We start from the raw sequence: 115,343 nt of genomic DNA, 5'->3' as shown, positions 1-115,343 counted from the left end.
TGGCGCAGTCGGCCGAGCGGCCCAGCGGCAGCGTCACGCTGGGGCTGCCGCACAGTATTTCCGGCGCGCTGGCCCTGCCCTTGCTGACCGCCACCCGCGCCCAGTATCCGGAAATCACACTGCAACTGACCGAGGAACTGACCGGCAACCTGAGCGATCAGCTCAAGTCCGGCCGCGTCAACCTGGCCGTGCTGTTTGACGACGGCCAGCTGAGCCAGTTTGCCACCACGCCGCTGGCGGAAGAAGAGCTGCAATTTATTTGTCACGCCGATGCCAGCTACGCCAAGGGTGAGCATTCACTTACGCTGCAACAGGCCTTGCACACCACACTCATCCTGCCCGGCTTGCAGCACGGCGTGCGTCCGCGGATAGAAAGCGTGGCGCGCGAGGCCGGGCTCAGCGTGAGCAAGGTGATTGAGATCAATTCGATCGCCATACTGAAGTCGGCCCTGCTGGCCGACATGGGCGCCACCCTGCTGCCGTCCGCCCCGGTGCTGGATGAGTTGCAACGCGGCACGCTGCGTGCCCAGCGCGTCCACAGCCCGTCGATTTCCCGCACCGTGGTGCTGTGCAGTTCGCGCAACATCCCGCTGACCAATGCCGCTGCCGCCATCAGCCGGCTGGTGCGCCAGGTCAGTGACCGCCTGTGCGCGGAAGGCTGTTGGCCCGGTGCAACACCGATATAAGTTTTTCTTATACCCCTATCGGCAAACGGTATTTCCGTATACGTCAAGTAGCGCCCATACTGGTCATAGAACCGCCCACCAGCGGTAAGTGGCTTGAGCCTGGCCTGCCCACCCGGCATCCCCCAGTTCGAGCGCGATCTGATACCAAAAACGGAGACACCACCATGCCAGACGGCAGCAGCTCGCTCACGTCCGTGAGCCTCGACGACAAATACACCTCCACCAAAGGCACCATCTTCCTGTCCGGCATCCAGGCCCTGGTACGCCTGCCGATGATGCAGCAGGTGCGCGACAAGATGGTGGGCCTGAACACGGCCGGCTTCATCTCCGGCTATCGCGGTTCGCCGCTGGGCGGCCTCGATGAAAACCTGTGGAAGGCCAAGCCGCATCTGGAAGCGCACAACGTGCAGTTCGTGCCGGGCGTGAACGAGGATCTGGCGGCGACAGCGGTGTGGGGCTCGCAGCAGGTGGACCTGATCGGCGAGTCGAAATACGACGGCGTATTCGCCATGTGGTACGGCAAGGGCCCGGGCGTGGACCGCTGCGGCGACGTCTTCAAGCACATGAACCACGCCGGCACCTCAAAGCACGGCGGCGTGCTGCTGGTGGCCGGCGACGACCATGGCGCCTATTCGTCCACGCTGCCGCACCAGTCGGACCACATTTTCTCGGCCTGCATGGTGCCGGTGCTCTACCCTTGCAATGTGCAGGAATACCTCGACCTTGGCATCCATGGCTGGGCCATGTCGCGCTTCTCGGGTTGCGCGGTGGCGTTCAAGGCGCTGGCCGACACGGTGGAATCATCGGCGTCGGTCGATGCCGATCCGTTCCGCGTCGAGACCAGAATTCCAAAGAACTTCGTCATGCCGGAAGGCGGCCTGAATGCGCGTCTGTCCAGCATCCCGCTGGGCCAGCAAGCGCGCAATCAGGAAGCGCTGATGCAGGACTACAAAATCTACGCCGCGCTGGCCTACGCGCGCGAGAACAAGCTGAATCACACCACCATCGATTCGAAAGACGCCAAGCTGGGCATCATCGCCTCCGGCAAATCGTATCTGGACGTGCTGGAGGCGCTGGAAGAACTGGGCATCGATGAAGCGATGGCCGCCAAGGTTGGCCTGCGCCTGTTCAAGGTCGCCATGCCCTGGCCGCTGGAACCGGACAGCGTGCGCGAATTCGCGCAAGGCCTGGACGAGATCCTGGTAGTGGAGGAAAAACGCCAGTTCGTCGAGTACCAGCTGAAGGAACAGCTGTACAACTGGCGCGACGATGTGCGTCCGCGCGTGATCGGCAAATTTGACGACAAGGGCGAATGGGTGGCCCCGCGCGGCGAATGGCTGCTGCCGCCCAAGGCCGACTTCTCGGTCTCGCAAGTGGCGCGCGTGATCGCCAGCCGCGTGTCGCGCTACATCACCGACGCCCACATCCAGGATGAAATTAAGGCCCGCCTGACCTTCCTCGACACCAAGGACGCGGTGCTGAAGAAAGCCATCAGCACCCCGTTCCGTCCGGCCTTCTACTGCTCCGGATGCCCGCACAACACCTCGACCAAGGTGCCGGACGGTTCGTTCGCGCTGGCCGGCATCGGCTGCCACGTGATGGCCACCTCGATCTACCCCGAGTACAACAAGCTGACCACCCACATGGGCGGTGAAGGCGCGCCGTGGATTGGCCAGGCCGCCTTCTCCAAAGTACCGCACGTGTTCCAGAACCTGGGCGACGGCACCTACTTCCACTCCGGCTACCTGGCGATCCGCGCGGCGGTGGCGGCCAAGGTCAACATCACCTACAAGATCCTGTACAACGATGCGGTCGCCATGACCGGCGGCCAGCCGGTGGACGGCCAGACCTCGGTGCCGATGATCGCGCAGCAGATGGCGGCCGAAGGCGTCAAGCGCATCGCGCTGGTGACCGAAGACCTGTCGCGCTACACCGACCGTTCGGCGCTGCCATCCATCGTCTCGCTGCACGACCGCAAGGAGATGGACGCCGTGCAGCGCGAGCTGCGCGAACTGCCAGGCACCTCGGTGCTGATCTATGACCAGACCTGCGCGGCCGAGAAGCGCCGCCGCCGCAAGAAGGGTGAGTTCCCCGACCAGGCCAAGCGCATGGTCATCAACGAGGCCGTGTGCGAAGGCTGCGGCGACTGCGGCATCCAGTCCAACTGCGTGTCCATCCTGCCGAAGGAAACGGAGTTCGGCCGCAAGCGCACCATCGATCAATCGTCGTGCAATAAGGACTACTCGTGCGTGAAAGGCTTCTGCCCGAGCTTCGTCACGGTCGAAGGCGGCGCGCTGAAAAAAACCAAGACCGGCGCTACCCAAAGCGATGACGGCTGGGATGCCTTGCCCGAGCCCGCGCTGCCGGACTGCGAGCACCCGTACAACATCCTGATCAACGGCATCGGCGGCACCGGCGTGATTACCGTCGGCGCGCTGATGGGCATGGCCGCGCACATCGAAGGCAAAGGCGCCTCGGTGCTGGACATGACGGGCATGTCGCAGAAAAACGGTTCGGTCACTTCGCACGTCAAGATCGCGCGCACGCCCGAGCATCTGCGCGCACAGCGTATCGCCACCGGCGAAGCGGACGTCATCCTCGGCTGCGACATGCTGACCGCCGGCGCCGCCGATGCGGTATCGAAGATGCGTCCCGGCCGCACGCTGGCCATCGTCAATCTGCACGAGCAGCCGCCGGGCACCTTCGCGCAAAACGCCGACTGGGAATATCCAGCGGCCGACGTGCGCGCGCTGATCGAGGAATCGGTGGGCGCCGGTGCGGCAGACTTCATCGACGCCACCAAGCTGGCCACCGCATTGATGGGCGATTCGATCGCTGCCAACCTGTTCATGCTGGGTTACGCGTGGCAGCGCGGCCGCATCCCGCTGAAAGAAGAATCGCTGCTGCGCGCGATCGAACTGAATGGCGTGGCTGTCGCTTCCAACAAGAAGAGCTTCCTGTGGGGCCGCCGCGCCGCGGTTGATCTGAAGCGCGTCGAGCGCACCGCGACGCCGGCACAAGCCATCGTGCTGCAAATGCCGCAGACGCTGGACACCATTGTCGCCAAGCGCATGGAGTTCCTGACCGCGTATCAGAACGCCGCCTACGCCGATACCTACTCGGAACTGGTGGCGCAAGTGCGCGCGAAGGAAAACTCGCTCGGTCTGGGCAACAAGCTGTCCACCGCTGTCGCCAAGTCCTGCTTCAAGCTGATGGCTTACAAGGACGAGTACGAAGTGGCGCGCCTGTACACCGATGGGCGCTTTGTCGAACAGCTGCAGCAGCAATTCGAAGGCAACTTCAGCGTCAAGTTCAATCTGGCGCCGCCGCTGTTCGCCAAAAAGGACGCCAAAGGCCATTTGGTGAAGGCGGAATTCGGCTCGTGGATGTGGAGCGCTTTCAAGCTGCTGGCCAAACTGAAAGGCCTGCGCGGCAGCGCCCTGGACATTTTCGGCTACACCGAAGAACGCAAGATGGAGCGCGCGCTGATTGTGGAGTATCGCGAGATGGTGGCGTTGCTGCTGGCCGGGCTGAATGCGGACAACCACGCCACGGCGGTCGATCTGGCCGCGCTGCCGGAGAAGGTGCGCGGCTTCGGTCATGTGAAGGAAAAGGCGGTCGCCGCCTTCCGCACCGAAAAAGCCCGCCTGATGGCGCAATTTAACCAGCAACGCGCCGCCTAGGTCTATAGAACGCGCGCTCAGCATGGGCCCCGGCCTTCGCCGGGACGACGATTAAATTGACGTTAACGTAAACGTCATATAATGAACAAAAAATATTATTAGGGACACCAATGAACGATCTCTCGACCCCGAAAATCGCGGCGGTGGACGACCAGCCCCGCACCAGGAACAAGGTCCGCTTTGTCACGGCGGCCTCGCTGTTCGACGGCCACGACGCCTCGATCAACATCATGCGCCGCATCCTGCAATCGAACGGCGTGGAAGTCATCCACCTGGGCCACAACCGCTCGGTGGATGAAGTGGTCACCGCCGCGCTGGCGGAAGATGTGCAGGGCATCGCCATCTCCAGCTACCAGGGCGGCCACGTTGAATACTTCAAATACATGATCGACCTGCTGCGCCAGCGCGGCGGTGCGCACATCAAGGTCTTCGGCGGCGGCGGTGGCGTGATTGTGCCGCACGAAATCGAAGAGCTGCACGCGTACGGCGTCACCAAAATCTTCAGCCCCGAAGATGGCCAGCGTATGGGCCTGGTCGGCATGATCCTGTGGATGGTGCAGCAGTGCGATATCGATCTGTCGCAGTACTCGCCAACCTCGCTGGCGCCGCTGCGCGAAGGCGCGGATATCGCCGCGCGCCATCGCCCGCTGGCGCAGCTGATCACCGCGCTGGAAAATGACAAGACCGCACCGGCACTGCGTGCCGAACTGCTGGCCGCCGCGGAAAACCTGCCTGTACCGACGCTGGGCATCACCGGCACCGGCGGCGCCGGCAAATCCTCGCTGACCGATGAACTGATCCGCCGCATCCGCCTGGACCAGGGCGACTCCTTGAACATCGCCGTGATCTCGATCGACCCATCGCGCCGCAAATCCGGCGGCGCGCTGCTGGGCGACCGTATCCGCATGAACGCCATCAACCCGTGGGCGGGCCAGTCGCGCGTGTTCATGCGCTCCCTGGCCACGCGTGAAGCGGGCTCCGAGATTTCGCAGGCGCTGCCGGACGTTATCGCCGCCTGCAAAGTGGCCGGCTTCGATCTGGTGATTGTTGAAACCTCCGGCATCGGCCAGGGCGATGCCGCCATCGTGCCGCATGTGGACGTATCGATGTACGTGATGACGCCGGAATTCGGCGCCGCCTCGCAGCTGGAAAAAATCGACATGCTCGATTTTGCCGATTTCATCGCCATCAACAAGTTTGACCGCAAGGGCGCGCAGGATGCGCTGCGCGACGTCGCCAAGCAGTACCAGCGCAACCGCGAACTGTGGAGCAAGCGCCCGGACGAAATGCCGGTCTACGGCACGCAGGCATCGCGCTTCAATGACGACGGCGTCACCGCGCTGTATCAGGGTCTGCTGCCACGCCTGGTGCAACTGGGCCTGCGCGCACAGCCGGGCAAGCTGATATCGGCCGACGTGCGCCACTCCAGCGGCAAGAACGTCATCGTGCCGCCAGCGCGTGCGCGCTATCTGGCGGAGATTGCCGACACCGTGCGCGGCTACCACCGCTTCACGCGCAAGCAGGTCACGCTGGCGCGCGAACGCCAGCAGCTGAGCGAATCCAAACGCATGCTGGCCATCGCGCATAAAACCGCCGACTTCGACGACCTGATCGCCGAGCGCGATGCCGAGATGGATGCCGGCGCCAAAAAACTGCTGGCGCAATGGCCCGACATGCAAGCCGCTTACGCCGGCGACGACTACGTGGTGAAAATCCGCGACAAGGAAATCCGTACCCGCCTGGTGCAGCACACGCTGTCTGGCACGCGCATCCGCAAGGTGGCGCTGCCGCGTTACGAGGACCACGGCGAAATCCTGCGCTTCCTGATGCTGGAAAACGTGCCAGGCTCCTTCCCCTTCACCGCCGGCGTGTTCGCGTTCAAGCGCGAAGGCGAAGATCCAACCCGCATGTTCGCCGGCGAAGGCGACGCCTTCCGCACCAACCGCCGCTTCAAGCTGGTCTCCACCGGCATGGACGCCAAGCGCCTGTCGACCGCGTTCGACTCGGTGACCTTGTACGGCGCCGATCCGGCACTGCGTCCGGACATCTACGGAAAAGTCGGCAACTCGGGTGTATCGATCGCCACGCTGGACGACATGAAAGTGCTGTACGATGGCTTCAACCTGTGCAGCCCAAGCACGTCGGTGTCGATGACCATCAACGGCCCGGCGCCGACCATCCTGGCGATGTTCATGAACACCGCCATCGACCAGCAGATCGACAAGTTCGTCGAAGAGAACAAGCGCCAGCCGAGCGCCGACGAAGCGGCCAAGATCAAGGCATGGGTGCTGCAAAACGTACGCGGCACCGTGCAGGCGGACATCCTGAAGGAAGACCAGGGGCAGAACACCTGCATCTTCTCAACCGAGTTCTCGCTGAAGGTGATGGGTGATATCCAGGAATACTTCGTGCACCATCAGGTGCGCAACTTCTACTCGGTGTCCATCTCCGGCTACCACATCGCGGAAGCGGGCGCGAATCCGATTTCGCAATTGGCATTCACGCTGTCGAACGGCTTTACGTTTGTTGAAGCCTATCTGGCGCGCGGCATGCATATCGACGACTTCGCGCCCAACCTGTCGTTCTTCTTCTCAAACGGCATGGACCCAGAATACACGGTGCTGGGCCGCGTGGCCCGCCGCATCTGGGCGGTGGCGATGCGCGACAAATACGGCGCCAACGACCGCTCGCAAAAGCTCAAGTACCACGTGCAGACCTCGGGCCGCTCGTTGCACGCACAGGAGATCGACTTCAACGATATCCGCACCACGCTGCAGGCGCTGATCGCGATTTACGACAACTGCAACTCGCTGCACACCAACGCCTACGACGAAGCCATCACCACGCCGACCGACGAATCGGTACGCCGCGCGCTGGCGATCCAGCTGATCATCAACCGCGAATGGGGCCTGGCCAAGAACGAGAATCCGAACCAGGGCTCGTTTATTATCGACGAGCTGACCGATCTGGTGGAAGAAGCAGTGCTGCAGGAATTCGAACGCATCGCGGAACGCGGCGGCGTGCTGGGTGCAATGGAAACCGGCTACCAGCGCGGCAAGATTCAGGAAGAGTCCATGCTGTACGAGCACCAGAAGCACGACGGCACCTTGCCGATCATCGGCGTCAACACCTTCCGCAATCCGAAGGGCGTGGAAGCGCCAGCGCAGATTGAACTGGCGCGCTCCACCGACGATGAGAAGCAATCGCAGCTCAAGCGCCTGGAAGACTTCCACGCGCGCCATGCGGCCGAAGCGCCGCAAGCGCTGGCGGCACTGCAGCAAGCCGCCATCGACAACGCCAACGTGTTCGAAAAACTGATGGACGCGGTGCGTGTCTGCTCGCTTGGCCAGATCACCACCGCGTTGTTCGAAGTCGGCGGTCAGTACCGCCGCAATATGTAAGGACTGGCTACTTCAGCTTGCCGGCGCCAGCGCTGGCAGGCACGGAAGTCAGAGTGGCCGTTGCCGTTTGCAGTGTGTATGCATACGGTGGCGTCCACAGGTTTGCGCTGCTGGGCTGCGCCAGTCCGCACTGGCCGTCCACCGCATTGGTGCCGGATTTGTCGCTGACGAACACGTGGCCGGATGAGCGGAAACCAAGAAAATCCTTGCCCTTGATCGCCTTGCCGCAGAACTCCGTCAACTTCAGACCGGTGATGTTGTAGTACTGGTTCTCCAGCAGCATATTCGAGCGATAGCGCGCATCGGTGCCGCTGGAGAATTTGACGTCGGTGTCCTTGGTCGAGACATTCCCGGAAATCAGATTGTTGAACATGTGGACCTGCCCGTAGCGGTTCAATGGCAAGCGCGTGGTGGCGCCGTCCCACCAGTTGCCGCTGAAGGTCACATGCAGGCGTCCCTCATCACTCCATGCGCGCCCTGAGTCGCCGTTACCCACCAGCGTGGTCTTGTGGTGTTTGCCGAAGACGCTATTGGCGATGGTGACGTAGTCGCTGCCGCGTACCACATCAAGCGCGCCGTCGTGACGCGTGTCGTAGGTGCCGGTGGCCAGCGAATCCGGCGTATCGCCGTCGCTGATGGTCAGGTGGTCCAGATAGATATTCTGGCCGCGCGACACCGTCAGGCCGTCGGCATAAGCGTTGTCGGCATCCTCCGGGTTGACATCCCACGGCGTATCGATCATCAGATTGCGCACGATGACGTTGCGGGTCCAGGTGGGATAGTCGTCACCATTCTTGCCATCCGCAATCCACTTCTTGAAATCCGCTTCCGGATCGCCGCCCGCGGTCAGCGCCAGCTCGCCGCCGATCAGCAGCGCGGTGCCGGTGATGCGCGCCGGCCGCCCTTGCGCATCGTTGATGCCGACCAGCGTAGTGTTGGACGGGATGGCGATCGAGCCGCCATATTTCTGGTCCGAGTAGCTGGTGTACTCGCGGAACACCGTATTGTTCTGGCTCCAGCGCAGGTCGATGTGGCCAATCACACGAATGATCTTGGGCTCATTGCCCGCCTCCGCGATGGCGGCCACCAGTTGCTGGCCGTTGTACACCGTATAGATGCGATTGGCGATGGCCGAGCCGCCGCCGGTCACCAGCACCGGCCCCTTGCTTGAATGTGCATGCCAGCCGCTGGCCGGCGCCGGATCGCGTTCAAAGGTCAGCACGCCGCCGGTCGGATCGGCGGACGCGAACTGCCACGCAGGCAGCTTGGGCGCGGCGGCATAGCCGGTCGGATCGTGCAGGCCGCCGGTCAGCACCGGGGCGGAGTAATTGCGTACGCCGTACTGCGCGGTCTGCAACGGCGTGCTGGCGCCGGTCAGGGACTTGGCGTCGATGGCGGCGGAATGCGCGGATGAAGCCAGCAGCAGGCTGGCCACGAGTAGTGGATATTTCATGCTTGTCTCCAGGTTGAAATGCACTGACAGCTCGCGATGATCCATACCCACGTGCGCCTGCCTTGCAGGCAGCAATGAGAGATTTTTTATGGGTGGGACTGGATCAACATTCAGGCACCTTGCGTACCTGCCGCCGTTGCGAAGAGGGTTGAGGAAACCGAGTTCGCTCAGGTCAAAAACCGACGACAAATCGAATCATCGGCGGTGCTTAAATACTAATCCTGCAGAAAAAATAATGCAACTAGCGGAAATGCGGGCCTGCGCCTTGCTGCGCCATCTCGTCGCCGGCGTTACGCAACGGGCAAGCTTTGAGGGACAGGCATCCGCAACCGATGCAGCCATCCAGTTGATCGCGCAACTGGGTCAGCGTCTTGATCCGTTCTTCGAGTTCCTGCTTCCAGGCGGCGGACAGCCGGCGCCAGTCCGCCACGGTCGGCGTGCGGCCGGACGGCAGCGCATCCAGTGCCCGCGCGATCTCCGCCAGAGGCAGACCGACGCGCTGGGCGACCTTGATCACCGCCAGCCTGCGCAACACCGAGCGGGCATAGCGGCGCTGGTTGCCCGCTGTTCGCACCGAGTGGATCAATCCCCGGGCTTCATAAAAGTGCAGCGCGGAGACGGCAACTCCTGAACGCTGCGCCAACTCGCCGACGCCCAATTCGCTTTGGCTCATAAAACCCCTTGACCTCAAGTTAAGTTGAGATTTTATAGTGTCCCCACATTCACTGCAAAAGGACACCATGAAATTCATTAACCCTCAGGGTCTGTACGACCCGCGTCCGAATGGCTACAGCCATGTCGTTGTTGCTGAAGCGCCTGCGCGCCTCATCTACATCGCCGGGCAAGGCGGCGAAAATGCGCAGGGCGATCTGTCGCAGGATTTTGGCGAGCAGGTCGCGCAAGCGCTGCGCAATCTGCACACCGCGTTATCGGCCGCTGGCGCGTCGTGCACCGATGTTGCGAAGGTCACCGCGCTGATTGTCGATCACAGCGAACACCGGCTGGCGATATTCAGCCAGGCCCTGCGCGCCATGTGGGGCGATCATCCGGCGCCAGCGTGCACACTGATCCCCGTACCGCGCCTGGCGCTAGACGGCATGCTGTTTGAAATCGAAGCCACCGCCATCCAGCAGCTGCGGGACGAGATTTACTGAGCGTGGCAGGCTGCGGCGCGATAGAAGTAGAAGTTGCCAAAGTTGAGAAATTCAGTCTTGGCGTCGAAGCGGTAAGTAACCTCCCGCCGCTTCTCGTCAAAGCTGAGCAGCCCGCCAACATGCTTGGGCAACTGCTTGAACACCTCAGTAGGGAATGGCTCCTTGCCGCCCAGGGTGATAATCAACATATCGTTATCCGCGCGACGCCAGGTGCTTGGCTGGTAGAAGCCAAAGCCGCCACGGAAAACCAGACTCCCATCTGCTTCCAACAGCATGCACATGGTCGGGAATTCCGTCCCGGTGTTTTCCAATATCACAGGCGCCGATGGCGGCTGCTGCACACTGGCACAACCGCCCATCAAAAGCGCCAAAGCGGCGTACCCCAGATAAGGTTTCATGCGATTTCACGAGGATGTAGAAACCATCACTTTACCTTATAAACAGCGCTAGACCATCTGCAGCCATTTGGCCAACTGATAGTCTTCGAATTCATATTGCCCCCTGCCGCTTTGATAAATGATCTGCTCCGAGAGCAGACGCTCTACCGCCACTTGTATCTGGCGAGCGGTGAGCGTATCCTGAGGCCTGATGCGACTCCGCAAGCACCTGCCGGGCCACGTCGTCGATCTCTGTGCCGCCCGATTTCATCAAACGTTCAATCGCGTCATGGAACAGTCCTGGTGTCCGTCCTAGCAGCACGAACGCGTTGTGCGCCGCACTGAGCGATAACTTGCGCTGCGTAGCTTGCTGAAAGGCCCCGGCCATGAAAATGAAAAATTCGTCGTCCAGGTCAGGAAAATCCGTGGTCTGGCTGAACTGGGAAAGCGGTGTCTTGATCTGACTGAACATCATCTGCAAGCGATGCCGGGAAGACCCGGTGAAAACACTCTTCACCGATTTCTTACGCAAGTCCAGAGTCGTGCGCAGCGCTGCAACCAGCTCCTGGAACTCTGGCTTGGCCAGATGTTGAATCTCATCGAAGGCAATCAGCACATGTCCCTTGGAAGCCGCGATCACTGCATCCAATAACTCAGGCAATCGCTGCAGCCGTTCCGGCCCACCCTCATCGCGCGTACGAAACTCGGCTTCAGCGCTGAGCTTACCCAGATGCTCGACTTCAACCTCGATGCTGGTCTTCTTGAACGGTCGCAAGAACCGTTGATGCAGCCAGGCGCGCGGCTGGGAGGCCTGCGAGAGCGCGGCGAGCAGCGCTGCAAGCGGATCGGTGCGGTTCTGCCACATACTGCAATACACCGTCCTGTAACCGGAGGACTCGGCGGCGGGCAGCAGGTCTTCCAGCAAAAATTCCGTCTTCCCCCTTGCGGCGTGGCGCAAATAAGACGAGCGACGAAATCAGACCGGCATCCAAAGTCCTCAGATACGTCTGCGCCAGCGAGGTCCGCGGATAATGCCAGGCGATGGGAGTTTTCCGCTTTGCCATAAATTACCGCCGCAATTGTAATTACAACGGTTCATTGTAATTCGCTGTAATTGCGGATGGCGTGCGGCTACGTCTTGACGGGGCCGACGGTAGAGCCATCCAGCAGCGCGGGCTGCCACAGCTCGTGCAGTTCGCTGGCGGGCGTGCCGTCGACCAGCGACTGCAGCATGGCGACCATGCGCGCGCCAGCTTTGCGTGGGTCGGGTTGATCGATGGTGGTGACGTTGGCGCCGGACAGGGTGTCGGCCATATTGCCCCAGACGATGACAGAGATTTCCTTGCCGATCTCCACACCCGCATCCAGCAGTGCGCGCATCGCGCCGACGCCGGACAGGTGGTTGTCGACGATTACCGCCGTCGGCCGCGGCGAGCAGGCCAGCAGCTGTTGCATGGCCTGGTAGCCGCTGCGGCGATCCAGCGTGTTGTCGATCAGGTAGCGCGGGTCGGCCTGCAGGCCGGCCGCCGCCAGCGCGGCCACGAAGCTGTTCTTGCGCTGCAGCGCGAAGTTCAGTTCCAGCGGCGCACTGATCAAGGCCACCCGCTGATGGCCGAGCCCCAGCAAGCGCTCCATCGCCATGCGGATGCCGGCTTCGTTGTCGTAATCGAACCACGCGTACGGCGCATTCAGCTCCGTGCGTCCATGCGCCACAAAGGGAAACTTGGCTTTGCTGAGGAAGGCGATGCGCTCGTCGCGCACCAGCGTGCGCCCCACCACCAGGCCATCGACGCGCCGTCCGCGCACGATCTGCTGGTAGGAGCGCTGCTCCGCCGCCGGCGACACCGGCGCGATGATCAGGCTTTTGGAGACCTCTTCCAGCGCGGCCGACATGCCGGCCATCACTTCCAGGAACATGGAGTCGCCCAGATCCGCCGGCTGCAGCGGGTAGATGATGCCAAACACATTGGTACGGCCCAGCGCCAGCGAGCGCGCCATCGGATTCGGCTGGTAGCCGACCTCCTTGGCCGCCTTCAACACCCGCTCGCGGGTACGTACATTGACCTCTGGGTAACCGTTTAACGCGCGGCTCACCGTGGTCTTGGACATGCCAAGGTGGTTTGCAAGATGCGCGAGGTTCATAGCCGATCGTTCAATGTTGACCGCTGATTATAGCGTTGGCGTCGAATTTACCGCCACCGTCATCGACTGCTCTTTTGAAGAAATACAACATTATCAGGACAATTGTGATGGGAACCAAGGTCAGATAGAAGGCGAAATGCCCGCTGAAGTTACCAAAAACATAACCGGTAATCAGCGAACCGGTCGTACCGCCCAGTGCCGAAAAAATCACCAGCAGGCCGGTCATGGCCGAATGTTGATTCTTCGGCAAGGAGCTCAGCATTACGGAATTGATGCCGGGGTAAATCGGCGCCATGAACAGTCCGATCAGCGGGAACAGGAAGGTCGCCAGCGGCGCCGTCGCCCAGGTGATGTGCGGATCAGCCACCACATCATGCGTCAGCGGCAGCGCCAGCAGCACCATGGCGGCCATGCCGACCACGCAGGCATTCATCACCGGATACCAGTTCAGCTTGCGCATCAGCACGCCGGCCGACAGCCGCCCCACCGCCAGGCAGGCGGCAAAGATGCTGGTGACTTCCACGCTCATTGCCGCAGGCAGCTTGAGGATTTCGTTGTTGAAGGTCGGCAGCCAGGTGCCCACGCTTTGTTCGATCAGCACGTACAGGAAGGCTGTGATTACAAACACGCACACCAGCGGCTTGAAGAACAGCTTGAGCATGGCGGCGAAATCCTGTGCGATGCTGCGCCCTTCCGGCAGCGCCGCCATCGATTCATTGAACGGCGTGGACAAAATCAGCACAAAGGTCAGCACACACAGCACCGCCAACACCCAGTACACATGCAGCCAGCTTTGCGACAGCGGATCATGCGAGTCGATGAAGTAGCCGAACACCCAGTAAGCGCTCAACACGCCCAGCATGAAGAAACCCTCCAGCAGATTCATGGTGCTGGCATGCTGCTTGCGGTCGACGGCGATCAGGCCGAGCGTCGAGTACACCGACACCTTCACCAGCGCGAACGACACGCCCACGCAGAAGAACAAGGCCTTGGTGGTGGCGAACGACGGCAGCAGCGGCATCGCCACGCAAGCGGCGGTGACGATGGCAAGCCCGATCAGCATCGCCTTCTTGTAACCGACGCGCGGCAAAAAGGACGCCACCAGAAACGACACCACCGCAATCGGCAAGTCCTTGAAACCTTCCAGCACGCTGGCGGCTGATTTGCTCACGCCATAGTTGCCGATCACTTGCAGGATCACCGTGCCCACGCTGTTGAGCAGGATGGCGAAGACGAAGTAGACCAGGAATAGCGCGAAGAGTATTTTGTTGTTTTTCATGCTGCTGTCTCCATGTGCCGCGCGCGACGCGGCGTCATTCAATATGCGGCGAGGTTGAATTCTTTCAGGCTTGTTATCACCACGTCCGCTTCCGTCAGCACGAAGGGATGGCCTATCCCCAGCGCGAACATGCCCGCGGCCTTGATCGCCGCCACGCCGGCTACCGCGTCTTCAACACCGAGGCAGTCGGCCGGCGCCACGCCCAGCTCACTGGCCGCACGCAGAAAGATCTCCGGGTCCGGCTTGCCGCGCGCGATGGTGGCGGCATCCACCACGTAATCGAATTTATCGGTGATGCCCAAGCGGCCCAGCACCGTAAAGGCGTTCTTGCTGACCGAGGCCAGACCGATGCGCAGGCCGGCGGCGCGCACCGCGTCCAACGCTGCCACCGCGCCGGGCAGCAAGTCATCTGCCGACATGGTGGAGATCAGCTCCTGATAATGCCGGTTCTTGCTGTCCGCCAGCGCCAGCTTTTCTTCCGGCGTGTACTTGCGCGCGGCCGACGCCAGGATCAGATCCAGCGAGCCCATGCGGTCGATGCCCTTCAGGCTCTCATTGAACTCATGATCGAAATGTACGCCCTGCGATTCCGCCAACTGCTTCCACGCGAGGTAATGATAGTGGGCGGTGTCGGTAATCACGCCATCCAGATCGAAGATAACTGCCTTGAAGCGGCTCATGCGAAACTCCTTGCTTGTTTGGGTTGCGACAGCGTCAGCGTCACCGTTTCGCCGCCATGCGTAAATTCCAGCGCATCGCCCTGCAGCAGGCGATACTCAACGCGGCCTGCTTGTACATGCACTTCCAGCAGCGCGCCACGGAAATGGATCTTGAAGGTGTAGTGCTGCCACTGCTTCGGCAACTGCGGGGAAAAGTGCAGCGCGCCGCCGACCACGCGCATGCCGGCAAAGCCATACGCCACGCCCAGCCAGGTGCCGGCCATGGCCGCCGTGTGCACGCCGTAGTGGGTATTGCCGTGCGTGTCGTCCAGATCGAGGCGCGCGGTCTCCATGAAGTAGTGATAGGCCTTGTCCTGATAGCCCACCTCCGCCGCGATAATCCCGAAGATGCAGGACGACAGCGACGAATCGTGCGTGGTCACCGCCTCGTAATAATCAAAATCGCGGCGCTTGTCTTCCAGCGAGAACTGATCGCTCAGCAGCAGCAGCGCCAGCACCACGTCGGCCTGCTTGCACACCTGATGGCGGTAGATCACCATCGGGTGATAGTTCAGCAACAGCGGATAATTTTCTTTTGGCGTGTTGGCAAAGTCCCACACTTTCTTGGACAGGAAGCTGTCGTCCTGCGCGTGGATTTGCAGCGCTGCGTCGTACGGCAGATGCATCAGCGCCGCGGCACGGCGCCACCCGGCCGGCTCGCCAGCATCCAGCGCCATGGCGACGGCAATGCGCGCGAACTCGGACGGCGCCTGCGCCTGCAGCTGTTCCGCGATCGATGCCGCGAAGTTCAGGTGCATCTGCGCCATGGCGTTGGTGTAGTAGTTGTTGTTGACCAGCGCCGTATATTCGTCCGGACCGGTCACCTGGTTGATGCAGAAGCGGCCCTCGCGGTCATACGAACCGATGCCGGTCCAGATGCGCGCCGTCTCCATCACAATTTCCGCGCCGGCCTTGACCAGGTACTCCTGATCGCCGGTGGCGTCCATGTACATCCTGATCGAATAAGCGATATCGGCGTTGATGTGATACTGCGCCGTCCCCGCCGGGAAGTAGGCCGAGCATTCGTCGCCGGCGATGGTGCGCCATGGGTAGAGCGCGCCCTTGTCATGCGACATCTGGCGGGCACGCTCGCGCGCTTTCGGCAGGCCGGCGTAGCGGTACTCCAGCAGCTTGCGTGCGATCTCGGGTTTGGAATACAGGAAGAACGGGAAGATGTAGATTTCCGTGTCCCAGAAATAGTGACCCTCGTAGCCTTCGCCGGTGACGCCTTTGGCGGAGATGTTGGTCTTGCCGTCACGGCCCACCGACTGCAGCAGGTGGAACTGGTTGAAATGCATGCCTTGCTGAAGCGCGTCGTCGCCGGCAATCTGCACGTCGGCCTGCTGCCAGAAGTCGGCCAGATACTGCTCCTGCGCCAGACGCAGGTCATCAAAGCCTGCGGCGGCGGCATTGGTCAGCGTGTCCTTGCTGCGCCACATCAGCTCTTTGGCATCGTAGTCGCGCGAGGAGTAATAGCTGCCGTACTTGGTCAGCGTGACCGACTGGCCGGCGCTCACCGCCAGTTCCCAGCTTTGCGTCAATCGCTGGCCATCCTGCGCGCAGACGGCAGGCAGATCGGCGCTTAGCAACGATTGTGTGGCGCTGACCAGCGTGAAGCCGCTGTTGTGCGTCTTCTGCACCAGTGCCGAGAAGCTGTCGGTCTGCTCGGCATCCACCATGTGCAGCGTCGGGCCGGAGATAGCCGAACCCACGCGCGGATCGTCGCCGGCTTCCTGGTTCTTCACCGCGCCATCTAGCGCGGACACCAGGCGCATGCGGCCTTCAAAGTTCAGCGAGGTGACTTCGAACTCGATCGCAAACAAATGCTTGTTCTCGAAGCTGACCATGCGGCGGCTGCGCACGCGCACGCTGCGGCCTTGCGGCGAGGTCCACTCCACCACGCGCGTCAGCAGGCCGGTACGGAAATCCAGCACGCGCTCATAGGTTTGCACGGAACCGGTCAGCAGATCGAATCGCTCATCGCCCAGCCACAACTCCACGCCCTTGGCGTTCGGCACATTCAGCATGAACTGGTTGACCCTGGCCAGACCGTACGCCGCTTCCGGATACTGGATCGGCTCGGACTCATAGAAACCGTTCAGGTAAGTGCCGTCCAGCGAGGTGCCGGCAGGGCCGCTGTAGCCCTCCTCGCCGGTCCCGCGCAGGCCGATATAGCCATTCCCCAGCGCAAACAGCGTCTCATCGAGGAAATGGGATGCGGTGTCAAAGCTGGTCTCGCGGATGCACCAGGCTTCAAGAGGATAAGTGTGTTGTTGCACAGCGAATTCCTTAGAAAAAGCGATTCAAAGCGGTTTGAATTTCAAAAAACAACGGTTTTTAGTCAAATTTTGCTGTTTTTCGGGGAAACTAGGTCTGCCGTACCATCAGGGTGGTCGGCAGCATTTCAGAAGCGACCGGCTGGCCTTCGATCAGGCCCAACATCTTTTTAGCCAACAACACGCCGCCATCGCGCAGGTACTGGTGCACGCTGGTCAGGGGCGGCACGAAGCTGGCCGCGCCCGGCGTATCGTCGTAGCCGATGACGGAAACATTCTCCGGCACCCGCAAATTCTTCTCGGCCAGCGCGCGGATCGCGCCCATGGCCAGCAAATCGCTGGCGGCAAACACGCCGTCAAATGACGCGCCCTTCTTCTTCAGCAACGCCGAAATGCTGTCAAAGCCCGCCTCAAACGTGAACGCCTTCGGACGGATGATGTGCACCGTGGCCGCACCGCCCATCGCATCGATAAAGCCGGCGCAGCGTTCCTGCACCTCCGCGTGGTCGACATCGCCCAGGAACACCAGCTTTTGCCGGCCCTGCGCGATGAAGCGCTCGGCCGCGCTGATGCCGCCCTTGCGGTTGTCCGAGCCGACCACGATGTAATCGGCCCCCTGCTGCGGCGCGCCCCACACCACCAGCGGCATGCCAGTCTGCTGCAGGGTGCGCACCGCCTCGCCATGCGAGCCCTGGCCCAGCAGGATCAGGCCATCCGCGCCCATCACCGGCGCCGTGTTCATCAACTGCTTGGACGTTAAAACAACACTGTAGCCCGCCGTGGTCAGCTCCTGCGTAATGCCGCCCAGCAGCTCCAGCGGGTAGGGATCGGACATCGGCCGACCGCGCACGGGTGTCATTTCTACAACAACCGCCACCGAATAACTGCGGCCCATGCGCAAATTGCGCGCGCTCACATTCAAACGGTAGCCCTGCTCCTCTGCCAGCGCACGGATTTTCTCGCGCGTTTCCGGCGTCACTAGCGGACTGTCGCGCAAGGCGCGCGACACCGTGATTTTGGAGACGCCGGCCAGCTTGGCCAGATCTTCCATGGTCAGGGTGGTTGCTACAGTCTTCTTCGCGGGCATCGTTGTTTTTCTGGTCAAAAAGCGGGGGTGCGGACGCATTATGACAGAAATTTTTAATTTGTCGCGAAAAATGACATCGATAACATTTCAATTGACATCGATATCATTTCTTGTTTCAATGGCCGAACTCAACACCTAATAAGAAAGAAGAGACACGATGAAAAACCCGTTCCTGCCATCGGCCATCGCGGCCGCCGTCCTCGTTTTAGTCAACCAGGCTGCCGCCCAGGCCCAAACCGCCGACGCTCCGGCAGCGGAGCCGTCCAAGGAAGTTTCCAAGGAAATCCAACAGGTCGTGGTGACCGGTGTGGCCTCGGCGCGTGGTGTGCGCAAGGTCGACTCGGCCTTCTCGATCACCACCGCCAACGAAGAACAGCTCAAGCAAGCTGCGCCCTCCAGCACCGCCGACATCATGAAAATCGTGCCGGGCGTGTACGCTGAATCGACCGGCGGCCAGTCCGGCGCCAACATCGAGGTGCGCGGCTTCCCGTCCGGCTCCGACTCGCCGTTCGTCTCGGTGCAGATGATGGGCAACCCGATCTACCCGCCGCCGACCCTGTCGTTCTTTGAAGGCTCGTCCGCCTTCCGCCTGGACGATACGGTGGAACGGGTGGAAGTGCTGCGCGGCGGCCCATCGACCATCTGGTCCAACGCCCAGCCGGGCGCGACCATGAACTTCATCCTGAAAGAAGGTACGGACACGCCGGAAGGCACGGTGCGCTTCACCACCGGCACCGGCAGCCTGCGCCGCGTCGACATGTACTACGGCGGCAAGATCAGTGACGGCTGGTACGGCTCGGTCGGCGGCTTCTATCGCAAGACCGACGGCGTGCGCGACGCCGGCTTCCCGGCCGACGACGGCCACCAGATCACCGCCACCCTGACCCGCAACCTGGATCAGGGCAAGCTGACCCTGTACGCCCGCAACACCGACGACAAGAATGCCTTTTACACCGGCGTGCCGCTGATCTCCAGCAACGGCGGCCGCACCATCACCGCCTTCCCCGGCTTCGATCCGCTGACCGGCACCCTGATGAGCGGCGAAATGCGCAACTTCACCATCGAAGCGGCGCCCGGCAAGACCCTGACCAGGGACCTGGGCGACGGCCGCGGCCTGAAAGCCACCGTGTTCGGCGCCAACTTCGACCAGAAAGTGGGCGACTGGAGCATCTCCAACAAGTTCAACCGCTTCGACGGCGACCTCAACACCATCGCCATGTTCACCGGCAACAATCCGCTGTCGATGAGCGACTACATCAACGCCGCCATCACCTCGGCCAACGGCAATGCGGCCGTGGTCGCTGCGGCCGGCGGCCAGCTGGCGACCTCGGGCACCGCCACCTTCGTCAAGGGCGGCGCCGTGGCCGGCAACCAGCAGGTGGTGCAGGCCGGCCTGTGGGCGGTCGAGAAGCAATTGAAGTCGTTCACCGACGAACTGCGCGTCAGCAAGGAAATCTTCAAGGACAACACGCTGACCGTGGGCGGCTACTTTGCCGACTACTCCTCGCATGACGTCTGGTATCTGGGCAACAGCCACCTGATGACGGCCGTGCCGCAAGCCAGCCTGATCAACGTCACCCTGAACAACGGCGTGGTGGTGTCCAAAAACGGTACCGACGGCAATGTGTTCTACGCGCCGGTCGCCTCGTACGACGGCCGCAACACCGCCGTGTTTGTTTCGGATGAATGGAAGGTCAACGACAAGATCAAGGTCGACTTCGGCATGCGCCACGAGCAGCAGAAGATCAGCGGCACCATCTCCAACCTGACCTCGGCCGACACCGACAACAATCCGCTGACCGTCTACAACAACGGCACCTCGATGCCGAACGGCTCCAACACCTACCTGAGCCGCAAGGACAGCGCCAACTCCTTCACCATTGGCGGCAACTACAAGCTGGCGCGCGACACCTCGGTGTTCGTGCGTGCCAACCGCGGCCACACCTTCATCTCGTTTGATGATTTGCGCGGCGCCGGCAACCAGAAGGACGCCAACGACAGCAACCTGCTGCCAACGCCGAAGATCAGCCAGTACGAGATCGGCTTCAAGACCGCGTCGCAGCTGTACACGGCCTACATCAACGCCTTCCACACGCAGTTTGACGGCATCGCGTTCACGCAAATCCTCTCCAACGGTCAGGAACTGCGCTCGATCAGCGGCTCGAAAGGCAACGGCATCGAGTTTGAAGTGGCGGTGCGCCCGATCGAAAACCTGCAACTGCAGCTGACCGGTGACTATCAGAAATCGGAATACCGCGACAACCCGGCCACCGAAGGCAAAACCGTGCAGCGCCAGCCGAAGCTGCAATTCCGCTTCACGCCAACCTACCGCATTCCGTTTGGCGACGGCAACGCCGCCAAGCTGTACGCGACCTACACCTCGATTGGCGAGCGCTGGGCTGACCAGGCCAACCAACAGTACCTGCCGTCCTACCGCACCATCGACGCCGGCGTGCTGTTCTCCTTCGGTGACAAGATCGAGCTGCGTCTGGCAGGCACCAACCTCAACAACGAGCTGGGCCTGACCGAAGGCAATTCGCGCCTCACCACCGGCAACGTCGGTCCGATCAACGCCCGTCCGCTGTTCGGCCGCACCTGGGAAGCGTCGCTGCTGTACCGCTTCTGATCTCCTGTAACGTCCCTCTTGGGCAAGGCGCAGTTAGCCTTGCCTTTTTTGTTTTTCTGGCCTAATCTGCAATAGATCGTATGACACGATCCTGCCTCACCATGTCCAGAATTTTGCACTAGGGAAAGATAGTGGCCACGCTCCTCTCGATCAACGCGCTGCAGGCATCGGTTGCACAGGCTGAAAGGCAGGTGCAAAAGGATCAGGTGCGCGTGAATCAGGATGCGGACCGGCTGGACGCCAGCCGGGCGCAGCTGGCCAAGGACAAGCAAACGCTGGCCGACAACCAGCGCGAGAGCAATCAGGCCACGCAGGCGGCGGAAAAGCCTGCGCCCACGGTCAATCTGGACAGCGCGATTGAAAGTCCGCCGCGCGCCGCCCAGCAATTGCCGGCCGACCTGGCGCCGCCCAAGCCGCGTGTGAACACGCTGGGCCAGACCATCGGCCAATACATCAACGTCACCGCCTGAAAGTCATGCCGGCGCAAGCCGGAATCCATACATTGCGTGCGTTCCATGGGTTCCGGCCTGCGCCGGAACGACCATTTAAACCAGCGGCTCCCACCACTTGTTGTCCGCCTGCGGCTGGCGGATGTCCAGCGGCAGGCCGATTTCCGGCGTGGCGATCGGAATGCGGCGCTCCTCCGCCAGCTGGCTGATGCGGTCGAACGGATCATGCCAGGCGTGCAGCGACAAATCGAAGGTGCCGTTGTGAATCGGCAGCAGCACCTTGCCCTGCAAATCGATGTGGGCCTGCAGCGATTCTTCCGGCTGCATGTGCACGTCCGGCCACTGCGGATCGTAAGCGCCGGTTTCCACCATGGTCAGGTCGAACGGGCCGTAGCGGCGGCCGATTTCCTTGAAACCGTCGAAATAACCGCTATCGCCGCTGAAAAACAGCCGGACGTCGCGATCCTCGATCACAAACGAAGCCCACAACGTCTTGTTGCGGTCGCCCAGGCCGCGGCCGGAAAAGTGCTGCGCCGGCGTTGCCACCAGCTTCAGGCCGGCCACAAACGCGGTCTGCCACCAGCTCAGCTGCTGCACCTTTTTCGCCGGGATGCCCCAGGCAATCAGGCGGTCGCCCACGCCCAGCGGCGTGATGAAATGCTCGGTCTTGCCAGCCAGCTTGAGCACGGCCGCGTGGTCCAGGTGGTCGTAATGGTCGTGCGACAGGATGATGCCCTTGATCGGCGGCAGCTCATCAATGCTGATCGGCGGCGCGTGGAAGCGCTGCGGGCCGGCCCACTGCACCGGCGAGGCGCGCTCGGAAAACACCGGGTCGGTCAGCCAGAAATGGCCATTGAGCTTGAGCAGCACCGTCGAGTGACCGAGGCGGAACAGGCTGCGATCCGGAGCATCCATTAACTGCTGCTGCGTGATCGCGTGAACGGGTATCGGTTGCGCGGGCACCGTGTCTTTCGGCTTGTCGAAAGCAAAGCGCAGCATGATGCCCAGCGACTTGAACAAGCCCATCTGGTGCATCTTGACCGGATTGCGGAAACGACCGTCGCGCGTGCGCGGCGCGCTGGGCACAGACAAACCGTCCAGGCTATCAACAGCAGAAAACGTCATGATGGGCACTCCCAAGTGAAAATGTACACTACACAGTGTAGTATCTATTTTTTGAAAAGTAAACTAGCCGGTGTAAAATAGCTGTATGAACACGCCCATCAAACTGACCGACCGCAAACGCCAGGCCATCGTCGAAGCCGCCATTGCCGAATTCCGCGCCAGCGGTTTCGAAGCCACCAGCATGGACAAGATCGCGGCCACGGCGGGGGTATCCAAACGCACCGTGTACAACCATTTCCCCAGTAAAGACGAACTGTTCGAGCAAATATTGCACGAGCTGTGGAATAGCACGGCCGCCATCGGTCCGGCGCCATATGACCCGGCCCGGCCGCTGCGTGCGCAGCTGCTGGAATTGCTCAGCAAGAAGATGGAATTGCTGCAGGACGCCTATTTCCTGGATCTGGCGCGGGTGGCGATCGCCGAGGCCATCCACTCGCCGCAGCGGGCGCAGGAAATGGTGGCGCGCCTGAGCGTGAAGGAAGAGGCCGTCACCAGCTGGCTGCGCGCAGCGCAAGCCGACGGCAAGTTCACCGGGGCCGATCCGTTTATCGCATCGCAAATGCTGCAGGGTCAGCTGAAGACTTTTGCCTTTTGGCCGCAGGTGACCATGGGCCAGCCTCCGCTGGACCCGGCCATGCAACAACAGGTGGTCGAGGCCACCGTCGAGATGTTCCTGGCCTACGCGAACGCCACCGCGTAAATCGGCGGCAAGGTGGTGGAGATGGTTTGCCACTGGCCGCCGCCATCTTCCGACAGCCAGGCGCCGCCGGTGGTCGAACCCATCAGCAGGATCTGGCCGTCATCGCTGACCGCCAGCCCATGGCGATACACCAGGTCGTAACAGTGCTGATGCGGCAGCCCGCCGCGCCAGGCGGTGAAGTGCTGGCCGCCGTCGGTGGTGCGGGTGACTGCCAGCGAGGCTTGCGGCGGAATCCGCCTGCTGTCGGCCTCGGCCGGCACGAACCAGGCCGTTTCGCCATCCTGCGGATGCACCGCCGTCACGAAGCCGAAATTGGAAATCGGCGCGGCCGGCTTGATCTCGGTCCAGTTGGCGCCATTGTCGGTGCTGCGCCAGATGCCGTTGTGATGCTGGCACCACAGCTTGTCCGGCTCGCCGGCGCAACGCACGATGCGGTGCGGGTCTTGCACCTGTTCCGTGTCCACCAGTTCGGGCGGCATGTAATTGGCCTTCATGCCCTTGGCGCGCAGCGACCAGCTGGCGCCGCCGTCATTGGTCAGCCAGGCGCCGCCGCAGGAAATGCCGACCAGCACCGACTTGCTGTCGCGCGGATCGACGCAAATGCTGTGGATGCCCGGCACATCGTAACCGCCGCCCATCCATTGCGCGCGCTCGGGCACGTTCCACAAGCCTTCCACCAGTTGCCAGCTGTCGCCGCGATCGCTTGAACGGAACAGCCCGCCCGGCAGGGTGCCGGCCCACAGCACGCCCGGCTCGTCCGGTCCGCCGGCCGCCAGCGACCAGACCTGCTTGACGGTCCACTCGACCGGATCGGCGCTGTCGGCCGGTTTGGCAGGAAAGGCTGGCGCCGCCACTTCCACCCAATCGCTGCTGCCGGGATCGCGCCGGTGCAGCTTGGCGCCGAAGTGGCCGAGATTGAGCGCCGCGTACAGCGTGCCGTCGCGCCGGTCCGGCAACACCATCGACACCGGGTCGCCCAGGAAATGCTGCTGGTCCAGCAGCCACGCCTCGTGCGTGCGGTAGACTTCAAACAGCCCTTTGCGGGTCGCGATGTAGGCGCGATCGGACATATCAGCCTCCTGACAGTGCTTGCAGAATATAGACCTGGGAATGGGGCGCGAGCGCGTCATCCAGCAACCGCGGATCGCGGGCGCGCTGGCCGTCGATAAAGATCACCACGTTTTCGCGCAGGCAGCCCTGCTCGTCGAGCACGTAGCCGCGCAGGCGCGGATGGTCGGCGAAACAACCGTCGAGCGCGCTGCGCAGATCGGCCGCGGTGGTGTCCACCTGCGGCACGCGCATGAAGCGGCCCAGCTGCTGGGTAAATATCAATTTCGCCATCTTGCAGATTCTATGCCGATTGCGGCTAAAATGAAATTGCCTCAACCACCGGAGCGTTGCATGTCAATTACGCCGCAAGAACTGGAACTGCTGATGCAGGAAGTGGAGAAGGAAGATCCCATCGACTTTGCCGACCTGCCGTTTGAAGAGCAAGAGTTGCGCGGCCTGATCGCCAACCATCTGTGCGAGATGGCGGACGCGATGGAAAACTTCAGCGAGGAAGACAAGCGCCTGACCCTGCTGGCGGTCGCGGCCAAGCTGGTGCTGGAAAACCTGGTGCTGCATGTGCAGATGCTGCGCCAGCACGACGTCCCGCTCAACCACACCACGGAGGCGCTGCTAAGCCGCCTCCGCAGAAAGGACTGATCAGTCAGCCGCAGGGAAATCCAGCGCCGTCACATTCACCCGGTTGAACAGGTTGGTGAAGGTGATGGAGGTAATCGCCAGCAGGGTGTCGACGATGTGCGTATCGCTGTAACCGGCCTGTTTCACCGCCAGCACCACCTCGGCTGGCACATCGCCGCTGGTGCGCGCCACGGCGTGGACAAACGCTGCCAGCGCATCCACCTTGGCGTCGCCAGTGGCCTGGCCATGGCGCACGCCCTGGATGGCGTCTTTGCTCAGGCCGGCTTTACCGCCCATCAGGGTGTGGGCTGCCAGGCAGTAATCGCACAGCGCATCCTGGCTGACGGCCAGCTTGATCACTTCAATTTCCTTGGCGCTCAGGCTGCTTTTACGCAGGGCACCGTCCAGGTTCAGGGCGGCTTCCAGCGCCAGCGGGCTGTTGCTGCCGATGGCGGCGTAGGCATTGGGCACCTTGCCGATCGCGCCCTTGATGGCGGTGAACAGTTGGGCAGCGTGGCCGGTGGCTTCCGAGACAGGTTGGGTGAACAGACGGGACATGATGTGTTTCCTTTCAAGTGAGTTGGTATGGAACACAGTCTAGGCCGTTCGGATGAGATGATGAATGCTTTGGATGCTCTATAATTTGCTCCGTCGTCTCAACGCTGCCTTATGGACACCCTTAGCCACCTGCTCTCCCTCTACCCCGTGCGCACCGCGCTGGACGTGCGTTGCCGCTTTGACGCGCCGTGGGTGCTGGACCACCAGGGCGCCCCGCACGGCGTCGCACCCTACCACCTGATCGTGCATGGCGAGGCGCTGTACGACGGCATGCCATTGCAGACCGGCGACATCATCGTGTTCCCGCATGGCGCCGCGCACCGGCTGCACATCGGCGATCCGGCGCAAGCCACGCCGCCGCATGCCGCGCCGGGACTGCTACGCTTTGAAAGCAATCAGGGCGACGGTCCGCAAACCGACATCCTGTGTGGTGAATTCCATTTTGGCGCCGACGGCAGCGACGGCTTGCTGGCCGCCCTGCCGGCCGTGCTGGTGGTGCGCACCGCCGGCCGGTCGGAGGCGCAAAGCCTGCGCCACCTGATGCGCATGCTGCAGGAAGAAGCCGAGATGCCGCGCGCCGGCTCGGAAGCCATCATCCGCCAGCTGGCGTCGGCCCTGTTCGCGCTGCTGATGCGCACCTGGCTGGAGCAGGCGCTGTCGGTGCCGGGCTTGTTTGGCGTGCTGGCCGAGCGGCGCCTGCAGCCTGCCATCAACAGCATGCTGGCAGCGCCGGAAAAGCCGTGGACCTTGGAAGCACTGGCCGAAGCGGGTCACATGTCACGCGCCACCTTTGCGCGCCTGTTCAAGCAGGCCGCCAATGCCACGCCAGCCGAAGTGCTGACCCAACTGCGCATGGCGCGCGCCGCCCGCCTGCTGGACCAGGGCCGCGCCGCCGGCCAGGTCGGCGAAGCGGTGGGCTACCAGTCCGAGGCCGCCTTCAACCGCGCCTTCAAGCGCCAGTACGGCGTGGGGCCGGGCGCTTACCGCAAGCGTGCCGCTTAAAACAGCTGACTGGCGGCCGGGGCATCGATCACCAGATCGGTGGCGGCCATGGCCACGCAGGGCAGGATGTAGCCCTCGCGCTTTTCCTCCAGGCTCAGCCCCGGCCATTCGATCTTGTAGCGCACCGTGCCGCTGGTGGAGCGGCAGATGCAGGTGCGGCAGGTACCGTTGCGGCACGAACTGGGCAGGCGGACGCCGGCCTGCTCCGCCGCCTCCAGCACGGTGTCCCGCGGGTCCGCGTCAAACATCCATCCCTGCCCTGCCAGCGTAATCTTCATTTCCATGCCGCTTGTCGAAAGCGCCATGGTATCAGCCGTGCAGCTGCAGGCGCGGTTTATCGTTGGCCGGGAGCGCAGGCCGCCTGGGCGCGGCGCCGCCTTGCTGCAGCTTGAACACCGCGATCGCCTGCGACACGCAACGCGTCTGCTGCGCCAGGTTGCCCGCGGCAGCGGCGGCCTGCTCCACCAGCGCGGCATTCTGTTGCGTGATGTCGTCGATCCTGATCACCGCCTGGTTGACCTGGCCGATGCCATCGCTCTGCTCACGGGTGGAGTTGGAAATCTCGCCCATCACCCGGGATACGCGCGCCACCGATTCGATCACCTCGCTCATGGTCTGGCCGGCGCTGTTGGTCAGCGAGGTGCCCGCCTGCACCTTCTCGATCGAGGTATCGATCAGGGCCTTGATTTCCTTGGCGGCCGTGGCCGAACGTTGCGCCAGGCCGCGCACCTCGCTGGCCACCACGGCAAAGCCGCGTCCCTGCTCGCCGGCGCGCGCGGCTTCCACCGCCGCATTCAGCGCCAGGATATTGGTCTGGAAGGCGATGCCGTCGATCAAGCCGATGATGTCCAGGATCTTGTTGGACGAGGCGCTGATGTCGCCCATGGTGCTCACCACCTGCGACACAATGGTGCCGCCCTGCGTGGCCACCTCGCGCGCGCGCTCTGCCAGCTGGTTGGCGCTGGCCACATTGCTTGCGCTTTGCTGCACGGTCGCGGTCAGCTCCTCCATGCTGGACGCGGTCTCCTGCAGGCTGGACGCCTGCGACTCCGTGCGTCCCGACAAATCCATATTGCCATCGGCAATTTCATCGGTGGCCACCGAGATCTCATCAAAGTTGGCGCGCACATCGCCGATGATGCTGTGCAGGTTGATGTTGGTCTGCCGCAGCGCCGCCAGCAACTGGCCCATTTCATCGTCACGCCGGATCTCGATCGATGCGGTCAGGTCGCCACCCGCCATCATGCGCGCTGCCCTGGTGGCCTGGCGCAAAGGCAGCGCCACGTTCACGTACAGGTTGCGGCCAAACAGCAGCATGCCGGCCAAGGCCACCACGGCGGCGCCGGCCAGCCAGCCTTGCGCCCGGGCCACGGTGGCATCGTCCGCCAGCAGCAAGGTCAAGGCTTGTAAAGCCAACACGCCCACCAGCAGCGAGGTGGCGATCAGAATCTGCGTCGACAACGAAGCGCGCAGCATGTTCTGCATGCGCGCCACCAGCCCGGTCGCCACCGCACGGCCATTCACAATGCGCAGCTTGCGCGGATTGCCAGCCTTGATTTCACGGTACAAGGCATCGGCCGAACGCACCTGCTCGCGCGACGGCTTGGTGCGCACCGACAGATAACCCACCGGCTTGCCGTTCTCGATCACCGGCGTGACATTCGCCAGCACCCAGTAGAAATCGCCGTTCTTGCAGCGGTTCTTCACCAGCCCGGTCCAGGGCATGCCGCTGCGGATGGTGCTCCACAAATCCGCAAAGGCTTCCACCGGCATGTCGGGATGGCGCACGATGTTTTGCGGCGCGCCCATCAGCTCTTCTTCGGTAAAGCCGCTCACTTCAATGAAATAGGGATTCGCGTAGTTGATATTGCCCTGCAAATCGGTACTGGAGACGATGGTACGGCCGTCTTCCATGATGTATTCGTTTTGCGTGACAGGGGAATTGATTCGCATGGACCGCTCCTATACTTTGTTTTTAGTAGGGAGGCGAACCGGGGTTTGGGGGGCGCCGCAGGCCGGGCATGGCCTGAGCGCCCAGAATAAAAGTATTTGATATTCCAGAATATCAACAATTGTCACAATGCTGCGCAGAAACAACACTTGATTAGTCTGGCTTGAAGTTTTGTCCCAGCGACATTGGCTTATTCAACAAGATTGTCTGCGGATTGCGGCAGATCAGCACCAGCACCACGATGGTGGCGATGTAGGGCAGCATGGACAAAAACTCCGAGGGGATAGCCAGCCCCATGCCCTGGCCGTGGAACTGCAGCACAGTCACACCGCCGAACAGGTAGGCGCCAATCAAGACGCCGCGCGGCTTCCAGGTCGCGAACACTACCTGCGCCAGCGCGATCCAGCCGCGGCCGGCGGTCATGCCTTCCACCCACATCGGCGTCAGCGCCAGCGACAGGTAAGCGCCGCCCAGTCCGGCCATGGCGCCGCCAAACAGCACCGTGCCGTAGCGCAGGCTGATCACCGGGAAGCCGATCGCGTGCGCGCTATGCGGCGACTCGCCGACGGCGCGGATGATGAGCCCCAGCCGGGTGCGCGCCAACATCCAGCCAACCAGCAGCACCAGCGCGATCGAGAAATACACCATGCCGTCAAAGCCGAACAGGATGGGCATGCGCTCCACCGTCTGCCCCACGTAGCTGCGGCCCAGGAAAGCCGAGACGCCGATGCCGAACAAGGTCAGCGCCAGACCGGTGGCGACCTGGTTGGTCTGCAGCGTCAGCACCAGGAAGCCAAACACCAGCGACATCAGCATGCCCGCCGCCACCGCCGCCAGCAGGCCCAGTGTCATGCTGCCGCTGGTCAGCGTGACGCCGAATCCCACCACGGCACCAACCAGCATAATGCCTTCCAGCCCGAGATTGAGCACGCCGGAACGCTCGGTCACCAGCTCGCCCATGGACGCCACCACCAGCGGCGTGGCCGCGCCGGCGGTGCTGGCGAGGAAGGCGATCAACAATTCAGCGTTCATCATGCGTAAACCTCTTGTTTGATGCGATAGTGAATGAACAGATCAGCGGCCAACAGGTAAAACAGCAGCAGCCCCTGGAAGATGCCGGTGATGGCGGACGGCGCCTGCAGCTCGATCTGCGCCGTCTCGCCGCCGATGTACAGCAGCGACATCAGCAACGCCGACAGCACCACGCCCAACGGATGCAGGCGGCCCACATAGGCCACGATGATGGCGGCAAAGCCATAGCCGGGCGATACTGACGGCTGCAACTGCCCCAGCGGCCCCGCCACCTCGCCCACGCCGGCAATGCCGGACAGCGCGCCGCTGATCATGAACGCCAGCCATACATTGCGCGGTTCGCTGAAGCCGGCATACAGCGCGGCGGCCGGCGCCATGCCGCTGACCTGCATGCGGTAGCCGGCAAAGGTATGCTTGCAGAAGAACCACGCCGCTGCCGCCGCCAGCAGCGACAGGATGAAGGCCGCGTTCACGCGCAGGCCTTCCACCAGCAGCGGCAAGGTGGCCGAGTCGCTGAACATCTTCGATTGCGGGAAGTTGAAGCCGGCCGGATCGCGCATCGGCCCGTGCACCAGATAGCTGAGCAAGTGATACGCGATGTACACCAGCATCAGGCTGACGAGAATCTCGCTGGTGTTGAAGCGCGTGCGCAGCAGCGCCGGGATCGCCGCCCACAGCATGCCGCCCGCGGCGCCCGCCAACAGCATCAGCGGCAGCACCCACCAGGCCTGCACTTCGTCGCAATACAACGCCACCGCACCGGCCGCGATGGCGCCGATGGTCAGCTGGCCGTCGGCGCCGATGTTGTTGACGTTGGCGCGGAAGCCCAGCGCCAGGCCGACGCCGCACAAGATCAGCGGCGTGGCTTTCAGCAGCAGTTCCCCGATGCCGTACGCGGTGCTCCACGGCTTGACGAAATAAACGTAGAACGCATGCAGCGGCTCCTGCCCCACGAAGAAGAACAGCATGGAGCCGGTGAGCAGCATCGCTGCCGCCGCGATCAGCGGCGAGGCCAGCATCATGCGGCGCGAGGGTTCGGGACGTCGTTCAAGCCTGGACATATTCGGGGACTCCCTGGTAATTGAAATCGCCGCTCATCCACACGCCGATCTGGTTGATGCTGGTGGCTTGCGCCGGCACCGCATGCGACAGCCGGCCGTCGGCCAGCACGGCGATGCGGTCGCTCATCATGAACAATTCGTCCAGCTCCTCGGACAGCACCAGCACCGCCACGCCCTGGTCGCGCATGTCGATGATGGCCTGGCGTATCAGCATGGCGGCGCCGATGTCCACGCCCCATGTCGGCTGCGCGAACACCATCACGCCGGGTGCCAGCATGATCTCGCGGCCGACGATGAACTTTTGCAGATTGCCGCCGGAGAGCGAGGCTGCCGCCGAGGCGTCGCCACCGCACTTGACCTTGAAGCGCTCAATGACCTTCTGCGCGAATGCACGCACCGCGCCGCGCTGGATCAGACCCTGGCGTACCATGCCGGTGTGGGCCGCCGGCACATAGCCGGTCAGCAGCGCGTTATCGGCCAGCGACAGATCGGGCGCGGCGCCGCGTCCCAGACGCTCTTCCGGCACGAAGCCAAGGCCCAGCTGGCGGCGCTGCGCCGCATCGAGGGCGCCGACGTCCTGCCCGCACAGCCGTATGGTCCCTTCGCGCGGCTTGAGCGGACGCTCGCCGGAGATGGCTTTCAACAGCTCCTGCTGGCCATTGCCGGAAATGCCGGCGATACCGACAATCTCGCCGCTGCGCAGCGACAGGCTGATGTCCTTGAGGCGCGTGCCAAACGGATCATCGCTTGCCACGCGCAGGCCATCGAGCGACAGCAGCACTTCGCCGGGCTCGCGCGGCTGATGGACACACACCGGCAGCTCGCGGCCAATCATCAGCTCCGCCAGCGATTTGGCGCTTTCCTGCTTCGGCAGCGCGGTGCCGGATACGCGCCCGCCGCGCAGCACCGTGGCCTTGTCGCACAGCGCCTGTATCTCATCGAGCTTGTGACTGATATACAGGATGCTCACGCCCTCCGCTGCCAGCCGGCGCAGCGACTCAAACAGCTTGAGCACCGCATCCGGCGTCAGCACCGACGTTGGTTCGTCCATGATCAGCAGCTTGGGCGATTGCAGCAGACAGCGCACGATTTCCACCCGTTGGCGCTCCCCCACCGACATGCTGTGCACCCGCCGCGCCGGATCGAGCGGCAAACCATATTGCTCGGACACGGCGCGGATGCGCGGCGCCAGCGCGGCCGGCGACTGCTTGTCATCCAGCGCCAGCGCGATATTCTCGGCCACCGTCAGCGTCTCGAACAAGGCGAAGTGCTGGAACACCATGCCGATGCCCAGCTTGCGCGCATCGTGCGGCGAGTAGATGTGAACCTGGCGGCCTTCCCACATGATCTGCCCTGCATCCGGCTTGACCACGCCGTAGATGATCTTCATCAGCGTGCTCTTGCCGGCGCCGTTCTCGCCCAGCACGGCGTGGATCTCGCCCGGCAGCACGGTCAGGTTCACCTCGGCGTTGGCCACCACCGAGGGATAGATCTTGGAGATGCCGAGCATCTGCAAGCGCGGTTCAGTCATCGGCGTCTTCCTCCATCGTATACAAATCGGACACGCCTGCAGACGCAAGTAGCATGCCATCTTCATGCACCGGAAAACGCGCTGTTTTGGTTCTTCGCTCCCCAAAAGCGTGCGCAAACGCGGAAAACAAAGTCGTTTCGTACACAATTTGCACATCCAGCTTGTACACGGGTTAGCACGCTTTCTGCTTAACAGTGGTCACGCATCTATCACACTGGAGAACCACGCAATGCCCGACAAGCGCAAAGCCGAGCAAGCAGTCAAACGCGGTACCACCGCCGTCGACCTGCGCATCTATAAAGCGGTAGTCAATGCCGTCATGAGCCACCGCCTGCCGCCTGGCACCCACCTGGGCGAGGCGGATTTCTGCGACCTGTATCAGGTCAGCCGTACCACTGTGCGCAAAGCGCTGCAACGGCTGGCGCACGATCACATCATCGAGCTGCGGCCCAATCGCGGCGCGGTGATCGCCTCGCCCACGCCGCAGGAAGCGCGCGAGATCTTCGCCGCGCGGCGCGCCATCGAGCGCGAGATTGTGCCGCTGGTAATCAGGAACGCCACGCCGGAATCCATCAAGCAAATCCGCGCCGCGCTGGCGGCCGAGGATGCGGCGCGCCGCAGCGGCGACCGCGCCGGCTGGATACGACTGGGTGGCGAGTTTCATCTGCTGCTGGCGCAGCTGGCCGGCAACCACGTGCTGCAGCGTTTCATGGCGGAGCTGGTGTCGCGCTGCTCGCTCATCATCGCCCTTTACGAAATGCCCGGCAGCGCCATGTGCGAAAACGATGAGCACCAGAACCTGGCCACGCTGATCGAGAAAGGCAAGGTCAAGGAAGCCACGCACCTGATCGAGCACCACCTGCTGGAAATCGAAGCGCGCTTGCGGCTGGCCGAGCAGGATAAAAAGGTGAATCTGGCCGAAGTGTTGTCCGGCTTGTGAATAGTTGGTCCGCATCTTGCTAAGGAGGTAGACAAGATTGAATCCAATTACTAAAACAGATTGGATACAAACAAAGTGCTTTCAAACCCTGACCAGATGGAGTTCACAATGCCACGTCTCGCCCGCAGCACCGTCGCTCTCGCCCTCCTTGCCGCCTGCGGCGCCCAGGCCGCCGACTGGAGCGACACTTCGCTCAGCTATCGTTACGGCACCAAGTTCGCGGAGCCGTTCAACGACAACGACATCACCAAGAACATCGTCAACCTGAGCAGCGTGTCCGGCTACAAATACGGCAAGAACTTCTTCAGCGTCGACCTGCTGATGTCGTCCGAGCTGGATCCGTCGGCGGCCGGTTCCAACAGCGGCGCGCACGAAGCCTATGTGGTGTACCGCCACACGCTGGACTTCGGCAAGATCTTCAACCAGAGCTACGCTTTTGGTCCGGTGCGCGGGGTCGGCGCCACCTTTGGTTTCGACTACAACAGCAAGACCGACGCCGGCTACAACTCCAAGAAGCGCATGGTGGTCGCCGGCCCGACCCTGATGCTGGACGTGCCGGGCTTCCTCGACGTCAGCCTGCTGGCCTTGTGGGAATCGAACGCGCCTTACAACACCTTCACCAACCAGGCCACGCCGCGCTACGCGTACAAGACGCATGCCATGCTCACCGCGGCCTGGGGCATCCCGTTCAAGCTTGGCATCCCGCTATCGTTCGAAGGTTACGCCAACTTCATCACCGCCAAGGGCACCAATGAATTCGGCGGCGGCACCGCGCCCGAGACCAACATCGACATGCAGATCATGTACGACATCAGCGAAGCGGTCGGCACGCCAAAGAACACCTTCAAGATCGGCGTCGAGTACCAATACTGGAAAAACAAATTCGGTAATCCGGACCGCAACAACCCGGGCGCCACCGCACGCACTCCGATGGTCCGTGCTGAATACCACTTCTAACCCCGCGTCATTCCGGCGCAGGCCGGAATCCATAGAACGCAAGCACCGTATTGACACATGCGCTCCATGGATCCGTGCATTCGCAGGGATGACGATCTTGACTACTCACACAAAGGAAACCGCATGATGAATCGCCGCAGAATACTGGCCACCCTGGCCGCCACCGCAGCGCTGGCCGCCGCTCCTTCGTTTGCCGCAGATCCGCTGAAGATCGGCTTTGTTTACGTCGGCCCGGTGGGCGACGCCGGCTGGACCTATGCCCACGATCAGGCCCGTCTCGCCATGGAGAAGGAACTTGGCGGCAAAGTGAAAACCAGCTACGTCGAAAACGTGCCGGAAGGCGCGGACGCGGAACGCGTGATCCGCAAGCTGGTGGCCGAGGGGAACAAGCTGATTTTCACCACCTCGTTCGGCTACATGAACGCGACCGAGAAAGTCGCCAAAACCACGCCTGGCGTCACCTTCCTGCACGCCACCGGCTTCAAAACCGGCAAGAACTTCGGCACTTACGAATCGCGCCTGTATGAGGGCGCTTACCTGAACGGCATCCTGGCCGGCAAGATGACCAAGTCGAATACGCTGGGCTTCATCGCCTCCTTCCCGGTGCCGGAAGTAATCCGCAACATCAACGCCTTCACGCTCGGTGCGCAAAGCGTGAACCCCAAAATCAAGACCAAGGTGATCTGGGTAAACTCGTGGTACGACCCGGCCAAGGAACGCCAGGCCGCTGAAACCCTGGTGGCGCAAGGCGCGGACGTGATGGCGCAGAACACCGACTCGCCGGCCACGCTGCAGGTGGCGCAGGAAAAAGGCGTGTACGCATTCGGCTGGGATTCGGACATGTCCAAATTCGCGCCGAAGGCGCACCTGACTGCGGCCACCAACGACTGGTCGGGCTACTACATCAGCACCGCCAAGGCGGTGCTGGCCGGCACCTGGAAGACCGGGTCGTATCGCGGCGGCCTGAAAGAAGGCATGGTCAAGATGTCCAAGGTGAATGCGGTGGTGCCGGCAGAGACGGTGAAGCTGTTCGACGAGAAGAAGGCCGCGCTGACCGCCGGCACGTTCGATCCGTTCACCGGTCCGATCAAGGATCAATCCGGCGCGGTGAAATATGCTGCCGGCGTGAAGGTTCCCGAAAAGGAGCTGCTGGGCATGAACTTCTACGTGCAAGGCGTGGAAGGCACAATTCCGAAATAAGCATGGACCCGGTCCTTTACAACGACTGGCATCCGGTCGCGCGCTCCAGTCAGATCGCGGCCGGCGCCATGCTGGCCGCCGATCTGCTGGAGACGCGCGTGGTGTTGTGGCGCGATAGCGGCGGCGCGCTGCACGCGTGGGAAGACCGCTGTCCGCATCGCGGCACGCGGCTTTCCATGGGTACGCTGCAGGACGACACGCTGCGCTGTCCTTATCACGGCTGGGCCTTCGGCAAGGAGGGCCGCTGCACGCATATCCCGGCGCTGCCCAACGCGCCGCTGAAAGCGCAGGTGGCGGTGTACCACGTGCAGGAGCGGTACGGCATGGCGTGGGTGTGTCTGGGCGAGCCTGCGCACGCCGGGCCGCCGGCCTTTCCCGAATTTGCCGACGGCCTGCTGCGCAAGGTCTGGTGCGGGCCGTACGACGTGCAATCGAGCGCGCCGCGCATCGTCGAGAATTTTCTCGACATGGCGCATTTCGCCTTTGTGCATGAAGGCATCCTCGGCGACAAGCAGCAGCCGGTGGTGCCCGACTACACGGTCGAGACCTTCGATGACGCGGAGTATGGCAGCGGCGTGTGGGCGAAGCAGTGCCATGCCTGGCAGCCGCAGGCCAGCCGCTCCGCCACCGGCGGCAGCGATATTGAATACACCTACCGCGTGGTGCGGCCGCTGAGCACCATCCTGACTAAGCATCCTCCCGGTGCGATCCGCGAGGCGATCGCCTTGTTCTCACAGCCGCTGACCGAGACCAGCACGCGCGTGTGGATCATCATGGCGCTGAACGATTTCGTCTCCAGCGAGGGATCCATGCGCGAGTTCCAGGACACCATCTTCCTGCAGGATAAACCGATCCTGGAAAGCCAGCATCCGGCACGCCTGCCGCTGGCGCCCGGCGCGGAAGTGTCGGTGCTGTGCGACCGCATGTCGCTGGCGTACCGCAGTTATTTGAAACAGCAGGATTTGCACTACGGAGTCATCAGATGAATGCAACACCGCAGGACCATGAATTCCTGACCCGCGTACTGGCGCTGGCGCAGCGTTCGCGCGACGAAGGCCATCATCCGTTTGCCGCGATGGTGGTGGCGGCCGATGGCACCGTGATTGCGGAGGCGATGAATGCCTCCAGCAGCGACCGCACCGCGCATGCGGAGATGAACGCGCTGCGACTGGCCTCGCAGAAGTTCGATCCGGCGCAATTGGCGACGGCCACCCTGTATTCCAACGCCGAACCGTGCGCCATGTGCAGCGGCGGCACCTACTGGAGCGGCGTGGGGCGCGTGGTGTATGGCATGTCGGAAGCCAGCCTGCTGGAACTGACCGGCAGCGATCCGGAGAACCCGACCCTGTCGCTGCCCTGCCGCACGGTGTTTGCCGCCGGTCAGCGCCCGACCGAAGTCATTGGACCGTTGCGCGAGGATGAAGCGCGCATGGCACACCAGGATTTCTGGCGCAAATAAGGCGTATGATTCACGATACATCCCGACAGGAGGTATCGTGGCGATTTGCACAAGATTGCAATGGCGGCGGCCCGTGTGGCGCGATGCGCATGGCGCTGCCGCGACCACTGTCATGGCCGCGCTGGCGGCGGCGATCGTGGCCGGTTGCGGCGGCGGTGGGGGCGGCAGCGGCAGCAACACGGTCACCACGCCGCCGGCCACACCGCCCGTGGTTGCGGGGTCCTTTGCCGACAGCACGGTCTACTCCAGCGCCGGCAACGCGTCGCTGGCGGCGCCGAATGAAAGCGCCGCCGTCATCGCCAGCAGCATCCAGCTCAAAGGCCAGGCCTTCAACTACACCGCCACCACCGGCCACCTGACCGCTGTCGACGTCAAGACCGGCCAACCGACTGTCTCCTTCTTCTATGTGGCCTACACCGTCGCCAGCAGCGCCAGCCGGCCGCTGATCTTCTTCTACAACGGCGGCCCCGGCTCGGCCTCGACCTATCTGCACCTCGGCTCCTTCGGCCCGCGCCGGCTGGTCAGCACCCTCCCCAGCGCCGCCATCCCGCCGGTGCAGCTGGTGGACAACCAGGAAACCCTGCTGCCCAACGCCGACCTGGTGTTCGTGGACGCCGTCGGCACCGGCTACACCCAGGCCATCGCCCCCAACACCAACGCCGACTTCTGGGGCGTGGACAAGGACGCCGCCGCCTTCCGCGATTTCGTGCAGCGCTACGTCACGGTCAACAAGCGCGAAGCCTCGCCCAAATTCCTGTTTGGCGAATCCTACGGCGCGCCGCGCACCGCGGTGCTGGCCAACCTGCTGGAAACCGCCGGTGTGCAGATCGACGGCCTGATCCTGCAATCGGCCATCATGGATTACAACAGCAACTGCGGCGTGCTTGATCCCGGCGCGGTCAGCTGCGAGGGCTACCTGCCGACCTACGCCCTCACCAGCGCCTATCACCAGCGCGCGGCGGCGGTGCCGGTGGAGGCCGTGCGCACGTTCGCCGCCGGCAGCTACCGCACCGCGATCGCCGCCTACCTCGCCAGCCAGGTCGCGCCGCCGGCCGCCGTGCTGGGCCAGCTGTCCGGGCTGACCGGCCTGTCCACCCTGACCTGGCAGCAGAACTTCAATATGCAGCCCGGCTATTACCAGCAGAACGCGGTCAGCGGCCAGCTGCTGGGCCGCTACGACGCCCGCGTGATCGCGCCCAACGACAGCGCCCTGACGCGCGACGGCGATCCCTCGCTGACGGTGGTCAACGCCAGCTTCGCCAGCAGCATCGTCAGCTACCTGGCGGGCGAGCTGCGCTATACGGCCGCCTCGGCCTACGCGCCGTTCATCGACATCATCAACCGCTGGAACTTCAGCCACGACGGCAAGCAGCTGCCGGACACCATTCCGGACCTGGCTGCGGCCCTGACGCTGAACCCGGCGATGAAGATTTTGGCCATCAACGGCTACCATGACCTGGCCACGCCATTCCACCAGACCGAGCTGGATCTGGCGCGGCTGGATGCCAGTCCGGCCATTGTGCTCAAATATTACGCAAGCGGCCATATGACGTATCTGGACGACACCTCGCGCCGCGCACAACAAACAGATTTGATTAATTTCCTGAACAGCGTCACAGTGTCACACTAAGCCAGGCATCTGCAGATGCGGGGGAGACAACCATGAAGCTTATGCAACTTGCCATGCTGACAACCGCCACGATGGCCCTGTCGCATGCCGGCGCGCAGACGCCGACTACGGACCCGGCAGCACCGGCCCCGACCGCCGTGCGCGCCACCCCGGCTTATCCCGAACCGTACCTGCCGCCGGCGCTGCGCAAGCCGCTGCGCGACTATTCGTCCGGCCCGGTCCTGCTGCGCTACCAGGCCATGCAAAAGCTGAAGAAACGCTTTGACGACGCCGACCTCGACGGCAGCGGCACCCTGACCCGCGAGGAAGCGCGCCAGGCCGGCCTCGGCTTCATCGACAAGAACTTCGAGCACATCGACACCGCCCAGCGCGGCAAGGTCACGTTTGATGACCTGAAGGTGTACCTGATCCAGCGCCGCGAGGAAGCGCGCTCGCGCTAGTTACGGCTGGGGCGGCGCATCGCGGCGCGGCAGCGTCAGGCTGAACACCGAGCCTTCGCCCGGCTTGCTGTCCAGCGTCAGGCTGCCCTCATGCACCTCGGCCAGCTGGCGCGAAATGTACAATCCCAGCCCCAGTCCGGCCGGCCCTTCGCTGCCGACGCCGCGTTCATACGGCTCGAAAATGCGGTCCTGCTTATCCGGCGGGATGCCCGAGCCGCAATCGCGCACATCCACCCGCGCCCAGTCCTGCTCCACCGTCAGCGTCACCTGCACCGGCTTCTGGCAGCCGTAGCGCAGCGCATTGGTCAGCAGGTTGACCACAATCTGTTCGATGCGGAACTCATCCCACCAGCCGCTGACCGGCGTGGCGGCGTCCAGCGTGATGCTGGTGCCGGCGGTGGCGGCCTGCGGTGTCAGGTCCTGCACCACGCGCCGCAGCAGGCCGGACAGTTCGACCCAGCCCGGCCGCAAGGACAGCTTGCCGCTGCGGATGCGCGACACGTCCAGCATGTCGTCGATCAGGCGGATGATGCTCTGGATCTGGCGGTCGTCGCGCGCCACCATGCGCTGCAGCTGGTCCGGGCCGAAGGCGGCCATATTGCCGCGTTCCAGCTGCATCTTGCGCAACTGGGTTTCCAGATACAAGGTATTGAGCGGCGTGCGCATCTCGTGCGACACCATGGACATGAATTCGTCGCGCATCACCAGCGCATGCTGCAGCTTGGCCTGGGTGGCCTCCTGCTCCTTGCGCGCCGCTTCCAGCGCCTCGACCTGGCGGCGCATGGCCTCGCGCTGCTCGTACAGGGCCACGAACACCTGCACCTTGCCCTTCACCGCGCGCGGGTCCAGCGGCTTGTACAGCACGTCCACCGCGCCGGCCTCGTAACCCTTGAACGAATAGTTCAACTCCTTGCCGGCCGCCGTGACAAACACGATCGGGATCTGGCGCGTTTTCTCGGTGCCGCGCATCAGCTCGGCCAGCTCAAAGCCATCCATGCCGGGCATCTGCACGTCCAGGAAGGCCATGGCGAAATCATGCTGTAACAACAGGGCCAAGGCTTCCTCGCCGGAACCAGCCTGGAACACCTGGCGGCCCTCGCCGCGCACCAGCGCTTCCAGCGCCTGCAGGTTTTCCGGCAGATCATCGACCAGCAGCAGCTTGGTAGGGGATGCATCTTGCATTAATTTTTCTCCAGCATCAACAGCAGTGTATGTATGTCATCCAAGGTCAAAATCAGGTCCGGCTGGCGCAGCGCAATGGCCTCCTGCGGCATGGTCGGCACGTCGGCTTCGCGCGGGTCCTGCACCACGGTCAGGCCGCCGGCCGCGCCGATTGCCGCCAGGCCGGCCGCGCCGTCCTGGTTGGCGCCGGTCAGCAGGATGCCGGCCAGGGCCGGGCCATAGGCGTCGGCCGCCGACTGCATCAAATAATCAATTGCAGGCCGGGCAAAATGTAGTGGCGCCTCGCAACTCAGGGAAAAGCTGCGGTCATTCTCTACAGAGAGATGGTAGCCCGAACCGGCGAAGTATAGCGTTCCGGCTGACACTTCTTCTTTATCACGCGCCTCGCGCACCGGCAAGTGCATGCGCTGCTGGAACACCCCGGCCAGATGGCTCTGCCGCCCTTCGGGAATGTGCAGGATGGCCATCAGCGCGCGGCCATAACCGGCCGGCAAGCCTGGCAGCAGGCGCAGCAGCGCGCCGACGCCGCCGGCCGAGGCGCCGATCACCACCGCCTCGACCTTGCGGCCGGCCAGCGCAGCTTGTAGTTGAGCGGGGTCCATGCCGGTCAGCGCTTGCGGAACAGGCGCTCACGCTTGAGCACCGGCTCAAAGCACGGCGCATACGTGGAGAAATCGATGCTTTCCTTGCTGCCCAGCCCCAGGAAGCCGCGGTGGCACAGCGATTCATGGAACAGGCCGAAGGCGCGCTCCTGCAACTTCCGCTTGAAGTAAATCATCACGTTGCGGCAACTGATCAGGTGGGTTTCCGCAAACACGGCGTCAGTGGCCAGGCTGTGATCGGCAAAGGTAACGTTCTCGCACAGCGTGCTGTCAAACAGCGCGGCATTGTAGGCGGCCGTGTAGTACTCGGAAAAACTGCGGGTGCCGCCGGCCGCCTGGTAGTTCTGCGTGTATTCGCGCATGGCTTCCAGCGGGAACACGCCCTTGCGCGCCTTCTCCAGCGATTGCGGGTTGATGTCGGTGGCGTAAATCATGCTGCGTTCCAGCAAGCCTTCTTCCTTGAGCAGGATGGCCATGGAATACACTTCCTCGCCGGTGCTGCAGCCGGCGATCCAGATCTTGAGCGAAGGGTAGGTGCGCAGCACCGGCACCACATGCTCGCGCAGGCCGGCGAAGTAGCCCGGGTCGCGGAACATCGAGGTGACCGGAATGGTCAGGAATTGCAGCAGCTGGCTGAAGGCGGCCGGCTCGTGGATGATGCGCGCCTGCAGCGCCGAGATGCTGTCGCAATCCATTTCCTTGAGCGCGTGCAGTACCCGGCGCTTTTGCGAAGCGCCGGTGTAGTCGCGGAAATCGTAGCTGTACTTCATGTAGATGGCTTCCATCAGCATCTTCAGCTCGATTTCGGTATCGCTGTGCATGGTCAGCTCCGTTCCGCGTTCGGCATCCAGACGCGCAGCAGGGAGTACAGGCGCGACAGGTCGATCGGCTTGGCCAGGTAATCGCTGGCGCCGGCCGCCAGGCATTGCTCCTGGTCGTCCTTCATGGCCTTGGCGGTGATGGCAATGATGGGCAGGCGGGCAAAGCGTTGGTCGGCGCGGATGCGGCGCGTGGCCTCCAGGCCATCCATGCCTGGCATCATCACGTCCATCAGCACCAGATCGATGTCCGCGACGCTATCGAGCTTTTCCAGCGCTTCGTGGCCGTTGCGGCCGACTTCCACCAGCGCGCCTCTTTGCTCCAGCGCGCTGGTCAGGGCGAAGATGTTGCGCACGTCGTCATCCACCAGCAGGATGCGCCGTCCTTCAAACACGCGGTCGCGCGAGCGCACCGTCTTCAGCATGCGCTGGCGTTCGCTCGACAGGTCGGCTTCCACCTTGTGCAGGAACAGCGTCACCTCATCCAGCAGGCGTTCCGGCGAACGGGCGCCCTTGATGATGATGGAGCGCGAGTATTTATGCAGGTCGGCTTCCTCGGCGCGCGACAGGTTGCGGCCGGTGTACACGATCACCGGCGGGAACGCGGCCAGCGACTCGTTGGCCATGCGCTGCAGCAGCTCATTGCCCTGCATGTCGGGCAGCTTGAGGTCGATGATCATGCAATCGTAGACGGTGGTGCGCAGCAGCGCCAGCGCTTCCTCGCCGCTGCCGACCGCGACAATGTCGACGTCGTCATCGGCAATCAGCTGCACCACGCTGTCGCGCTGGCGGTCGTCATCCTCCACCAGCAGCACGCGCTTGATTTTTTGCGTGAGCTTGGTTTCGATGCGGTGGAACACTTCCATCAGCTGCTCGCGCGTGGTGGGCTTGAGCGCGTAGCCGATGGCGCCAAGGTGCAGGGCGGCCTCGCCGTTGTCGCTGCCGGACACCACGTGGACCGGGATGTGGCGGGTTTGCGCATCGTCTTTCAACAGCTGCAGCACCGACAGGCCGGAACGGTCCGGCAGGCGGATGTCCAGCAGGATGGCATTCGGCTTGTATTCGCGCGCCAGCGCCAGGCCCTCATCGGCATCGAAGGCGACCAGGCAGTGATACTGCTGCTCGTGCGCCAGCTCGTACAGGATGCGGGCAAACGGCGCGTCGTCTTCCACCACCAGCACCAGGCGGCCGCGGGCGGCGCCGGCGGCCGGCACCAGCAAGCGGTCATCGTCAAACGGCCGCGGCGTGGCCGGGGCCGGAGCGGGCGGCTGCGTGGGCACTTCAGGCAGGGGCGCGGTGCTGGTGTCCACCACGGCCGGCATGCTGGCGCTGCCGGCGCGCGGTCCCGGCTCGGGCGCAGTCCAGGCCACTGGCAGCGTCAGCGTGAAGCAGCTGCCCTTGCCCGGCTCGCTGACCAGGCTGATGCCGCCGCCCAGCAGCTGCGCCAGGTCGCGCGAGATCGACAGGCCCAGCCCGGTGCCGCCGTACTTGCGGCTGGTGGTGCCGTCGGCTTGCTGGAAGGCGTTGAAGATGGCTTGCTGGTCTTCGGCGCGGATGCCGATGCCGGTATCCTGCACCGAGAATGCCACCGCATCCTGGCCGCGCGCCTGCAGCGACAGCGTGATCTGACCGGTGCTGGTGAACTTGAGCGCGTTCGACAGCAGGTTTTTCAGGATTTGCTCCAGGCGCTGGCGGTCGGTCACCATCTGCGCGCTGACGTCGTCCGCCACCTGCAACTGGAAGGCCAGCTTCTTCTGCTGGGCCAGCGGTTCGAACACCATGGCCATGCCTTCCACCACATGGCGCGCCGACAGCTGCTCGGGCACCAGGTCCAGCTTGCCGGCCTCGACTTTTGAGATATCGAGAATGTCGTTGATCAGGTTGAGCAGGTCATTGCCGGCCGAATAGATGGTATTGGCAAAGCGCACCTGCTCCTCGTTCAGATTGCCCGGGGCGTTTTCCGCCAGCAGCTTGGCCAGGATCAGCGAGCTGTTCAGCGGGGTGCGCAGTTCGTGCGACATATTCGCCAGGAACTGCGACTTGTACTGGCTGGCGCGCTCCAGATCGCGCGCGCGTTCTTCCAGGTCTTGCTGGGCCTTCAGCAGCTCGGCGTTTTTCTGGTCGAGCGCCTGGCCTTGCTCGGCCAGCTGTTCGTTGGTCTGCTCCAGTTCGGCCTTCTGGTTTTCCAGGCTAGCCTGCGATTCCTCCAGCACGCGCGACTGCTCTTCCAGTTCCTCGTTGGCGGTGCGCAGCTCTTCCTGCTGCACCTGCAGCTCCTCATTGAGCTGCTGGGTTTCTGCCAGCACTTCCTGCAGGCGCTGGCGCGAAGCGCTGGCCTCAATGGCCGCGCCGACATTGCCTTTCACCAGCGTCAGGAGATCCAGATCGCGCTCGCTGACCGGGCGCAGCAGGCCAAGCTCGATCACGCCATTGATTTCGCCGTCGCTATCGACCGGCGCCAGCAGCACGCTGACCGGCGCGCCGGCGCCCAGGCCGGAGCTGACCTGAATGTAATTGGCCGGCACCGGCTCCAGGCGGATGATGCGGCGCTCCAGGGCCGCCTGCGCCACCAGCGTTTCGGCCGGCTTGAACTGCTGCTCGCGCTGCTCCCACTCCTCGCTGAAACCGTAGGATGCGGCGCGGCGGAAGCTGCCATCGGGCGCACGCACGTACAGCGCGCCCACCACCACGCCCAGATAGCGCGCCAGGAATTGCAGCAACACCGACGACAGCTGCGGCAACGCCAGCTGGCCCATGCCCTGCTGCGCCAGTTCGCTCTGGCCGGTGCGCAGCCAGGCTTGCTGCTGCAACTGGCTGGCATGCTCGGCGTGCTCGCTCAGCGCCTTGGTATAGACCTTGGACAGGCCGGTCAGCTCGCGCCGGCCGAACCAGGCCAGGATGCCGCCCACCCCCAGCGTCAGCAGCAGATAAATGATCGCCACCCAGGTGGTGACGGCGCGCGCGTCATCGTTGCGCTCCTGGCGCATGCGCAGCTCGGCGGCCACAAACGCGTCGAGCTGGCGGCGGATTTCATCGAACTGGTTCTTGCCGCGGCCGGTCTTGACCGAGCCGCTCACATCGCCATTGGCGGCGCGCAGCCGTATCATCTCCTGCGCATACTGGTCCCACTGCTGTTGCTGATACAGGATGGTGCGCAGGCGGTCGAGCTGGGCCGGATTATCGGCCACCATCTTCGACAGGCCGGCCAGGCTGGCGGCCACCTTGGGCTTGGACAGGATATACGGTTGCAGGAAGGACTCATCGCCGGCCAGCAGATAGCCGCGCAAGCCGGTTTCCATGTCCACCATCTCCTTGCCGATCTGGTTGGCATTGCCGATGACGCGTTCGCTGTGCTCGACCCAGTTCATGGTGTTGACCAGATAGGCCAGCAACACGGCAAACACCCCGGCACTGACCACTCCGGCCGCCAGCGGCAGGGTAACGTTACGTACAAGAATGCGACGGAAACCGCGTTCGTCCAAGGTTCCGGAATTGGGCATGATGCGGGCCAAGGTAGCTTAAGGAGCAACAAGTTTAGCTCAAAAACAAGCTTAACAAGACTACCAATTCAACCGTGCGTGAGGGAAATAACAAACCTCACGCACGTTTCAGCCTAAGCCGCCTGTTGCTCCGCCCGGTCGTACCAGATCACACCGTCCGCGCGGATGGTGGTGCGGTTGAGGATGCGGCGGGTGGCCGGCGTGATCGGCGTGGCCTTGTGGGCAACATGCAGATTGTCGGCTATCACCACGTCGCCCGGCAGCCAGTGATGGCGGTAGGTGGCGCCGTCACGCGAGTAATGGCGGTCCACCGCGTCCATCAGCGCACGCGAGTGGTCGGCGCTGTAGCCCAGCACGCCGGCGGTCAGACCGAGGTTCAGGTACAGCGCCGGCAGCTGGGTTTTCGGATGGCGCAACACCAGCGGATGCACCACGCCATTGCGGTGCGCCGTCTTCAGGTCTGCGAACTCTTGCTGGATATCCGGCTGCAGCTCGGCATAGGCGCGCTGCAGGTCGGTGAACAGGGTGTCGCCGCCCTCTTCCGACTGCACTTCCGAATACCAGAAACTGATCGGCGTCGGCTCGGCGCGGAACGAGCCGTCCGAGTGCCAGTAGCGGCCGACCTCGACATGGCCATCCTCCGGCCGGCTGGCCACCCGGAAGATTTCCGGCCAGCCCTGCAACTGCCCGCGCATGGTCGGGAACGTCTCCAGGCTGCCGAACAGGCGGCTGGCCGCCAGCTGTTCTTCGGGCGTGAAGGTCTGATCGCGCACCACCAGCATGCCGTATTCCAGCAACGCCGCGCGCAGCAAATCCGCCATGCCGTCATCGGCACGGCGCAGGTCGACGCCGGTGATTTCAGCGCCAAAACCAACAGGAAGCGGGGTGATTTTCATATGTCCTCCACAAATGAAAAACACTATAATCCCAGCCAAAACTGCTGATAATATGGTCAAATTCGCACTCACCTTTGCGCAGGACGCAACGACATGGATAGATTCGCCGAACTGAAAGCCTTTTGCCTGGTTGCCAGCAATGGCGGCTTCTCGGCCGCCGCACGCCAGCTGGGCGTGGCCACATCCTCGGTCACGCGGCTGGTCGATTCGCTGGAAGAACGGCTGGCCGCGCCGCTGCTGAACCGCTCCACCCGCAGCATCACCCTGACCGACAGCGGCCGCGCCTACTTCGAGCACGCCAGCCACATCCTGGCCGCGCTGGACGAAGCCGATGACGCCGCCGCCGGCCGCGACGCCGAGCCGGCCGGCATGCTGCGCATCGCCGCCCCGGTCACGCTGGCGATCCGTTATATCGCGCCGCTGCTGCCCGAACTGGCGCAGCGCTACCCCCGGCTGGAGCTGGACCTGCGCCTCAGCGACGCGCTGACCAATATGGTGGACGAGGCGATCGACGTCGCCATCCGCATCGGCAATCCGGAACAGCAGCCCAACCTGATCGCCCGCAAGCTGGCCGGCCACCGGCGCCACATCGTTGCCAGCCCGGGCTACCTGGCCGCCCACGGCGCGCCGCCAACGCCGCAGGCGCTGGCAGAGCACAACTGCCTGCTATTTGCTTACGGCACCAGCCGCCCGACCTGGCGCCTGCGCGGGGAGGCGCTGGCGACCGAGGTGGAGGTGCACGGCAAGCTGCAGGTCAACAATGCGGAAATGCTGCGCCAGGCCGCGCTGGGCGGGCTGGGACTGGCGCTGCTGCCGGGCTGGCTGGTGCAGCAAGACTTGGACGCCGGTACGCTGGTGGCGGTGCTGCCCGACTACCAGGCCAATCCCGGCGACATGGACGTCGGCATCTACGCCGTCTACCCGGCCAACCGCCGCGGCGCCTCCAAGATCCGCGCCTTTACCGACCTGCTGGCGGCAGCGCTGGAATAAACGGTAAAAGCAGACCCTGGTGTGCCGCCGTGCGGGTTACAGCTTGTAGTTCAGACCCAGCAGGATCTGACGGCCGTAAGTGGTGTAGCGTTCCGGCGCGTACGAACCGCCGGAGAACGGATCGCCCTGGCGGGTCTGGTACGGCGAATTGTTCAGATTATTCACCTGGAACAGGAACGACAGGCCTTTGTAGCTGCCTTCCTCGATCGCATAGCCCAGCTGCAGGTCGATCTGGCGCTCAGCCAGGATCTCGCTGAAGGCGCGCTGCGCGAACAGGCCGGTCACCTCGCCGCGATACGCCGAACGGTAGCGGCGGCTGGCGCGCGCCGAGTAGCCATCCTTCTCGTAGTAGACGGTGAAGTTGGACACCACACCCGACAGGCCCGGCAGTTTCTCCTTGGTGCCCGGACCGTTGGGATGGATCGAACTCTCGGTGCCGGACATGCTGCCGGTCACGCCCAAGCCTTCCAGCGGCGCCCACAGCAGGCCCGCATCCAGCGCCCCCGACAGCTCGACCCCTTTCACCAGGCCGCCGGTGCCGTTGGCCGGGCGGTTCAGCGTGCCGATGTCCTGGATCGGCACCACCGCCGATGGATTCGGGAAGCCGGCAAAGCTGAACGCGGTCTGCTGGTTGTAGATGTAGCTTTGCAGCTTTTTGTACCAGAGCGCGCCAGCGATATAGCTGCGCTTGCCGATGTACTTCTCCATCGACAAGTCATACGAATTGGCGCGCCATGGTTCCAGGTTCGGGTTGCCGCCGCTGCCGTTCCACATGCGGGTGGTGGCATCGACCCCGCCCGAAATGCCGGCACGCATATCCGACATTTGCGGCCGCGCCACGGTCTTGGCCGCGCCAAAGCGCAGGTTGGTGGTGCTCAGGTATTTGTCGAGGTCGAAATTCAGATTCAGGCTCGGCAGCACGTCGGTGTAGTCGGCGCCGCCGTTGATGGTGCCCAGCTTGCCCGCGTTGACGGTGGCGCCGCGCGATTTCTGATCGACGTTAACCGCTTGCAGGCCGAGGTTGCCGCGCAGTGGAATCGGGCCGAGATCGGCATCGATGCCCAGCTTGGCGTAGGCGGTGGTGATGTTCTCGGTCACGCCCCAGTCCTGCAACGCCTGGTCATCCGGGCGCGCCGGCTGCTTGTCGTAATACTTGTTGAGCACCCCCAGCACGTCGTAGCTCATCACCGCCGGTATGCCGGCAAACGACAGCGAGGTCGATGGCTGCAGCAGGTCCGACGACACCGTGGCCGGCGTGCGGCCATTTTTCAGGAACCAGTAGTTGTTGGTGTCGGCGTGGGTCTTCTCGCGGCGGGTGAAATTGACACCGCCCTCCAGGCTGCGGAAGATGCCGTCCAGTTCCTTCCTGGCCGAGAACTTGGCCGAACCCAGCTTGTCGTCCACCACCGGATGGTGCATGTCCGCATCCTTGCCCCAGCCGCCGACGTCGGCCAGCTTGATGATCTTGGGATCGGTATAGTTGAAGCTTGGAGTAAAGGTCGGCAGGCCGCTGGCGGTCGGGATATGGAACTCGAAGTTGTTGTCGGTGATGTGCGAGCCGGCCGGGCCCAGGCCGGCGTAGGTTTCCAGCACTTCCTCGCGCCGTTTGGCGGTCGAGTAGGACAGGTCGCCGATCAGGGTCCAGCCATCCTTCTTGAAGGTGTTGTTCCAGCCCAGCGCGCCCATCTTGTCCTTGCGCTGGTTGTAGTCGTTGCGGACGATCGGCTCCAGGTTGACCAGCTTGCCGCCCACCAGCAGCCGCGTGCCGCCAATGGTTTCCACGATCGGATCGCGGTAAGTCACGTCGCTCCACTGGTGCGAGTTCCACATCATGCCGCGCATGGTGGTGTTCTGCTTGAACTCGGAATAGTACAGGTCCAGCGTGGTGCGGAATTCTTTCGACGGACGGTATTCCAGCACGCCCATCAGGCCGTCACGTTTCTGCTCGCGCGAGGATGCGGTGACTTCGGCGCCCTTCAGCGCCACCACATCTTCCATGCCGGCCGGCAGCTTGTTGTCGCGGCCCCACCACCACGATTTGTATTCCTTCTGCTGGCCCGGCGAATCGAGGTGCGCATAGCCGATCGCCACGCCCAGGGTGTTGTTGAGGAACTGATCCACATACGACGCGCTCAGGCGATTGCCGTTGGCCGAAGTGTTGGAATTCAGCTTGCCGTTGGAGTTATGCTCGCCGCGCGCATTCAGCACGATGGTGCGCTGGCGGATATCCAGCGGGCGCACGGTTTGCAGATCCACCGTTCCCGACAGGCCGCCGGCGGCCAGCGAAGCATCCGGCGTCTTGTACACGGTGACGCCGTTGATCAGCTCGGATGGATACTGGTCATACTCAGCGCCGCGGTTATTGCTGGTGGAGACTTGCTCGCGGCCGTTCAGCAGCGTAGCGGAAAAGTCCGGCGCCAGGCCGCGGATCGAAATCACTTGCGCGCGGCCCTCCACGCGCTGCGCGGTCAGGCCGGCCAGGCGGGCGATGGATTCGGCAATCGACACGTCCGGCAGCTTGCCGATGTCTTCCGCCGTCACCGCTTCCACGATGGCGTCGGCATCGCGCTTGATGGCCATCGAAGTTTCAATGCTGCGGCGGATACCGGTCACCACCACTTCCTGCACCGGAGCGTCTTCCGCCTTGGGCTGGGCGGCCTGTTGCGCGTGGACCGGGCTGGCTGCCAACGCCATGACGGCGCAGGCGGCGGCAATCGGAGTCATCCTGATTACGTAGTTGTGCTTGTTCATTGTCATCTCACTCTTATAGTTTTAACGGAAAGGCTGTGGTGCGGTGCTGCTGGTCATCCAGTCCCGCAGCGGCTGGTGGACTTCATACGCCTGGCTGCCGAAGGACTTGAAAAGGGTTTCGATATCGCTGAGCGATGCGGTGGTGAAATCGGTTTTGGGCACAGGCGCGCTGGCGGCGTTGGTGACCATGCCCCAGGTGCCGTTGCCCTGGCCGCCGCTGTTGGTGACCACCTTCCAGCTCCACGCGGTGGCGGCCCAGCCGTATCTGGCGTAGGTGTCAAAGGAAGCGCGGGCGATCTGGCCGCCCAGATCCAGGCCCTGGCCAGTCCATGGCTGCGTCTCGCCAATAAAAAACGCGGTATCGACATTGCGGAGGCGGTTGTCCCAATCGCACACGCCGCTGTTGCTGCCGCCGCTGCAGCTCAGCCAATCCTTGTGCACTTGCAGGCCGATCTGGCCCCAGCCAAACAGGCCGGGATAGAAATGCATCTCAAACGCGACATTGCTCATGCCCTGTTCGGACGGCTTGCCGTAGGCACTGATGCCGCTGTTATGGCCGGGCAGGATCACCACGTGATTGGGATCGACTGCGCGGATGGCGCTGTACAGCGTCTTCACCACCTTGGCCAGGTTGGCGGCATCGGTGCCCCATGGTTCATTGAGCACGCTGTAGCCGGCCACGCTGACGCGGTCCTTGTAGCGCGCCGCCACCTGCTGCCACAGCCAGATGGTGCGTTGCTGGTATTCCGGCGTGCTCCAGTAAAGGTTCTTGCCGGCGCAGCCGCTGTGCTGTTCCCAGCCTTGCGCACCGACCGCGCCGTGCAGATCGAGGATGACATACATGCCGCGTTTCTCGGCCTGGGCGATGGCCTCGTCCAGATAGCGCCAGGCGTCGGCCCGCAGCGTGCGCGGATTTTTTTCATCTTCCACCACGCTGTAGATGAATGGCAGGCGCACCACATTCAGGCCGAACTTCTGCATCTGGTCCCAGTCGCGGGCAGTGATCCAGTTATCGCGGAACAGCTGCATCAGGCGCTGGCGCTCGGCATAGCCAAAGCGTTCGTCCAGCCTGGCTTCCAGCTTGCACTGGTCATCAATGCCATTGCTGCCCTGCCCCATCATCCAGAATTCATTGATCAGCCAATTGCCGAGGTTGACGCCTTTCAACGTGATCGGGCTGCCGTCGGCCTTCAACCATTTCGTGCCTTGGGTGTGCAGCATGGTCAGCGGCAGTGCCGGCACCGGCGTTACCGGGGTCGGCTTGATGACTTCCGCCACCGGCGGCGTGACCACCGGTGGTGGCGCGGCGGGCGCACTGCCTGCGCCGCCGCCGCATCCGGCCAGGATCAATAAGCCCAGACTACAAATCGCACGCAAAACCATCCCCAACCTCCCTCATGTGGAAGCGCTTCCAAGTTGATGTAGAAAAAAGCTGCCCAAAGCAGCGCGGGTTTACTGCCGGCTCATTGCCAGGTAAAAGTGGCGACGCTGGTGGCCGGCAAGGTGTAATCAAAACTGCGCTGGCCGACGCGCACCGCAAAGCTGCGCGCTTGCCTGGCCGAGTTCACCACCAGCAGCGCCAGCGAGCCATCGTCGGCGTTGCGGAAGGCGACCGTATCCAGCTGATCGTAGCCGCTGGTGGAAGCGATGCGGCGTGCGCCCTGGCGCACGAAGCGGCTGGCATGGCCCAGCGCGTAATACTCCTCATTGCGCGTGACCTTGCCGTCGCGGCTGTCGATGGTGACCACGCCGCGGCAATCCTTGCAGCCGCCGAGATGCGGGCCGTCATTTTCATCCAGCGCCAGATTCCACAGCAACACGCCCTTGGCCCAGCCGCGCGTGGTGCCGATCACCAGCACCTTGGCGAAGTGCTGCAGATTGTCCGACCACACCGGCGCCCATTTGCCGCCCGAGCATTCAGTGAAATAGGTTTCCTTGTCCGGCCAGCGGTCATGCAGCGCGGCCTGCACGCGCACGTCGCCGCCATAGCAGTGCCAGGCCACACCGTTGACGTATTTATTGGCCACCGGATCTTTCAGCACATCGGCCGGCGACCACGGTTCGTCCCAGTTGTGGTCCCAGTCGAGGATCTTGGTTTGCGGATGCTCCCTGGCCAGCAGCGGACCGAGATGGCCGCCGATGAAGGCGGCGCGCTTGGCCGGATCGACGCGCATGCCAGGGTAGTCCTTGGGCTCGAAGTGCGGTTCGTTCTGCAAGGTCAGCGCAAAGATCGGCACACCTTCCTGTGCGTACGCGCTGACGTAGCGCGACAGGTAACTGGCGAAGGGGCCGAAGGCTTCCGGCTTCAGCGTGCCCTGAATCAGGCTGTCGGTGGACTTCATCCAGCCTGGCGCGCTCCATGGCGAGGCCATCACGCGCAGCTTCGGATTGATGGCCAGCGCAGCCTTGGTCACCGGCAGCACCTCCGCGCGGTTGGCATCGATGGAAAAGTGCCTGAGCCCGGGATCAGTCTGGCCCGGCGGCATATCGTCAAAACTGTAATGCTGGCGCGAGAAATCGGAAGCGCCGATGGTCAGGCGCGTAAAGCTGAAGCCGAGGCCAGGCGCCTTGCCGAACAAGTCATTGAGCAGATCGGTGCGCTGCTGCGGGGTCATCTTGTTCTGGATCAGCCAGGCCGAGGCATCGGTGATGGCGGCGCCGAAGCCCACCATTTCCTGGAAACGCTGCCCGGGATCGACTTCAATAATGGTGGCGGCCGTGGCGCCGTGGTGGAACCTGGCATCGGCGGCGCGCGCCAGCAGTTTGGTCTGATCGCCGGTGGTGATCCACGCCTGCACCGTCTGCGCGTGCGCGGCGCTGGCCAGCGTCAGCAGCGCGGCTGCCAGCAGTGCAGAGAGGGATTTGAAAGACGACGGGCGCAACGCTCCATCGCCCGGCAATGCAGGGCTGGCTGTCAACATGCTGTCTCCTGGCGCAGACGGATCCTGGTCCGCCTGATCACATTTATTCACTTATAAATTAAATGGAAGCGTTTCCATTTGTTGAAAGAACTATAGCACCGGCAAATATTTGATGTCAACGAATGCACTGCAGCCGCGGATGAAGTGTGGGATTTTCCACAATTCGGGGTCAGCTCTGACATTCGGACACGCGCGACGCACCTTTGATTATTCTCAAGGCGCGCAGTCCGATTCTGTATGCTGAACACGCCGCCCCCGGTTACCACGCCTGGCTATGGATGATTTAATCTAGCTCAAAGGTGCGGTCTGCGTGTCCGAATGACAGAGCTGACCCCGAATCGTAGTTGTAGTGAGTGCTATGATGAGCCTCTCATCGATAGCACTCATCCATACTCACTTTATGCGAGGTTTAATTACCCGACTGGGCCTGGCGGTGGCCGTGCTGTGCTGTGCAGCGCCGGCCTGGGCGCTCGATCCTGCCGTCAGCCTGCACGACTACCGCCACGACACCTGGCGCCGCAAGGATGGGGCGCCCGCCAGTATCAGTACCATGGCGCAGACTACCGACGGCTGGCTGTGGGTGGGCACGGAAAACGGTTTATACCGGTTTGATGGCCTGAACTTCGAACGCTACCAGTCGCCCACCGGCCAGCGCCTGCTCAGTATCCGCATCTCTACCCTGACCGCCACGCCCAGCGGCGATCTGCTGGTGGGCCATCTCGACGGCGGCATCAATCTGATCCGCAAGGGCGAGATTGTGCCGCTGCCGGCCTGGAAAACTTCGCGCGTGGAAACGGTGTACGACATCGTCGCCGACAACGACGGCACCGTCTGGATCGGCACCCGCGCCGGCCTGGTCCGCTACAGCAAGGGCCAGTGGCACAACATCGGCAGCAGCTGGGGCTTGCCGCAAAAGACCGTCGAGGAGGGCACGCTCGATCAATACGGCCAGCTGTGGGTGCTGGCCGATGGCGAATGGTATAAGCTGGATCGCAAAGCCCAGCGCTTTTATCCGACTGGCCGCCGCGATGAGAGCGGCGCCTTCTTCTCGCCCGATGGCGCCATGTGGCGGCGCAGCGGCAAGCAGGTGGTGCGCGTGGCCAGCGGCCAGCCGGGGCCGGTCCTGCCGCGTCTCGAAGCGCAACGCTATATGTTCCGCCAGAACCACGATATGTTCGATGCCGATGGCAATCTGTGGCTGCTGCACTCGCCCAACGGTATCGCCCGCATCCGCAAGCAGGACATTCCCAACAGCAGCAGCTTCGATCCCTCGCAGTTGCCGGCCGAACGCCTGTCGCAGCCTTGGCAGCTCAGCAGTCCGCAAGTGATCGGCATGCTGGAGGACCGCGAAGACAATCTATGGGCCATGACCATCAGCGGTCTGGAACGCTTCCGGAATCAGCGCATCCGCACCATTTCCCTGCCGGAAGGGGCTGAACATGGCAATCTGGCAGCCGATGCCCAGGGCCGCATCTGGGCCGGGGCGCAAAACCTGGAACAGCTGTGGGATATTGCGCGGCAACCGCCGCCGCCAGTGGTCAGCGAGGCGCGCCGCCTGGCCGTCACCGGCCGCGCCGGCGCCCTGCTGAGCGCCGGCCCGCAAGGCATCGAGCGCCACCTCGGCGGCCGCATCGAACGTATACCGCTGCCGCCGCAATGTCCACAAGCAAGCGCACCATGGGTCAACCGCCTGGCGGAAGACCGCGATGCCCTGTGGGCCGGCATGCGCAGTTGCGGCCTGTTCCGCTATCGCAACGGCGTCTGGGTGGACGGCGCCAGCCTTGGTGTGACGCCCAAGGAGCGCGTGATGGCGTCCGACCGCGACGGCGCCATGTGGTTCGGCTACCGCGACGGCGAGATTCAGCGCTACCTCGACGGTAAAGTCAGCAGCTATGCATTTGCCGCCGGTGGCAGCCTGGGGCCGATACGCTTTATCGACACCCAGCAGGAAACCCTGATTTCCGGTGCCGAAGGCACGGCGGTATTGCGCAACGGCCAATTCGAGCGCCTGCGCGCCGCCCTCCCCGAGACGCTGGTGAACCTGGCCGGGCTGGTCATCCAGCCCAACGGCGACCGCTGGCTGCACACCGGCCTCGGTCTGGCGCTGGTGCGTGCCGCCGACTGGCGCGCCAGCATCAGCGATCCGCGCCAGCCGCTGCGCATGGACCTCTTCGACAGCGCCGACGGCTATCCGGGCGCGCCGATGCTGTACGCCTCCATCCCCAATGGCGCGCTCGACAGTAGCGGCAGGGTCTGGTTCGTCGGCACCGATGGCATCGGCGTGCTCGATCCCCAGCGCATGTACCGCAACCGTGTGCCGCCTTCGGTGGAGATCGGCATGCTCAGCGTAGACAACCACAGCTACGCGCCACAAGCCGGCCTGCTCCTGCCGGAGCACCCCATGCGGCTGGATATCGGCTTTGCCGCGCTCAGCCTGACCAAGCCCGAGCAGATGCAGGTCTGGTACAAGCTCGACGGCGTCGACCGCAGCTGGCAGCTGGCCGGCACGCGCCGCAAGGCCAGCTATTCCCATCTGGGCCCCGGCAGCTACCGCTTCAGCGTCAGGGCCGCCAATGCGGACGGCGTGTGGAGTACGGAGGATGCCACGCTGACCTTTGCCGTCCAGCCCGCCTTCACCCAGACCGTCTGGTTCTACCTGCTGTGCGCCGGGGCGGCCGCCGGGCTGGCGTACGGCCTTTATCTGATGCGCCTGCGCCAGCTGGTGCGCCGCCTGAACGCCGTGCTGGGCGCGCGGCTGCTGGAGCGCGAACGCATCGCCCGCGCGCTGCATGACAGCCTGCTGCAAAGCGTGCAGGCGCTGGTGCTGCGCTTCGGCGCGCTCGGCAAATCGCTGCCACCCGACAGCCCGGCGCGGCAGCAGCTGGACGCTTTGCTGTATGAAGCCGACGGCGTCATCGTCGAAGGCCGCAATGCGGTGATGGGCTTGCGCCTGGCCAGCGTGCATGGCGGCGATATCGCGCTGGCTTTCAAGCGGCTGGTCGAGCGGATGCAGGCGGAGCACCAGCAGCTCATTGCATTTAACACGCGCGGCACGCAGCGCCGGCTTGATCCGCTGGCATGGGAAGAGGTCTATCACCTCGGCGCCGAAGCCGTGCTCAACGCCTGCCGCCATAGCGGCGCCAGCCGCATTGTGATGGAACTTGATTTCGGTCTGCAAAGCTTTGCGCTGACCGTGCGCGACAATGGCAAGGGCTTGAGTGAAGATATCCTGCGCGATGGCCAGCGTGACGGCCACTGGGGATTGGTGGGCATGCACGAACGCGCCGCCGCCCTGCACGGCACGCTGCTGCTGACCCCAGCGCAGCCGCATGGATTGGAACTGCAGCTGACCGTTCCGGCCGCGCGCGCCTATGACAGCAGGCACAAGCCATCGTGGCGCCGTCGCGTGGCAGCCTGGCTCAGCCGCGCTTAGAACCGCAAGCCTGGCGGCAAGCGTCCCCCCGCCCCCATGCCGATGATGCCGCGCTGTATGCCCAGCAGCACGGCGTGGGTACGGTCCCTGGCCTGCATCTTGCCCAGGATGTTTTTCATGTGGGTCTTGACTGTGCCTTCCGACAGACTCAGCTGAGCGCCGATCTTCTGGTTGGTATTGCCCACCGCGGCCAGCCGCAGCACATCGATCTCGCGCGGCGTCAGCGTGCTCATGTACATCTGCTCGGCCAGCGCACACGCCACCGACGGCAGGATGCGGCGCCGGCCGCTATGCACGGTGGTGATGGTTTCTTCCAGTTCGTGGCGCACCGCGCTTTTCAGCATGTAGCCCACCGCGCCGGCACGGATGGCCTGCGCCGCATGCACATCGCCTTCATACGTGGTCAGGACGACCACGCGCGCACCCGGCGTTTCCTGGCGAATCGCGGTGATGGCCTCGCTGCCGTGCATGTCCGGCAGCTGCAGATCCATCAGCGTGACGTCGGGCTGCAAACGGCGGTGCAGTGCCACCGCTTCCGCCCCCGTGCCGGCCTGGCCTGCCAGCCGTATGCCCGGCATGGTTTCCAGCGCGCTGGCCACGCCTTCCAGGAAGATGGGGTGGTCATCGACCATCATCACGGTAATGGGTTCGGGCGTCATGCTGCTCTTTCGGTGGGGGTGAAAACCTCTACTTTGCCATAAAAGCCAGTTACCCTCACCTACCCGATCGGACGATGCCGTCCTCTCAATATCTGATGATTCGGCACGATTGCGCTTCTCCTACACTGGTCCCCGTTGTCTTCCCTTTAACTGAGAAACGAGGAGCAAACCATGAACCACCGCAACGCCACCCTGGCCGCCACCCTGGCCCTGTCGCTGACTGCCCTGGCCGGCAGCAGCCACGCCGCCGAACCAAGCAAGCCCGCCGAGCAAAAAAAACCGACCGAGAAATGCTTTGGCGTGGCCAAGGCCGGCCAGAATGATTGCGCCGCCGGCGCCGGCACCACCTGCGCCGGCACTGCCAAGACGGACTATCAGGGCAATGCCTGGGTACTGGTCGACAAGGGCACGTGCACCAAGATCAAGACGCCGAAAGGCTACGGCTCGCTGACCTCCCGCTAAGCGCCGCCATGAAGCTGGCCACGCTGCAACGCGATTTCAGCACCTGGCTGGTGGCGCCGACCGCACCGCTGGCCGCACGGCTGGGACCGGAGGTGCGGCTGGCGGTGTACCAGAACAATTACCGCAGCCAGTTGATCGGCTGCCTCGAACATTGCTATCCGCTGCTGCGCGGCTGGATGGGCGAGCATGCCTTTCTCGGCGTGGCGGTACGCCACATCGACGCGCATCCGCCGCATGGCTGGACGCTGGACGCGTATGCCGACGGTTTCCATGCCACGCTGGCGGCAGCCTACCCGGACCATCCGGATCTGCACGAACTGGCATGGATCGAGCACGCCCTGAACACCGCCTTCGTGGCGGCCGATGCGGCGCCGGTCACGCAACAGGGACTGGCGGCGCTGGACTGGGAATGCGCGCTGCTGCAGCTGACACCATCGCTGCAACTGCGCGAGGCCGCCACCAACGCCGAAGCCATCTGGAGCGCGCTGTGGGAACAGCGGCCGGTCCCGGAAGGCGCGATGCTGGACCAGCCAGGCGGCTACCTCGTCTGGCGCCGCGCGCACACCGTGCTGCTGCGCCAGGCCGATGCCCTGGAATACGCGGCCCTGCTGCAGCTCCAGCGCGACCGCAGCTTTGCCGCGCTATGCGACTGGCTGGTGGCGCAATGCGGCGAGCAGGATGGCATCGCCAGGGCCGGCGCGCTGCTGGCGCAATGGCTGGCCGCCGAACTCATCACTGGCATCGATGTGGTTTAAACCGACACAAGGAAGCTCTATGACTACGCTACACCTGGACGACGCTGCTCCCCCCGGCCTCAGCGCCTGGCTGCACCGCCTGCTGCCGGACAACTTGCTGCTGCTGATTGCCCGCTTGGGCATCGGCGCGGTGTTCTTCCTGTCCGGCCGCACCAAGGTGCAGGGCCTGATGACCATCAAGGCCTCCACCTATGAACTGTTCCGCAGCGAATACGCCTTGCCGCTGCTGCCGCCCGATATCGCGGCGCAGCTGGCCACCGCCGCCGAAAACATCCTGCCGCTGCTGCTGGCGCTGGGACTGGCAACGCGCCCGGCCGCCGCCGGCATGTTCTGCATGACGGCCGTGATTGAAATTTTCGTCTACCCGGACGCCTGGCCGACGCACCTGAGCTGGGCCGGCCTGCTGCTGCCCCTGATCGCACGCGGCGGCGGCGCCTGGTCGCTGGACCACCTGCTGTGGCGCCGTTTTTCTTCCCATCGCTGAACGAAGGAGTTCCAAATGAAAGCACTCCGCACGCTGGCCGCCAGCGCACTGGCACTGGCGCTGGCAGCGCCGGCCCTGCATGCCGAAGCGGTCAAAAACATCGTCATCGTCAGCGGTTCCTTCGTGGACGGCTCCGGCTGGCGCGTGATCCACGACATCCTCACGCAGCAAGGTTACAAGGTCACGGTGGCGGCCCAGCCGCACACCAGCCTCGACGACGACATCGCCGCCGCCCGCGAAATCCTGGACCAGCAGGTCGGCCCGGTGGTGCTGGTCGGCCACAGCTCGGGCGGCGCGGTGATTTCCGCCGCCGGCGAGCGCGCCAAGGTGAAGGCGCTGGTCTACGTCTCGGCCCTGCTGCCGGATGTCGGCGAGAGCCTGGCGCAAGTCATCGGCTCCCGGCCCGCGCCCAGCGACAGCGTGAAGCCGACCCAGGACGGCCACCTGTTCGTCGATCCGGCGCGTTTCCACACCGACGTTGGCGCCGACCTGCCGGAAAACCGCACCAACTTCATGGCCATCTCGCAAGTACCGGCCACGGTGGCCGCCTTCAACACCCAGATCTGGGCTGCCGCCTGGCGTCACAAGCCTAGCTACGCCATCTTGTCGACCGAGGACCGTGCGCTGAGCCCGGACCTGCAACGCTGGATGTACCAGCGCGCCGGCGCCAAGGTCACCGAAGTGAAGGCCAGTCACCTGGCTTACATCTCGCAGCCCGACCAGGTGGCCAAGGTCATCGATGACGCCGCCAACGGCCGCTAATTTTTTTGCAGCACCACCACCAAAGGAGATACCCATGAGCCACAACCCCGCTTCCCGTTCGGCCCGCGCCGCCGCCTCCATGCTGATCGCCCTGAGCACGCTGGGAGCCACCCTGCACGCCGATGCTGCCGACAAGCCAGCCGCGCCGGAGCCGAAAGGCCGCTGCTACGGCATCAACACCTGCAAGGGCACCAGCCTGTGCGCCACCGCCAAGAACGACTGCAAGGGCCTCAACAGCTGCAAGGGTGAAGGCGTGCTGGTCAAGACCAGGAGCGAATGCCTGGCCGCCGGTGGCACCCTGACCGAACCGAAGCAGAAGTAACCATCACACCCGCCCGGCACGCGCCAGCGCGCGCCGGGCGGCCTTTTCTTCTTAAGCAGACACGCCATGCACACCTTTTCCGGCTTCGGCCTCGGCTTGCGCAAGGAGCACTACGCCGATTTTCTCGACGGCCAGGTCGCGGTTGATTTCGTCGAAGTCATCTCCGAGAATTTCATGGTGGCCGGCGGCCAGCCGCGCCACATCCTGCGCCGCATCCGCGAGCGCCATCCGGTGGCCCTGCACGGGGTATCGATGTCGATCGGCTCGGCCGACGGCTTGCGCAGCGATTACCTGCACCTGCTGCGCACCCTGGCGGACGAGATTGAGCCGCTGTTCGTCTCCGACCATCTGAGCTGGTCGCGCATCGCCGGCTTCAATTCGCACGACTTGCTGCCGCTGCCGTACACCAACGAAGCGCTGAACATCGTCTGCGACAATATCGACCGTGCCCAGGAAGTGCTGGGGCGCGCCATGCTGTTTGAAAATCCGTCCAGCTACCTGCAGTTCCAGCCGGCCGACATGAGCGAATGGGAATTCCTGTCCGCCATGTGCGCGCGCACCGGCTGCCGCCTGCTGCTGGATGTGAACAATATCTACGTCAGTTCGGTCAATCATGGCTACGCACTGCAGGACTACCTCAACGGCCTGCCGTTCCAGCATGTGCGCCAGATCCACCTGGCGGGCCATACGCCGGGCGAGGTGCTGATCGACACGCATGACCGCAGCGTCTGTCCATCCGTCTGGGCGCTGTACGCCGACGTCATGGCGCACACCGGCCCGGTCGCCACCATGATCGAACGCGACGCCGACATCCCGCCCCTGCCCGAATTGCTGCGCGAGCTGGACATCGCCCGTCAACATCGCGGCCCTGCCCGTAGAGGCGCTGCATTGACTTGACTGCGAGCTTCAAGTAGAGTAAGCCTACAACGCACCTGTTATTTTATACAGCACTCAGCTGACTGCATAATGGCGGGCAAGCACATGACCACACCTATAGCACTCAATATCTCCACCGCCACCATCGCCAATATTGCGAGGTCAGTCGCAGAAAAGGTCGGTTACGAACCTGGCGGCGATTTGCGAGAAGTCGTTCGTAAACTCGGTGGCACTATTGTTCACGAAAATCTGTGGGGTGGCGCGAGCACGGACTCCGGTTCTATTGAAATTAAAGATGGGAAATTCGAAATCCGATTAGCGATCGCCACAGGCCCCTTACGGGATCGCTTTACCATTGCGCACGAGCTTGGCCACTACGTTCTGCACTACCTCTACCGCCGCCAAGTTTTAAATGAACAAATCAATGAATTAGTGGCGCAGCGCTATGGCACATCCGACGCGGAGCGCGAGGCGAACCAATTCGCAGCTGCGTTTTTGATGCCGCAAGAGGACTACGAGTCAGTTTTTAAGAGTTGCGGTGGCGATCACAGTGCTCTTTCACGGCACTTTGGTGTTTCTCGCATTGCATCGGAGTTTCGTGCTCAGGCCTTAGGACTGGCCAAACATGGCTGAGATGGTTCTGGAGCCACTTCATAAATCCGAGTCGCCGCATCTCAGACTTTTTCTCAGTGCAGATATTGTCGGCTCCACAGCATTCAAACAAAACGCTTCCGCATTGCAAGCACAGGAACAGTCGGCCACACATAGTCATGTCAACCGCAGTCCATTTCCCTCCTGGTTTACCATTGTTCTCCAGTTCTATCAGCAGGCTGAACAAAGCTTCGCGATGCAATGGCAGGAAATTAGCACGCAGAATACCAGCGGTGATGGCGACGATTTTTTCGGTGACCCGCCTGAGTTATGGAAGACCATCGGTGACGAAGTACTGTTCAGCAAACGCATAGATCATCCATGGCAGGCTGTCGTCTGCATGCACGCTTGGGTGGCGACCATTGAAGGTCTGCGTGGATTTTTGACCGACAATAAACTCAACGTCAAGTCGACCGCATGGCTAGCGGACTTCCCGCTGCGAAACAACGAGATCGTTTTAAGAAAGGTGACAACGTCTACCTTGCAGGATGCTGATGACACATACATCCTGAACAATCAAAACGCACTTCGTGATTACTATGAAACAAATAGCAGTGGCTATATCCGGGACTTCATCGGGCCTTCTATCGACACAGGATTCCGCATCACACAGTTTGCATCGGTTAGAAAATTGGCGATTTCCATTGAACTTGCTTACTTGCTCAGCTGTGAACAGGTCAGGGCGACGAAGGAGCCCAAACTTTATGCCCGAGGTAATTACGTACTGCCCAGTTTCACCCTGAAGTATGATGGCCAACAACACTTGAAAGGTGTGCTTAACGGACAAGCTTATCCAATTTTCTGGATCGATCTCGATCCTAATAATCCATTATCGTTGGCTGAAGACAAGGTCACAAATAATCCCAAGCCCTCTGCTCCGGACATCTTTCATTTGGCCGATACCTTCATCGAATCACAGCCCCGACCTGCCGGCCAACTTGGGGCTAGGCCTTCACACATGACCAAATCCAAATTCCTTGAGCTAACGCGGCAGCGTGGTGAGCGTCAAGCTGTAGCTCTTGCCAGAAATCAGGACGTTCGATAATTTTAAATCCAGAACGTTATGGATAAACCACGGCTGCTGGCGGTTGACGGGGTCGCCGAAATCGCTGTCGCTGATGCTGACGTTGGAAATCGGCAGGATGGCCGGTTTGCCGCCGCCGTTGTAGCTGGACGCCAGCGGTCCCAGCAGCACAAACGCCTGGTAGCAGGAATGCTGCGCACTGCCCGCCTGCACATTGCCGGCGCTGATGCCGCTGATGTGCACGTCCGATACCTGCGGCGGACGGATGCGCATCACGTCGTCCTGCGGCGCATAGTCGCAATCAAACACGATCACCGCGCCGCCGCCGGAGGATGCGGTGTCCGGCGCCACCTCGGCGTCCGGCAGGCGCTTGCTGAACATGGGCTGGGTCTTCACGCCGTTCGGCAAGCTCAGCTTGCGGGCGTAAAAGTGGCGCAGATAGCCGCCACGGTTCATATTGGTTTTCAGCCGGATCGCCGTCCACAAAGGGTTGCTGGCCCAGTGGATGTTGCGGAACTCGATGTTCTGCACGTAGACGTTCTCGATGCCGGCCGCCATTTCGCTGCCCAAGGTGACGCCGCCGTGGCCGCTGTTCATCACGCAATCCTGAATCACGATGTTGCGGCTGGCGCCAAATTGCGTGTCGAGATTTTTACCGGACTTGATGGCGATGCAGTCGTCGCCGGTGTTGAAGGTACAGCCTTCGATCAGTACATGGTCGCAGCCATCGGGATCAAAACCGTCGCTGTTGGGGCCGAGGCTGTTCATCTGCACATTGCGGAAGCGCACGTTGCGGCAGTTGACCGGATGATGCAGCCAGAACGGCGCGCCCTGGACCTGGTAGCCTTCCAGCAGCACGTTGCTGCAGCCGATCAGTTGCACCATGCACGGCCGCAGGAAGTGGCCGATGCCGAACACGCGCTGCGCCACCGGCACGCCAGCTTCCGATAGCGCCGGCAGGAAGTAATGATCGGAACGCCAGGTCTCGCGTCCGCCTTCGATCTGGCGCCGCAGCGCCGGCGCCAGCGACGGCGCCAGCTGGTCCAGCGTGGCCGGATTGCGCGGATTGATCACGCCCTGATGATCGCTGGCCGGCGCGGCGTCCGGCTTGCGGCCGGTCCAGCCCCACCAGCAGTCCTTGCTGTCCTGGAACGGCACGCCGCCCATGCCGTCCAGCACGCTGCCGGCGTCGCCGGTCAGGGCGATGTTGTCCTGGCCGTAGGCGTACACCATCGGTGAGTAATTCAGGCAGTCATTGCTTTGCCAGCGCGAGATCACCAGCTTGCCATTCGGTCCGCAATCGATATCGCCATCGCGCGCGTAGTCGAGCGGGTTGTTGTTGAAGTAGAGGTGCGCGCCAGCCGACAAATGCACATGCACATTCGAGCGCAGCACCATCGGCCCGCAGCTGAGCCAGTTCCCGGCCGGGATCACCACCCTGCCGCCGCCGGCCGCGTGGCAAGCCGCAATGGCGGCCTTGATGGCGGCATGGCAGTCCGGCGAACCGCTCAGTGGCGCCGTCAGCATACCCTTCTTCTGGTACGCCACAAAGCCTGCGACCGGGCCAGTCTGGCAAGGCTGCGCGCCATACGCGGTAATCACAAAGTCCTGCTGCCGGAACGTCAGCGGACGCGCGCAGCGGGCGATGATGGCTGCCGCTTGCGCCCACGGATCGCGCGCGGCCGCCACGGCCGTGGTCACGCCCAGCGGCAGACCGGCGCCGGCAATCACGCCCGCCCCCATGCGCATGAGCTCACGACGATGCGGATTAAGCACTGGTTCACGCAAGATAGCTCCTCATGGCAATGGTTTGAATCCTTCGGCCCGCACCACCCAGCGGCCGTCCTGCGGGAAGCCGGGTGTGGCGCGCGGCGGTGCGCCGTCCCAGCCGCCCGCCATCATGGCGACCGCCGCCAGCAGCGCACTGTTGCCAGGCAGGTAGACCGGCAGATCGGTATTCGGATTATGCCCTGCCGCCGTGTAGCCGTTGTTGGGACCGTCGGTCTTGAGCAGCACAGCCACCGCCTGCTGCGGCGCGTCGAGGCGGGCGGCGGTCATGGCGATCATCGGATAATCCCAGCCCCAGATCTTGGTCTTGAAGTCCCAGTCGGCCAGCACCGCATCCAGCGTGCGCCGCATGACGGCGCGGTCCACGCCGGCGCCCGGCAGCTGGCCGAGCGACATCAGGAACGACGGATGATCGTGCCGGCTGGCTGGGTTGTCCCAGGTGTCCGGCGTCGATTCCAGCGCCACATACTTGCCATCCTTTTGCGGCAGGGCCGACAGTTGCTGACGTTTCCGCTCCCAGTCCGCATCCGGCGGCAGGCCAAGACGCACGCGCCATTGCTGCGCCAGTGCCAGAGCGGTGGCCCAGTAGCTCAGCTCGTAGCCGGGATTCATGCTGGTGCTTTGATCGTAAATTTCCTGCGCAATCCACAGCGGCGGCCCCAGCACATAGCGCTGACCGTCCCAGTGCAGCATGGATGCCATGGCATCGGCGGTGGCAAACACCAGCTCGCGGTAGCGTTCCAGCGTTTGCCGGTTCGGCGCGCTGCGGTACAGCAGCTCGGCCAGATGGATCACATGCGGCTGGTTCCAGACGATGAGCGGATTGCCGCCAGGGCTTTCGCGTCCCTGCGGACTGGTCATCTTGGGCCAGCGCGCGCCTTTCAGGCCGCGCTCAGCGGCGATCTGGCGCGCCACCGGCAAGGTCTTCTGATACCAGCGCAGCGCGTTTTCCAGATATTGCGGGCGGCCCCACAGCGCGAAGTGCGCCGTGTGCCACCAGATCATTTCGGTGTGGTTCTTGCCGTACCAGGTGGTGGTGGTGAGGCCGCTTTCCTGCGGCGGGAAATCACCGCCGAACTGGATCGCGGTCAGGTATTGCGACAGCACCACGCGGCGTTCCAGCTCGGCCGCGCGCGGGTCGGTGCTGCCGGTAAAATCGATGGCCGCGCCGCTTTGCCAGAACGCCTGCCAGTGCGCGGCGCTCTGCGCGATGACCTTGCTTGCCTCCGGCACCGCGCCAACGCTGGCAGCCGCGTAAGACACGGTGAAGTCCAGCACCTGGCCACGCCTGGGCGCCAGCTGGAAGGTATGCGGCGCCGCTTGCGCCACGCTCATCGCCTGCGCCGAATGCACGGCCGCCGCGTAGCGGGCCGCATCGCGCTGGTGCTCCAGCGCCAGCAAGTGCGCGTTTTGTGCCGTGATGCGCGTGCTGTGCGACGCCGGCTGGCTCCAGTCCAGCGGCGGATTGTATTTGACGCTCATGTCATAGCCGCGCGGCAGCGCCAGTTGCACTTTCAGCCTGCCGCTGGCCAGCAGCGGCGACTGGATCCGCACCGCCAGCGTATCCTGTTGCGGACTCACCGCCGTGATCACGCTGACCGGCTGACCATCAATGGCGTAGCGGCTGGTCAGCACGCCCTTCCACATATCCAGCTGCTGATCGATATTGCGGATCTCGTCCAGCGCCAGCGCCGTACCGTCGCCGCGCCGCAGACTGAGCTGGCCCAGCGGCCATACATGCGGATTGGTACGCAACCAGGTCGCCGCCGGCCCGTCCATGATGGTGGGATAGGCCACCGTCTGCCCATGGGCGGTGTAAGCCCGGTTGGCGTCGGCCAGCTTGTAGCCGTTCGGATTCGGATCTTCATGCCAGGACCAGCGCGCCTGCGTCTCCAGAGCGATGCCCTTGCGGCCGTAGTGCTCGGGGAAGGTTTGCAGCCCCGTCACATCGGCGGTAAAGCAGAATTGGCCGTTGCCCACGCTGAGCGGCGCCCACGGATCGGCCGCGTTTACATGCGGATTATGCCGCGCCACCAGCGCCTGCCGGTCAATCGGCGCGGCCAGCGCCGCATGGCCGGCAAGCAGGTACAGCAGCGCCAGAATGCGCTTCATATCAGTCTCCATATCGCTCATCAAACGCTCATAGGCGGTGATCATACCCACCAAATGCAACAGTTTTTGGTCCCAAATGATCAACTTGATGACTATAGCTGAATTAGTCAAATGGATGACCGAATGTGCATTGACGCTGTTCCCCGCAGTTTCCTACTATCGGTTGGACCGCCTGTCGGTATCAATCCAAAAGAGGAGACATCACAATGAGAACGAAAAAAACCGCGATTACCAACGCCGTTCTTCTGCTGGCCGCCGGCATCACTTCGGCTGCCCACGCTCAGGAGGACGCTGCTGCACAGAACAACGCTGAAGAAAACAAGGTCGTCATCACCGGTACCCGTCTGGTCAACCGCGGCTTCCTGGCGCCGACGCCAGTCAACGTGGTCGACGCCACCGAACTGAAAGTGTCCGGCACGCAGAACCTGGAAAATCTGCTCAACGACACGCCGCAATTCACCGCCAATCAGCTGAACAGCCCGACCGCCAACACCGTGCAGGCCGGCCAGCCATCCGGCACCTCGACCCTGAACCTGCGCAATCTGGGGCCGACGCGCAATCTGGTGCTGGTCAACGGCCGCCGCTACGCCATCACCGGCCCGGACTTCACCACCGACATCAACACCATCCCGACCGCGCTGGTCAAACGGATTGAAACCGTGACCGGCGGTTCGTCGGCCGTGTATGGCTCGGACGCGATTTCGGGCGTGGTCAACTTCATTCTGCGCGATAACTTCGAAGGCGCGGAAATCAATGTGCAGGGCAACTGGGACCAGCCGACCCGCACCCCGACCAAGAGCGTCGACCTGACCGTCGGCGGCAACTTCGGCAACAAGAAGGGCAATGCCGTCCTGTCGGTCAACTTCCAGGACCGCGAGGGCATGACGCGCGGCGACCTCGGCGGCTACTCCCTGCCATCGCTGGGCGATGGCTGCGTGACGGCTGCCTCGTGGTCGGCCACCGGTCCGGGCACGCCGCTGGCGGTGCCGTCGGGTCAGACCTGCCTGTCGGCCGGCGGCCGCCCGGGCCTGGTGTACAGCGGCTCCTCCACCGTGCCTACCGGCCGCATCGGCAACCTGCCGCTGTATGGCTCGTCCAGCTCCAATGCCGCGCTGGATGCGGCAATGGCGGCGGCCGGCCTGCGCAACATGACCTCGCTGGGCGCCATCTTCGATGCCACCGGCAAGGTGGTGCGTCCTTACACCACCAATGATGCTTACGACCTCGGTCCGCAATCGTATGTGGTCACGCCGCAGAAGCGCTGGGTGGCCAACGCCTTCGCGCACTACAACTTCAACGAGTACGCGACCGGCTACACCGAAGTCCACTTCAGCAACAATACCGCCAACGTGCAGATCGCGCCAGCCGGTGCCGGCGCCAACTTCCTGGTCAACACCAACAATCCTTACCTCAGCGCGCAAATGCAGGAAGTGCTGCGCCAGCTCGACCTGAAGGAAACCGGCACCTCGCGCATCACCAACGGTTCGCAGACGCTGACCACCACCCCGGGCGACGGCCTGGCCATCCTCAACCTGAACCGCCGCCTGACCGACGTCGGCAACCGCTTTGCCGCCACCGACCACTCGACCTTCCGCATCGCGCTGGGGCTGAAGGGCAAGCTGAACGACGTGTCGGAGCACTACCTCACCGACCTCAAGTACGACATGTACTACACCAACAGCCGCACCACGGAATCGCAATTCCAGAGCGGCTCGATTTCGCTGAGCCGCTACCAGAACGCCATCCTGTCGCAAGGCGGCGCGGCGCCGGTGCTGAATCCGTTTGGCCAGAACATCACGGCGGCGGCAGCCAGCGCGGTGTCGATCGCCTCCAACTCCAGCATCACCGCCGAGCAGCAGAGCCTGGCGGCCAACCTGACCGGGCGCCTGCTGGAACTGCCGTCCGGTCCGGTCGACTTCTCCACCGGCGTCGAGCGCCGCCATGCCTTCAGCCGCTACTCGCCGGACGCCTACCTGTCCTCGGGCGACGTGTCGGGCTGGAACGCGGCGCGCGCCACTGCCGGTGAATCGACGGTGAAGGAAATCTTCGGCGAGGCGCGCGTGCCGCTGCTGTCGGACAAGCCGTTCGCCAAAAACCTGAGCCTGAGCGGCGCGTTCCGCCGTTCCGACTATGACGTGGAATCGGTTGGCACCGTGTGGACCAACTCGGTCGGCACCGAATGGACACCGGTCGACAGCCTGACCTTCCGCGCGCAGAAGCAGAAATCGATCCGCGCGCCAAACGTGGGTGAACTGTTCGGCGGCCAGGGCACCAATGGCCCGACCGCGACCGACCCCTGCTCCAGCCGCCAGCCTGCCGCACAACAGACCGCCGCCGTGCGCGCGCTGTGCGTGGCGACCGGCGTGCCGGCCAATCTGGTGTTCGATCCATCGGTGCAGCCGACCAACTTCATCACGCAAATCGTCGGCGGCAATCCGAACCTGAAGGCGGAAACCTCGCACACCACCACCGTCGGCGCCGTGTACGCGCCGCGTTCGATCCAGGGGCTGCAGCTGAGTCTGGACTACTACAAGATCACGCTGGACGACGCCATCTCGACGCTGGGCGGCGGCGGCATCCAGTCGGTGCTGAACCTGTGCTACAACACGATCCAGAACGCCAACAGCGTGTATTGCAAGGCCATCAACCGCGATCCGCTGACCGGCCAGATTGCCGCGCCGAGCTATGTGATGACCACGGCGGCCAACATCGGCGGCATCAAGACCCAGGGTTACGATCTGGCCGGCCATTACGGCTTCCGCACCAGCTGGGGCCTGATGGGCGCCGATACGCGCTGGAACATCGACACCAACTGGACCTATGTGAAAGAACTGACCTTCACACCGATCCAGGATCTGCCGAACATCACCAACCAGTGCGTGGGCAGCTTCGGCCAGACCTGCGGCCAGCCGGTGCCGAAGTGGAAAGGCACGGCGCGCCTGACCATGAACTCGGGCAAGCTGATGCTGTCGGCACGCGCGCGCTACATTGGCGCGGTGACGGTGGATACCTATGTGCTGCCATCGACCTCGGGCGGCACGCCGCCGGCGCTGGACGCGCTGACCAATCCCAGGATCAAGGGCTACACCTATCTGGATCTGACCGCGGGCTATGACTTCACCAAGTCGGTCAGCCTGACGGCCGGCATCCGCAACGTGCTGGACAAAGATCCGCCAGTGCTGGGCTCGTCGCAACTGCCGGCGAACAACACCATCGCCGCGACCTACGATCCGCTGGGCCGCAACCTGTTCTTCAGCCTGAACGTCAAGCTGTGAACGGCCGCCACCTGCAACGCCGGCGCGTGACGCTGGCACTGGGCGGCGGCCTGCTCGGCGCCTGGCTGAGCCGCGCCGCGGCGGCGGTCGGTGGCGGGGCCGCAAGCGATGCGGCCGGCCCCGCCGGCGCGGCTGACACGGCTTCGGCCTGCGGGTCGGGGCCCGGCTGGGCCGATACGCTGCGGCGCGATCTGGATGCCATGGCCTTGCAACTGACGCAAACGCTGAAACCGTGGCCGGTTCCTGCGCGCGTGTACACGCCGGAGCAACACGGTCTGGCGGCCGGCGAGCTGGCCACCGCCGCCATCCAGCGCGCGGTGGAAGCCTGCGCCAAGGCCGGCGGCGGCACGGTGCGGCTGGCAAAAGGCGACTACGTCAGCGGCACCATCGTGCTGCGCTCGGGCGTGATGCTGGAAGTGGCCGCCGGCGCGCGCCTGCTGGCCAGCACCAATCTGCAACACTACCCCGAGCATCGCGCACAGCGGCCGACGGTCCAGGACAGCAACATGGGCATGAACCAGTCGCTGATCTTCGCCGAGGGCTGCGAGCGCATCGGCATCAGCGGCAAAGGCGTGATCGACGGACGCGGCACCAAGGACAACTTCCCCGGCGAGGAAACCGTTGGCGCCACACCCGGCCGCCCCTTCATCATCCGCATCATCGACTGCAAGCAAGTGGTCATCTGCGACATCCACCTGAAGGACTCGCCATGCTGGATGCAGAACTACCTCAACTGCGACGACCTGCTGATTGACGGCATCCACGTCGAAAACCAGGCCAACCACAACAACGACGGCCTCGACATCGACAGCTGCCGCCGCGTCATCGTGCGCAACAGCTTCATCAACGCGCAAGACGACGCCATGTGCTTCAAGGGCGCCGGGCAACGGCTGGCGGAAAACATCCTGATCGAGCACTGCCAGTTCTACAGCACCTGCAACGCGCTCAAGTTCGGCACCGATTCACAGGGTGACTTCCGCAATGTATTGGTACGCAACGTGGTGCTGGGCGGCCCGGCCAGGGACATGCGCGCCATCAACCGCCGCAAGGCCGATGGCGGCATCTCGTGGGAAATCGTCGATGGCGGCATGCTGGAGCGCGTGCTGGTGCACGATGCGCGCATCGTGCGTGCCGAGAGTCCGCTGTTCCTGCGGCTGGGCGATCGTGGCCGCGTACGGCCGGAGCAGAAACGTCCGGCACCGGGTGTGCTGCGCCACATCGTCTACGACCGCATCAGTGGCGATGACAATGGCATGCGCGGCTCCTTCTTCACCGGCATCCCCGGCGCCGCGATCGAACACGTTCTGCTGCGCGATGTGGACCTGACCATGAGCGCCGCGACCGGCCCTGCCGCCAGCGCCGCCGAGATTCCGGAAGCGCCGGCGGAATATCCCGATCCGCACATGTTCTCCACGGTGATGCCGGCGTATGGCTTGTGGGCGCGCCACATCCGGCACCTGACCTTGCAGCGGGTACGCTTCCGCGTGCATGGCAAGGACGCGCGGCCGGAGGTGCTGGCCGACGTCTGCCGTCAGTGAGCGACGCGGAACCAGTCCACGTCGATATAGCCGGCCTGGTCGCCCTTCATGTAGGTGAAAACGGCGGGCCGGCTGCCCTTCCACCATGAAAACTTCGCCAGCTGCGTCACCGGGCCGACATTCGTGTACGGCCCTTTTTCGTCGAGCGCGTAGGAGAACTGGACAGTCTGATCCTCCCTCACCTGGGCACGCAGGATCACAGCGGCGGCATCAATCTTCGTCCCACGCGTTTCCTGGCCGGCGTTGGAGTATGTAATGTAGTTGACGCCTTGTTCCCGCACCACACCTGCCCAGGGCACTTTCACGCCAAACAGACTAAGGCCTGCGCGCTGCGTATTAGCCAAGCCATTCAACTCCATGCGCGCCGTGATTTCCGACTGCGGGCCTTGCAGAATCTGCGTCAACGTATTGCGTGCACCGACCAGATACTCGGCCTTGCTGGCCTGAATGCGCATGAAACCGGGGCGCTGCGTCAGGCTCCAGCGCGCATTGTCCGGATTGTGATTCCACGACCATTGCAGGCCCAGCTTGTTGGTCGAGAACTCATCGCTGTCCTGCAGCTTGTAGTCGGGCGATTTCTCCGTGGTGTCCGGAGCGGCGTGTTTTGATACCGGCACCGTGTCATTGCCCATCACCGGCCAATCGTTCTTCCACACCACCGGCTGCAAATGGGCGATGCGGCCGAATGCGCCAGTGCTGTTGAAGTGGATGAACCAGCCCTGGCCGGAGGGCGTCTCCACATAGCCGCCCTGATGCGGCCCCTTCAAGCCATTGCCCGGCTTGAGCGCGAGATGCGTCTCATACGGCCCGTCAATATGGCGCGAACGCAGCACCGCCTGCGGCCCGGTCTCCACACCACCTATCGGCGCGAAGATGTAGTAATAGCCGTTGCGCTTATAAACCTTCGGTCCTTCAAACACCGGCAGATTGACCTTGTCCTCGATGATGGTCTTGCCCGCGTCGTACAGCGTCTTGCCGTCCGGGCTCATCGCATGCAGAATGCCGGGCCCGGCGCCAACCTTGGAGTGCACCAGATAGGCCTTGCCATCGTCATCCCAGAACGGGCATGGGTCTTCGTAGCCGGCGCCGGCCAGCACCATCACCGGCTCCGTCCACTCGCCCGCCGGATCCGTGGCCGAACTCATGAAGATGCCCTCCCCCGGCGTGGCCCAATACACGTAAAACCGATTGTTATGGAATCGGATCGACGGCGCCCACACGCCGCCAGCGTAGCGCAGACCGTCACCAACCGGCTTGGATACCGCATCCGTCAGCGGAAACGGCGGCTGCATGTCGTAAGAAGGGTGGAAACTGAGCTTGGGCAGCACGTGCCCGGCAATCTTCCAATGCACCAGATCCCTGGACGTCAACACCGGGATCCCTGGCGAAAAATGGAAGCTGGATGCCACGAGGTAGTAATCATTCCCGACGCGTATCACATCGGGGTCAGAATAATCCGCATAAATCACCGGATTGGCATACTCCGCCGCCCCCGCCGCCCCACCAACCAGCGCCAACGCCGCCACCAGATTCCGCATTTTCACAGGCCATCTCCACCATTCAAACAGCTGAACAGTAGACCACGCACGCCGATGTAGCGGCAATCAACATTGTGATTTTCGACACGGAAGAATTTTTTGACAATTTTGACTTGAATCAAAATTGTTGCAGAAAAATCTCATGCGCTTTTTACGCTGCAATGCAGCATGCGAATTTTCGCAAGCGATTGATTCTATTGAGAATTGTGGTGCGGCTGACTGGGATCGAACCAGTGACCCTTGGCTTCGGAGGCCCAAAATAGTGGCTGTATCTACAGCCACCACATCGATTCCTTCCTTTATTGGCACAATTTTGGCACACTGATGCCTCAAATCAACTACGCCAACTAGCATGCCAACTATCCGCAAAAAAGGTGAAGGCCAGTACCACGTTCAAATCCGTAAACGCGGCTACCCGACGCAGACCAAGACCTTCACCAAAGAAGCCGATGCCAAGCGCTGGGCGACAATCATTGAGTCAGAAATGGAGCGGGGGGTATTCGTTTCACGTACAGAGGCCGAAGCCACACTCGTCAAGGACGTTTTGCAGCGATACGCGACGGAGGTGCTCCCCACCAAACGTAGCGAGCAATCAGATAAATCACGAATTAAAACGCTGCTATCGGCATTTGGAGATTATCGCCTAGCAAGTATCACTTCTTCGCAAGTTGCGAAATTCCGCGATCAACGTCTTAAGGTTGTCGGGCCACAGTCAGTCATTCATGAAATTAACCTCCTCAATCGAGTACTCAAAGCCGCATCCTTAGACTGGGGAATTGCTTTGCCTGGAGGACTACCAACCGCTCAAGTTCGAAAGCCAGCAAAGCCCAGGGGCCGTGATCGCCGTATATCAGCAGAGGAAATCACCAAGATCCTTAAGGCAACGGAGTCTGTCGAACTCAGAGCGATAGTTACAATGGCAATAGAAACAGGAATGAGACGGGGTGAGCTGGCTTCACTGCAATGGGAAAACATTGATCTAAAAAGGCCAGTTGCACATCTACCCAAAACCAAAACCGATGTGCCGCGTGACGTCCCCCTGTCTTCAATAGCCGTTGCTGCGCTGGAGTCCTTAGGTGTCAAGGATAGCGGACGAGTATTCTCACTACAGGCTGAATCGATGAGCCAAGCCTTTGAACGAGCTTGCGAGCCACATCGAGCAAACATCGCAGGAATTCGCTTTCACGACCTGCGCCATGAGGCAACCAGTCAACTCTTTGAGCAGGGTTTAAGCGTCATGGAAGTTGCGGCCATTACAGGCCATAAGACACTAGACATGCTGAAACGCTATACACATTTGCGCGCAGAAGACCTAGCAAAGAAGTTACGCTAATAGCAAAGTATTTGGATCATTCGACCCGCGTACCGGCAGCAGCCAGACAGTGGAGACGGTGCAGTGAGAGCATCACTCTGCGATGCGAAGAAAGGCCACTGGCGAATCAGCCCCGGAGAGCATCGCCTAGAAAGAGGATGGGGGAGTACCTATTTCTAGGTCTCCCCCACAGTTTTGCACTCGAATACAACAGTAGAAAGTTAGCCGATGCCTAACTAGATGAAACTTGACTCTTACAGTCTGACCTCATCGCGGGTGCCGCTCGGACCTACAGGGCAGGATTCTCCCTGTTTAATGCTTTAATGACCGTCAGGCACATGAACGGTCATCGAGTACAACTCCATTTAACCATTACATCAACCACGTGTCAAGCGACTTACACCTTGCTTAGAAGCGAAAGCCCCTCAATGCCACCGATGAAACCAGCGTCCTTTAACAGAGCATAAGCACTGTCAAACGTAGTTCCCGTAGACATCAAATCGTCAACAATGACAATATTACTATCAAGCGGGCCAATTTGCCCTACCAACTTCAATGGATTGATGTAGGTACGTAATTGCGAATTCACAACATCCTTCATAGAAAAGGTCTTACCCTTGGAACGCTCCAAGGCCCTAAGCAAAGCTAAGCCATCGCGCCGGACTCTTTTGGGAAATATGACATGCTGCAGATCGGTCAACACTTCCCCGGCACTTTTTTTATCAAAAAGCCCCTCTAAGATCATGGAGTTTGGTGATCGCCTTGCGACTCGACGAGTGAAGTAATTGACAACACGATGTGACGACGGAAGAGGGACAAACACAATGTGCTGCCGCCCTTGTAATGCCTTATCAACAATGGCATCGAATGATGGGCGAAACTTACATATCTCTTCTGCTGTAATGCTGAAGCCCTTCTTTGACTTTAGGGCATAAATAAGCGGATTTCCGTCGCCGTGCATTGGCGAGTTTGTTACCATCCGTCGAAAAACGGATCGCACAAGAAGCTGGCGCGCCGTGTGGTCCAGCTGTGGATTATTTTCAACCGACGTGTCCACCCTACTTTGATGCAAGTCAGAGTAACTAACCAGACCTGCTTCGCTAACATCAATTCCCACTCGCGCCCCAATTCGTCAACAGTTCAGCGCTCATTATCGCGCAACTGTTGCCAAATAGCACGAGACCCACTGGCGACTATCTGATGACTGTCTCAAACCCAAACTTAACCAACATTCTTTCGACGCGACTTGACAAGCGGACTCAGGAAGAATAAATTTACCAAACAGGAAGAATTTTAGTTCCTTACGGTTTACAAACAGAACCAGTTGGAATACAATGCGAAAATGAGAGGAAGCCTCTCCCTGTTCGACGCCCACTTGCTCAAGAGAGCGGTGATAGCAAGAACCAACTGACCTAGGAGAAACGACATGAGCACGCAATTGGGGAAGGAACTGAAGAAATTGCGCATCGATTTAGGAGTCACCCTTATGGGTCTGTCCGAAATGGTGAATTTGTCCCCTGCTTTTCTTTCTGCTATTGAAACTGGTCGGAAGCGAGTTCCAGAAAACTTTTTGGACACCTTGGCTTCAAAAATCCCAGCGGTAGCGATGCAAAGGCAAAAGTTCGAGGCGCTGATTAACCAAGCTAGAAGTGAAGTAAGGCTTCCGCTGGATGAAGCAAGATTTGAAGATGCAGAGCTGGCTACGGCGCTTGCACGCCGTTTCAGTACTCTGTCTGATGAGCAAAAAAAAATGCTTAGGAATATTATTGGAGAATAAAAATGGCCTCTAGCCCGACATACCCTACACGAAAAGACGGCATTGTCGTCCCAGCACGTTCGAAGGCAAATATCGCAGAAAATGCGCTAGTGTTACGTAAAGTGCTCGGGCTTGAGCATCATCCCAAATTTCCAGTGGTAGAGGTCTACGAAGTCTTAGATCTCATCATCCCAGGAGCAAGATTTGAAGTCCGGGAGGAACGCGAACTAGGGGACGATCACGGTCGAACCTATCCAGACCGGAATCTGATCCTGATTCGAGAAGATGTATATATCAGGGCATGTGAAGGCGAAGCAAGAGACCGATTCACAATGTGCCATGAACTTGGTCACTTGATGATGCACCGAAATGTAGCGCTGTCTAGGATAGATCCGAAAAATCCTCCAAAAATTTTCCGGAACTCTGAATGGCAAGCAGACACCTTTGCATCACACTTAATGATGCCTTCTTACCTAATCGGACAGTATGAAACTTTGTATCAGGTGGTCAATACGTTCGGCGTCAGCCAAGAGGCTGCATGGGCACGAAGATCTGAATTGAAAAACGCCTAAGGAGTTGCAGCTCCTTAGGCGCCTTCGGAAAAGAAAGCCAAACAAAAGTCTCTGGTTTTCTCTTGGTGTTGAATGCTATTGGGTAGCAGCGGAAGTTTAGATGTACTCCCGTTGTTTAGCAAGCGCTAAGTTCTGTATCGAGATACGACATGGAGGATGTGTGATGAAATCTTGTCACTTTCCCAAATCCGTGCATGTGACCGCATACGTGCGCTTCCGCAAAGGCAAGCTTGAGCACGTCTGCGAGCACTGCCGGTCCACGCCACGATAAGTAGCGTTGCAAACAACGGGGCGGCGGAAGCCGCTCCTCTTTAACACTCTATAAAGAGGTACATCATGGCCAAACATGCCAAATCAACAATCACCAATCATCGCAGTGCGATAACCGGGCGCTTTGTAAAAGAGAGCTACGCAAAAACTCACAAAGCAACGACCACAACTGAGCATAACCCCCGCCCAGTTCAGCACAAGAACAGGAATAGCAAGTAAGATATTCAGCCCCTGCTTGGATAACTACCAAGGGGGCACTTACCTCCTCAAATCGCAAATGCCCTCAGCGCTTATTGCGTAGCAAAGTTAGCTCTGCTATTTGCTAACACGCCTCTTCACAACTAAGCCAAACAGCACGACTATCAACCAATCTTTCAGTCCCTCATGCTCATTTACACTGCAATTTCTATTCTTATGATCATCTCTATGACGTGGACTTCCATAGGGGGGTGGGCATATCGCAGTCCTTGGAAGCTCCTCATCTGTGGCTTGCTTGTGGCTGGCTTCGCCACAATGATCAAGGCACTTCCTGCGGTTTGGAAGATGGTAGCTAAAACCCCTCTACTAGTTGCCGAGTTAGATGTAGCAGCATCATTAGTTGACCCAACCTTGATTGGCCTCGCAGGGGGACTAATCGCAGCAGCCGTTATGATGAAAGTTCAGATTCTCTACGCGACCGAGCTACGCAATGCGAAACAGAATTTCAATCGATCTGTCGAGGCCATGCAGAAGGTAGAGCGCGCAGACGACGATCTCAAGTTAGTCGCAGCGTCTCTTTCCGACAAAGATTTTTGGAACCGACTGACACACATCAAGGCTATGAGAATGGAAGCCCTCATGGATTACCACGAGGCAAAAAGAGAACTTAAGAAGATGAAAGTGCCTGGACTATCGGATGAAGATGAAGAAACATGAGATCACCTTTTCCGATACAACAGTACAAAGAGCATTGAAGTATGATCTTGCGCAGAATTTCGCCTCCGCGAAAATGATGCTCCTTAGAGCCATACAATCCTAAACCTAGACACGCTATGCCGATTACACCGGAGGAAAGACTGCAACGTGCGATGGAAATTGACCAAATCAATTCACGGATGACTCTGCCAGGTTACGCACTTCCGAACGGATTTGCGGTGCTCAACAAGCGATATGCAGAAGGCGTGATTACGTTCGAAGAAAAAGCAAAAACACTTGAGGTGCTTTACGGCATATCCTTAGCTGCTCAACTAGAGAGAGAGGCAGCAGTGGGACAGGCCAATGCCAGCATCGCACTCGAAGGTCTAGAGCTTGCCCCTGAAGCGATTTTAATCAATGCACGTTACATATCTGGCGAACTCGACCTTGAGCAGAAGCTGCATCTTATAAAAAAACTTTACGGCACCCCATAGCTTTCGCCTCCGTGAAAATACAATGCTGCTAGTGTCGCGCTACCTTGAGTGCTCACTCAACCTTATTTCCTCTCAAAACGGGAACTAGCGCATCATGTAAAATCCTACCTATCTGATCCTGTACATCCTGTGCGGCCTCAAGAAAATCCTGAGGTGCGCCAGCGTCACTATCGAGAATGATGTCTTTCATTTCCTCGATCAGTGCAATCACACCGTCAAGACGCTCTGTGATCTCATTTCCCATAAATTCTCTCTTTCCTGATTTATAAAGAAGTACCGCAAAAAAATTTCGCCTCCGCGAAAAACAAGCACCGTTAGTCTTGCCCACCTTGACAGAAACGATTTATACCGTTTTTCTCTCCAGGCACCATCAGTAGTGTGGCCTTCACTCTCCCTTCAATTTTCGCCTCCGCGAAATTTACGGTTTCTTGACTCATCAAAGTGCCACCGGCACCTTAGTCACTTCGAGCACTAAGAATTGTACGATTGCTTGACTCGTCAAAGTGCCAACGGCACCTTAGTCACTTCGAGGACAAGGACTAACTGAGTACTACTAGCGGTATGGCTCTTACCCAACGCGAAAGGGAAAAACGGAACGCCCGCATTTGAAGTATCCTGCTTAGCATCCTCCAGCCCAGCGATTACAATAACCTCGCCGTCTTTAACGGTCAAAGAGGTTCTTAGTTCCCGCTTGTTCAACGTCGGCTGACTCGATCCACCTACGTTCACGAACGACGATACCTGTTGGAACAAATCTAAGTCAACACCGCCGCCCCTCACAACAGGGGATATCTCAAGAATTGTTCCTGACTCGACGCGATCAAAAGACTGCTGCGTAGACCCGTTTTGATTACTAACAATCGCTCCTAAGATCGAAACTTGAGAACCTGATACGAAGCGCGCCGTCTTCCCTGATCGCACACGTTGATAAGGTGACGTGACTACCTTAAACCGGCTGTCGCCCTTCAAAGCCGAAGCAACCAAATCAATCGATGTAGTCCTTAGGTTGAGCACATTGCCTTGAGAATTTGCCCCGATCTCTGCACGCACTCTACCTCCCAATGCAGATAAGACCAAGCCTAACGACGAGGACTCCTCGTTGGTTGCTCCCACCTCATACATAAACGCTTTAATCACCACCTCCCCAGGAGGCACGTCTACTTTCGTAAGCAGGCTGCTCAACTTCTCAACCTCATTCGTAGATCCCATGAAAATAATGAAGTCATCATCTGCGCCAACCTTATACGAAGTGTTCATGGCAGAGTGCTGAGAAGCTGCATCGTCTCCAGTAATCTTACTGCCGCCTACCGTCAGCGCGCCGGTAGAAGCGGTACGCTTATTTGCAAATGTCCCTTTGACTAAAGGAGAAAGAAGATCGATTAAGTAGCCAGGATCTCTATGCTTCACCTTGTACAAAAATGGCTCCCGATCTTCTGCGACTGAACCTGTCTTCTTACACACCACCAAAACGCCACCTTGGTCAGTGGACTCGAAACCATGATCGGCCAGCAAGGAAGCGAATAGCGGGCCTGTAAGCGTTTTACCTGACGCGCGTATAGACACCTTGCGGGTATCAGTGAGGACGTCATTACAGAGCATGTAGGGCTGCTTGCTGACCTCTTTCAAGTACAGAGAAATCGCCGTACTCACGTCGACAGACTGGAAATCGAATCCGTCTACTGTGGTTGGCTCGGCCGCATGAGTGGCAAGGCTCATGCACACTGCTAAGGCCACAAATAAATTCCTGCTCATTTCTGACCTCCCGCGATTGAGACCGGACGAACACTACGACCAGTCCATGTGGCGACTTTTTGTCCTTCCACTGTTCCAACAATCATCGTCCCCTGCCCCACAAAGGCGGCAGGATTCTCTAAACGTGTAGCGCCAGCGTCATCAATCAACATGATCCACAGTTGACCTTTGAGCCGCACTTCACCGGCTACTCTTAGCTCGCTGGTGGTATTCGGTGCTACTGGCAAGGCATGATCTGAATACGGGGCATTGCTAGGCACAGTTTTCTCCAAGCTCGCCTTACCCGAAGAAGTGCTTTCTTGGCTGGCCGTAGAAAACTTATCCATCTGGTGCCGGTAGTACGCATAAAGCCCCCATACTGACAGCCCTAAAAGGATAACCATGCCACCGACATAAGCAAACAGACGAGGATTTTTCAGCAGGTTCTGTCTTTTATCGATTGCCTGTTCTTTGGCCTCAGCGTGCGAGTAGCTTTTATAGAGCGCATAGATGGCCTCTTGGAACTTGTAAGGGCCAAGAGTGGATGTGGGCTTGCCGGAAGTGCGAACGCCACGATAGAGGTTCACCACATAGCGATTGAGGCCAATTTCCTTAGGCTTGTGCGTGACACTCGCCAACTCAATTTTCCCCTTAATCGCTCTTGCTAACAGTGACAGGTCTGGATCAATGACCACAAGATCGCAGGTGTGTCCTAATTCGTTAGCAAAGTGGCGATGCTCACGGAAGAAGTAGGCATGCTGCTTTTTTACTTTTGCATCTGAATTCCAGTATCGGGTCGCCTCATCAATCACGACCAGATCGCCACCACAAACTTTGGATTCGTCCAGTCTTGGAGTCGGACATGGCTTGTCCAGATGTTCGCTACCCGGGAAAAATTCCTCATCGTCCGGGGCATTGCGATCACAGCAGCGAATGTGACCAATGCAGATGATCTTCCCCTTGTAAAATTTCTCCGCAACGTATTGATATATCGCCTCTTCGTTCAACCCTTCAATATTCGTAATGATGAAACGCCCCTTTGCCACAGCAGGCAAAATGACATGCTCCATCACCCCATAGGTCTTTCCAGATCCCGGGCCACCGCCAAAAGCGTTTATGGGCATGGTTATCCAATCACAGGAATGCGTCGAATGATGAACCGAGTGACGTATGCAGATAAGCAGGCAGAGATGCCGAAACTCACCTTGAAAATGTCGAGGAAAAACCATACGCCCGGAGTCTGAGCGGCAAACGCAGAGGTCAAAGAAGCGGCACCTGGCAGCATGGGAATGACAAGTTGGATGAATTCCGTAGTGACAAAAAAGAGCGCGAAGAACGCGGCGAACTTCACTAGTACAGAACGCAGCAGGAATCCCAGCGCACTAAACAACGCAGAAAGAACAATGCCAAACATGATTAAGCCCTTAACACGATGAAGACCGAAGCCAACGTCCAGCAGAGCATCATCACCGCTTCAATGAGCTGGCGATTGGTCTCAAGCAAAGCGCAATGGGTATCGATAGCGTAAGCCCGACCGAGTGCGACAAAAGAAGCGGTAGGACAAGCTGCGGAATGCGATGGAACGACAAACGATTTGATATCAGGCATCAGCCCCAACAGCGGCGACAGAATCTGCTGCGCTGTCGGGATTGATTCCAGAGTCGGCGCTGGAGTATTAGGATTTGGGCCTAAATCAACCACAGTTCCTGATCCGGGTGTAGTTGATGGCCCAGTTCCGGGTTGACCCGAATTACTCGGAGAAATCACAACTGCATTGCCGTTAGATACCGGAGCAATTGCATCGCCGACAGTAGGAACTATAGACGGATTCTCCGCACGCCACGCAGCTACATCGGCCGGTGTGACAGGGTCGGATGGCGTCCAAGGAAGCCCACCGTAATTCGAAGCCGCTTTCCAAGCAGCGTTCGCTGCCGCTGCTAAGAACTGATCCGACAAAGCTTTATTAAGTTCGGATGCAGGAATATTTTCCACTGCTGCCGATGGGCTGGCATTGCTTACGCCATCAGGTGTACCGGTTTGAAGCGCTACACAAACTCCTTTGTCCGCAACCATACCGGCGTCACAACTCATTGATGCACCGGTGGAGCGAAGCGTCATCGAGAAGCTCGTATACACATTACTATTCTTCATTACATTGTAGGCGTAAACAGTGATTGGCAATCCTCCGCTATCAGTACTCTGGTGGACGCCGGATGCTTCTACGGTAGTTCCAGTGCATTGATTGTACGGCTTGCATCCTCGCTGCCAATCATCTTCCGCTTGGGACTTTGTGTGCGGAGCCGGATACTGCGCAGTGGAGTAGGAACCAGCCACGTATGCACCACCTTTCACTAGCGCTCCATTGCCGCCCCCGCCGCCCGAAGTGCTAATCGTTCCGTTTGAATTGAACAGCCATTTATAGAGCGAATCCATCGCAAGAGAAATCGAACCTGTCACAACTGCTGCGACTCCGGCAGTAACAAGAAGTGCCGGCCAGCCAACTGCGGCAACCGCTCCGCCAGCAACACCAAGCGCCAATGTTGTTAGACCACCGCCAACCCCAGTGAAAGTTGCTGCCACTCGCGGGTCATTAGCCGCGAATCCCCATTTCTTTACCTTGAGCTGAATGACACCTGCGACCGCGTTATTCATCTTGCCGTTGTAAGCTGGAGCCGTCGCCGCAAGTGCCTGGAGCGATGTGAAACACAAGCACACGTAGACGCAAATTACGCTGACAAACCTTTTATAGTAAGCACCGCACATACAATCCCCCACACAAAAAAGACCAAGTACCAAAATTCGACAGGCATCCCCTATCCTCCAAAACAAAACGGGGCCGAAGCCCCGTATCATTAGCCGCCTTTCACTGCTCGCATGACGAACTTCGCGCCCTTCCAGGTAACGTAAAGGGTAATCAGCGTGCCGGAGACCGCCAAGATTGCCAGCGCTACGTCAGCAAAAGAAACCGCAGTCGCGAGTTCAGCCACAGTCGTAGGCGCCGCAGCATGAGCCGAGGCAGCGATGACGGAGGTGGCAATTGCAGCGCTCACGCCACCCAGTTTTTTAAAGCGCATATTCATGGTTTTACCTTTCAAAAAAATTCAGGAAGCCGTCCTGATGCGGTACTGCGATTACGCTGTTCTCACCAGCTTGATGACACTTCCAAGTCCGAGCGAGAACAGCCATACGAAAATCGTTGACGCAAAGGCGAAGCCAAAAAATGCCCCCGCTTGCGCGCTATCAAATGGCTCAGCCATAAGATCAAATCGAGCAGCCTCAGAGGGCGCAACGAGATACGCTTGAGTCACACTGGCCGAAGTACCTGTGGGACAAGATCCCTGCGCGCCAGAAGATCCGCTAATGCAAACGACTACGGTTTGTACAAAGCCAAGCTGCGCCATCTCTTTCTCCTTACTGGAATAGCTGTGTCACGAAGTAACCTTCATGGCAGTGAAGCGCTGCTGTATCGACGGCTTCCGCATATCCGTCAAACCTTCCCGCCTCGTGTAGCCAAGGCGTGAATCCAACATCGCCATCGCAAGACATTAGGAACAGACCCGACTCTCTGTCTTGCACAACAAAACGAATCTCTGCTTTATGCGGTGACATTCTTGGCACCGGAGGCAGCGGCCTTCGCACCATCAACAGGACGCAGCGAATGAATGATCGTCTTCTGCGTCTTGCCATTAGTGACGATCTCCATTTCAGCAATCGCCATAAATGGGAGTGCGCCCGCCAGGTGTTTGTATTTCTGGTATTCGTCGGCTTTTCCGAGACCATATTCAGCACATGCCGTCCCCATAGCCGAGTCCTTACTGGTATCCAGTTCGGTCTCGACGTAGACCTTCGTACTATCGAATTCGGTCCCGTTATCCATCTTTCCTTTGCTGTACTTCATGCCAGTGACCTTGATCGTGGAAGTGAATTTCATGCTGATGTTCCTTGTTGAATCGGCCTACGGAAACCGTTCTCCCCATTGAGGCCAAAGCATGGGACGGTGGTAATAAATCGCATCCAAGATGGGATGGAAACTTGTTCAGGATTTCGCTTATGAACTGGCGTAGGGCCAGAAGTCGCATCGGCCATAAGTGGCTTCATGCGCTTGGGCCAGTAGTTTTCACTGTCGTTGCAAACCAGATCTAAGGCTTCTTTGTCTCCGTAAAGCTCGCGGAAAACTCGGAGGTATTTGCCAAACTGATGTTTGGTCACTTCGATGCAGGCAGCCACAGTGATCTGTGCGGTCTTCTTTTTTATCTCCATGCGCTTCGGTGTATCGACCTGCGCGAACTCCGCAAAGCAAGGATAGGCTCCGCAAAAATACTGCGAGGGGTTCAGAAGCACCTCAGGCAAAATGACCATGCTGGTATTTTTGAATTCGACTTCACATCGGCACCAGAGACTCGCCTTATCCCCTTCTTTTTTGCCCTTCTCGTAAAACCGACAGAACTTGCTGCTGCTACGTTGACCGACTGTAAAAGTGCGCCCTTTTCCGCTTGGCCGCTTCCAGCTTCCCAACTGTTGAGGTTCAGGAGGACGACCTCCCTTTGTAAATGTGAACCCACCGGAATCCCATTGAGCATCTGCCCAATCTACCGATAGATAAGCCCCCTCAAAATCGTCATGCGCAAGATCGATTCGCGATATCGACGGGCGAACGGCAACCTGCGTAAGAAAATCAAACAGGCGCCCCTCCCAACCGACTAAGGCGTTCTGACACCCTTGACCGCTTAGGGTCACGAGCATCGTGGAGCGCTGACCACCAAAGCAGACAAATCCCATGTCATCGCCTAGAACCCACGAATCACGATAGAAGTTCATCCCCCTGTCACGTTTAGTTGCGATGCCAAAGCCGAAGATTTTTTCAAACTGGCGGCTGGCTTCCTCGATGATTTGCTCATCGGTGACAAGAACTTGGCGAGCGGTTTTGAAGAAGGTATCTTCCAAAACGGTGAAATTTACCCAGTCGATAATGCAGACTTGGCCTTGAGCCGGACGTCGTACCATCATGGTTTTCGTCTTGCCCGAATCCGTCATCACCAACTGCACTTCACCCAAGTGTTCTTCCGATACCGCCGCCCACTTGACGGAAAGATCGTCGTCAACGGTGTCCCGTAGGTTTTCCCCCATGTTATTAATGGGGGCGCTCATTTCTGCGCTTACCTGTGCAATTTGCGGCACTAACCCAGCCTTTTCGGCCTCGACGCCGGTGCGTTCCGGCAGCGCTACCGCGCTGGCGGTACGCCCGCCGTCGGCGGCCGACGATACGTTCGGACGGTAGATTTGCGATTTGATGGCCCGGACAGAACTGGTGCCTCCAGAAGCATTTTCATAGTCTTCCGCAGCACGCTCGCGCTGGCGACGAATCAGTGAATGGCGGACGGGCCTCATTGAAACACCACGACATAAAACATGGCTACCAGCTCAACGTCAAACAGCACCAGCAACAAGATCGAGATACCCATGAACAGCTTTCCGACAACACCCTCCTCGCGGAAACGGTGAAGTAAATATGGCAATAAGTAAAAGGTCATGCTTACCTCTTTTCCTCAGTCTTGCGAGGGCGACCTCGACCACGAGGCTTTGCGGCGCTCAGTGCTATTTTTTCTGTTATTGCGACAGGATCGCGCTGTACGAATTTCGCAACCCAAGCAAACACATCCTCGCTACGCCATAGCAATCGCTTGTTACCCGGCAGCCGGCAGATAGGCGGCAAAACTTCAGGCTTACGTGACGCGTCACTTCGGATGGAAGCTGGCGATTTGTGAATCAGTGTCGCCAACTGCTCAACTGTAAGGATTTGATCTTGCATTTGTGTTTTATATTCCCTTTACTGTGATTTTTTATCACAATGATGTGAAATATAAATACCGTGCTGCAACTTGTCAAGGAAAAATTTGTCAATACGGTGATTTGGCGTCACACTCTAGGTAAATATTTTTGCGAAGGTGGACTTATGAACCTAAGTAGCCGGTTGAAAGCGGTTGTCGAGGAGAAGACAACGGAGTATCGACGTTTCAAGCAATTGGAAGACTTAACAGTGATCCCTGCCGACACATGGAAAAGCTGGTATCACGGACGCCAAAGGCCTACGGCAGAAATGATTGAAGCAGCCGGGAGAAAGTGGCCCGAGTATGCGTTTTGGCTGACCACGGGAATCTCAGACCCGGATTACGGTCACGTAGCTCCGGGAAGCGCGGGATTCCCGGTGAAATCGGTACGGAAGGAGAACAGCGCCGCCCTGTTTGCAAGATGGCTGGCGCTCAAGGCAACTGCCTTAACCGCAGCGCGCTCCTATCTGGACAGCAATGACATGGAAGATTTAGAGGAATGGGATGAGCTTGCCAGGATGATTTCGCAGTTCCAATCAGTGGCAGGGGAAGAAGCAGTTGATCTGACCAAGTACAACGCTGAAAGAAAGCTTTGCAGGGATGCAGAGAGCTTACGGCGTGCAGAAATTATTTTGACTACAGACATGCCTAAGCTGTCTTACGAGCAGACCGAACCTCTGCTGGAACTTGTCGATAATCTCCTCAAGAAAGTCGATGGATCATCTAAAGAAAAGCTTGCCTCTATCTTGAAGCGTGAACGCATTTTGGTGAATCGAAACAATGCCCTAGAAGAAGCCAAGGATCTGGACGGAATGATAGCTGCGATGAGGGATAACAATCCCTACAAAGAATAGGTGCAAGCGTAAAAGCAATTGCTGGCATTTTTGACTCACATCAAAAATATGCGGAAAATTTTTGGGCAAAAGACGCGCAGCAAACAGCAAATTCAAGCTTGGGGACTGAATTCGCCCCGCAGTGATCGAATGATGAATGCTGCGGTGGCACAATACAACGACTAGATCTGGCACAATTTTGGCACAGTGACAGTGCAAAACTCTGCACTTTCCTGCACAATAACGCATTGTATTGCACAGTCTAAGTATTTGATTTTATTGGGAACATGTGGTGCGGCTGACTGGGATCGAACCAGTGACCCTTGGCTTCGGAGGCCAATACTCTATCCACTGAGCTACAGCCGCGACAGGGGGATACACGAAGGTGTGCCGTAGGATACCGGTTTTATCGCACTCCGTCCATGGGGCAGTGTCGTTTTCAACAAGTTTGCGTTTCCTTCGCGGCATTCTTGTGTCTATAATCAGCCGTTTGGTGAAGGTTTTACAAGGTAGCTGCTGTCCATGCTTTGCGCCACCCGGCTTGAAATTTGTCTGTTAAGGAAATCATGAGCGACGCACACAACGAACACGAATCCGCCATCAGAACGCCTAAACAACTCGTAGCAGCTGTTATCGGCTTCTTCGCTGTCACTATTTTTGGCATCATCCTCCTGGTCCAGTATGTCACCACGAACAAGCTGACCGGAGCCGGCTCCAACAGCCAGGCGCCGGAAGAAATCGCCGCCCGCATCGCCCCCGTGGCCGACCAGGGCTACACGCTGAAAGACGCCAACGCGCCGAAAGTCTTGCAGACCGGCGAAGCCATCTACACTTCCACCTGCGCCGCCTGCCATGGCGCCGGCGTCGCCGGCGCGCCGAAATTTGGCGACCCTGGCGCCTGGAGCGCACGCATCGCCCAAGGTTACGATACCGTGCTCAAGCACGCCATCGAAGGCCTGCGCGCGATGCCGGCCAAGGGCGGCAATCCGGATCTGGATGATGTGGAAGTGGCACGCGCCGTGGTCTACATGGCCAACGCCTCCGGTGGCAAGTTCAAGGAGCCGGCCGCGCCGGCAGCAGCCGCAGCACCGGCGCCAGCCGCTGCCGAACCGCAGAAATAAGCGCTTCAGGGCGCCCAGATAAAACCGGCCTTCGCGGCCGGTTTTTTATTTGCACAGACCAAACGCTTTGCGGTCCGCGAAGTAGCGGTAGGTGAAGGTGCGCATCGGATATTTGTTGAGCGCGATTTCGAAGGCTGGCGGGGTAAGGTCGAAACGCTCCGGCAGTTTCTCGGTCACGCGCAGGCGCACGCGCCAGATGGTTTCCGGCCCGGTGGCGCCGGCGATCAGCATGTCGGGGACTTTCGGAATCGCCTCGACGATCTCGGCCGGCGAGTTGGTGGTGCGCTGGTAGAAAGTCACCAGCTGCGCCTTGGCCAGCACCGGGCCTTTCGGCGCGGTGACGTTGTAATCGCGGGTGAGGAACAGGGCGCGCTCGCCGCGCGGCACGATATACACGAAGGTGAACTCCGTGCTGCCATCCGGCTGCATCACCGGCGGCGTGGTCGACACGCTGATCCCGCGCGGCAGCTCGAAGCGCGAACCCTCCTGCCACGCGGCGCAGTCCGGCGAAGTCGCCATGTACACATCGACAGGCGTATAGGACTCGCCGCAAGCACTCAGCAGCAGCGGCAGGACGAGAGGAATGGTGTATCGCAAGCGCATAAAAAAAACGGGCTTCCAGAAATCAGAAGCCCGTAGTTTACTGCATTACCACATGATGACGCGGTCTTTCGGCGCCAGGTACATCTTGTCGCCTGGCTTGACGCCGAAGGCTTCGTAGAAGCCCGGCTGGTTGCGCATGGTGCCGTTGGCGCGGAACTGGCCTGGCGAGTGCGGGTCGGTCTTGATCTGCTGGATCTGCGCCGCTTCACGCATCTTCATACGCCACACTTGCGCAAAGCCCATGTAGAAGCGCTGGTCGCCGGTCAGGCCGTCGATCACCGGCGCTTTCTTGCCCTTCAGCGACAGCTTGTAGGCCTTGTAAGCGATCGCCACGCCGCTGTTGTCGGCAATGTTCTCGCCCAGGGTCAGCTCGCCATTGACGTGGTAGCCAGGCAGCGGGCTGAACTGGTTGTACTGCTCCACCAGCATCTTGGTCTTGGCCGCGAAGTTCTTGTGGTCGTCCTTGGTCCACCAGTCGCGCAGGTTGCCGTCGCCGTCGTACTGGGCGCCCTGGTCGTCGAAGCCGTGGCTGATTTCGTGGCCGATCACGCCGCCAATGGCGCCGTAGTTGACCGCGTCATCGGCGTCCGCATTGAAGAATGGCGCCTGCAGGATCGCGGCCGGGAACACGATTTCGTTCATCTCCGGGTTGTAGTAGGCGTTGACGGTTTGCGGCGTCATGCCCCATTCATCGCGGTCGATCGGCTTGCCCAGCTTGTTCAGTTCCTTGTTGTAGTCGAACTGGCGCGAGCGCATCACATTGCCCACCAGGTCATCCTTGCTGATCACCAGCGCGCTGTAATCACGCCACTTGTTCGGGTAGCCGATCTTGTAGGTGAACTTGGCCAGCTTGGCTTGCGCCTGTTTCTTGGTGACCGGAGTCATCCAGTCCAGCTTGTCGATCGAGGTCTTGTATGCGGCCAGCAGGTTCTTCACCAGCGCTTCCATGCGCGCCTTGCGCTCGGCCGGGAAGTGCTCGCCCACGTACAGCTTGCCGACGGCTTCGCCCAGCGCGCCCTCGGTCACGGAGACCGCGCGTTTCCAGCGTGGACGCTGTTCGGTCACGCCGCTCAGCACGGTGCCGTAGAAGGCGAAGTTTTCATCCACGAAGGCCTTGCTCAGGTAAGGCGCGTTGGCGCGCACCAGCTGCCACTGGAAGTAGGCTTTCAGGGTGTCCAGCGGGGTGCTTTCCAGCAGCGCGGTCATGCCCTTCAGATAGCTTGGCTGGCTGACGATCACGTAGCTGACCTTGCCGGCCACGCCAGCGTCGGTCAGGTAAGCGTTCCAGTCATAGCCCGGCGCCACTTCGCCCAGCTTGGCGATGTCGATCTTGTTGTAGGCCTTGATCGGATCGCGCAGTTCCACCTTGGTCCATTGCAGCTTGGCCAGTTCTTTTTCAAACTCGACCACCGCGTGGGCGGTGGTGGCGCCGTGCGCGTCGCCGGCCAGGGTCAGCATCTTGCCGACGTGCAGTTCGTACTTGGCCAGCGTGTCGGCCAGCTTGGCGTCGTCCGCTTTCAGGTAATAGTCGCGGTCCGGCAGGCCCAGGCCGTCCTGGTAGATGTCGGCCACGTACTTGGTCGAATCCTTGTTGTCCTGGTGGATGCCGTAGTTGTACGGCGCGGTCACGCCGATCTGGTTGAAGTGCGAGATCAGCTGCGGCAGTTGTTTCTTGTCGCTCAGTGCGGCAACCCTGGCCAGTTCCGCGTTCAGCGGGGTGATGCCCAGTTGCTCCAGCTTCGCTTCGTCCATGAAGCTGGCGTAAAAGTCGCCGATGCGCTGCGCCTCGGGGCCGCCGGCCTTGTTGGCGGCAGCGCCTTCGATAATCGCGCGCAGTTGCGGCTGAATGTCATCGCGCAGCTTGGCAAAGCTGCCCCAGCTCGACTTGTCGGCCGGGATTTCCGTCGTCGCCAGCCATTTGCCGTTCATGTGAGTGAACAGGTCGTCCTGCACGCGCACGGCCGGATCGATGTATTCGACGGCGATGCCGGAGGCCGGCTTGCTTGCTACTTTGGCGCTGGAGGGGGCGGCGCTTTTGGCGCTGTCCGCGGCGCCGGCCAAACCTGCGATCAGGCTCAGCATCAATGCACTTACGAGATGACGTTTCACGAGTTTTCCTTCAAGGTTTTGAGATACGACTGACTACATTACCACATGATGACGCGGTCTTTGGGCGCCAGGTACATCTTGTCGCCCGGCTTGACGCCAAAGGCTTCGTAGAAGCCCGGCTGGTTGCGCACCGTGCCATTGGTGCGGAACTGATCCGGCGAGTGCGGATCGGTTTTCAGGTAAACGATTTGCTGGGCGTCGCGGGTCTTGCCGCGCCATACCTGGCCAAAGCCCATGTAAAAACGCTGCTGGCCGGTCAGGCCGTCAATCACCGGCGCCGGCTTGCCGCCCAGCGACAGCAGATAAGCCTTGTAGGCGATCGCCGCGCCACTGTTGTCGGCGATGTTTTCGCCCAGGGTCAGTTCGCCGTTGACGTAGTAGCCCTTGAGCGGGCTGTAGACGTTGTACTGCCGGACCAGCATTTTGGTGCGGGCCGCGAAGTTCTTGTGGTCGGCCCTGGTCCACCAGTCGCGCAGGTTGCCGTCGCCGTCATACTGCGCGCCCTGGTCGTCAAAACCGTGGCTGATTTCATGGCCGATCACCGCGCCGATGGCGCCATAGTTGACCGCATCGTCCGCCGCCGCGTCAAAGAACGGCGGCTGCAGGATCGCGGCCGGGAACACGATTTCGTTCAGCTCCGGGTTGTAGTAGGCGTTGATGGTTTGCGGCGTCATGCCCCATTCGTCGCGGTCGACCGGCTTGCCCAGTTTGTTGACTTCCCTGGCGTACTCGAACGCGCGCGACCGCATGCGGTTGCCGACCAGGTCATCCCTGGCCGCCGCCAGCGTCGAATAATCGCGCCACTTGTTCGGATAGCCGATCTTGGTGGTGAACCGGCCCAGCTTGGCTTGCGCCTGCTTTTTGGTTTCCGGCCCCATCCAGTCGAGCGTATCGATGCTTTGCGCGAACGCGGCCAGCAGATTCTTCACCATCTGTTCCATGCGCGCCTTGCGCTCGGCCGGGAAGTGCTGCTCGACGTACAGCTTGCCCAGCGCCTCGCCCAGCGCGGCATCGGTGAAATCAACCGCCCGCTTCCAGCGCGGCTCCTGCTCGTTCACACCGCTCAGCACCTTGCCGTAGAAGGCGAAGTTTTCCTGCGCGAAGTCCTTGGACAGGTAAGGTGCGTTGGCATCCAGCACCTGCCATTGGAAGTACAGTTTCCACGTCGACAGCGGCGTCTTGTTCAGCAGCTTGTTGAAACCGGTGATGTAGCTCGGCTGGCTGACGATCACGTACTCGGCCTTGCCGCCAATGCCGGTGTCGTTCAGCCAGGAAGTCCAGTCATAGCCAGGCGCCAGCTTGGGCAGCTTGCCGATGGCCACCTTGTTGTAGGCTTTGACCGGATCACGCAGCTGAACCTTGGTCCAATGCAGCCTGGCCATCTCGGTTTCCAGCGCCACGATGGCTTGGGCGTCGGCGGCCGCGTTGGCATTGCCGGCCAGCGTCAGCATTTTAGTCACGTGCTGTTCGAATTTGGCCAGCGTGTCGGCCATTTTCTTGTCCGATTTTTTCAGGTAGTAGTCGCGGTCCGGCAGGCTCAAGCCGTCTTGCACCAGATCGGCCACATATTTGGTCGAGTCCCTGTTGTCCTGGTGGATCACAAAGCCGTAAGGCGCGGTATAGCCATAACGATTGAAATGTGCGATCAGCGCCGGAATCATCTTCTTGTCGCTGAGCGCGGCCACGCGGTCGAAGTCGGCCTTCAGCGGCGCCAGCCGCAACGCTTCCAGCCTGGCCTCGTCCATGTAGCTGGCGAAGAAATCACCGATGCGCTGGGCGTCGGTGCCGGGCTTCCGCTGTGGATCGGCGGCCGCCGCCTCGATGATGGCGCGCAGCTGCGGCCGCAGCTCGTCATCCAGTTTCTCAAACGAGCCCCAGCTCGATTTGTCAGCCGGGATGGCTGTCTGCGCCAGCCACTTGCCGTTCAGGTGCAGAAAGAAATTGTCCTGCGGACGCACGCTGCTGTCGATGTTGGCGACATCGATACCGGAGGTTTGCGGTTGCGCATGGACGCCGGCCACGGCCAGCAACGCCAGCATCAGGGCACTTACGAGGTGGGCTTTCAAGTTCTATCTCTCCGGTATGTATAGGCCAGCCTCGGAACAATAGCAAAAAAGCCACCTTCGGTCACGTCACCAGATGGTGACGCGCTGTTCCGGCGCAACATACAACTTGTCGCCCGGCTTGACGCCAAACGCCTCATAAAAGCCCGGCTGATTGACCACCGGGCCGTTGACCCGGAACTGTCCCGGCGAATGCGGATCGGTCTTCACCTGCAGGATTTGCTGGTCTTCGCGCATCTTCACGCGCCACAGCTGGCCCCAGCCCATGAAGAAGCGCTGATCGCCGGTGAAGCCGTCGATCACCGGCGCGGTCTTGCCGGCCAGCGACAGCTTGTAAGCCTTGTAGGCGATCGCCGTGCCGCTGTTGTCGCCGATGTTCTCGCCCAGCGTCAGGGCGCCGTTGACGTGGTAGCCCGGCAGCGGGCTGTAGGCGTTGTACTGCCTGACCAGCGCGTCGGCCTTGGCGCGGAAGTTGGCGCGGTCTTCCTTGGTCCACCAGTCGCGCAGATTGCCGTCGCCGTCCGACTGGCTGCCGCCATCGTCAAAGCCGTGGCCGATTTCGTGGCCGATCACCGAGCCGATGGCGCCGTAGTTCACCGCATCATCGGCGCGCACGTCAAAGAACGGCGGCTGCAGGATGGCGGCCGGGAACACGATCTCGTTCATGGTCGAGTTGTAATAGGCGTTGACGGTCTGCGGCGTCATGCTCCACTCGTCACGGTCGATCGGCTTGCCCAGCTTGGCGATCATGCGCTGGTGGCGGAAGTATTCCGAGCGCAGCACATTGCCGATCAAGTCGCCGCGGACGATGGACAGCGACGAATAATCGCGCCACTTGCTGGGGTAGCCGATCTTCGGCGTGAACTTGGCCAGCTTGGCCTGCGCTTCCAGCTTGGTGGCCGGGCTCATCCAATCCAGGCCGTCGATGCTGTTCTTGTAGGCGGCCAGCAGATTCTTCACCAGCGCATCCATGCGCTCCTTGCGTTCAGGCGGGAAGTATTCGGCCACGTACAGCTTGCCCAGCGCCTCGCCCAGGCTGGACTCCACCAGCGCCACCGCCGACTTCCAGCGCGGCGGCTTGACGGCCACGCCGGTCAGCACGGTGCTGTAGAAATCGAAATGGGCGTCGGCAAACTCTTTCGACAGATACGGCGAAGCCGAGCGCAGCAGCTGCCATTCAAAGTAGGACTTCCAGGTGGCCAGGTCGGTCTTTTCCAGCACCGCGTTAAAGCCGCTCAGGTAGCCCGGCTGGTTGACGATCACATAATCGACCTTGTTGGCCACGCCGGTGGCGGCCAGCGCGTGGCCCCAGTCGTAGTCTGGCGCCAGTTCAACCAGCTGCTTGATCGGCATCTTGTTGTAGCGCTTGACCGGGTCGCGGTTTTCCACCTTGGTCCACTGCGCTTCCGCCAGCGCGGTTTCCAGCGCAACAATCTTTTTGGCGTTGGCGTAGCCATTGCGGTCGCCCGACAGCGTCAAGATCTTGCCGATGTGCAGCTCGTACTTGGCCAGCGCGTTGGCCATCTTGGCATCGTCTTTTTTCAGGTAGTAATCACGGTCCGGCAAGCCCAGCCCGCTCTGGCCGATGTACACCGCATAGCGCGTCGATTCGCGCGCATCCTGGCGCACGCTGACGCCGTACGGCACGGTCACGCCGATCTGGCCGAGGTGGGCGATCAGCATCGGCAGGCCCTTCTTGTCCTTGATGGCGCGCACACGGTTCAGCTCGCCGGTCAGCGGGCGGATGCCCAGCTGGTTGAGCTTTTCCTCATCCATGAAGCTGGCGTACAGGTCGGCGATCTTCTGCGGCTCGGTGCCGGTTTTGGCTTTCTCGGCCGCGGCTTTCTCGATCAGGCCGCGCAGCTGCGGCAGCGTGTCGTCGCGCAGCTTGGCAAAGGTGCCCCAGCTGGATTTATCGCCGGGAATCTCGGTGGTCTTCAGCCAGCTGCCGTTGAGGTAGGTGAAGAAATCATCCTGCGGACGCACGCTGGTGTCCATGTTGGGGATCTCGATGCCGGAGATCGGTTCGGCGGCCGTGGCAAATGCGGTCATCAGGCTCAGGGCCAGTGCGGTCAGCAAACGTGGTTTCACAAGGTATCCTTTTTAGAATTTCATCTCATACTTGACGCTCCAGACCGTGTAAGTCTGGTTGGTCGTGGTGGCCAATTGTGTCAGGCCGTTGGTGCTCACCGTGTTGGCTCCGATGGCGTCTTCCGCCGCCAGGTTGTTGGCGGAAATGCGCAGCTGGTTACGCGCATTAAACTTCCACAAGCCGTAGGCGTCAAACGAACGCTTGCGGCTGGTGTACACCAGTTGCGACAGGCTGGTCTGGATCAGCGTTTCCGGCGTCCAGTTCAGGCTGCCGCCCAGCGTCAGCGGCGCCGCCTTCATGCGGTAATCCAGGCCGAGATTGGCGGTCTGCCTGGGCTGGGCGTCGATGCGGTTATTGGGGCCGGGGATATCGTCCACGCTGGACCAGAAGCGGCTGTAATTGCTGCGGAAATCGATGGCCGGCGCGCCAGCCACCAGTTCCTGCAGCTGGAACTTGGCCTCCAGCTCGATACCCCTGGTGCGCGCGTGGCCGATATTGCGCGGTGTCGACACCCAGCGCGGGCCGGTGCCGGTGTTTTGCAGCGTGATGTCGCGGCGGATCAGGTCGTCGATATCACGGATAAAGCCGCTGGCGCTGAGGATGCCGGCGCGGCCAAGGTAGTGCTCGTAAGCGACATCGAGGCCGGTGGCCAGTTCCGGCTTCAGCTCCGGATTGCCCACACGGTCCGGCCGGGTGGCGCTGTTCAGGCGCGACAGCGACGGCAGCGCGATCAGGTCCTGGATGTTGGCCGCCTTGTAGCTCTTGGTCAGGCTGGCGCGGAGCTGGTCTTTCTCGTGGCCGGGAATGCGGTACACCGCGTGCAGCAGCGGACTGAGCACGCTGCTGGTGTTGCTGATGTCGCCGCCGCCACCGCTGCGGCTGCTGGTGGTGCGGATGCCTTCCCAGCGCACGCCGGCATAGCCCGACCATTGCGACGAGATATCCCACTCGTCCTGCAGGAACACCGCCAGGCGGCGCGTGTCGGCGGTGAGGTTGTCGCCGGAATCGGCAAACTGGGCGTTGCCGTCCTTATCGACCGAGGTCTTGGTTTCCTCGCGATGGCCCAGCTCGATGTCCCAGCCGGCCGCCAGCGCGTGCTGCTTGCCGATCGGCGTGCTGTACTTGCCGCCGCTGTTGGCGCTGCGGTCGCGCACGCTGGCGGTGTCGGTGAAGCGGTCCAGCAGCGTGCCGGCGTTGTCGTACTGGTAGCGCAGCGCATCGTTGTCGCTGTGGCCGGTGCCGAAGCCAAATTTCACGTCCAGCTTGGCCGCGCCGTCCAGCTTGTGCACCCAGTTGCCAAAGCCGCGCAGGAAGGTCGATTCCGTATGCGAGTTGGCCAGCGCCAGGTTGTACTCGGGCGGTTGCAGCAGCGCGGCCGGCACCAGGCCCGGGTTCTGCGTCAGATCGCTGCGGGTATCGCCGTCGCTGCGGTTGACCATCAGGAAGGGCTGGAAATTCAGCGTGTCGCCGTTGCCGAACTTGTAGGACAGGCGCGGCGTCAGGTGCAGGCTGCGCGTTTCGCGCGCGGTTTCATCCACGACGTTTTCATCCTTGGTGACCACGCCGTCGCTGCGGGTGTCGAGGTTGTGGGTCTCGGTCTGGTCGTGCTGGCGGTTTTCCGCGATGGTGCCGGTCAGCAGCCAGGTCAGGTTGCCAGTCTTGCCCGGCACGGTCAGCGAAACATTTGGCGCGTGGCGGCCCTGCTCGATGGTGTCGGTCAGCTTGAGCTGGTTGTCGCGCTGCTGGTAGCCGTCGCGCAGGATGATGTTGATGGTGCCGGCGATGGCCCGCGTGCTGTGCTCGGCGATCGGGCCGCGCATGATTTCAATCCGCTCCACCTGGTCCGGCGACAGCGATTCCATCGAAAAGCCGGCCGGCGGACGTTCGCCGTTCAGCAGGATCTGTGTGTAGCCGCTGCCCATGCCGCGCATGCGCACATCGCCACCGCGCCCCGGACGCCCGCCGATGGTGACGCCGGGCAGGCGCTTGAGCACATCGCCCAGGTTGCTGTCGCCGTTGCGGTCCAGTTCCTCGCGGCCGTAAATCTGCTTGCCCGCCACGGAATTGCGGCGCTCGCTCATATCGTCGGCGCGGCCGCCGCTGATGGTGACTTGCTGGATGGGCTTGCCGTCCGCCGCGGCCTTGACGGCCGGCTGGGAGGCATCGGCTGGCGTGCTGTCGTTCTGGGCCTGCGCGCTGGCATGGGCCGCGCCCAGCAGGGCCAGCGACAGCCATGCCAGGGGATGTAATTTGCTCATGATCGTCATCGGGTGGAAACTGCGGCTGAAATTTCCGCGCAAAACATTCTACCCGCGGCCCCCGGGCCGGTCTCACAAAGCCGGTTTTTTTTACTTAGCGATACATACAGCCAACATGCCGCCAACATCGCGCCCTGTCGTGCGCGCGGCCGGCAGCCGTGCCATGCCCCTGGCGCGGCCGCGGCGCAATAGCATATGAAACCAGTTTACATTCTCACCAATATCCACCTGAAACAAATCTCGGTTTATACACATAATTTCATAATACGTTACAAAATTACAATTGAACCAAGCTCATCAACGGTGAAGAATCAGCTCGGGTTCATCCCTGTTCCCTGCCTGTTTTCCCAACTTTTGAAGGAGTATTCATGCCAAGTTTCGCTGATTATTTCAAAGAAAATATGGATGCGCTTGGGCTGCCCACGCCCTCGACGATCTTTTCCAGCATCGGCAGCGCCGTCAGCAATGCGGCCGCCATTTCCAACGCCATCAAAACCTTCGGCCCCAACGTCACCATCCAGGACCTGATCGGCGCCGGCACCGTGTCGGAAGAGCTGTCGGTCGCTGGCGCCCTGTCCGCCTCGTATTACGTGGGCGCCGTGATCGGCAGTACCGCCGTGGCGATCGGCCGGGTGATCAGTGACGGCGCGTCCATCTCCGACCTGCTCATCGGGCTGAACAATCTGCCGGTCGACCTGCCCTCCTGGTGGCCGTCCGATTATTCCGGCGACTACAGCGTGGCCGTGGATGGCGCCGTGGCCGCCGGCGATGGCGGTTACGGCAGCGGCACCATCACCTACGACGGCGATGGCGGCGACGGCAGCGGCGGCGATGGCGGCTTTGGCGGAGGCGGCGATACCGGTGGCGGTGGCGACGGTGGTGGTGGCGATGGCGGCGGCGGCGGCGGCGGCGGCGGCGGTGGCGAAGATCCGTATCCGGTCGAGGAAGAACGGGTGAAAGCGCCAACCGCCAATACCGCCGACCAGACCCAGCCCCAGACCGCCAGCTCGGCGCAACTGGTGCAAGCCATGTCGACCTTTGCGGTGCCCACCAGCGCCACGGTTGAACATACCCAGCCACAGGTGACGACCACGCCGGTACTGGCGCACGCCGCCGCCTGATCTGCTGTTTGCAAACGGCGCGCCACGCCGTTTGCAAGGCCATCCAACCGTCCTGGGAGAAAAGTATGAAATCGTCCGGTTTGAAAGACAATGCGTTGCTGCTGATTACCGGTGCGCTGTGCGCGCTGGCTGCCTGGTTTTTCTGGTCGTACTTCAAAAGCGCCGGCTTCGATATTTTGTATATCGTCACCATCGTGGCGTTGATTTTTGAAAACCAAAAACTCCGCAAGGAGCTCAAGGCCACCGCTCAGCACGATCATGAATAGCGGCCTGCTGTCCCTGGTGCTGATGGCGGGCCTGCACGGCATTGCCGCCGATGCCGCCCAGCTCCTGCATGAGTTCGGCCATGACCAGTTTGACAGCCTGACCATCCAGCTGGCGGCCAAGCGGCTGGGGATGAAGGCGAGGCAGACACGCCCGGACCGCAAGCGGCTGCTGTTCACGCCGCTGCCGGCCATGGCCAGCGACCACAACGGCCACTACTTCGTCATCGCCAAGTTCGACACGGCGCAGCCGGGGGCTGAGCGCATCCTGATCCAGCGCCCGCTGGAAGCGCCATCCGTGCTGTCGCTGGACGAATTCCTGGCGCTGTGGAGCGGCCAGCTGATCCTGTTCACCAGCAAGGCCAACTACGAAGGCGACAGTGCCCGCTTCGACTTCACCTGGTTCATCCCGGCCATCATCAAATACCGGCGCATGCTGGGCGAGGTGCTGATCGTGTCGCTGGTGCTGCAGCTGATCGGCCTGGCCACACCGATGTTTTTCCAGGTGGTGATGGACAAGGTGCTGGTCAACCAGGCACTCAAGACGCTGAACGTGATTGCCATCGGGCTGGTATTTGCCACCGTGTTTGAGGTAGTGCTGACCGCCATCCGCACCTATGTGTTCTCGCATACCAGCAGCAAGATCGACGTTGAACTGGGCGCCAGGCTGTTCCAGCATCTGCTCAACCTGCCGATCGCGTATTTCGAGGCGCGCCGGATCGGCGACTCGGTGGCGCGCATCCGCGAGCTGGAAAACATCCGCGCCTTCCTCACCGGCAATGCCATGACCCTGGTGATGGACGTGCTGTTCTCGTTTGTCTACTTTGGCGTGATGTTCTGGTACAGCCCGCGGCTGACGCTGATCGTGGCGCTGTCGATCCCCTTGTACGCGGTCTTGTCGCTGGTGTTCACGCCGATCCTGCGGGCGCGCCTGAACCACAAATTCAACCGCAGCTCGGAAAACCAGTCCTTCCTGGTCGAGTCCATCGGCGGCATCGGCACGGTGAAATCGATGGCGGTCGAGCCGCGCTGGCAACAGAAATGGGAGCGCCAGCTGGCGGCCTATGTCAGCGCCGGCCTGAGCGCAACCAATATGGCCACCGTGGCCAATGGCGGCGTCACCCTGATCAGCAAGCTGGTCACCGTCGGCATCATGTGGGCCGGCGCCGGGCTGGTCATCGACAGCCGCCTGACGGTCGGCGAACTGATTGCCTTCAACATGCTGGCCGGGCAGATTTCCTCGCCGATATTGCGGCTGGCGCAGCTGTGGAACGACTTCCAGCAGGTGGGCATCGCCATGGGCCGGCTGGGCGACATCCTCAACGCCCGCACCGAGATCGCCGGCCAGAAAACCCGCATGGCGCGCATCGAGGGCCAGATCGAATTCGACCAGGTGTCGTTCCGCTACCGTCCGGACGCCAGCGATGTGGTGCGCGGGCTCAGCCTGCACATCCGCAGCGGCGAGGTGATCGGCATCGTCGGCCGCTCCGGCTCGGGCAAGAGCACGCTGACCAAGCTGGTGCAGCGGCTGTACGTGCCGGACCGCGGCCGCGTGCTGATCGACGGCCAGGACCTGGCCATCATCGACACCACCTCGCTGCGCCACCAGATAGGCGTGGTGCTGCAGGAGAACATGCTGTTCTCGCGCTCGATCCGCGACAACATCGGCCTCACCAACCCGGCGCTGCCGATCGACGCCATCATTGCCGCCGCGCGGCTGGCCGGCGCGCATGAATTCATCTGCGAGCTGCCGGAAGGGTATGACACCCTGATCGGCGAGCACGGCGCCGGCTTGTCGGGCGGCCAGCGCCAGCGCATCGCCATCGCCCGCGCGCTGCTGAACGATCCGCGCATCCTGATTTTCGACGAGGCCACCAGTGCGCTGGACTATGAATCCGAGCACATCATCCAGCACAATATGCGGCAGATCTGCGCCGGCCGCACGGTGCTGATCATCGCCCACCGCTTGTCGGCGGTGCGCGACGCCGATCGCATCGTGGTGATGGAACGCGGCCAGATCGCCGAGATCGGCAGCCACGAGGAACTGCTGCGCCATCCGGACGGCCTGTACACCCGGCTGTGCCGGCTGCAGGCCGGCCATAGCGCAGCGGTGGCGCCGCGCATCAGCCAGGCGGAGGCCGCATGAGCTGGCGTCATCGCCTGGCCGCGCACGGCGCGCTGTGGCACAAATACCGGGACACCTTCCGCTACTTCTGGCAGCGGCGCGCCGACCTGCAGGCGGCGCCGCTGCGGGCGGAGGAAGCCGAGTTCCTGCCGGCCGCGCTGGCCATCCAGCATCGTCCGCTGTCGCGCACGGCACGGCTGACCGCCGCCACGCTGGTGCTGCTGGTGCTGACCCTGCTGCTGTGGTCGATTTTTGGCCGCATCGATATCATCGTCAACGCCAAGGGCAAGCTGATCCCGCGTGCCTACACCAAGGCGGTGTCGTCGATCGATGTGGCGGTGGTGCGCACGCTGCTGGTCAGCGAAGGCCAGGCGGTGAAAGCCGGCCAGGTGCTGGTCGAGCTGGACGCCACCGCGCCCGAGGCCGACCACGACAAGGCGGCCGGCGACATGCGCATGGCGCAGCTGCAGGTGGCGCGCGCGCGGGCGCTGATCGCGGCGCTGGAGCGTGGCGGCACGCCGCGCCTGCCGCCGCTGGAAGGCATCGCGGAAGACCAGCGCCGCGTCGCCCAACAGCATCTGGACGACCAGTACGCGGCCTACCACGCCAAGCTGGAGCGGATTGACGCCCAGATCGCCCGCTACCGCGCCGAACTGCCGCTGGCGCAGCAGCGCGCCGACGATTACAAGGCCCTGCTGGCGCAGCATGACGTCGGCGAGCACGCCTGGATCGAGAAGCAGCAAGCCGCCATCGAACTGCAGGCGCAGCTGGCGGACGCCCTGACCCAGCGCGCGGTGCTGCGCGGCGATACCCGCAAGGAAGCGCAGGATGCGCTGGCCGATGGCTTGCGCATCGCCGCCGACAACGGCCAGGACGCGCGCCGCAGCGCCGCCCATGCGCGCCTGCTGACGCTGACCGCGCCGGTGGACGGCACGGTGCAGCAGCTGGCGGTGCACACCGTGGGCGGCGTGGTGCCGGCGGCGCAGCCGTTGATGCTGATCGTGCCGGCCAACCCGCTGGTGGAAATGGAAGCGCGCCTTGAGAACCGCGACGTCGGCTTCGTGCGCGAAGGGCAGACCGCCGCCGTCAAGATCGACACCTTCGACTACACCAAGTACGGCACCATTCCGGCCCATGTCAGCCTCATCTCGCGCGACGCCATCGAGGACGAGAAGAAGGGGCCGCTGTACGCGGTCAAGGTCAGCATCGACCGCGCGGCGATTCCGGTCGACGGCCGCCTGCTGCCGCTGTCGGCCGGCATGTCGGCCAATGTGGAAATCAAGACCGGCGAACGGCGCATCATCGAGTACCTGTTATCCCCTTTGCTACAGCATCAGCATGAAACCTTCCGTGAACGCTAGACCGCGCCGCTGGCTGCCGGCGGCGCTGTGGCTGGCCTGGCTGGCCGCCGGCCCGGCGGCGGCGCAAGACAACACCGCGTGCGGCGCGCCGGCCGCCGACCTGCAACACCTGAGCCTGGCGATGGCGGTGGATCTGGCACTCTGCAACAACCCGCGCATCAGCGCGGCGTGGGCCGGCATCCGCATCCAGGCCGCCGCGCTGGGCGAAGCGCACGCCGCCTATCTGCCCACCGTCAACGCCGCCGTCACCCACTTGAACGACCGCACCGCGTACCCGGGCCTGGGGCATGGCAGCACCAGCCTGGCGGGGCTGGCGCCCACCATCGGCCTCAACTGGCGCCTGTTCGATTTTGGCGAGCGCGACGCCAACCACCGCCTGGCCCAGGCCCTGCTGGACGCGGCCTATGCCAATCACGAAGCGGTGCTGCAGAAAACCCTGGCTGGCGTGGTCAACGCCTATTTCGATGCGCAGACCCAGCTTGCCACCCGCCAGGCGCGGCTGGAAAGCCAGCAGCTGGCAGAGCAGACGCTGGCCTCGGAGCAGCGGCGCGCGCAGCACGGCGCCGCCGGCGCGGCGGACGTGTTGCAAGCCCAAACCGCGCTGGCCAAGGCGCGCCTGGAAAGCAACCGCGCCGCCAGCAGCTACCGCAAATCGCTGACGCTGCTGGTGTACGCGCTGGGGCTGGCGCCCGATACCACGGTGGAAATCAGCGATGACAGCGTGGACGATGCCGCGCCGCTGCGCAAGCAATTGCAGGAGTGGCTGGACGTGGCCCGGCGCCACCCGGCCATCCGCGCCGCGCGCGCCGGTCTGGACGCGGCCAGGCAAAAAGCGGCCGCACTGCGCGCCCAAGGGCTGCCGACGGTGGACGTGGGCGCCAATATTTACCAGAACGGCAGGCCCAACCAGGGCCTGCCGCCGGTCACCTCGCGCGAGACGCTGCTGAGCGTAACGCTCAACATACCCCTGTTCGACGGCCATAGCCAGGACTACAAGGTGCGCGGCGCGCAGGCCCAGATCGCGCAGAAAGACGCCGAACTGGCGGACACGGAACACCAGATCCTGCAGGAAGTGATCAAGGTCTATGCCGACGCCAGCGCGGCGCTGGATAACCTGGCGGCGTCGCAACAGCTGCTGGAGAGCGCCCAGGACGGCCTGGCCAGCACCCAGCGCAAATTCGAGCACGGCGCCGCCGACCTGCTGGAATTGCTGACCGCGCAATCCAGCTGGCTGGACGCCCGCCAGGAGCGCATCCGCTGCCAGATGGAGTGGCGCAGCGCCCGGCTGGGCCTGATGGCCAATGCCGGCATCCTCGGCCGGCTGCCAGCCGCTCCTTAGCCGCCGCCACCGGGCAGGTTGACGTTGACGCCGCCGGCGCCGACGCCCATGCCGCCGCGTCCGCCCTTGCCGCCGCGATGTTCGCCGCCGCCCTCTTTCCGGCGTTCCGGACGGGGGCTGGCGCCGCTCTCCGGCACGCGCTGCAGTTGTTCGCTGACCAACTGCACCACGCTCTGGCGCTGGCCTTCGGTCAGGGCGTCGTTGACCGTCAGCCACCATTCGCGCAGCTGCTTTTCCTCGGCGGCGCTGAGCGTGGTTTCCTCATCCAGCGCCTTGCCCAGATCGCGCAGTTCGACATTGGCGCCTTGCGTGCCGGTCAGGATGGCCGCCTGCAGGCGCTCGCGGCGGGCCTTGCGTTCGCTCAGCAGCTTGCGGGTTTTGGCTTCGGTCTGCGACCACAGGGTTTGCTGATTGGCGTTCAGGTTCAGCGATTTCTTCAGCTCGGATGCCATCGGCAGATAATCCTCGGCGCGCATCTCGGTCACCGGCAAGGCAAAGGCGGGCGACAGCAGCGCCGACAGGGCCAGCGCCGCACTGAGGCGGCGCAGGGAAAATGACAACAATCGCATGGGGGCTCCGTAGGCAAAAAAAAGCCAGCGCTTGGGGCGCTGGCAAAAACCACTTCAGGGTAGAGAGAAATACGAGCTCAGTGTAGGCCGCGAATTTGCGGGTTTCAGGGGTTCTTACAAATACTTACTGTCGTGAACGTTAGGGATACACTGGGTACAAATCAGCAAAATTGGCGTTTCACCAAGCGGGCATTGGTGTACTTTAAATGTCAACGCAAAGCGTTGTAAAACCTCGTAAAGGTATAAATCATTTCGTGACGGCTACTACGTTTGCCGGAAATCAGGTTTATACTGAATTCATGCAGCTGCACATCCGCAGCCGCTAGTTAGACAGGTGAAACATGGGCAAGAAATTAAAGAATTCCGGTCTGGTTGGACTGGGCGTGGTTGCTGGCATTGCCATCTCCCTGCAATTTTCCGCCATGGCGCAAAAGCCGGTGGATCCTCCCCTGCCGCTGGAAGAACTGCGGCAACTGGCCGATGTGTTCGGCCTCATCAAATCCGATTATGTGGAACCTGTCGAAGACAAGAAACTGCTGACCGAGGCCATCTCGGGCATGGTGGCCTCGCTCGATCCGCACTCGGCCTACCTGGACAAGAAAGCCTACGCCGAACTGCGCGAAGGGTCGCAGGGCAAGTTTGTCGGCCTGGGCATCGAGATCGGCCAGAGCGAAGACGGCTACATCAAGATCGTGGCGCCGATTGAAGATTCGCCGGCCTGGCGCGCCGGCATCAAGCCGGGCGACCTGATCAGCCGTCTCGACAACACCCCGGTCAAGGGCATGTCGCTGGACGACTCGATCAAGAAAATGCGCGGCGAGCCAAACAGCAAGGTCAGCCTGACCGTGCTGCGCAAGGGCGAGGCCGAGCCGCTGGTGTTCAACATCGTGCGCGAAGAGATCCATCAGAAAAGCGTGAAAGGCAAACTGGTCGAGCCGGGCTATGCGTGGGTGCGCATCTCGCAGTTCCAGGAGCCGACCGTGGATGACATGGCGGCCAAGATTGCCGAACTGTACAAGCAGGACCCCGACATCAAAGGCCTGGTGCTGGACCTGCGCAACGACCCGGGCGGCGTGCTGCAGGGCGCGATTGGCGTGGCGGCGGCCTTCCTGCCGAAGGATGCGCCGATCGTCTCGACCAACGGCCAGCTGCCGGACCAGAAGCAGATCTTCTACGGCCGTCCCGAATACTACGCGCTGCGCAACGACAGCGACGCGCTGGCCAAGCTGCCGGCCGCCATCAAGCGGGTGCCGATGGTGGTGCTGGTGAACACCGGTTCGGCCTCGGCCTCGGAAATCGTCGCCGGTGCGCTGCAGGATTACAAGCGGGCCGAGATCCTCGGCACGCAAACCTTCGGCAAGGGTTCGGTGCAAACCATCCGCCAGCTGACCGCCGACACCGCCGTCAAGCTGACCACCGCGCGCTACTACACGCCCAACGGCCGCTCGATCCAGGCCAAGGGCATCACGCCGGACGTGCCGGTGGATGAATACGCCGATGGCGACGGCCTGAACGCCCTGCGCACGCGCGAGGCCGACCTGGCCAAGCACCTGAGCAACGACCGCGAGCAGGAAGGCGAGAAGTCCAGGCGCGACGAACTGGAAGAACAGCTGCGCATCGTCGCCCTGGAGAAAAAGCGCAAGCCGCTGGAATACGGCAGCGGCGACGACTTCCAATTGCAGCAGGCGCTCAACCATCTGAAAGGCCTGCCGGTGCAGACCACCAAACCGACCACGACCGTGGTAGCGGTGGACACCGACCTGAAAAAAGACCTGGCAAAAAAATAACCCCACTCCGGGGTCAGGTCCGCCATTTCAACACGAGCCCAACCGTTGTGAACACAACGGTTGGGCTCGTGTTGAAATGGCGGACCTGACCCCGGAGTTTTTATTTCAGCTAACGTGCAGGCATTTTGTGTAGAATTTGCCTCATTATTGGCTTTGGCCATTGCTCAATTTGAAAGTTTAATCATGAAACAAGCCGTCATCAGCGGTACCGGCCTCTACACGCCAGCGCAGTCGATCTCCAATGAGGAACTGGTCGAGTGCTTTAACGCTTACGTCGAACAATTCAACGCCGACAACGCCGCCGCCATTGCGGACGGCACGGTGACGGCGCTGGAGCCGTCCAGCGTGGCCTTCATTGAAAAGGCATCCGGCATCAAGTCGCGCTATGTGATGGAAAAAGCCGGCATCCTCGATCCCAAGCGCATGGTGTCGCACATCCCGGAACGCGCCGACGAGGAACTGTCGCTGCAGGCGGAAATCTGCGTGGCCGCCGCCCAGCAGGCCATGGACCGCGCCGGCAAGACCGCCGCCGATATCGACATGGTGCTGGTGGCTTGCTCCAACATGCAACGCGGCTACCCGGCCATGGCCGTGGAAGTGCAGGCCGCGCTGGGCATCAACGGCTACGGCTTCGACATGAACGTGGCCTGCTCCTCGGCCACCTTCGGCATCCAGCAGGCGGTGGCGGCCGTGCAAAGCGGCCAGGCGCGCGCGGTGCTGGTGCTGAATCCGGAAATCACCTCGGGCCACCTGAATTGGCGCGACCGCGACAGCCACTTCATCTTTGGCGACGCCTGCACCGCCATCATCGTCGAAGCGGCCGAGACCGCCAAGGGCGCGCACCGCTGGGCCATCCTGGACACCAAGCTGAAAACCAGCTTCTCCAACAATATCCGCAACAACTTCGGCTTCCTCAACCGCTTTGACGAAACCGGCGTCGGCCAGCCGGACAAGCTGTTCCGCCAGCAGGGCCGCAAGGTGTTCAAGGATGTGTGCCCGATGGCCGCCGAGATGATCAAGGATACCGTCAGCAACGCCGGCCTGGAGGTGGCGCAAGTGAAGCGCTTCTGGCTGCACCAGGCCAACCTGAACATGAATCTGCTGATCAGCCGTCTGGTGCTGGGCCGCGACGCCGAACCGGGCGAAGCGCCAGTGATCCTGGACGAGTACGCCAACACCTCGTCAGCCGGTTCCATCATCGCTTTCCACAAATACTCCGACGACATGCCGTCCGGCGAGCTGGGGGTGATCTGCTCCTTCGGCGCCGGCTACTCGATCGGCTGCGTGGTGGTGAAGCGCATCTAATCGACGAAGCGCAAGTCCTTTAACCCGATCGTCGGCAGGATGGCGCGCAGGTAGGGTTCGAGGAAGTCGGGCTGGCGCTCGCGCGCGCCGCCACGGCTGATGGCGATATACACCGGACGGTCCGCCAGGGTGCCGATCTTGCCCTCTGGCGTGGAGTTGAAGGTGACGCCGATCCGCACCACGTGGTCCAGCCAGGCTTTCAGTGACGAGGGCAAGGTGAAGTTGTGCATCGGCGTGGCGATCACCAGCGCGTCCGCCGCTTTCAGTTCTTCGATCAGCAGGTCCGACCAGGCCAGCGATGAGCGGCCCTGCGCATGCGGCGCACCGCCCTCTTTACGCGCCAGGGCGTTGGAATACAGGCTGTCCACATGCGGCAGCGGCTCTGCCCACAGATCGCGCCTGAGCACGCGCGCGTCCGGGTACTGTGCGCGCAGCTGCGCGATGGTCTGCTGCGACAGCAGGTAGCTGACCGATTCCTCACCGCGCGCACTGGCGGTGATGTGCAATATCTTTTTCATGCGAGTGTCTTTCCAAAACGAAGTGCGCCGGGCAGCAGGCCTTCGCGGAAGTAGAAGCGCTGCGCCAGCACGTTAGTCAATCCAGTATCCAGCACCAGCCGCGCGCATTGCGCCTCCTGCGCAAACACGGTCAGCTTGGCCAGCAGCAGCGCGCCCCAGCGGCGGCTGCGGTGCTGTTCCGCCGCGATCAGGTCGTCCACATACAGGAAGCGCCCGTACACGGTGTTCTCCTGATAGCGATAGCCGGCCAGCGCCACCACCTCGCCCTCGTCCCAGACGGCCAGGATGCGGTAGTGCTGTTCATACTGTCGCATAATCTGCGCCACAAAGGCCTCCTCCGATGGGAGGTGGGGACGTAGTTCTTTCATCACAGGGTAGCAGGCGCGCAGCTCCTGCTCGGTCTCGACAATTTTCATGGCAGGTCCTTTCAAAACGCCATCCTAGGCCATCAATGGCATAATCCCCAGAGCCATAAATTAACTTCTGGAGTAGGCCATGGATTTTCTCCAGCTGGATACCAGCGCCGCCGAACCGCTCTATCGACAAATCTACCTGCGCCTGCGCGACGCCATCGCGCAAGGCCTGCTGCAGCCGGGCGACCGCATTCCCGCCGCGCGCGCCCTGGCGCTGGAACTGGGCCTGGCGCGCGGCACGGTGGAATCGGCCTATGGGCTGCTGGCAGCGGAAGGCTATGTGGAGGCGCGCGGCCAGGCCGGCACGGTGGTCACGCCGGCGCTGGCGCGTCACGCACCGGTGGCGCCGGCGCCCCGTGCCCTGCCGGCGCATGACAATCTTGGCGACGCCGCTTCCTCCACCAGGCCGTTCCAGATGGGCATACCGGCGCTGGACGCCTTCCCGCGCAAGGTGTGGGCGCGGCTGGCGGCGCGCGCGGTGCGCGCCATGCAGCCGCAGGACATGATCTATCCGCCATGGGCCGGGCTGCCCGAGCTGCGCATCGCGATCGCGGCTTACCTGCAGCTGTCGCGCGGCATTGATTGCACGCCGTCGCAGGTGTTCATCACCAACGGCTACCGCAACAGCATGGAGCTGTTCACGCGCGCCCTGCTGCAGCCGGGCGACGGCGTGTGGGTGGAAGATCCCGGCTATCCGCCCACCAGCGACCTGCTGCGCGAAGCCGGCATGCGGGTGGTGCCGGTGTCGGTGGATGGCGAGGGCCTGATGGTCTCGCACGGCATCGCTACCGCGCCTAACGCGCGCGCGGCGATCGTCACGCCCGGCCACCAAAGCCCGCTGTGCGTGTCGCTCTCGCTGCCGCGCCGGCTGGCCTTGCTGGACTGGGCGGCGCGCGCCGGCGCCTGGATCGTGGAAGACGATTACGACGGCGAATACCGCTACGTCAGCCGTCCGCTGCCCGCGCTGCAAAGCCTGGACCGCGAAGGCCGCGTGCTGTACTCCGGCACCTTCAGCAAAGTGCTGTTCCCGGCGATACGGCTGGCCTATCTGGTGGTGCCGTCGGCGCAGGTGCCGCGCTTCGAGGAAATCAGCCGCACCTTCGCCGCCGGCGGGCCGGCGCTGATGCAGCACATCGTGGCCGACTTCATGAACGAAGGTCACTTCGCCCGCCACATCCAGCGCATGCGCCGCCTGTATGCGGAGCGGCGCGAGATCGCTGCCGAAGGCTTGTCGGCGGTGCTGGGCAAGCACGTGCAGATCGATCCGCAACCGGGCGGCATGCACCTGATCCTGCGCATGAAGGGCTATCACACCGACCGCGCGGTGGCGGCGCGCATGCGCGAGCATGGCATGTCGGCGCTGGCGCTGTCCGAACGCGGCGTGCTGCCGCATGGCGCATCGGCGCTGCTGCTGGCCTTCACCAATGTCGACACGCCGGAACGGGCGCGGGAGCTGGGCAGGCGCATCCTCAAACTCATGGCCTAGTCGAAAATGCTATTCTTGGCACTTTCACGCTAGGCCATGCAAGCGCAGAATGACTCCATCGTTAATCACTGGAGGAAGTCATCATGAGCAAGCGTCTGGAAATCTTCAAATTCGCACCGGCAGCCTACAAAGGCCTGATCGCGGCCAAAGAGTACGTGTCGTCGGCCCTGCCGGCCGAGTTGCTGGATCTGGTCAACCTGCGCGTCTCGCAAATCAACGGCTGCGCCTTCTGCATCGACATGCACACCCGCGACCTGCTCAAGCATGGGGTCAAGATTGACAAGGTGGCACTGGTGCCGGTGTGGGACGAAGCCGAAGCCCTGTTCAGCGCAAAGGAACGCGCCGCGCTGGCATGGGCGGAAGTGGTCACCCGCGTCGAACAGACCAAGGTGCCGGACGCCGACTACCAGCGGGCCTTGTCGGTGCTGAGCGAACAGGAACTGGCCGACGTCACCATCGCCGTCGCCCTGATGAACGCCTTCAACCGCTTCGGCGTCAGCATGCGCATGCAGCCGGCCGCTCTGGCGCTTTAAGCCAGTTTGCCTGGGGAGTGTGCTAAGGTGAGGGTTTCCCGTAGTTTTTTTGCCAAGGAGCCCCGCACGCATGCCCCATAACATCAGCCTGATCACCACTATCGCCGCCGCTCTGGGAGCTGGTCTCCTGTTCGGTTATCTTGCAACGCGCCTGAGACTGCCGGCGCTGGTGGGCTATCTGGCTGCGGGCATTATCATCGGCCCGGCCACGCCGGGCTTTGTGGCGGATACCGCCCTGGCCGGCCAGCTGGCCGAAATCGGCGTGATGCTGATGATGTTCGGCGTCGGCCTGCACTTCTCGCTCGACGACCTGTGGGCGGTGCGCAAGGTGGCGCTGCCCGGCGCGGTGCTGCAGATCACCGTCGCCACGGCGCTGGGCATGGGCCTCGCGCATTACTGGGGCTGGAGCATCGGCGGCGGTCTGGTATTCGGCCTGGCGCTGTCCGTGGCCAGTACCGTGGTGCTGCTGCGCGCCCTGGAGGAGCGCGGCATCCTGGATAGCTTCAACGGCCGCATCGCGGTCGGCTGGCTGGTGGTGGAGGATCTGGTCACCGTGCTGGTGCTGGTGCTGCTGCCGGCGCTGGCCGGCTCGCTCGGCGGCGAGGCCATCGACGCCCACGGCGGCCATGGCGGCGGCAGCGGCGATCTGTGGACCACGCTGGCCGTCACGCTCGGCCAGGTCACCGCCTTCATCGTGCTGATGCTGGTGGTGGGCCGCAAACTGTTCCCCTGGATTTTGTGGCAAGTGGCGCGCACCAATTCGCGCGAGCTGTTCACACTGTGCGTGATTGCCGCTGCCGTCGGCATCGCCTACGCATCGACCCACTACTTCGGCGTGTCGTTCGCGCTGGGCTCCTTCTTTGCCGGCATGGTGCTGCGTGAATCGGCGCTGGCGCACCGCGCCGCCGAGGAGTCGCTGCCGCTGCGCGATGCGTTTGCGGTGCTGTTCTTTGTTTCGGTCGGCATGCTGTTCGAGCCGTCGATCCTGATCGAGCAGCCACTCAAGCTGCTGGCGGTGGTGGCGATCATTGTGGTCGGCAAATCGGTGGCCGCCTTCCTGCTGGTGCTGGTGCTGCGTTATCCGGCCAAGACCGCGTTGATGGTCTCCGCCAGCCTGGCGCAGATCGGCGAGTTCTCCTTCATCCTTGCGGCACTGGGCCTGTCGCTCAAGCTGATGCCGGTGGAAGGACAAAGCCTGATCCTGGCAGGCGCCATCATTTCCATCGCCTTGAATCCGGTGGTATTCCGCGTGACCAGGCCGCTGGAGCGCTGGCTCAGCAACAACGCCGCGCTGGCGGCGAAATTCGACCGCCCGGCCGACCCGCTGGCCGAGCTGCCGATGTCGGTGCCGCACGAGCATCTGCGCGGCCAGGTGGTGCTGGTTGGTTACGGCCGTGTGGGCCGGCGCATTGCCGCCGCGCTCAAGGAGCGCGGCATCGCCTTTGTGGTGGCGGAGCAGAATCGTGAAGTGGTCGATCAGCTGCGCAAGGACGGCGTGAACGCGGTGGCCGGCAATGCCGGCGAGCCGGCGGTGCTGATCCAGGCCCACATCGCGCACGCGTCGATGCTGGTGATCGCCACGCCGGATACCTTCCATGTGCGCAGCATGATCGAGACCGCGCGCGCGCTCAACCCCAATATCAAGACCGTGGTCCGTACCCACAGCGATGAAGAAGCAGACCTGCTGCGCAACGAGCGCGCCGGGGAAATCTTCATGGGCGAGCAGGAACTGGCCAAGGGGATGACCGCTTATGTATTGGATAGCTTGAACAAATCGGACAAAGGTCACGCGCACTGATGATGAAACGTGTTTTCGCCCCGTGGGCGCTTGCTGTACTGCTGTCGGCTTCTGCGCACGCAGCCGACAAGACTGAGGAAATTCCGGTACTGATCGCAGAATCGATCGACGCGCGCGGTAATCAGCTGCCGACGCCGCCCATCATCTCCGCCGTCGTCAATCTGCTGGCCGCGGACACAGGATTGAATCTGGTGATACGCGCCTACCCATGGCGCCGTGCCCAGGTGATGGCGGAACAAGGGGAGGGCCTGCTGTACGGCGCCGCCAGCACGCCGGAACGACTGCGCGTCTTCCGGTTTACCAAGCCGGTGTACGACGCCAATCAGTGGCTGGTGTCTTCCGCACAGTCGCCGCTGGTGTTCCATCAATGGGAGGACTTGCGTGACAAGGTGATCTCGATTGGCGTCGGCGGCAAGTACGGCCCGGAGTTCGAGGCGCGGCGCGAAAAGCTGTTCAAGATCGAGCAGGACGCCGCCTCCACCGAGAACCGCCTGAAGATGCTCAGCACCCACCGCGTGGACGCGGTGCTGCTCGACAGCTTCCGCAACGCCGCGCAACTGGGCGCCAGCCTGAATTGCCGCTTCCCCGGCGATCACTGGGTGGTGGCGGAGAAGTCGGTGGGCTTCGAGCCGCTGCTGATCGCGGTGCCGAAAAGCCCGCAGATGACCAGGCTGCTGCCGGTGCTGAACAACGCCATCACGCATCTGAAGAAGAACGGCAGCATGCAGAAAGCGGTCGACAGCGTCGCCAACGTCTCCGGCTGCTGATTACAGGCGCGAGGCCAGCTCCGCGCCTTCCTTGATGGCGCGCTTGGCGTCCAGTTCTGCCGCCAGCGCGGCGCCGCCGATTTTGTGAAAGCGCGGCCACCTGGTGTTGGCTTTCGCTTCCTCTTCACTCGGCATCAACTCGGCCAGGCTGTCCTGCCCCGCGCAGATCACCACGTTATCGACCGACAGCAAACGCTGTTCGCCGCCCACGGTGATGTGCAAGCCCTGATCGTCGATGCGGTCATACTGCACGCCGGCGATCATCACCACGCCATTGCGCGCCAATACCGCACGGTGCACCCAGCCCGAGGTCTTGCCCAGCCCCGCGCCCAGGCGCGAGGCCTTGCGCTGCAGGAGGTACAGCTGGCGCACCGGCTCCGGATTCGCCGCCGGCGCCAGGCCGCCAGCGGTGTCGCCCTTGAAGCTGACGCCCCACTCTTTGGCCCAGACGTCCAGCGCCAGCGGCAGCGGGTGCTTCGGATCGTGCAGCAGATACTCGCCCATGTCGAAGCCGATGCCGCCCGCGCCGATAATCGCCACGCGCTTGCCGACCGGCTTCTTGTCGCGCAGGACGTCCACATACGACAGCACCTTCGGATGATCGATGCCCTCGATCGGCGGCTTGCGCACCTTGATGCCGGTGGCGACGATCACATCGTCGTAGCCGCCGGCCAGCAGCTGCTCGCGCGTCACGCGCATATTCAATTGCAGCTTCACGCCGGTCAGTTCGATCTTGCGGCCGAAGTAGCGGATGGTCTCCGCGAATTCTTCCTTGCCCGGCACCTGCATGGCGATCTTGAACTGGCCGCCGATGCTGTCGGAGGCGTCGAACAAGGTCACATCATGCCCGCATTCCGCCGCCACCGTGGCAGCCGACAAGCCGGCCGGACCCGCCCCCACCACCGCCACGCGGCGCTTGCGCGCGGCCGGCGCGTACACCAGTTCCGTCTCGTGGCAGGCGCGCGGATTCACCAGGCAGCTGGCGCGCTTGTTCGAGAAAGTATGATCGAGGCAGGCCTGGTTGCAGCCGATGCAGGTATTGATTTCATCGACGCGGCCCTCGGCCGCTTTCACCACGAAATGCGCATCGGCCAGGAAGGGACGCGCCATCGAAATCATGTCCGCCTCGCCGCGCTGCAGGATGCCTTCCGCTTCCGCCGGCATGTTGATGCGGTTGGACGCCACCACCGGTATCGTCACCTCCAGCCGCAGGCGGCCCGCCAGCGAAGCGAAAGCGCCGCGCGGCACCGAGGTGACGATGGTCGGCACGCGCGCCTCATGCCAGCCATAGCCGGTATTCAGGATCGACACGCCGGCCTGCTGCAAGGCCCTGGCCACGGTCACCACATCGTCCCAGGTGTTGCCGCCTTCCACCAGATCCAGCAAGGAGTGGCGGTACATGATGATGAAATCATTGCCCACTTCCGCGCGGATGCGTTTCACAATCTCCACCGACAAACGCATGCGGTTCTCGATGCTGCCGCCCCAGCGGTCGGTGCGCAGATTGGTGCGCGCGCACAGGAATTGATTCAGCAGATAGCCTTCGCTGCCCATCACCTCCACGCCATCGTAGCCGGCCTCGCGCGCCAGCCTGGCGCAGCGGGCGTAATCGCGGATGGTCTGCTCGATGCCCGCCTCGCTCAGGGCACGCGGCTTGAACGGCGAGATCGGCGACTTCTTGTCCGAGGCCGACACCACGAACGGCTGATAGCCATAACGGCCAGCATGCAAAATTTGCATCAGTATCTTGCCGCTCTCCTCGTGCACCGCCCGGGTCACGCGCCGGTGGTTGGCCACATCGCCCTTGAAGTTGAGCGTACCTCCAAAGGGTAGCAGCCAGCCCGACCTGTTAGGAGAAATGCCGCCGGTGACGATCAAACCCACGCCTCCGCGCGCGCGTTCACGATAGAATGCGGCCAGTTTGCCGTAGTTGTAGAAGCGGTCTTCAAGGCCGGTATGCATCGACCCCATGACGACGCGATTGCGCAGCGTGGTGTGTCCCAGGTCGAGTGGGGCCAGCAGGTGTGGGTAGTTTATCGTTTTCATAATGCCCGCATTAAATCCCAATTCTCTAGATATGGGCTTCTAAAGTCCGTGCGTGCCGCTCTTGTATTCTGCCACCCTTTACCGTACGCTGGTCAAATGATGCGATTCCTTCTGTTTTTGTTGTTAGGTGTGACAGCGCAAATGGGGATGGCGCAAGCACCTAAGCTTGAATTGCCCAAGCTGGAGGTGTCGGTCAACCGCGTTGATCACGAGGGACAACATATGTATGAAGTGGACGCCACCGGCACGGTGGCGGCGCCACTGCCGAAGGTATGGCGCATCCTCACCGGCTATGAACGCATGGCGGAATTCGTGCCGGACATGGAGTCGTGCAAGGTGCTGTCCCGCAATGGCAATGAAGTCATCATCGAGCAATTCGGCGTGGCCCGCTTCCTGTTCATGACCCGCACCATCCACCTGATCGTGCGCGCGACCGAGCAGCCGATGTCCTCGATCGACATCTCGCTGATCTCGGGCGACATGAAGCATTATGAATCGCACTGGGAACTGGTGCCGGTGCCGGAAACCGGCGGCACCAAGGTGATTTACAGGGGGCGCATGATGCCGAACTTCTACGTCCCCGGCCTGCTCGGCTCGAAGATGATACGCAGCGATATCGAACGCATGATGAGCGCCGTGCTGGCGCGCCTGGACCGCAAGGACGCGCCGAAAGTGGAAGCTATTCCGCAGCCTTAAGCCAGATACGCATCCTTGGAGCGCAGCTCGGCGAAGTTTTCCAGATTGCCAATCTTGATCAGCACCGGATTCAGGCTCAACTGCGCCTGCATGGCGCGCCACGCAAACTGCCACTCCTGTTCCTGCGCTTCGGCCACGGTCTTGGTGAAGGCCTGACCCAGCGCCGCGCGGGTGCCGTATTCCACCGCGCCATCGATGCCGGCCCAGCTCGGCAAGGTGCGCTGCACCGCGCGGTGCACGCGCTCGCCGAATTCCTCGGTGTTGTGGATGATCAGGCAGGCATCGGCCGAGAACAGCTCGAACAGCTTGGGATCCCAGGCTTGGGAAAAGCTCAGCGTCAGGCAATTGGATGCCGGCCGCAGGATGAACTGGCCCTGGCGCAGCGCCAGTTCCAGGTCTTCGCGCACGCCGTAGCGGTACAGGGTGGGCGGGCGTTGATAGTCGTGCATGATGTTCTCACATAAAAGGTTTAACGCTTGCGTCGGACATGGCGCTGTGACCGCATCCACGCCGACGCAATGAAGATTTCGCGCAGCAGCGAAATAAAGCTGCCGACCAGGCACAGCACCGACACCACGAAGGTGCCGGCAATATACTTGTCCAGCCCCAGGTTGGTGATGTCGCCAAGGAACAGCATGGCCACGATCACGCACACGAACAGGCCGCAGGCGGTCGACAGCGCGATCGACATATTGATCAGATGCGAACGGCGGTACAGCACGTCGAGTTCATTCAGGTAGGGATCGCTGTAGGCGACGTCCAACCGGTCTTCCAGCACGCGCGAGCGGTCGATGATGCGCGCCAGCCGGTTGGTCAGCACGATCAGGTTGGTGCACACGCCCGACAGCAGGAACACTGGCGCAATCGCCAGCTGGATGATGTGACCGATATCGCCGGTCTGGATGTTCATGATGGCCATGGTTATTCTTATCGATTAGTTCACAGTGTAGCAGCCCGCGTCTCCCCGGGCCGTTTTTCAGGCAAAGCCGCGGGTGCGCTTGAACTGCTCGGTGGCCGCCACCAGCGCCCGCGCGATGCCTGTTTCCATGGCGCCGTGGCCGGCATCCGGGATCATGTTCAGCACCGATCCCGGCCACGCCTGATGCAAGCGCCATGCCGACACCGGCGGACAGATCACGTCGTAACGGCCTTGCACAATCACTGCCGGCAGGTGGGCGATGCGGCCGACGTTGCGCACCAGCTGGTCGTCGCTGAAGAAGCCGAGGTTGGCCATGTAGTGCGACTCCAGGCGGCCGACGCCCAGGTCGAGCGCGTCCGACGGCGGATCTTCGGCCTGCGGCAGCAGGAACACGCGGCGGCCTTCGAAGCGGCTCCAG

100 protein-coding genes and 2 tRNA genes (2 of these 102 only partly in view) are annotated in these 115,343 nt (G+C 61.8%); 47 read left to right on the top strand and 55 right to left on the bottom strand.

Annotated features, from left to right (window positions below; translation table 11 throughout):
- The 3 genes from ABDW57_RS12520 to icmF form a co-directional block, all read left to right on the top strand.
- Positions 1 to 686, top strand: the 3' portion of a protein-coding gene (locus ABDW57_RS12520) for a LysR substrate-binding domain-containing protein (RefSeq protein ID WP_343730526.1). 244 nt of this gene lie to the left of the window's left edge; the window shows 686 of its 930 coding nt (coding positions 245-930); the start codon falls outside the window, past its left edge; the stop codon is at positions 684 to 686.
- Positions 687 to 850: 164 nt separating this feature from the next.
- Positions 851 to 4,369, top strand: coding sequence for an indolepyruvate ferredoxin oxidoreductase family protein (locus ABDW57_RS12515; RefSeq protein WP_343730525.1), 3,519 nt, complete (start codon positions 851 to 853; stop codon positions 4,367 to 4,369).
- A 110-nt stretch (positions 4,370 to 4,479) separates the two neighbouring features.
- Complete coding sequence (gene icmF / locus ABDW57_RS12510) at positions 4,480 to 7,770, top strand: fused isobutyryl-CoA mutase/GTPase IcmF (protein WP_343730524.1); 3,291 nt, start codon at positions 4,480 to 4,482, stop codon at positions 7,768 to 7,770.
- A gap of 7 nt (positions 7,771 to 7,777) precedes the next feature.
- On the opposite strand, the gene ABDW57_RS12505 is transcribed toward icmF, so the two are convergent.
- Both ABDW57_RS12505 and soxR read right to left on the bottom strand, forming a co-directional pair.
- Positions 7,778 to 9,223, bottom strand: a complete 1,446-nt coding sequence (locus ABDW57_RS12505; RefSeq protein WP_343730523.1) for a pectate lyase precursor — start codon at positions 9,221 to 9,223, stop codon at positions 7,778 to 7,780.
- A gap of 241 nt (positions 9,224 to 9,464) precedes the next feature.
- Positions 9,465 to 9,896, bottom strand: a complete 432-nt coding sequence (gene soxR, locus ABDW57_RS12500) for a redox-sensitive transcriptional activator SoxR (protein ID WP_343730522.1) — start codon at positions 9,894 to 9,896, stop codon at positions 9,465 to 9,467.
- A 67-nt stretch (positions 9,897 to 9,963) separates the two neighbouring features.
- Between soxR and ABDW57_RS12495 the strand changes: the two genes are divergently transcribed.
- Entirely contained in the window at positions 9,964 to 10,377 is a 414-nt protein-coding gene (locus tag ABDW57_RS12495) for a RidA family protein (protein WP_343730521.1), read from the top strand.
- Here the strand turns inward: ABDW57_RS12495 and ABDW57_RS12490 are convergent.
- The 7 genes from ABDW57_RS12490 to ABDW57_RS12460 all read right to left on the bottom strand — a co-directional run bounded on the left by ABDW57_RS12490 (position 10,371) and on the right by ABDW57_RS12460 (position 18,257).
- Positions 10,371 to 10,775: a hypothetical protein gene (locus ABDW57_RS12490; protein WP_343730520.1), complete on the bottom strand. Its 405-nt coding sequence runs from the start codon at positions 10,773 to 10,775 to the stop codon at positions 10,371 to 10,373. The genes ABDW57_RS12495 and ABDW57_RS12490 overlap by 7 nt on opposite strands.
- 91 nt (positions 10,776 to 10,866) lie before the next feature.
- Complete coding sequence (locus ABDW57_RS12485) at positions 10,867 to 11,679, bottom strand: hypothetical protein (protein WP_343730519.1); 813 nt, start codon at positions 11,677 to 11,679, stop codon at positions 10,867 to 10,869.
- Between the two features lie 206 nt (positions 11,680 to 11,885).
- Positions 11,886 to 12,896: a substrate-binding domain-containing protein gene (locus tag ABDW57_RS12480; RefSeq protein ID WP_343730518.1), complete on the bottom strand. Its 1,011-nt coding sequence runs from the start codon at positions 12,894 to 12,896 to the stop codon at positions 11,886 to 11,888.
- A 10-nt stretch (positions 12,897 to 12,906) separates the two neighbouring features.
- Positions 12,907 to 14,175: an MFS transporter gene (locus ABDW57_RS12475; protein ID WP_343730517.1), complete on the bottom strand. Its 1,269-nt coding sequence runs from the start codon at positions 14,173 to 14,175 to the stop codon at positions 12,907 to 12,909.
- 38 nt (positions 14,176 to 14,213) lie between these two features.
- Positions 14,214 to 14,855, bottom strand: coding sequence for a beta-phosphoglucomutase (gene pgmB, locus ABDW57_RS12470; RefSeq protein ID WP_343730516.1), 642 nt, complete (start codon positions 14,853 to 14,855; stop codon positions 14,214 to 14,216).
- Positions 14,852 to 17,173, bottom strand: a complete 2,322-nt coding sequence (locus ABDW57_RS12465; protein WP_343730515.1) for a glycosyl hydrolase family 65 protein — start codon at positions 17,171 to 17,173, stop codon at positions 14,852 to 14,854. The genes pgmB and ABDW57_RS12465 overlap by 4 nt, the downstream gene beginning before the upstream one ends.
- An 88-nt stretch (positions 17,174 to 17,261) precedes the next feature.
- Positions 17,262 to 18,257, bottom strand: a complete 996-nt coding sequence (locus ABDW57_RS12460; RefSeq protein ID WP_343730514.1) for a LacI family DNA-binding transcriptional regulator — start codon at positions 18,255 to 18,257, stop codon at positions 17,262 to 17,264.
- A gap of 157 nt (positions 18,258 to 18,414) precedes the next feature.
- Between ABDW57_RS12460 and ABDW57_RS12455 the strand changes: the two genes are divergently transcribed.
- Together ABDW57_RS12455 and ABDW57_RS12450 are read left to right on the top strand one after the other, a co-directional pair.
- Positions 18,415 to 20,883 (top strand): TonB-dependent receptor, encoded by a 2,469-nt coding sequence (locus ABDW57_RS12455; protein WP_343730513.1) that lies wholly within the window; start codon positions 18,415 to 18,417, stop codon positions 20,881 to 20,883.
- 131 nt (positions 20,884 to 21,014) lie between these two features.
- Positions 21,015 to 21,353: a hypothetical protein gene (locus tag ABDW57_RS12450; protein ID WP_343730512.1), complete on the top strand. Its 339-nt coding sequence runs from the start codon at positions 21,015 to 21,017 to the stop codon at positions 21,351 to 21,353.
- Between the two features lie 75 nt (positions 21,354 to 21,428).
- On the opposite strand, the gene ABDW57_RS12445 is transcribed toward ABDW57_RS12450, so the two are convergent.
- A complete protein-coding gene (locus ABDW57_RS12445) occupies positions 21,429 to 22,457 on the bottom strand; it encodes an MBL fold metallo-hydrolase (protein WP_343730511.1) in 1,029 nt (342 codons plus the stop codon).
- 85 nt (positions 22,458 to 22,542) lie between these two features.
- Between ABDW57_RS12445 and ABDW57_RS12440 the strand changes: the two genes are divergently transcribed.
- On the top strand, positions 22,543 to 23,157 hold the full coding sequence (locus ABDW57_RS12440) for a TetR/AcrR family transcriptional regulator (protein ID WP_343730510.1): 615 nt from the start codon (positions 22,543 to 22,545) through the stop codon (positions 23,155 to 23,157).
- Here ABDW57_RS12440 and ABDW57_RS12435 read toward each other — a convergent pair.
- Positions 23,136 to 24,227, bottom strand: a complete 1,092-nt coding sequence (locus tag ABDW57_RS12435) for an exo-alpha-sialidase (protein ID WP_343730509.1) — start codon at positions 24,225 to 24,227, stop codon at positions 23,136 to 23,138. The two genes, ABDW57_RS12440 and ABDW57_RS12435, sit on opposite strands and share 22 nt — an antisense overlap.
- Position 24,228: 1 nt before the next feature.
- Positions 24,229 to 24,498 (bottom strand): MoaD/ThiS family protein, encoded by a 270-nt coding sequence (locus ABDW57_RS12430; RefSeq protein ID WP_343730508.1) that lies wholly within the window; start codon positions 24,496 to 24,498, stop codon positions 24,229 to 24,231.
- 60 nt (positions 24,499 to 24,558) lie between these two features.
- On the opposite strand from ABDW57_RS12430, the gene ABDW57_RS12425 reads away from it, so the two are divergent.
- The gene (locus ABDW57_RS12425) at positions 24,559 to 24,864 is read left to right on the top strand and encodes a hypothetical protein (protein WP_343730507.1); all 306 of its coding nucleotides are present in this window, start codon (positions 24,559 to 24,561) and stop codon (positions 24,862 to 24,864) included.
- On the opposite strand, the gene ABDW57_RS12420 is transcribed toward ABDW57_RS12425, so the two are convergent.
- Complete coding sequence (locus ABDW57_RS12420; protein WP_343730506.1) at positions 24,865 to 25,401, bottom strand: carboxymuconolactone decarboxylase family protein; 537 nt, start codon at positions 25,399 to 25,401, stop codon at positions 24,865 to 24,867. It lies immediately after the preceding gene.
- Positions 25,402 to 25,512: 111 nt separating this feature from the next.
- Between ABDW57_RS12420 and ABDW57_RS12415 the strand changes: the two genes are divergently transcribed.
- Positions 25,513 to 26,403: an AraC family transcriptional regulator gene (locus ABDW57_RS12415; protein WP_343730505.1), complete on the top strand. Its 891-nt coding sequence runs from the start codon at positions 25,513 to 25,515 to the stop codon at positions 26,401 to 26,403.
- Here the strand turns inward: ABDW57_RS12415 and ABDW57_RS12410 are convergent.
- The 5 genes from ABDW57_RS12410 to ABDW57_RS12390 form a co-directional block, all read right to left on the bottom strand.
- Positions 26,400 to 26,681: a 2Fe-2S iron-sulfur cluster binding domain-containing protein gene (locus ABDW57_RS12410; RefSeq protein ID WP_343730623.1), complete on the bottom strand. Its 282-nt coding sequence runs from the start codon at positions 26,679 to 26,681 to the stop codon at positions 26,400 to 26,402. The two genes, ABDW57_RS12415 and ABDW57_RS12410, sit on opposite strands and share 4 nt — an antisense overlap.
- A 31-nt stretch (positions 26,682 to 26,712) precedes the next feature.
- A complete protein-coding gene (locus tag ABDW57_RS12405) occupies positions 26,713 to 28,356 on the bottom strand; it encodes a methyl-accepting chemotaxis protein (protein WP_343730504.1) in 1,644 nt (547 codons plus the stop codon).
- Positions 28,357 to 28,507: 151 nt separating this feature from the next.
- Positions 28,508 to 29,389, bottom strand: coding sequence for an ABC transporter permease (locus ABDW57_RS12400; RefSeq protein ID WP_343730503.1), 882 nt, complete (start codon positions 29,387 to 29,389; stop codon positions 28,508 to 28,510).
- On the bottom strand, positions 29,386 to 30,447 hold the full coding sequence (locus tag ABDW57_RS12395; RefSeq protein WP_343730502.1) for an ABC transporter permease: 1,062 nt from the start codon (positions 30,445 to 30,447) through the stop codon (positions 29,386 to 29,388). The genes ABDW57_RS12400 and ABDW57_RS12395 overlap by 4 nt, the downstream gene beginning before the upstream one ends.
- Positions 30,434 to 31,978: an ABC transporter ATP-binding protein gene (locus tag ABDW57_RS12390; protein WP_343730501.1), complete on the bottom strand. Its 1,545-nt coding sequence runs from the start codon at positions 31,976 to 31,978 to the stop codon at positions 30,434 to 30,436. The genes ABDW57_RS12395 and ABDW57_RS12390 overlap by 14 nt, the downstream gene beginning before the upstream one ends.
- A gap of 229 nt (positions 31,979 to 32,207) precedes the next feature.
- Here ABDW57_RS12390 and ABDW57_RS12385 point away from each other — a divergent pair, with 229 nt between their 5' ends.
- From ABDW57_RS12385 to ABDW57_RS12355, 7 genes are all read left to right on the top strand, one after another.
- Positions 32,208 to 32,918, top strand: coding sequence for a GntR family transcriptional regulator (locus ABDW57_RS12385; RefSeq protein ID WP_343730500.1), 711 nt, complete (start codon positions 32,208 to 32,210; stop codon positions 32,916 to 32,918).
- Between the two features lie 108 nt (positions 32,919 to 33,026).
- Positions 33,027 to 33,875: an outer envelope protein gene (locus ABDW57_RS12380; protein WP_343730499.1), complete on the top strand. Its 849-nt coding sequence runs from the start codon at positions 33,027 to 33,029 to the stop codon at positions 33,873 to 33,875.
- Positions 33,876 to 33,998: 123 nt separating this feature from the next.
- Positions 33,999 to 35,075 (top strand): BMP family ABC transporter substrate-binding protein, encoded by a 1,077-nt coding sequence (locus ABDW57_RS12375; protein WP_343730498.1) that lies wholly within the window; start codon positions 33,999 to 34,001, stop codon positions 35,073 to 35,075.
- Positions 35,076 to 35,077: 2 nt separating this feature from the next.
- Positions 35,078 to 36,061: an aromatic ring-hydroxylating dioxygenase subunit alpha gene (locus ABDW57_RS12370; RefSeq protein WP_343730497.1), complete on the top strand. Its 984-nt coding sequence runs from the start codon at positions 35,078 to 35,080 to the stop codon at positions 36,059 to 36,061.
- Positions 36,058 to 36,534, top strand: a complete 477-nt coding sequence (locus ABDW57_RS12365) for a nucleoside deaminase (protein ID WP_343730496.1) — start codon at positions 36,058 to 36,060, stop codon at positions 36,532 to 36,534. The genes ABDW57_RS12370 and ABDW57_RS12365 overlap by 4 nt, the downstream gene beginning before the upstream one ends.
- A 73-nt stretch (positions 36,535 to 36,607) precedes the next feature.
- Positions 36,608 to 38,164, top strand: coding sequence for a peptidase S10 (locus ABDW57_RS12360; protein ID WP_343730495.1), 1,557 nt, complete (start codon positions 36,608 to 36,610; stop codon positions 38,162 to 38,164).
- 32 nt (positions 38,165 to 38,196) lie between these two features.
- Complete coding sequence (locus ABDW57_RS12355) at positions 38,197 to 38,604, top strand: EF-hand domain-containing protein (protein WP_343730494.1); 408 nt, start codon at positions 38,197 to 38,199, stop codon at positions 38,602 to 38,604.
- On the opposite strand, the gene ABDW57_RS12350 is transcribed toward ABDW57_RS12355, so the two are convergent.
- The 5 genes from ABDW57_RS12350 to ABDW57_RS12330 form a co-directional block, all read right to left on the bottom strand.
- Positions 38,605 to 39,786, bottom strand: a complete 1,182-nt coding sequence (locus tag ABDW57_RS12350) for a hybrid sensor histidine kinase/response regulator (RefSeq protein WP_343730493.1) — start codon at positions 39,784 to 39,786, stop codon at positions 38,605 to 38,607.
- Positions 39,786 to 40,388 (bottom strand): chemotaxis protein CheB, encoded by a 603-nt coding sequence (locus ABDW57_RS12345; protein ID WP_343730492.1) that lies wholly within the window; start codon positions 40,386 to 40,388, stop codon positions 39,786 to 39,788. The genes ABDW57_RS12350 and ABDW57_RS12345 overlap by 1 nt, the downstream gene beginning before the upstream one ends.
- 5 nt (positions 40,389 to 40,393) lie before the next feature.
- Positions 40,394 to 41,209 (bottom strand): protein-glutamate O-methyltransferase CheR, encoded by an 816-nt coding sequence (locus tag ABDW57_RS12340; RefSeq protein ID WP_343730491.1) that lies wholly within the window; start codon positions 41,207 to 41,209, stop codon positions 40,394 to 40,396.
- Positions 41,210 to 41,211: 2 nt separating this feature from the next.
- Positions 41,212 to 44,706: a response regulator gene (locus ABDW57_RS12335; protein ID WP_343730490.1), complete on the bottom strand. Its 3,495-nt coding sequence runs from the start codon at positions 44,704 to 44,706 to the stop codon at positions 41,212 to 41,214.
- 113 nt (positions 44,707 to 44,819) lie between these two features.
- Positions 44,820 to 45,602 carry a TauD/TfdA family dioxygenase gene (locus tag ABDW57_RS12330; protein ID WP_343730489.1) on the bottom strand — a complete coding sequence of 261 codons (783 nt, stop codon included), beginning with the start codon at positions 45,600 to 45,602 and terminating at the stop codon, positions 44,820 to 44,822.
- Positions 45,603 to 45,695: 93 nt separating this feature from the next.
- Here ABDW57_RS12330 and ABDW57_RS12325 point away from each other — a divergent pair, with 93 nt between their 5' ends.
- Positions 45,696 to 46,592, top strand: coding sequence for a LysR family transcriptional regulator (locus tag ABDW57_RS12325; protein WP_343730488.1), 897 nt, complete (start codon positions 45,696 to 45,698; stop codon positions 46,590 to 46,592).
- 36 nt (positions 46,593 to 46,628) lie between these two features.
- Here the strand turns inward: ABDW57_RS12325 and ABDW57_RS12320 are convergent, their stop codons facing one another.
- The 3 genes from ABDW57_RS12320 to ABDW57_RS12310 form a co-directional block, all read right to left on the bottom strand.
- Positions 46,629 to 49,343 carry a TonB-dependent receptor gene (locus ABDW57_RS12320; protein ID WP_343730487.1) on the bottom strand — a complete coding sequence of 905 codons (2,715 nt, stop codon included), beginning with the start codon at positions 49,341 to 49,343 and terminating at the stop codon, positions 46,629 to 46,631.
- A 21-nt stretch (positions 49,344 to 49,364) separates the two neighbouring features.
- A complete protein-coding gene (locus ABDW57_RS12315) occupies positions 49,365 to 50,726 on the bottom strand; it encodes a cellulase family glycosylhydrolase (protein WP_343730486.1) in 1,362 nt (453 codons plus the stop codon).
- A gap of 80 nt (positions 50,727 to 50,806) precedes the next feature.
- Positions 50,807 to 52,264: a glycoside hydrolase family 30 beta sandwich domain-containing protein gene (locus ABDW57_RS12310; RefSeq protein WP_343730485.1), complete on the bottom strand. Its 1,458-nt coding sequence runs from the start codon at positions 52,262 to 52,264 to the stop codon at positions 50,807 to 50,809.
- Between the two features lie 400 nt (positions 52,265 to 52,664).
- On the opposite strand from ABDW57_RS12310, the gene ABDW57_RS12305 reads away from it, so the two are divergent.
- Positions 52,665 to 55,697 (top strand): two-component regulator propeller domain-containing protein, encoded by a 3,033-nt coding sequence (locus ABDW57_RS12305; protein ID WP_343730484.1) that lies wholly within the window; start codon positions 52,665 to 52,667, stop codon positions 55,695 to 55,697.
- Here the strand turns inward: ABDW57_RS12305 and ABDW57_RS12300 are convergent.
- Positions 55,694 to 56,356 (bottom strand): response regulator transcription factor, encoded by a 663-nt coding sequence (locus tag ABDW57_RS12300; protein ID WP_343730483.1) that lies wholly within the window; start codon positions 56,354 to 56,356, stop codon positions 55,694 to 55,696. The genes ABDW57_RS12305 and ABDW57_RS12300 overlap by 4 nt on opposite strands.
- A 171-nt stretch (positions 56,357 to 56,527) precedes the next feature.
- Between ABDW57_RS12300 and ABDW57_RS12295 the strand changes: the two genes are divergently transcribed.
- The 8 genes from ABDW57_RS12295 (at position 56,528) to ABDW57_RS12260 (ending at position 61,713) form a co-directional block, all read left to right on the top strand.
- Positions 56,528 to 56,818, top strand: coding sequence for a DUF2282 domain-containing protein (locus ABDW57_RS12295; protein ID WP_343730482.1), 291 nt, complete (start codon positions 56,528 to 56,530; stop codon positions 56,816 to 56,818).
- An 8-nt stretch (positions 56,819 to 56,826) separates the two neighbouring features.
- Positions 56,827 to 57,573 (top strand): DNA-binding domain-containing protein, encoded by a 747-nt coding sequence (locus ABDW57_RS12290; RefSeq protein ID WP_343730481.1) that lies wholly within the window; start codon positions 56,827 to 56,829, stop codon positions 57,571 to 57,573.
- A gap of 19 nt (positions 57,574 to 57,592) precedes the next feature.
- Positions 57,593 to 58,057 (top strand): DoxX family protein, encoded by a 465-nt coding sequence (locus tag ABDW57_RS12285; RefSeq protein ID WP_343730480.1) that lies wholly within the window; start codon positions 57,593 to 57,595, stop codon positions 58,055 to 58,057.
- A 15-nt stretch (positions 58,058 to 58,072) separates the two neighbouring features.
- Positions 58,073 to 58,819 (top strand): alpha/beta hydrolase, encoded by a 747-nt coding sequence (locus ABDW57_RS12280; RefSeq protein ID WP_343730479.1) that lies wholly within the window; start codon positions 58,073 to 58,075, stop codon positions 58,817 to 58,819.
- 34 nt (positions 58,820 to 58,853) lie between these two features.
- Complete coding sequence (locus ABDW57_RS12275) at positions 58,854 to 59,141, top strand: hypothetical protein (protein ID WP_343730478.1); 288 nt, start codon at positions 58,854 to 58,856, stop codon at positions 59,139 to 59,141.
- Between the two features lie 66 nt (positions 59,142 to 59,207).
- The gene (locus tag ABDW57_RS12270) at positions 59,208 to 60,038 is read left to right on the top strand and encodes a DUF692 domain-containing protein (RefSeq protein ID WP_343730477.1); all 831 of its coding nucleotides are present in this window, start codon (positions 59,208 to 59,210) and stop codon (positions 60,036 to 60,038) included.
- Positions 60,039 to 60,122: 84 nt separating this feature from the next.
- Positions 60,123 to 60,650 (top strand): ImmA/IrrE family metallo-endopeptidase, encoded by a 528-nt coding sequence (locus ABDW57_RS12265; RefSeq protein ID WP_343730476.1) that lies wholly within the window; start codon positions 60,123 to 60,125, stop codon positions 60,648 to 60,650.
- Positions 60,643 to 61,713 carry a hypothetical protein gene (locus ABDW57_RS12260; protein ID WP_343730475.1) on the top strand — a complete coding sequence of 357 codons (1,071 nt, stop codon included), beginning with the start codon at positions 60,643 to 60,645 and terminating at the stop codon, positions 61,711 to 61,713. The genes ABDW57_RS12265 and ABDW57_RS12260 overlap by 8 nt, the downstream gene beginning before the upstream one ends.
- Here the strand turns inward: ABDW57_RS12260 and ABDW57_RS12255 are convergent.
- Complete coding sequence (locus tag ABDW57_RS12255; RefSeq protein WP_343730474.1) at positions 61,651 to 63,480, bottom strand: glycoside hydrolase family 28 protein; 1,830 nt, start codon at positions 63,478 to 63,480, stop codon at positions 61,651 to 61,653. The genes ABDW57_RS12260 and ABDW57_RS12255 overlap by 63 nt on opposite strands.
- 9 nt (positions 63,481 to 63,489) lie before the next feature.
- Complete coding sequence (locus tag ABDW57_RS12250; RefSeq protein ID WP_343730473.1) at positions 63,490 to 65,592, bottom strand: hypothetical protein; 2,103 nt, start codon at positions 65,590 to 65,592, stop codon at positions 63,490 to 63,492.
- A gap of 206 nt (positions 65,593 to 65,798) precedes the next feature.
- On the opposite strand from ABDW57_RS12250, the gene ABDW57_RS12245 reads away from it, so the two are divergent.
- Together ABDW57_RS12245 and ABDW57_RS12240 are read left to right on the top strand one after the other, a co-directional pair.
- Positions 65,799 to 68,867 (top strand): TonB-dependent receptor, encoded by a 3,069-nt coding sequence (locus ABDW57_RS12245; protein WP_343730472.1) that lies wholly within the window; start codon positions 65,799 to 65,801, stop codon positions 68,865 to 68,867.
- Positions 68,864 to 70,405 carry a glycosyl hydrolase family 28 protein gene (locus tag ABDW57_RS12240; protein WP_343730471.1) on the top strand — a complete coding sequence of 514 codons (1,542 nt, stop codon included), beginning with the start codon at positions 68,864 to 68,866 and terminating at the stop codon, positions 70,403 to 70,405. Before ABDW57_RS12245 ends, ABDW57_RS12240 begins: the two co-directional genes overlap by 4 nt.
- Here ABDW57_RS12240 and ABDW57_RS12235 read toward each other — a convergent pair.
- Positions 70,399 to 71,943, bottom strand: a complete 1,545-nt coding sequence (locus ABDW57_RS12235) for a glycoside hydrolase 43 family protein (protein ID WP_343730622.1) — start codon at positions 71,941 to 71,943, stop codon at positions 70,399 to 70,401. The genes ABDW57_RS12240 and ABDW57_RS12235 overlap by 7 nt on opposite strands.
- 207 nt (positions 71,944 to 72,150) lie before the next feature.
- Positions 72,151 to 72,225: transfer RNA gene (locus ABDW57_RS12230), tRNA-OTHER, on the bottom strand.
- 70 nt (positions 72,226 to 72,295) lie between these two features.
- On the opposite strand from ABDW57_RS12230, the gene ABDW57_RS12225 reads away from it, so the two are divergent.
- A complete protein-coding gene (locus tag ABDW57_RS12225; RefSeq protein ID WP_343730470.1) occupies positions 72,296 to 73,276 on the top strand; it encodes a site-specific integrase in 981 nt (326 codons plus the stop codon).
- Between the two features lie 376 nt (positions 73,277 to 73,652).
- On the opposite strand, the gene ABDW57_RS12220 is transcribed toward ABDW57_RS12225, so the two are convergent.
- On the bottom strand, positions 73,653 to 74,372 hold the full coding sequence (locus ABDW57_RS12220) for a phosphoribosyltransferase (RefSeq protein WP_343730469.1): 720 nt from the start codon (positions 74,370 to 74,372) through the stop codon (positions 73,653 to 73,655).
- 309 nt (positions 74,373 to 74,681) lie between these two features.
- Between ABDW57_RS12220 and ABDW57_RS12215 the strand changes: the two genes are divergently transcribed.
- The 4 genes from ABDW57_RS12215 (at position 74,682) to ABDW57_RS12200 (ending at position 77,241) form a co-directional block, all read left to right on the top strand.
- Positions 74,682 to 75,032, top strand: coding sequence for a helix-turn-helix domain-containing protein (locus tag ABDW57_RS12215; protein WP_343730468.1), 351 nt, complete (start codon positions 74,682 to 74,684; stop codon positions 75,030 to 75,032).
- Between the two features lie 2 nt (positions 75,033 to 75,034).
- Complete coding sequence (locus ABDW57_RS12210) at positions 75,035 to 75,583, top strand: ImmA/IrrE family metallo-endopeptidase (RefSeq protein WP_343730467.1); 549 nt, start codon at positions 75,035 to 75,037, stop codon at positions 75,581 to 75,583.
- Positions 75,584 to 76,366: 783 nt separating this feature from the next.
- The gene (locus tag ABDW57_RS12205; protein ID WP_343730466.1) at positions 76,367 to 76,768 is read left to right on the top strand and encodes a hypothetical protein; all 402 of its coding nucleotides are present in this window, start codon (positions 76,367 to 76,369) and stop codon (positions 76,766 to 76,768) included.
- 152 nt (positions 76,769 to 76,920) lie between these two features.
- Positions 76,921 to 77,241: an antitoxin VbhA family protein gene (locus ABDW57_RS12200; RefSeq protein WP_343730465.1), complete on the top strand. Its 321-nt coding sequence runs from the start codon at positions 76,921 to 76,923 to the stop codon at positions 77,239 to 77,241.
- A 52-nt stretch (positions 77,242 to 77,293) separates the two neighbouring features.
- Here the strand turns inward: ABDW57_RS12200 and ABDW57_RS12195 are convergent, their stop codons facing one another.
- From ABDW57_RS12195 to ABDW57_RS12150, 10 genes are all read right to left on the bottom strand, one after another.
- Positions 77,294 to 77,485 carry a hypothetical protein gene (locus ABDW57_RS12195; protein WP_343730464.1) on the bottom strand — a complete coding sequence of 64 codons (192 nt, stop codon included), beginning with the start codon at positions 77,483 to 77,485 and terminating at the stop codon, positions 77,294 to 77,296.
- 254 nt (positions 77,486 to 77,739) lie between these two features.
- Complete coding sequence (locus ABDW57_RS12190) at positions 77,740 to 78,957, bottom strand: hypothetical protein (RefSeq protein ID WP_343730463.1); 1,218 nt, start codon at positions 78,955 to 78,957, stop codon at positions 77,740 to 77,742.
- Between the two features lie 32 nt (positions 78,958 to 78,989).
- Positions 78,990 to 80,096, bottom strand: coding sequence for a zonular occludens toxin domain-containing protein (locus ABDW57_RS12185; RefSeq protein ID WP_343730462.1), 1,107 nt, complete (start codon positions 80,094 to 80,096; stop codon positions 78,990 to 78,992).
- A gap of 2 nt (positions 80,097 to 80,098) precedes the next feature.
- Positions 80,099 to 80,386: a DUF2523 family protein gene (locus ABDW57_RS12180; RefSeq protein ID WP_343730461.1), complete on the bottom strand. Its 288-nt coding sequence runs from the start codon at positions 80,384 to 80,386 to the stop codon at positions 80,099 to 80,101.
- 2 nt (positions 80,387 to 80,388) lie between these two features.
- Positions 80,389 to 81,624 carry a hypothetical protein gene (locus tag ABDW57_RS12175; RefSeq protein ID WP_343730460.1) on the bottom strand — a complete coding sequence of 412 codons (1,236 nt, stop codon included), beginning with the start codon at positions 81,622 to 81,624 and terminating at the stop codon, positions 80,389 to 80,391.
- Between the two features lie 200 nt (positions 81,625 to 81,824).
- On the bottom strand, positions 81,825 to 82,067 hold the full coding sequence (locus ABDW57_RS12170) for a hypothetical protein (RefSeq protein WP_343730459.1): 243 nt from the start codon (positions 82,065 to 82,067) through the stop codon (positions 81,825 to 81,827).
- 36 nt (positions 82,068 to 82,103) lie between these two features.
- Positions 82,104 to 82,373: a hypothetical protein gene (locus ABDW57_RS12165; RefSeq protein ID WP_343730458.1), complete on the bottom strand. Its 270-nt coding sequence runs from the start codon at positions 82,371 to 82,373 to the stop codon at positions 82,104 to 82,106.
- A 194-nt stretch (positions 82,374 to 82,567) separates the two neighbouring features.
- Entirely contained in the window at positions 82,568 to 82,903 is a 336-nt protein-coding gene (locus ABDW57_RS12160; RefSeq protein ID WP_343730457.1) for a hypothetical protein, read from the bottom strand.
- Entirely contained in the window at positions 82,900 to 84,360 is a 1,461-nt protein-coding gene (locus tag ABDW57_RS12155) for a replication initiation factor domain-containing protein (protein ID WP_343730456.1), read from the bottom strand. Before ABDW57_RS12155 ends, ABDW57_RS12160 begins: the two co-directional genes overlap by 4 nt.
- Complete coding sequence (locus ABDW57_RS12150) at positions 84,357 to 84,503, bottom strand: hypothetical protein (protein ID WP_343730455.1); 147 nt, start codon at positions 84,501 to 84,503, stop codon at positions 84,357 to 84,359. Before ABDW57_RS12150 ends, ABDW57_RS12155 begins: the two co-directional genes overlap by 4 nt.
- A gap of 338 nt (positions 84,504 to 84,841) precedes the next feature.
- Between ABDW57_RS12150 and ABDW57_RS12145 the strand changes: the two genes are divergently transcribed.
- Positions 84,842 to 85,654 (top strand): hypothetical protein, encoded by an 813-nt coding sequence (locus ABDW57_RS12145; RefSeq protein WP_343730454.1) that lies wholly within the window; start codon positions 84,842 to 84,844, stop codon positions 85,652 to 85,654.
- Positions 85,655 to 85,923: 269 nt separating this feature from the next.
- Here the strand turns inward: ABDW57_RS12145 and ABDW57_RS12140 are convergent.
- A tRNA-Arg gene (locus ABDW57_RS12140) sits at positions 85,924 to 85,999 on the bottom strand.
- 200 nt (positions 86,000 to 86,199) lie between these two features.
- Between ABDW57_RS12140 and ABDW57_RS12135 the strand changes: the two genes are divergently transcribed.
- Entirely contained in the window at positions 86,200 to 86,754 is a 555-nt protein-coding gene (locus ABDW57_RS12135; protein WP_343730453.1) for a c-type cytochrome, read from the top strand.
- 45 nt (positions 86,755 to 86,799) lie between these two features.
- Here ABDW57_RS12135 and ABDW57_RS12130 read toward each other — a convergent pair whose 3' ends face one another.
- The 5 genes from ABDW57_RS12130 to ABDW57_RS12110 all read right to left on the bottom strand — a co-directional run bounded on the left by ABDW57_RS12130 (position 86,800) and on the right by ABDW57_RS12110 (position 95,879).
- Positions 86,800 to 87,357, bottom strand: a complete 558-nt coding sequence (locus ABDW57_RS12130) for a hypothetical protein (protein WP_343730452.1) — start codon at positions 87,355 to 87,357, stop codon at positions 86,800 to 86,802.
- Between the two features lie 45 nt (positions 87,358 to 87,402).
- Positions 87,403 to 89,439, bottom strand: a complete 2,037-nt coding sequence (locus ABDW57_RS12125) for a M13-type metalloendopeptidase (protein ID WP_343730621.1) — start codon at positions 89,437 to 89,439, stop codon at positions 87,403 to 87,405.
- A gap of 65 nt (positions 89,440 to 89,504) precedes the next feature.
- Positions 89,505 to 91,505, bottom strand: a complete 2,001-nt coding sequence (locus ABDW57_RS12120; protein ID WP_343730620.1) for a M13-type metalloendopeptidase — start codon at positions 91,503 to 91,505, stop codon at positions 89,505 to 89,507.
- Between the two features lie 93 nt (positions 91,506 to 91,598).
- Complete coding sequence (locus ABDW57_RS12115) at positions 91,599 to 93,581, bottom strand: M13 family metallopeptidase (RefSeq protein WP_343730619.1); 1,983 nt, start codon at positions 93,579 to 93,581, stop codon at positions 91,599 to 91,601.
- A gap of 51 nt (positions 93,582 to 93,632) precedes the next feature.
- A complete protein-coding gene (locus tag ABDW57_RS12110; RefSeq protein WP_343730451.1) occupies positions 93,633 to 95,879 on the bottom strand; it encodes a TonB-dependent receptor in 2,247 nt (748 codons plus the stop codon).
- 368 nt (positions 95,880 to 96,247) lie between these two features.
- On the opposite strand from ABDW57_RS12110, the gene ABDW57_RS12105 reads away from it, so the two are divergent.
- From ABDW57_RS12105 to ABDW57_RS12085, 5 genes are read left to right on the top strand one after another with little or no spacing between them, the layout of a single operon-like run.
- Positions 96,248 to 97,000: a hypothetical protein gene (locus ABDW57_RS12105; RefSeq protein WP_343730450.1), complete on the top strand. Its 753-nt coding sequence runs from the start codon at positions 96,248 to 96,250 to the stop codon at positions 96,998 to 97,000.
- Positions 97,001 to 97,008: 8 nt separating this feature from the next.
- The gene (locus tag ABDW57_RS12100; protein ID WP_343730449.1) at positions 97,009 to 97,266 is read left to right on the top strand and encodes a hypothetical protein; all 258 of its coding nucleotides are present in this window, start codon (positions 97,009 to 97,011) and stop codon (positions 97,264 to 97,266) included.
- Entirely contained in the window at positions 97,259 to 99,409 is a 2,151-nt protein-coding gene (locus ABDW57_RS12095) for a type I secretion system permease/ATPase (RefSeq protein ID WP_343730448.1), read from the top strand. The genes ABDW57_RS12100 and ABDW57_RS12095 overlap by 8 nt, the downstream gene beginning before the upstream one ends.
- Positions 99,406 to 100,749 (top strand): HlyD family type I secretion periplasmic adaptor subunit, encoded by a 1,344-nt coding sequence (locus ABDW57_RS12090; RefSeq protein ID WP_343730447.1) that lies wholly within the window; start codon positions 99,406 to 99,408, stop codon positions 100,747 to 100,749. The genes ABDW57_RS12095 and ABDW57_RS12090 overlap by 4 nt, the downstream gene beginning before the upstream one ends.
- Positions 100,739 to 102,088 (top strand): TolC family protein, encoded by a 1,350-nt coding sequence (locus tag ABDW57_RS12085; protein ID WP_343730446.1) that lies wholly within the window; start codon positions 100,739 to 100,741, stop codon positions 102,086 to 102,088. The genes ABDW57_RS12090 and ABDW57_RS12085 overlap by 11 nt, the downstream gene beginning before the upstream one ends.
- Here the strand turns inward: ABDW57_RS12085 and ABDW57_RS12080 are convergent.
- A complete protein-coding gene (locus ABDW57_RS12080; protein WP_343730445.1) occupies positions 102,085 to 102,657 on the bottom strand; it encodes a hypothetical protein in 573 nt (190 codons plus the stop codon). The genes ABDW57_RS12085 and ABDW57_RS12080 overlap by 4 nt on opposite strands.
- Before the next feature lie 341 nt (positions 102,658 to 102,998).
- Here ABDW57_RS12080 and ABDW57_RS12075 point away from each other — a divergent pair, with 341 nt between their 5' ends.
- A complete protein-coding gene (locus tag ABDW57_RS12075) occupies positions 102,999 to 104,444 on the top strand; it encodes a S41 family peptidase (RefSeq protein WP_343730444.1) in 1,446 nt (481 codons plus the stop codon).
- Positions 104,445 to 104,627: 183 nt separating this feature from the next.
- The gene (locus ABDW57_RS12070; protein WP_343730443.1) at positions 104,628 to 105,749 is read left to right on the top strand and encodes a beta-ketoacyl-ACP synthase III; all 1,122 of its coding nucleotides are present in this window, start codon (positions 104,628 to 104,630) and stop codon (positions 105,747 to 105,749) included.
- Here the strand turns inward: ABDW57_RS12070 and ABDW57_RS12065 are convergent.
- Entirely contained in the window at positions 105,746 to 106,267 is a 522-nt protein-coding gene (locus ABDW57_RS12065) for an NAD(P)H-dependent oxidoreductase (RefSeq protein ID WP_343730442.1), read from the bottom strand. The genes ABDW57_RS12070 and ABDW57_RS12065 overlap by 4 nt on opposite strands.
- Positions 106,264 to 106,683 (bottom strand): GNAT family N-acetyltransferase, encoded by a 420-nt coding sequence (locus tag ABDW57_RS12060; RefSeq protein ID WP_343730441.1) that lies wholly within the window; start codon positions 106,681 to 106,683, stop codon positions 106,264 to 106,266. Before ABDW57_RS12060 ends, ABDW57_RS12065 begins: the two co-directional genes overlap by 4 nt.
- 79 nt (positions 106,684 to 106,762) lie before the next feature.
- Between ABDW57_RS12060 and ABDW57_RS12055 the strand changes: the two genes are divergently transcribed.
- From ABDW57_RS12055 to ABDW57_RS12040, 4 genes are all read left to right on the top strand, one after another.
- Positions 106,763 to 108,166: a PLP-dependent aminotransferase family protein gene (locus ABDW57_RS12055; protein ID WP_343730440.1), complete on the top strand. Its 1,404-nt coding sequence runs from the start codon at positions 106,763 to 106,765 to the stop codon at positions 108,164 to 108,166.
- Between the two features lie 83 nt (positions 108,167 to 108,249).
- Positions 108,250 to 108,699 carry a carboxymuconolactone decarboxylase family protein gene (locus ABDW57_RS12050; protein WP_343730439.1) on the top strand — a complete coding sequence of 150 codons (450 nt, stop codon included), beginning with the start codon at positions 108,250 to 108,252 and terminating at the stop codon, positions 108,697 to 108,699.
- A 70-nt stretch (positions 108,700 to 108,769) separates the two neighbouring features.
- Complete coding sequence (gene ybaL / locus ABDW57_RS12045) at positions 108,770 to 110,497, top strand: YbaL family putative K(+) efflux transporter (protein WP_343730438.1); 1,728 nt, start codon at positions 108,770 to 108,772, stop codon at positions 110,495 to 110,497.
- Positions 110,497 to 111,264 (top strand): ABC transporter substrate-binding protein, encoded by a 768-nt coding sequence (locus ABDW57_RS12040; RefSeq protein ID WP_343730437.1) that lies wholly within the window; start codon positions 110,497 to 110,499, stop codon positions 111,262 to 111,264. The genes ybaL and ABDW57_RS12040 overlap by 1 nt, the downstream gene beginning before the upstream one ends.
- On the opposite strand, the gene ABDW57_RS12035 is transcribed toward ABDW57_RS12040, so the two are convergent.
- Positions 111,265 to 113,310, bottom strand: coding sequence for an NADPH-dependent 2,4-dienoyl-CoA reductase (locus ABDW57_RS12035; protein WP_343730436.1), 2,046 nt, complete (start codon positions 113,308 to 113,310; stop codon positions 111,265 to 111,267).
- 147 nt (positions 113,311 to 113,457) lie between these two features.
- Here ABDW57_RS12035 and ABDW57_RS12030 point away from each other — a divergent pair, with 147 nt between their 5' ends.
- Positions 113,458 to 114,006, top strand: a complete 549-nt coding sequence (locus tag ABDW57_RS12030; RefSeq protein ID WP_343730435.1) for an SRPBCC family protein — start codon at positions 113,458 to 113,460, stop codon at positions 114,004 to 114,006.
- Here ABDW57_RS12030 and ABDW57_RS12025 read toward each other — a convergent pair.
- The 3 genes from ABDW57_RS12025 to pip form a co-directional block, all read right to left on the bottom strand.
- Positions 114,003 to 114,455, bottom strand: coding sequence for a hypothetical protein (locus ABDW57_RS12025; protein ID WP_343730434.1), 453 nt, complete (start codon positions 114,453 to 114,455; stop codon positions 114,003 to 114,005). The genes ABDW57_RS12030 and ABDW57_RS12025 overlap by 4 nt on opposite strands.
- A gap of 20 nt (positions 114,456 to 114,475) precedes the next feature.
- Positions 114,476 to 114,916: a DUF2721 domain-containing protein gene (locus ABDW57_RS12020; protein ID WP_161016167.1), complete on the bottom strand. Its 441-nt coding sequence runs from the start codon at positions 114,914 to 114,916 to the stop codon at positions 114,476 to 114,478.
- 66 nt (positions 114,917 to 114,982) lie between these two features.
- A protein-coding gene (gene pip, locus ABDW57_RS12015; RefSeq protein ID WP_343730433.1) for a prolyl aminopeptidase crosses the window boundary here: on the bottom strand, positions 114,983 to 115,343 show its final stretch. The gene runs 596 nt beyond the window's last position; 361 of the gene's 957 nt are visible here — the last part of the coding sequence; its start codon lies off the right edge, out of view; the stop codon is at positions 114,983 to 114,985.

Origin of the sequence: Duganella sp., assembly GCF_039595735.1 — a bacterium.
Taxonomy (GTDB): domain Bacteria; phylum Pseudomonadota; class Gammaproteobacteria; order Burkholderiales; family Burkholderiaceae_D; genus Rugamonas.
Note: the sequence above shows the minus strand (reverse complement) of the source record. Positions and strands in the feature narration are given on the sequence as shown.

Bases quoted from the DNA above. Each gene is read 5' to 3' on its own strand.
- ABDW57_RS12515 (WP_343730525.1), top strand. From the start codon at position 851: ATGCCAGACGGCAGCAGCTCGCTCACGTCCGTGAGCCTCGACGACAAA.
- icmF (WP_343730524.1), top strand. From the start codon at position 4,480: ATGAACGATCTCTCGACCCCGAAAATCGCGGCGGTGGACGACCAGCCC.
- ABDW57_RS12505 (WP_343730523.1), bottom strand. From the start codon at position 9,223: ATGAAATATCCACTACTCGTGGCCAGCCTGCTGCTGGCTTCATCCGCG.
- soxR (WP_343730522.1), bottom strand. From the start codon at position 9,896: ATGAGCCAAAGCGAATTGGGCGTCGGCGAGTTGGCGCAGCGTTCAGGA.
- ABDW57_RS12495 (WP_343730521.1), top strand. From the start codon at position 9,964: ATGAAATTCATTAACCCTCAGGGTCTGTACGACCCGCGTCCGAATGGC.
- ABDW57_RS12490 (WP_343730520.1), bottom strand. From the start codon at position 10,775: ATGAAACCTTATCTGGGGTACGCCGCTTTGGCGCTTTTGATGGGCGGT.
- ABDW57_RS12480 (WP_343730518.1), bottom strand. From the start codon at position 12,896: ATGAACCTCGCGCATCTTGCAAACCACCTTGGCATGTCCAAGACCACG.
- ABDW57_RS12475 (WP_343730517.1), bottom strand. From the start codon at position 14,175: ATGAAAAACAACAAAATACTCTTCGCGCTATTCCTGGTCTACTTCGTC.
- pgmB (WP_343730516.1), bottom strand. From the start codon at position 14,855: ATGAGCCGCTTCAAGGCAGTTATCTTCGATCTGGATGGCGTGATTACC.
- ABDW57_RS12460 (WP_343730514.1), bottom strand. From the start codon at position 18,257: ATGCCCGCGAAGAAGACTGTAGCAACCACCCTGACCATGGAAGATCTG.
- ABDW57_RS12455 (WP_343730513.1), top strand. From the start codon at position 18,415: ATGAAAAACCCGTTCCTGCCATCGGCCATCGCGGCCGCCGTCCTCGTT.
- ABDW57_RS12445 (WP_343730511.1), bottom strand. From the start codon at position 22,457: ATGACGTTTTCTGCTGTTGATAGCCTGGACGGTTTGTCTGTGCCCAGC.
- ABDW57_RS12440 (WP_343730510.1), top strand. From the start codon at position 22,543: ATGAACACGCCCATCAAACTGACCGACCGCAAACGCCAGGCCATCGTC.
- ABDW57_RS12435 (WP_343730509.1), bottom strand. From the start codon at position 24,227: ATGTCCGATCGCGCCTACATCGCGACCCGCAAAGGGCTGTTTGAAGTC.
- ABDW57_RS12430 (WP_343730508.1), bottom strand. From the start codon at position 24,498: ATGGCGAAATTGATATTTACCCAGCAGCTGGGCCGCTTCATGCGCGTG.
- ABDW57_RS12425 (WP_343730507.1), top strand. From the start codon at position 24,559: ATGTCAATTACGCCGCAAGAACTGGAACTGCTGATGCAGGAAGTGGAG.
- ABDW57_RS12420 (WP_343730506.1), bottom strand. From the start codon at position 25,401: ATGTCCCGTCTGTTCACCCAACCTGTCTCGGAAGCCACCGGCCACGCT.
- ABDW57_RS12415 (WP_343730505.1), top strand. From the start codon at position 25,513: ATGGACACCCTTAGCCACCTGCTCTCCCTCTACCCCGTGCGCACCGCG.
- ABDW57_RS12410 (WP_343730623.1), bottom strand. From the start codon at position 26,681: ATGAAGATTACGCTGGCAGGGCAGGGATGGATGTTTGACGCGGACCCG.
- ABDW57_RS12405 (WP_343730504.1), bottom strand. From the start codon at position 28,356: ATGCGAATCAATTCCCCTGTCACGCAAAACGAATACATCATGGAAGAC.
- ABDW57_RS12400 (WP_343730503.1), bottom strand. From the start codon at position 29,389: ATGATGAACGCTGAATTGTTGATCGCCTTCCTCGCCAGCACCGCCGGC.
- ABDW57_RS12395 (WP_343730502.1), bottom strand. From the start codon at position 30,447: ATGTCCAGGCTTGAACGACGTCCCGAACCCTCGCGCCGCATGATGCTG.
- ABDW57_RS12390 (WP_343730501.1), bottom strand. From the start codon at position 31,978: ATGACTGAACCGCGCTTGCAGATGCTCGGCATCTCCAAGATCTATCCC.
- ABDW57_RS12385 (WP_343730500.1), top strand. From the start codon at position 32,208: ATGCCCGACAAGCGCAAAGCCGAGCAAGCAGTCAAACGCGGTACCACC.
- ABDW57_RS12380 (WP_343730499.1), top strand. From the start codon at position 33,027: ATGCCACGTCTCGCCCGCAGCACCGTCGCTCTCGCCCTCCTTGCCGCC.
- ABDW57_RS12375 (WP_343730498.1), top strand. From the start codon at position 33,999: ATGATGAATCGCCGCAGAATACTGGCCACCCTGGCCGCCACCGCAGCG.
- ABDW57_RS12370 (WP_343730497.1), top strand. From the start codon at position 35,078: ATGGACCCGGTCCTTTACAACGACTGGCATCCGGTCGCGCGCTCCAGT.
- ABDW57_RS12365 (WP_343730496.1), top strand. From the start codon at position 36,058: ATGAATGCAACACCGCAGGACCATGAATTCCTGACCCGCGTACTGGCG.
- ABDW57_RS12355 (WP_343730494.1), top strand. From the start codon at position 38,197: ATGAAGCTTATGCAACTTGCCATGCTGACAACCGCCACGATGGCCCTG.
- ABDW57_RS12350 (WP_343730493.1), bottom strand. From the start codon at position 39,786: ATGCAAGATGCATCCCCTACCAAGCTGCTGCTGGTCGATGATCTGCCG.
- ABDW57_RS12345 (WP_343730492.1), bottom strand. From the start codon at position 40,388: ATGGACCCCGCTCAACTACAAGCTGCGCTGGCCGGCCGCAAGGTCGAG.
- ABDW57_RS12340 (WP_343730491.1), bottom strand. From the start codon at position 41,209: ATGCACAGCGATACCGAAATCGAGCTGAAGATGCTGATGGAAGCCATC.
- ABDW57_RS12335 (WP_343730490.1), bottom strand. From the start codon at position 44,706: ATGCCCAATTCCGGAACCTTGGACGAACGCGGTTTCCGTCGCATTCTT.
- ABDW57_RS12330 (WP_343730489.1), bottom strand. From the start codon at position 45,602: ATGAAAATCACCCCGCTTCCTGTTGGTTTTGGCGCTGAAATCACCGGC.
- ABDW57_RS12325 (WP_343730488.1), top strand. From the start codon at position 45,696: ATGGATAGATTCGCCGAACTGAAAGCCTTTTGCCTGGTTGCCAGCAAT.
- ABDW57_RS12320 (WP_343730487.1), bottom strand. From the start codon at position 49,343: ATGAACAAGCACAACTACGTAATCAGGATGACTCCGATTGCCGCCGCC.
- ABDW57_RS12315 (WP_343730486.1), bottom strand. From the start codon at position 50,726: ATGGTTTTGCGTGCGATTTGTAGTCTGGGCTTATTGATCCTGGCCGGA.
- ABDW57_RS12310 (WP_343730485.1), bottom strand. From the start codon at position 52,264: ATGTTGACAGCCAGCCCTGCATTGCCGGGCGATGGAGCGTTGCGCCCG.
- ABDW57_RS12305 (WP_343730484.1), top strand. From the start codon at position 52,665: ATGCGAGGTTTAATTACCCGACTGGGCCTGGCGGTGGCCGTGCTGTGC.
- ABDW57_RS12300 (WP_343730483.1), bottom strand. From the start codon at position 56,356: ATGACGCCCGAACCCATTACCGTGATGATGGTCGATGACCACCCCATC.
- ABDW57_RS12295 (WP_343730482.1), top strand. From the start codon at position 56,528: ATGAACCACCGCAACGCCACCCTGGCCGCCACCCTGGCCCTGTCGCTG.
- ABDW57_RS12290 (WP_343730481.1), top strand. From the start codon at position 56,827: ATGAAGCTGGCCACGCTGCAACGCGATTTCAGCACCTGGCTGGTGGCG.
- ABDW57_RS12285 (WP_343730480.1), top strand. From the start codon at position 57,593: ATGACTACGCTACACCTGGACGACGCTGCTCCCCCCGGCCTCAGCGCC.
- ABDW57_RS12280 (WP_343730479.1), top strand. From the start codon at position 58,073: ATGAAAGCACTCCGCACGCTGGCCGCCAGCGCACTGGCACTGGCGCTG.
- ABDW57_RS12275 (WP_343730478.1), top strand. From the start codon at position 58,854: ATGAGCCACAACCCCGCTTCCCGTTCGGCCCGCGCCGCCGCCTCCATG.
- ABDW57_RS12270 (WP_343730477.1), top strand. From the start codon at position 59,208: ATGCACACCTTTTCCGGCTTCGGCCTCGGCTTGCGCAAGGAGCACTAC.
- ABDW57_RS12265 (WP_343730476.1), top strand. From the start codon at position 60,123: ATGACCACACCTATAGCACTCAATATCTCCACCGCCACCATCGCCAAT.
- ABDW57_RS12260 (WP_343730475.1), top strand. From the start codon at position 60,643: ATGGCTGAGATGGTTCTGGAGCCACTTCATAAATCCGAGTCGCCGCAT.
- ABDW57_RS12250 (WP_343730473.1), bottom strand. From the start codon at position 65,592: ATGAAGCGCATTCTGGCGCTGCTGTACCTGCTTGCCGGCCATGCGGCG.
- ABDW57_RS12245 (WP_343730472.1), top strand. From the start codon at position 65,799: ATGAGAACGAAAAAAACCGCGATTACCAACGCCGTTCTTCTGCTGGCC.
- ABDW57_RS12235 (WP_343730622.1), bottom strand. From the start codon at position 71,943: ATGCGGAATCTGGTGGCGGCGTTGGCGCTGGTTGGTGGGGCGGCGGGG.
- ABDW57_RS12225 (WP_343730470.1), top strand. From the start codon at position 72,296: ATGCCAACTATCCGCAAAAAAGGTGAAGGCCAGTACCACGTTCAAATC.
- ABDW57_RS12215 (WP_343730468.1), top strand. From the start codon at position 74,682: ATGAGCACGCAATTGGGGAAGGAACTGAAGAAATTGCGCATCGATTTA.
- ABDW57_RS12210 (WP_343730467.1), top strand. From the start codon at position 75,035: ATGGCCTCTAGCCCGACATACCCTACACGAAAAGACGGCATTGTCGTC.
- ABDW57_RS12205 (WP_343730466.1), top strand. From the start codon at position 76,367: ATGATCAAGGCACTTCCTGCGGTTTGGAAGATGGTAGCTAAAACCCCT.
- ABDW57_RS12200 (WP_343730465.1), top strand. From the start codon at position 76,921: ATGGAAATTGACCAAATCAATTCACGGATGACTCTGCCAGGTTACGCA.
- ABDW57_RS12195 (WP_343730464.1), bottom strand. From the start codon at position 77,485: ATGGGAAATGAGATCACAGAGCGTCTTGACGGTGTGATTGCACTGATC.
- ABDW57_RS12190 (WP_343730463.1), bottom strand. From the start codon at position 78,957: ATGAGCCTTGCCACTCATGCGGCCGAGCCAACCACAGTAGACGGATTC.
- ABDW57_RS12185 (WP_343730462.1), bottom strand. From the start codon at position 80,096: ATGCCCATAAACGCTTTTGGCGGTGGCCCGGGATCTGGAAAGACCTAT.
- ABDW57_RS12180 (WP_343730461.1), bottom strand. From the start codon at position 80,386: ATGTTTGGCATTGTTCTTTCTGCGTTGTTTAGTGCGCTGGGATTCCTG.
- ABDW57_RS12175 (WP_343730460.1), bottom strand. From the start codon at position 81,624: ATGAATAACGCGGTCGCAGGTGTCATTCAGCTCAAGGTAAAGAAATGG.
- ABDW57_RS12165 (WP_343730458.1), bottom strand. From the start codon at position 82,373: ATGGCGCAGCTTGGCTTTGTACAAACCGTAGTCGTTTGCATTAGCGGA.
- ABDW57_RS12160 (WP_343730457.1), bottom strand. From the start codon at position 82,903: ATGAAATTCACTTCCACGATCAAGGTCACTGGCATGAAGTACAGCAAA.
- ABDW57_RS12155 (WP_343730456.1), bottom strand. From the start codon at position 84,360: ATGAGGCCCGTCCGCCATTCACTGATTCGTCGCCAGCGCGAGCGTGCT.
- ABDW57_RS12150 (WP_343730455.1), bottom strand. From the start codon at position 84,503: ATGACCTTTTACTTATTGCCATATTTACTTCACCGTTTCCGCGAGGAG.
- ABDW57_RS12135 (WP_343730453.1), top strand. From the start codon at position 86,200: ATGAGCGACGCACACAACGAACACGAATCCGCCATCAGAACGCCTAAA.
- ABDW57_RS12130 (WP_343730452.1), bottom strand. From the start codon at position 87,357: ATGCGCTTGCGATACACCATTCCTCTCGTCCTGCCGCTGCTGCTGAGT.
- ABDW57_RS12125 (WP_343730621.1), bottom strand. From the start codon at position 89,439: ATGCTGAGCCTGATCGCAGGTTTGGCCGGCGCCGCGGACAGCGCCAAA.
- ABDW57_RS12120 (WP_343730620.1), bottom strand. From the start codon at position 91,505: ATGCTGGCGTTGCTGGCCGTGGCCGGCGTCCATGCGCAACCGCAAACC.
- ABDW57_RS12115 (WP_343730619.1), bottom strand. From the start codon at position 93,581: ATGACCGCATTTGCCACGGCCGCCGAACCGATCTCCGGCATCGAGATC.
- ABDW57_RS12110 (WP_343730451.1), bottom strand. From the start codon at position 95,879: ATGAGCAAATTACATCCCCTGGCATGGCTGTCGCTGGCCCTGCTGGGC.
- ABDW57_RS12105 (WP_343730450.1), top strand. From the start codon at position 96,248: ATGCCAAGTTTCGCTGATTATTTCAAAGAAAATATGGATGCGCTTGGG.
- ABDW57_RS12095 (WP_343730448.1), top strand. From the start codon at position 97,259: ATGAATAGCGGCCTGCTGTCCCTGGTGCTGATGGCGGGCCTGCACGGC.
- ABDW57_RS12090 (WP_343730447.1), top strand. From the start codon at position 99,406: ATGAGCTGGCGTCATCGCCTGGCCGCGCACGGCGCGCTGTGGCACAAA.
- ABDW57_RS12080 (WP_343730445.1), bottom strand. From the start codon at position 102,657: ATGCGATTGTTGTCATTTTCCCTGCGCCGCCTCAGTGCGGCGCTGGCC.
- ABDW57_RS12075 (WP_343730444.1), top strand. From the start codon at position 102,999: ATGGGCAAGAAATTAAAGAATTCCGGTCTGGTTGGACTGGGCGTGGTT.
- ABDW57_RS12070 (WP_343730443.1), top strand. From the start codon at position 104,628: ATGAAACAAGCCGTCATCAGCGGTACCGGCCTCTACACGCCAGCGCAG.
- ABDW57_RS12065 (WP_343730442.1), bottom strand. From the start codon at position 106,267: ATGAAAAAGATATTGCACATCACCGCCAGTGCGCGCGGTGAGGAATCG.
- ABDW57_RS12060 (WP_343730441.1), bottom strand. From the start codon at position 106,683: ATGAAAATTGTCGAGACCGAGCAGGAGCTGCGCGCCTGCTACCCTGTG.
- ABDW57_RS12055 (WP_343730440.1), top strand. From the start codon at position 106,763: ATGGATTTTCTCCAGCTGGATACCAGCGCCGCCGAACCGCTCTATCGA.
- ABDW57_RS12050 (WP_343730439.1), top strand. From the start codon at position 108,250: ATGAGCAAGCGTCTGGAAATCTTCAAATTCGCACCGGCAGCCTACAAA.
- ybaL (WP_343730438.1), top strand. From the start codon at position 108,770: ATGCCCCATAACATCAGCCTGATCACCACTATCGCCGCCGCTCTGGGA.
- ABDW57_RS12040 (WP_343730437.1), top strand. From the start codon at position 110,497: ATGATGAAACGTGTTTTCGCCCCGTGGGCGCTTGCTGTACTGCTGTCG.
- ABDW57_RS12035 (WP_343730436.1), bottom strand. From the start codon at position 113,310: ATGAAAACGATAAACTACCCACACCTGCTGGCCCCACTCGACCTGGGA.
- ABDW57_RS12030 (WP_343730435.1), top strand. From the start codon at position 113,458: ATGGCGCAAGCACCTAAGCTTGAATTGCCCAAGCTGGAGGTGTCGGTC.
- ABDW57_RS12025 (WP_343730434.1), bottom strand. From the start codon at position 114,455: ATGCACGACTATCAACGCCCGCCCACCCTGTACCGCTACGGCGTGCGC.
- ABDW57_RS12020 (WP_161016167.1), bottom strand. From the start codon at position 114,916: ATGAACATCCAGACCGGCGATATCGGTCACATCATCCAGCTGGCGATT.